This window comes from Bacillus sp. UNCCL81 (assembly GCF_900112535.1).
GTDB classification, from domain to species: domain Bacteria; phylum Bacillota; class Bacilli; order Bacillales; family Bacillaceae_G; genus Gottfriedia; species Gottfriedia luciferensis_B.
The window spans coordinates 247,677-363,019 of the sequence record NZ_FOMF01000002.1 but is presented as its reverse complement, the minus strand read 5'-3'; the positions used below and the strand labels follow the sequence as shown (position 1 = coordinate 363,019).

Below are 115,343 nucleotides of genomic sequence, written 5' to 3'. Positions count from 1 at the left end.
CTATTTAAACCGATAAATTCTATTTTCTCACAAAATGCTTTTACAGAAAAATAAAATGTTTTAATATAATTTTAATAATAATATTTGCTATTAACGAATAGATACCTTCTTTTTTTCGTATTCTTCACAAAAAATTATTATTTTACCATTCGAACTGTTTATTTGGATAATAACCATATCGATAGTCTAACTGTTCTTTTTCATATTCGCTTCTTTTATTGCGAAGTGCATAAATTATTAAAATGGCTCCAAACACTTGAACCCAACTACCGACAAGTAATAAATCATCTCCTAAAATAATTTTATCACGTAGTAATGCAGCATTACCAATACCATCAATTAAAGCACCTAAACCGATTAATTGATTTCCATAAGCCTCAATTTTATCTAGTTGCGTCCCCTCGATCAGTGCTCCAGTTGTTTCTATTTGAGCACCTATTGATTGAATGACGCTTCCAAGTGCATTTAATTTGTGACCTTCCCTTTCCAAACCTTCAATTTCTAAATTTGTTGCAAATGTATTTGTACCGTTTCCGATTGCTTGAATCCAAGCACCAATCATCATTGTTAGTTCAAATTCTTTTTCTTTTTCATTATCATTTTCATTTTTTACTCTCTTATATAATTTTTCTCTTCCAATTGCTTGTATGGAGTTGCCAAATGCTTCAATTGCATTCCCTTTAGCGAATAAACTTCTTCCAAAGTTTTCACTTACGATTTTTTTACTTGATACACCAACAGCAGCCGTTGATGTACCTAATAATAAAAAATACGCACCGATTAGAGGTAAATCATCAACTAAATCCCTCAATTTGGCACCTCCATTCAAACAGTAATTAAATTAGTTTATTCAACTTTAAATTTAATTGACAATTAATATTGTTTTGATTAATATAATAACAATTAATATTTCGACATTTAAAAGCTATGAAGAGAAAAGTAGTAAAGATAAAATTATTTACAGAGAGCTCCTGGTTGCTGAAAAAGGAGTAATAATAAACTTTATGAAAAAAGACTTGGAGCTTCGTATGGAACTAAAGTTCACTTTAGGGATGGTACGCCGGGTTCTCCCGTTATAGAGATAGGGTATAAGCATTCGTGCCGTACCTAAATAAGGTTGGTATGGTAACATAACAATAAACTGGGGTGGTACCACGAAGTTAACAAACTCTCGTCCTCAAGATGATAAATCTTGGGGGTGGGAGTTTTTTTATTTTCAATTAGAAGGTTAAATACAAATAATTTTTGAGGTGAAAACATGCATTGGGCATATAAAATCGCAAATGAATTAATAGAAAAATATCCAAATAAAGAAACTTATGTTTGTGCATCTGGCATAAGCCCATCAGGGTCGGTTCATATCGGAAATTTTCGTGAGATCATTACAACTTATTTTGTTGTGAAAGCTTTAAATAATTTAGGTAAGAAAACAAGATTTATCTTTTCTTGGGATGATTTTGATCGATTTAGGAAGGTCCCTAATAATCTTGATCCAACATATCATGATTTTATAGGGAAAGCTTATTCAAATATCCCTGACCCATCTGGCTCTCACTCAACATTCGCTGAACACTTTGAAAAGGAATTTGAAAATTCCTTATCTGAACTAGGAATTGAGGTTGAGTTTATCTATCAAAGTAAAGAATACAAATCCGGTAGATACAATGTTGACATTATACATGCTATTGAAAAAAGAAAAGAAATTTATGATATTTTAATGAAGTTCAAAACAAGTGTACCAAATGAACAAGAACGAAATAATTTTTACCCAATTACGCTGTACTGTGAAAATTGCGAAAAAGATGATTCTTCAATTACAAAATATAATGATGAGAGCAAAGTTCTTGAGTATACATGTCGTTGTGGATTTTCGAATCAATTATCTGTAGAAGTTGCAAACAATATTAAATTAAACTGGAAAATTGATTGGGCTATGAGGTGGATGAAAGAAGACGTTGTATTTGAACCTGGTGGAAGAGATCATTCATCTGAAACCGGTAGTTACAATGTTTCAAAAGAAATTGCCAAAGCCATATTTGACTATGATGCACCTCATTATACACCTTATGAGTTTATTGGAATAAAAGGACAAAATCAAAAAATGTCTAGCTCTTCTGGTAATTTAATAACTCCAGGTGAGTTATTGCAAGTCTATTTACCCGAAGTGATTCTCTTTATGTTTGCTAAATATAAACCAATAGCAGCATTTAATATTGGTCTAGATGAAGATGTGATTAAAAATTATTCAGAATTTGAACGCTATCAATCAAATTATATTGATCACTCTTTACACGATTTAGATATTTGCCAATCGGTCGAATTTGCACATATCGGGAAAATTGATAAAAAATATCCAAAGTTTAATCATATTGCTAGTATCCTACCTCTCGTTAATTACAATGTAGATCTATTAAAAAACATAATGGCTAATAATGAAGAAACTTACTCATCAATTGAAATAGAGAAAATTAGTCATAAGGCTGAATATTGGATTAAAAAATACAATCCACATAAAAATATAATGATAAATGAAAAGCAAGCTATTGAATTTTATAACTCTTTATCTGAAGAACAGCAATTTTGGTTAAAAAATTTATGTGACTATCTATTAAATAACGAGCCCCAAGATCAAACTGAATTAATGAAAGAATTATATTCGATTTGTTATCATGACGATAAAAAAATCATGAAAGCAAATCAAAAAACTTTTTTCAAAATGATCTATCAGCTTGTTTTAAATAGAACAAGTGGGCCACCAATACCATTGTTGTTTCAAGTAGTGAATAAAAATCAGCTAATCAATTTATTAAACTTAAACGAAAGTTAAAATGAGGTAATTAAAATAAAAATGGACTCAGATTTATAAAATCCGAGTCCCATTTCTTTATCAATTTTTATTGAATACGATTTTTAAATGCTTCTTCTGTCACAATATAATCTTCTTCTCGATCTTCATGTTTACGGTCTTCTGGTGCAACTAGTGATCCTTTTGGATGTGTAGGTTCATGACCTTTTTTCTTATGATTAAAGCTTTTACCTCTTGCCATTATAAAATCCTCCTTAGTTAAATCATCATTAATAATATGAGTATTTGGACTTTAACTTATAGATGGTAGATTATTACAAGAAGAATTTTATTAAGCTGATTTTGATGTTATGATAATGAAAAGGACTTAATTAACAGTTGAGGTAGAAGATGAAAAAAGAATTTGCAATCAATATTTCAAATCAAATTAAAAATTGGATGGTTTCGAATAATTCTTTATTTAATATTGAAGAAATACCAACAACTTTCAATACATTACAAAATTTTCAACAATGGACAAACGGTAAACCAATTGTTTCAGCCTTTCATTTAAGAAAGGTCGAAGAAGAAAGCTATTATTTACTTTTAATCGACTGGCATCGAAATGAAAATTTTTATTTAGTCATCTATGTTGAAAATAAATCTACAACTGCAGCAGAAATAAGAGAAATTCGTGAGCAAGATGGACAATTTTCTTTAATTTGGAAATATAATCCATTGAAACGAGATGGTAAAAACGCTGAACGAAAAGCTTATTTCAAACAAGCATTTGGTTCACTTGAAGTAGAAATACCCATTCCGAGTACTCCTAATGAAGTTGAACGGTTTTTTAATGATCTCTACAAATTATGTAGAAACCGTCAAACTGCAGACAGGATTATAGATCAATATGATTTTTAAATTAAGAATGAGCACTCTAACAAAATAAAAACTCAACAAAAGAAACCTAGTCCATTCCGAACTAGGTTTCTTTTAAAGTAAAAACATAATTGTTTTTTCATCTATGTATTTTAAACATTAACAGAGTTTTGAAATCTTGCACCTTTTTTTAATAATAAAGGAGTGATTATAAAACCAATAATCATACCTGCCAAGTGACCAGTTAAACTTGTCGACGGGATAATTAATGAAGATAGTAAACCAATCCCTAAAAATGTTATGACAAACTTCCGATCATCTGAAAAAAGCATCTTTTTTCTAAATAAGGTAATAAATAAATACATTCCTAAAAAAGCATAGCCTACACCGGATGCCCCTGTCTCGACTGTATTAGGCGTATAGTTAAAATTAATAATAAGTCCTGTAAGGATAACCGATACTAAATAAAATAATAAAAATTTAACTGAACCTAATGCTCTTTCTAATGGTCTACCTAAAATAATCATAAAGGTCATATTCATAAAAAAATGAGCGTAGCTTCCATGCATAAATGCATAAGTAAAAAGTCTCCATATTTCACCTTGTTTTACTAATTCGTGCTCATAACCACCTAAAATGATGATATTTTCAATCGTATACCCACCTAAAAATGTCGTAATGATCGCTAATATAGTACATAAACCAACCATAATTGTTGTGATTGGATATTTCCTAATAAACGTTTTGAAGTCTTCTGTCACCAAAAACATCAATCTTCATCCCTTCTTGGAGCTATTATCAAGTTGTTATTTATATTTACTTATTACTTAATTCGACATTTTTCAAGTAAATTCCTATTCTCAAATAAAAAAATCATACAAAATTTAGAAGCAAATAGAAATTACTGTTTAAAGGGTATTTTAAAAGGATTAAATGAAAAAGTAGCCGTCATTTTGGATAATGAATTCTTAGACTAAGTATCCACCTTTCCTCTCTTTTTTGGCTCTATTCATTTGTTAATATAAAAGGATAATATTTTTGAATGATTTTTAATGGGGTAAAAGTATTGATATATTTTGCACTTGTAAAAATAGCTACGAATTGATTTTTTGGTGAAATAATGATGAATTGACCTCCATAACCCATGGCAAAATAAATCGATGAATCAAGATCCTTTAATAGATTATTTTCAAGCACCCACCAATGATAGGCATATGAGCCAACATGTGGATATGTATGATACTTCGCTTTTGTTGATTTTTCAATCCACTCACTTGAAATAATTTGTTTATGATTCCATTTTCCTTTTTGCATCATTAAAATCCCAAGCTTTAGTAGATCCTCTGTTGTTAAACTTAAACCAAATCCACCGATATTAATTCCTTTTGAATCTTCATGCCAAATAAACTCATTTATGCCTAACGGATCAAATAACATTCGTTTTGCAAAAGTAGATAGTTTTTCATTCGTTACCATCTGAATAATTGCACTTAATACTTGAGATGCTCCCGAATCATAAATCATTTTTTCACCTGGCTTATTAACCATTTCTTTTTCTAGTACATATTCGATCCAGTCTTTACTATTAATCATTGGGAATGGACGCCCACCCCATTCTCCCCACTCTTGCCAATCATATCCAGGTGTCATTGTGAGCAAATTTTCGATCGTAATGTCTCGTTTTTTCGTTTCAATATTTGGAAAAAATTTAGAAATTGGTACATTAACACTTTCTATAAATCCTTTATCAATTACAATCCCTATTAACATCGATAAAACACTTTTCGTAACTGAATTAATTTTGAATAGTTTTGTTTCGCTTTTTAAATTTTTATAAAAATTATATTTAATTTCTCCATTTTGATAAATTAGACACGTAGAAATGCGTTCTTTTTTTAATTCATTTTCGAATGTGACATAGTTCATTAAATTTGTTTTCAAATCATTTCTCCTTTCAATGCCCCTTTAAAACAAAATCGAGCTGCGATAGCAACTCTAAAATGTTTTATTTAACATTATATCTATTTTTAAAATGATCTTTAATCAAAACAAGCTTCTTTATTAGGATTTTGATAATATTCAAACATTAATTCCAATTGAGAAGTAGTATTTCGATTAAAAGAAAGTTCTGGTAAATGTTCTTTATCAAAGAAATCAATATCACTTGTTTCTGTTCCAATTGATGGATTACCACCAACAATTTCACATTGTATAAATAATTTGTAGTAGTGATATGAATGAGGTGGATGGTCGTGCTTTGTCATGTCTAAAACTGCTAGTAGTTTCTTCACTTCAACTTTGTAGCCTGATTCTTCAAAAACTTCTTTTATTACATTTTCTGAAGCTGACAATCCAACGTCACAAAAACCACCCGGTAAAGACCATTTATTTTCTAGCTTTTCTTTTACTAATAATATCTTTCCATTTTTAAAAACAACACCTCTAACATCAAGCTTTGGTGTGGGATACCCCCGTTCATTACGAAACAATCCCTCGATTTCTTCAATTTGTAATTCTGAATAATGATTTAAAATATCAGCACTTATGTGTCTTAGTTCTTCATATCTTTCTTTATCAAAAACATCTTTCGTAAAGGTCAATCCTGCTTGAGAAATTGCTTGGATCCTCTGTGCCCATTCTAACCATTTCATACTCATAGGAATCCACATCCTTTTCTACTTTTAGGTAGGTTTACAAAACAATTATATAATTTGTCCTAACTTTAGTTTACGCACAATTACTTCAAGTTGACTTACTAAATGCCTATATAAAAAAAGAAAGCTCTAAAACCTTAGAGCTTTCGGACTGCCCGCCAAACGCTTGCAATCAGTCTGAAATTCAAATCTTTGTGTCTATTTTTAAATAATCGAGTCTTCTAATGTTAAAACAACGGGACAATGATCACTTCCCATTATGTGAGAGTGTATTTCTGAATTTATTAGTTCGTTTTGAAGTCTATTTGAAATAATAAAATAATCAATACGCCATCCAATATTTCGTTCACGGACTTTTGCCATATAAGACCACCAACTATATGAACCTTCTTTAGTTGGATTTAAAAATCGGAAGCTGTCAGTAAAGCCACTTTCTAATAAAGCTGTCATTTTACCACGTTCTTCTTCCGTAAAGCCAGAATTCGTACGATTTGATTTTGGATTTGCTAAATCGATCTCATTATGTGCGACATTTAAGTCCCCACATAAGATGACTGGTTTATGTTCATCGAGCTTATTTAAATAGTTTTTAAAATCATCTTCCCATTTTAATCTTATTGGTAATCTAGCTAAATCTCGCTGAGAATTGGGCGTATAAACATTTACCATATAAAATTTCTCGAATTCTAATGTTAATACTCTTCCTTCTTGATCCTCTTCTTTACCGTTAAATCCAAAGCTTACATTTAATGGTTTATGTTTCGTAAAAATTGCAGTACCAGAATAACCCTTTCTTACTGCAGAATGCCAATATTGATAATAACCGTCTAATTCCAACGTTATTTGATCTTCTTGGCACTTCGTTTCTTGTATACAAAATAGATCCGCTTTTTGTTCATGAAAATAATCTAAAAATCCTTTTTGCACACATGCTCTTATACCGTTTACATTCCAAGAAATTAATTTCATATTTTTTCTCCAATTTACGTTTAGGTTTCGGTTTTACTAACGATGAACGTAAAAAAAGCAACATCATATGAATGTAAATCATTTTCAAGTTTACTGCGTTCATCTTCAAGTTGTTCAATTTTCCTTGAGAAGCCTTCTTAACCTGTTCTGACTATTCTATAAGCTGTTGGAAGAATTCACATTCGTCTTTATCTCCGTTATACGAGTTCGTAAAGCCTTTTTATTTACATCTATACGATTTAACTTGTCCTCTAGTAGACTAATAGAGTAACCAATCATTTTAATTAAATCGTTTTTCCTATTGTTATGTATTTTATGTAACTCACTTTCACAAAACGGTTTAACAAAAGATTCTAATATCCTTAATTTTCCTTGAACCTTGTTCTTTGGTTACGTCTCCCTTACTAGACATTAGTAGAAAAGCGTTACCAGTATATTTAATTTGACACAACATATCTATAATACCATTAGCCACCAGCGTTTCCCACTTATATTAGGTATCAATTCATTATTTAATGTATTAGCTATCCATGATTTACGTATAAATCGAATACTCTCTTTACCACATTGATTCAGATTGAACTATAGTTATTTCCTTAGTTTCAGTAGAAAATGAATAACCGTATAATCTATTTGATAAGTGTAATTTACCCTCTGCTGCTTTGACACGCAGCTCAAATTTAATCTTATTACTTCTGTCTAAAGATTCATTTTCAAAAAAAGTTGAGTAACATCTGTAACATCATTCTATTGTACCTTAAGTATTAAGACCCACATTCTGATAGTAGATAAAAACCTCTTTATCCCTCAGTGAATCAATTACATCAATAACCCTGGTACTAAGGGTGAAATTGCATGATCATGTTAGTTCCACTCATCTCATCGACATACATTTCGACTAAGTTATAACCTACCAATTACATTCGTTGATTTATATAGACCCGTAGTCAAGGATTACCAATAAAGGAATATAAAGTTTTCACATTTTCTCTACAGTTATAGAATTAAAATTTCAATATAATTAGAGAGTATTTAAGAAATTTTACTACACGACTAGGATGAGATGTTGAGTTTTCATTAGTTAATCCGATGAATTCAGACCTTAAATTATTGATTGTTAAAAACGGTAACGTATTCTATAACTTAGCTAAAAGAGGAGGAATGTTGATGAAAAATAAGGTATTAGACTACTTAGATACAATGCATGTTGTTGAAATGTCGGGTTGGATTTGTATGGCACTAATGGTTTTAGTAGGTATTATAGCTTGGTTAAAGAGCGAACATTAGATTTAAAGGAGAGATAAAACATCTTCACTTAATATCAATATTAATAAATAGCGGTTGGCTTTACTGTGGTCTTGGTAGTGTATCACCTGTAGGGTATTGAGTAGCAAAGATCAATCTATAGCCTACTGCACGACCTAAGCAATGAGCGCCTTTCGTATTAAACGTGGTTACTTCATCACTTCAGCTGGTTTACAAAAGATGTCCTCGCATACACAAATATTACTTTAATTGATGGAAATAAATTGATTAGACAACAAATGCACTCATTAAGAGCTCACTTCAGTGGGCTATTTTTATTTTAGAAGTAATAAATTTTTAAATTAAATAGTTAAAATTCTACTTCAACTCGTAGATGAATAATTTTAATAGACAATCTATTTATTCAAATGAAGAGGTGGGATTCTTTGGTACAAGCAAAAATCTCGATGGATCAGATGGTAAGTATAATACAAAATGGATTAACTAAAACGAATTCTCCAAAACGAGTATTAATTATTGGTGGAGGAATATCAGGGCTATTAAGTGGCTCACTATTAAAAGAAGCTGGACACCAAGTTACAATTATTGAGGCAAATAGAAGAATTGGTGGACGAATTTACACAAGAAGAGAACCTTTTCTTGATTACGATTATGTTGACTTAGGTGCTATGCGTATCCCTTCAATTCATCAGTTGACATTTGCACTAATAAATAAATTTCATTTACAAGTAAATGAATTTATTAATAGTACTCCCAATGATCTAATTTATCTTAATAATGTACTAACAAATCAAAAAACGTATGAATCAAATCCAGATATCTTGAACTATTCTGTTCTCCCACATGAAAAAGGAAAAACGGCAGTAGAGCTACTGTTATCTGCAATAGGCCCAGTGATTGATTTTATAAATCAAGATCCAGATAAAAACTGGGATATCATTATTGACAAATATGATCAATATTCAATGGAAAATTTTTTGAAATACAATCCCGTAGGAAATTCTTTATCAACCGGTGCAATCGATATGATTAAAGCAATTGTTGGTTTGGAAGGTTTTCCAGAACTTGGATTTACAGCTATATTACGAGAAGTTATAATACTTTTAACTCCGAATCTAAAGCTTTATGAAATTACAGGAGGAACTGATCACCTCGTAAGAGCTTTTTTACCACAATTGAGGGACAACATTATATTGAATGAAAGGGTAACCAAAATTATACAAGGAGATTTCAATGTAACAATCCACACAGAAAATGAAATACTGACTAGACAGAATCAGTATGAATGTGACTATGTTATCTCTACAATCCCTTATTCTTTATTAAACTTTGTTGATATTTTCCCATACGAGTCTATATCTGATATAAAATGGAAAATTATAAGAGAATTGCATTATGCAGATTCAACTAAAATTGCTATTCAGTTCAGAACAAAATTTTGGGAAAGGTTTGGCTTGTATGGTGGAAAACTAACAACCGATTTACCTATCAAATTTTCCTATTTTCCTAGCCATGATATGGGTTATAAAACGGGAATTATGTTAGCAAGCTACACCTGGGAAGATGATGCTGCAATTTGGGATCATATGAAAAATAATAAGCGTATTGATAAAGCATTAGCTAATCTGTCAATGATTTTTGGTGATGTAGTTTATAAAGAATTTTTGGCAGGTTATTCTCAAAGTTGGACGCAATTTTCATTTGCAGGTGGAGCATTTGTGATGTATAAACCAAACCAACAAAGAGAACTTGGCCCTTTTATTAGCACACCCGAAGGTAGAATACATTTTGGAGGATCTCATGCCTCCTCTACTCCTGGATGGATACAAGGGGCAATCGAATCAGCAATCCGAACCGCTAATGAAATTAATAATTTATAATTTAAATTCATAACGTACTTTTGAATGGCTTAGACATAGTTAAACACTAACTACTTAAGTAGTCAGTGTTTATTTTTTACCTTGTTTTGTTTCGGTATGTCTAAAAAGTCAATAAGTAGTTAATTGGTCAAATGTATTTTAGAAGATAGAAGAAGGTATTTTCTAAGGCAATTAAAAAAATTTCTATTTTACTTTTAATATTTTGTGAATAATTAAATTTATTAATTTTGTATGTGGTTATTCAGAAATAAATCACAAGCAGAACTTCATAACCATTGCTATTTTTAAAGCAAAATAAAAACTAGACTTATAATTAACATAAAAAAAGTTCCTTTTTATGAAAAGGAACTTTTTATTATTATCCAATTATCGTATTTCAAAACTATATTGAGATTGTTTCTAAGAATGTAAAAGTGACTTTAGGTAATCTAAATGTTCACGGTCCTTATTAAGAATGTTATGAACCAGTTTTAGACTTTCTTCATCTAATTTATCACGTACCAGGTCCTCGGTCATTTTTATCCCGTATTGATTTTCACCTTTAATCGCATGTTTAATAATGTCCTCATCTGTATTGTAATTATTAATTAAATTTCCGATCACACCTTCAACTTTTCCAACCAATCCCTCACTCGTTACAGGTGTTCCACCTAGATTCTGAATTCTCTCTGAAATAATGTTTGCATGATTTTTTTGATCTTTCTGAATTGAAATAACCGAGTCTTTTAATGGGGATTGTTGCAACTTTTTTATAAAGTGTTCATATGCATGAATGCCCATATATTGACCCTGCAAGAATTTGTTGAGTGTCTTAATTGTTTGTTGTTTTTCCAATTGTACCACCTCTTAAGTATAATCTTATTATGCCACTTATAATAAAAATTATTGGTATTTCAACTAGTCGAGTAGAAAGGAGTCTTTTTACTTTACGGGTAAATTGAACTCCATCCCAAAACGTGCTTGCGCTATTAACGCACACGGCTCCTCCAAATTATCTTTCACAGAACTCAGCTGATCTCAATTAGAAATTGCACTAAAAAAGACAGAAAAGGAATTAATCCTAATCTGCCTTTACCCTAGTCCTTTTATTGCTTTTCTTCGGTTTTACTAAAGATGAACGATAATCAAACTGATGAATTTGCCCATGGTAAATTGAAGTTTTCTCATATAACTCTTCAAATGATGAGATTTCATATTCCTTCGTTAAATGCAGAAATATTTTCGCGCAAGCCTCCGCATCCGCTAATGCATGGTGATGATGATCTAATAAAATACTAAATTGCCTTGATAAAGTATCTAATGAATAACGAGATTGTTTTGGTAATACCTTCTTAGCAAGTTGCAATGAACATAGCAAATTATTTGAAACTGAAGGTACACCATATCTTGATAAATTATCTTTTAGTGCATATCCATCAAATGGTAGATTATGTGCAACTAATGTTTTCCCCTCAATTTTATCTTTAATCGTTTCATAAAATTCTGGGAACAGAGGTGCATCTTGTACATCTCTTGGCCTAATTCCGTGCACAGAAATATTCATCGAATAAAATTCTTCTTCAGGATTAATTAGTGAGTAAACTTGGTCAACAATTACTCCTTCTTCAACAAATACAAAACCGGCAGCACAAATGCTATGTCGATTGTAATTTGCCGTTTCAAAATCGAACGCTACAAATGATTTCATATTCTATTACTTCCTCTATTTATATGATAAATCTATTATAATCTTTTTTATAAAAAGATGCATTTTTATAATCTCTAAAAAAGTTCACATTTTCGCCATATTTTATTGTACAATAATAAGATTAATAGTTTATTAGTTAGTAAGAATCAAAGGATGTTGAAAATGAATTTTGTAAAATTAATTGTTCAAATAAGCTTTCTTTACTTATTATTTTTTATTGGAAATATCATTCAGCAGCAATTTCATCTAATTATACCGGGAAGTATTATTGGTATGTTGTTATTATTTTGTTTACTATTTATACCATTCTTTAACGAAAAATGGATTCGATATGGTAGTAATTTTTTAAGTAAGCACTTAACGCTTTTGTTTATTCCAGCTACTGTTGGAATAATGAATTATTCTTCAATTTTAAATTTTCACGGTTTAATTTCGATTATAATAGTATTAGTTAGTACAGCAGTTGTATTTACTATTACTGCAGGCATTAGTTCGTATCTTACTTCAAGAGCCCATAAAAAACAAACAAATGATTTATTAATTGGGAGTGATACGAATGAAGGACTTTAAAAGTTTACTATTTATCCTCTTAACCATTTTGTGTTATATTCTTGCTAAAAAAATGTACGCTAAATTCACATACTCGCTATTGATTCCGATTGTTACCTCTACTTCAGTTATTATCATAATTCTTGTAAATCTTCACATTACGTATGACTCGTATATGCTTGGAGGAAAATGGATTAATTTACTTTTAGGTCCTGCAGTTGTTTCTTTTGCCTATCCATTATACGAGCATCGAGCAACATTAAAGAAACATTGCATTTCGATAATAGTTAGTGTAATGGCTGGTACAATTGTCGGTCTACTTTCAGGTGTATACTTGTCACTATGGCTCGGATTAAAAAAAATCATCCTACTTTCTTTAGCAGCAAAATCAGTTACAACCCCTTTAGCTATGGGCATCACTTCAATGATAGGTGGTATTCCATCTTTAACGGTTGTATATGTAATGATTGCTGGTATTTCAGGATCAATGTTTGGTCCTGCTATTCTATCAAAACTTAAAATCGACCACCCTGTTGCGATTGGCGCTTCGTATGGTATCTCATCACATGGAGTAGGTACAGCAAAAGCAGCAGAATATGGAAAAATTGAACAAGCAATTAGTTCAATTGCAATGACGCTTAGTGCGATATTGGCCTCTATTCTTATTCCATTTTTCATAAAATTAATCTTGAAATAAAACTTCCCACAAGGTACTTATTTTCCTTGTGGGATATTTTTTGAATTAAGATGATTTTCACTGATCAGTATTTTTCCAAACATAAAAAGGTGTCTCAAAAGTACAATGACCTATGAGACACCATATTCAATATTTTTTTAATTTACCAAGGTCTTCCCCAACCCCATGGACGGCCCCAGCCCCATGGACGATAAAATCCCCAAGGTCTTCCCCAGCCCCATGGACGGCCCCAACCCCATGGTCTTCCCCAGCCCCATGGACCAAATGCCGCTGCACCAAATAAAAACGGAAAGAAGAATGGGAAAAATCTTTCGTCCTCTTGTTGCGGTATTCCTGAATATGGATAATATGGTTGCTCAATTTGTTGACGATAATCATACATTATAAATCACCTCCATACTATCTAATGTACGGAGAATTGCTCATTTAGGAGCAAGGCCATGCATATAGGCAAAAGTACAAATTCTTATGCTAAGAATACTGTCACCCTTACCTTCTTATCTTAAATCATTTTGTACATTTCGTATTGAGCTATTTTTTCTTTCTTAAATTCTAGTTTCTGAAGGAAACCTTCAAGGCTATTGTTATTTGGGATTGAGGTTGAGAAAGATTTTAAATTTAGTTCACTTGCCGCAAATTGTAATAAGGTAGTTGCTATTTTTCGATTACGGTAAACTTTATCAATTATTAGGACGCTAATTCTACCATTTTCATTAACTGCTAAAGCACCAACATTTTCATCATTAGCTCTAGCAAGAAAGTAACTAAAATTAGTTAGTTTTTCTAAATAATCAATGTCATTTTGCCAGTTTATATGATAGTCCCATTTTGAAATTGTTTCTTTGAATGGTTTAAATTCAACTTTATTTATTTCTGTACTAGGATCCGATTGTATTTGTTGTAAAATTGTTAAATCTGATTTAGAAAAATAAGAAAGGTCATAAATCTTTTCAAATCCGAGTTTCTTATAAAAATTAATTGCACGATCATTCCCGACAATTACTTCTAGGAATAATTGTTTACATCCGTTTTTCTCTGCTTCTTCTTTGTGCAGTTCAAATAATTTTTGGCTAACACCTAACCCCCTATAATCTGGACTAATAGCTAAAGTTCCACATCGCATTGTTTTAATCGTTTCATACATTTTTATACCGCCTAAAATCACACCTACCGCTTCATTTTCATAAATTGCTACGAAAGAATGCTCAGGTTTGTTACCTTCTGGACCGAAAAACAAATTGACAAACTGTTCCTTAGTATAATTGAATTTAACGATATAATCTGAAAAACCTATTGAAAATGCTTGATATGCTAATTCAACGTCTACTTCACTACATCTAACATAATTTATTTTTTCTAGATCGATATTCTTCTTCAAATTTGTTTCCATCTAAACACGTCCTTTTTTATTTAGAAATGATGAGTTCATTTTCATTTTGTTGAATTTGCTCATAGTTAAAAGCAATTTTTTTCTTAAATAGTAAGTAACTAGTTACGCATAAAATCATAATAATTAGACTACCATGAAACAACCAAACTAGATGTGGCATTGATAAAAATGATAATAATGGTGATGCAGCTACAAAACCGATCGTAAAACCAACTCTATTTAACAAATTTGCGACTCCGAAGATTCTACCTCTTATTGAATTATCGGTTTTTTGAATCATCGTTGAAAAATAAGTACCTGCTGCATTATCAAAAAAGCCTGTAAAAAATGCGAAGAAAAATACAACCCATAAAATTTGATTCGATAAAAATAAAATGAATCCGATTGATGTTAAAACTGAAGTTCCGTAATACATAAATAGATAATGTTTTTTTAACCAAGAGAACTTTGGAATTAACCAAGTCGAAAGGATTCCTCCAATACCCCAATTTCCCCAAATAAGTCCTTGGTAAAATGTTGCATGTTCTGTGCTAATTTTTTCTGCTAATATTGGTACTCCGACATTATGAGAGCTAGCTGAGAATGTTTGAAATAGAAATACAATGAATACAAATACTAATAGTGGTTTGATTAGCACATATGTTTTTACTTCTTTCAAATCAATAAATAGTTGTTTCCAATGATTGTTTACACCTTTTTTAACCGTATTTTCCCATTTATAAAAGATTAGAACAAATGCGGATAAGAAATAGGAAAGAGCATCTATTCCAATGATTACACGATAATCTACAACCGTTGATAAGAATGCTGATCCTAAAAATCCAATAACCATACTAATTGCACCAAGGCGTGAAATAAAAGCATTTATTTTTAAAATATTTTCTTCACCAAATATTTGAGGTAAATCTGCACTAAAACTAACTGAAAAAAAACTTCCTAATGCACCAATGACAAATGCTACAATCGCAAAAATGAAAGGTGAAGGGAAAATACATAAGATAAGAATACTTATTCCTCTAGTAATATCGCTAAATATCATTAGCTTTCTTCGATTATATCGATCCGCAATTACACCAGAAAATAAACTTGTTAATATCCCACCACAAACACGAAGTGCTAGAACCGCAGCCAGCCATGATGTGCTTTTCGTCATCGAGTAGATCACTGCATTCATTATGACCAATTCCATCATACTGCCTATATCCGAGAACGCTTTTGTATATAAAAAATAGACTTTCTTTCCCATTATAATCCCTTCATTCTACCAAAATTAAAAATTCACACCCTTATTAATAAATAGACAAACAAATAATTCTAATTTGGACTGAATTCATTGTAATTCCTCCCTCCTAATTAAAACTGACTATTAAGTTTATTTTATTCTATGAACAGTGTATGTTGTTTGCTTTATTTTTAACATAAAAAATTTTCTGAATTTAAATTTTAGGTAGGAAAGTATTCTCCTTCTCTACCCAAAATTTCAATTTTAAATGACGATATAAGACATAATCATTTCTTCCGCAGCTTTAAATTGTGCTTTGTAAATTTCATCTTCTTCTACAACTGAATAATGTAAGCAAATGCCATCGATATTAGCCCAAAACAAACTAGAAATAATATCAGGATCGATCGTTTTCTTAAATTCACCTGATGCTATTCCTTGTTTAATAATATCACTTAAAAATAAACGATATTGATCTTTGTACCTTTCAATCATAATGGCTTGTAGATTTTCATGCCTAGCTGAATTAATCCAAAACTCCATGTGAACTCTAATCATATTTCGCCATTTTTCTGTTAAAGAAATTTCACTATACATTTGAAATAACTCTATTAACTTATCTTTTGATGAACTAATATTTTGAAATCGTTGATTAATTTTTTCAAATGTTTGGACTGTTCTTTCTTGCATTAAAGTTAAATATAACTCTTCCTTGCTTTTAAAATAATTATAAATTAGACCTTTACTCGTTTTGGAATATGCAACAATATCATCCATTGTTGTCGTATGATATCCTTTTTCTCCAAAACATTTTAAAGCACTTTCAAGAAGACTCTCTCTTTTGCGTTCTTTGTAATCATCTGAGACTTTTGGCATTGAACACTTTCCTTTACTCAATAAATATATTTAAACTGACTGATTAGTTTAGTTTATCAACTAAATTTTGGAATTTCAATAGAATATTCTAAATAATCACGCGATTATTATCAAATCACAAAAAAAAGTGACGATAAGTCGTTAAACCTATCAAGTCACTTTATCAAGTTAAAATTAGTTTTGTTCAAGTTTTGCTTGAACAGAAGCTAACTTACCTTCCATTGTGCTCTTCTTATCGCGACGATCATCAATTCGAATAGTCGTTGCTACTCTTGAAATTCCATTTTCAAATGGTACCTCATGCATTTCTTGTACAACTTTTAATAATAACGGTAAGTCGCCTTCAATAATTGTATTCATCGGTGTAAGCTGGAATTTTACTTCGCCATTATACTTTTCTAAAACTTTATGTATATTTGCTACATACGCACTTACACTAGGTGTTTCAGTGCCAATTGGTACGATTGAAACGTCAATAATTGCCATTTTTTGTATTCTCCTTTTTTATCAACTTGTTACTTGTCTATCCTAACATGTTTACGATAATAATGAAAACTCGACGATTGGCGAGCTTTAAGGCGAGGAAAAAGACGTAGTTGCACTTATACTAAATTCCTTAAATTTGCAACTACGTCGAGTCCCCTTCATAGCTGCAAATTTATAATGTCTTAATGTGAAATGAAAAATTTAACTCTTACTCTCCTGACAATAATCAGGAAAATACTACCAATTCTACATTATATAATTAATATCCCTTTTCGATTTTCACTACATTTCTTAGTTTCTCGTTATTTTCTAATGTTGAAAGTGTATTAACAAAACACTTAACACCATCATTTGGTAAAGTAATTGCCGAAATATGTGGAGTTATTTTTACATTAGGCATTTGCCAAAATTCAGAATCTGCTGGAAGTGGTTCAACAGCAAAAACATCTAAAATAGCTTTTCGTATATACCCATTATTCAAAGCTTCCTTTAAAGAGTCCTCACATACAGTTGCTCCTCTACCAACATTGATAAAACCTACATTATTCAACTGTTTAAATGTATTCATATCTAATATATTTTTCGTTTCATTCGTAGACGGAAGAACACTAATAATCCAATCTGTATGATCTAAAATTGTAGTTGCTTCTTGGAATGGAACTATTTTTTCAAAATATTGTTTTTGATTACCGCTCATAGAAACTCCATATACTTTCATTCCTAAGCTAGATAAAACCTTACCAATATGTCCTCCAATTTCTCCTGTGCCATAAATGACAACTTTTTGGTCTTCTAAAGATTTTGGGATATGAAATTCCCACTTATTTTCATTCTGTAAATTTGAAAATTGCTCATGTAATTGTGAATCCTGGAGTATGTAACTTAAGCAATATTGACTCATTTTTGGACCAAAAACATCAATCGTTCGCGTTAAAAGCACGTCATTTTTCCAGTTAATTTTCATGAAACTATCTACGCCCGCTGCTAATGAATGGACCCACTTTATGTTTCCAAATTCAAAATTTGGTGTTGGACGAAAACCAACAAATGTATCAGCCCACTCATAATCCTCTTTTGTTACTTCATCTTCTGGTAAAAAACGAAACTCTTTTGATAGATTATGAGATTCAATTAGATCTTTAAGCTTATGATGAATTCGGCTAGTCACTAAAATTCTTTGAATTTCCACTGTCCTACACTCCTTTTTTTGTACCTAAATAAATTTTAGCATAATATTCCGAAAAGAATGAAAAGAAAACACTTCGAGTAATAAAATAGGATTCGAGACCTTTTCAACCCAATCTATTGGGGGGTATCTCTACAAAACTTTTCTTTTTAGACGATCTATTGGACCTTTCAATTCATAATGAACAGTTTTTTATCAACATTTAGCGGAATTAGGGTATATTTGCTAGATTTCCATATAAAATAATCTACTTTTGTTCAGTAACCAGCCTATAATACCCTAACAGGTATGGGTAAATTTTAATCTTATTTGCGATTCGTAAGGATTTAATTGCAGTTTTGCTGATTTTAATTGCTGTTTTGACATTTTTAATTGTTATTCTGCCAATTTTATTTGCGATTCACAAAATTTAATTGCAGTTAGTCCTTATTTTGCAACTTTTCATCTTTTATTTGCACAGCTGTACTCCTTATTTGCGATTCCCGAAGAATTACTGAGTACCAAATCTACGTTTTCATAAAAAAAGAGGTTCCCTTAAAAAGTCAGGAAAACCTCATCTGTTTAATATCTGTCTTATAAAACTTTACTTAAGAAACTTTTCGTGCGCTCGTGTTTTGGGAAATCAAATATTTGTACTGGACTGTTTTCTTCTACTATGAAGCCTTGATCCATAAAAATTACGCGATCACCAACTTCACGAGCAAAGCCCATTTCGTGTGTAACAATGACCATTGTCATTCCTTCTTTAGCAAGTTGTTTCATAACCTCTAAAACTTCTCCGACCATTTCGGGATCTAGAGCGGATGTAGGTTCGTCGAATAACATAATTTTTGGTTCCATTGCAAGTGCTCTTGCGATTGCAACACGTTGTTTTTGTCCTCCAGATAGTGAGTCAGGATATACATTTGCTTTATCTGAAAGCCCGACTTTTTTTAATAGTTCAAGTGCTTTCGTTTTAGCAGAATCATTCGCTCGGTTTCTTACTTTTTTAGGCGCTAGAGTAATATTTTCTAAAACTGTTAAATGTGGAAATAGATTAAAATGTTGGAATACCATGCCTACTTCTGTACGAATTTTATTTATATTTGTTTTTTTATCTGTCAGATCGACGTCTTCGATATAAACTTTACCCGCTGTTATTGTTTCTAACATATTTAAACATCGAAGGAAGGTTGATTTACCAGAACCAGAAGGACCGATTACAACGCATACTTCACGTGGTTGAATTGTAATATTGATATCTTTTAATACTTCTAGTGAACCAAATGATTTTTTTAATTTTTCTACTTTAATCATCCTGTAGTCAACCTTCTTTCAATGCGATTTAAAACAAAGCTTAACGTTAATGTTAGGACTAAATAGATTACTGCAGCAGATATGTACGGCTCCCATACTTTATAATATTGCCCCTGCATTGCTCTACTCCAATACATAAGTTCAGGTGCAGCAATAATAGCTGCAATTGAAGATTCCTTAATTAAGACAATAAATTCATTTCCAAGTGGAGGGATCATACGTTTTATAGCTTGAGGTAAAATAACATGTTTCATAGCTTGTACATGTGTCATTCCTAAGGAACGAGAAGCCTCCATTTGCCCTTTATCAATTGATTGAATCCCAGCACGAAAGATTTCAGCAATATATGCTGCTGCATTTAATGATAGTGCAATGATTGCGGCCGCTATTGCGTTTGTCTCTCCTATAAAATACGGTACTACCCCAAAGTGTATTAATAAGATTTGTACAAATAACGGTGTTCCTCTAAAGAAATTGATATACCAAACAAAAGGTAGTGCTAACCATTTATTTGATTGCATTTTACCTAATCCAATAAATAATCCGATGATCGTACCTAAGAATATTCCTGCAAAAGATAAGCCAATTGTTAATCCAGTTCCTTTAAGGAAAAACGGTATGTATTCTTTTATAATGCCAAAATCAAATCCCATTTCTTTTCCCCCATTTAGATAAAATTGCGTAACACAAATACCTGTTACGCAATTTTTAATTTCCTATTTATTTTCTTCTGCTTTTAATGTTTCAAGATCTGGCTCTGATCCAAAATGCTCTTTATAAATTTTTTCATAAGTACCATTGTTTACTACTTCTTTAATTGCTTTATCAAGTTTTCCTTTTAATTTACTTCCATCTTGAAGTAATAGGCCATAGTATTCAGGTTCAAAGCTATTTTTATCATCAATAACAACTAGCTTTTTATCTGGATTATTTTTTGCATATGCTTCGAGAACTCCATTATCCGCAACTACTGCATCAGCTCCTCCACTAAGAAGCTCTAAAATTGCTAAATTGTTATTTTCGAATTTTTTTAGATTTTTATTGTTTTTACCAAACATCTTTTCAACAGCTTCTTGTCCTGTTGTACCATTTTGTACTGCTACAACTTTCCCCTTCAAATCTGCGGCTGATTTAATACTACTACCTTCTGGAACTAGAATTTTATTAATCGACAGAAAATAAGGTGTAGTAAAATCATATGTTTTCTCACGATCTGCATTGATCGAAATAGAAGACATACCAATATCAGCAGTTTTGCCACCAATTTCAGCAAATAATGGGTCCCATCCAGTATTCACAATTTTAATCTTTACCCCAGCTTCTTTCGCAACTGCATTTGTAAAATCAACATCAAATCCTACTATTTTACCATTATCAAGATACTCAAATGGCGCATAAGCAGCATCAGTAACAACTCGTAATGGTTTGTCTGCTGTTCCGCTTGTTTTCGCATCTTTACCACAACCCGATAAAATTAGAGCTGTCGTCACAGCAAATGCAAACGATAGTTTTTTAACCTTTTTCATTTTAATACCCCCAATTATTTATTTTTGATTTATGTAAGTAAATATCTGAGCAGATTAAATATATTGAATATTTTATATATTTAGATTTTTAATTATTATATCTATTCTTGTTTAAATATGCAATACTATGTCATTTTTTGCCAATTCCCTCCATTAAACAGATTAATTGAAAGGATTATTAAAATAAGGTTTTATATTATTAATGTATTTATAGATAAATATATTTCATTCAAAAAATTCTAGTCGAAATCTTTTTAGTAAAAATAAAAAACCGGAAACATTCGCTTAGTTTCCGGCTCTCTTATCTCTTTATTTAATTAAAATTGATAACTCTGAATATCCTTTGTTCGTTTTATGAACTTCAATTACTGCAGGCATTGCATCCTTTACATCTTGCACATGAGAAATAACCCCAATTAAACGACCAGATTTTTGAAGCTGAATAAGTGTATCAATTGCTTTTGATAATAATTCATCATCTAGCGATCCAAATCCCTCATCTATAAACAACGTATCAATTGATACGCCACCCTTATGTGCTTGAATAATATCTGCCATACCTAATGCTAAACAAAGTGATGCATTAAACTGCTCTCCACCAGATAAAGTTTTTACATCCCTAGCCAGACCTGTATAGGAATCATATACTTCCAATCCTAAGCCACTTTGTTTCCTTCCTTTTTCAACTGCATCTTTTCGTTGCAATTGAAATTGGCCATTTGATAAATGATCAAGTCGGATATTTGCCGATTCAATAATTTGTTCAAAGTAATCCAATAAGACATATCGCTCAAACGATATCATTTTATCATTATCGCCTTTTGTAACTTTATATAAATCAGTTAAACCTGCTAATTTTTGTTCAGTTTTTACAAAATCCTCTTGATAGATTTGCAGGTCAATTTTCAATTGACTTAAACGCTTATTTAATTCTTGAATACGAATCATCTCATTTACGATAGCGTCTAAATGCTGAGTAATTTCTTGTACCTTCATTTTAAGTTCACTTACATCAATTTTTTCCATCGATTGGACTTGTTTTTCAAGCAGCTCTTTTTCAGTACTTAATCTTTGACGATTCTCTTCGAACATAGATAAATCATTTCGATATTGCTCTATCATTTGTATATAATCAATTGCACTTATAAACTCAGATTCTCCATTAAACTCGTACTCAGCTATTTTTTCATGATAAAGAATTGTTGTTGTTCGAATTTCTTCATTTAAATTTAAAACTTCTTTCTCAAGATGAGTGCGCGTAGTCTCTTTTACCGTCTTCTGTTCAGTTAGGTTCCTATATTCTTCTTCAATCTTTGAAATTTTAGCTTTTAATATTGCTATATTTTTTTCAATTTCATTTTTTTCCAATTGCCATTTCTCAAGAGTTCTTAAAGATTCAGGTAATTTTGATTCAATTTGTACGATCAGAATTTTTAATTCATTTAATTCAATCGTAAACTTATTCATTGCCTCAGTCTTCTCAGTAACTTTTATGGTTAAATCCTTAACTAATTGTTCTTTTGTTTTTATTACATGATTAATCTTTTCGAAAACAGCTTTTTTCTCAGTCAGATTTTTTAAGTTTGATTCATTTTCATTAAACTCATTAGCAAGAGCTTTAAGACCTTCATTTGTAAAATCAAATTGACCATGCTCTTCAAAAAATGATTGTTCATCAATTTTTAATGAGTTTTCTTTACTTTTAATTTCCCCCTGAATTGTTGCTAGTTCAGTCTGGAATTGATTTACTTGCATTTTCAATTTTTCTGCTTCTTCTTCATTAACAGTCCCATTAAATTTAGCAAGTGATGGGTGATGAGTGCTTCCACAAACTGGACATTGCTGTTGATCTTTTAAATCTTTCGCTAAAAAAGCGGCTTTTTGCTGATGCATTTCATTTTCGATTCTGTCCAATTCTTCTTTTAGCTTAAAATGATCTAAATTTTTTGTTTGATATTCATTTCGTTTTTGCTCTAATTCTTTTTTGGCAAAAAAGATTCGTTTAGCAAACCCACCTTTTAATGAGATTTCCTTGTTTAATAAGGAGAGTTTCGCCCATTGATCATGAACACCATCTAAATCATTTAGTTGCTGTTTTAATTGATTTAATTCTTCGTTCTCTTTCTTTAAACCATCTTGTAATGTTTTTTCTTCATTTTCGATTAATAGAATCTGTTTAGACTTAGTATGAAACGCTACTTTATGATTTTGAAATTGTTCTACATCTTCTTTTAACGCAAATAAATTACTCAATTGGTTTTCTAAGCTACCTAATTTTTTTTGCTCTTCAGGTAATGTAGCGACTTCTGCAGATATTTTTTCAATTTTAATGAGTGTTTCTTTTAAACTTTCTATTTCGATTAATAATTTATCGTTCGTTACTTGCAGTGAATTTTTTAATTTCTCAAGTTCAGTTTTTATAGGCAATACTTTTTCAGCATTTGTTGCCAATTTTATTTTTACTTTTTTATCTTCTATTTCTAACTCTTGACCTTTTAACATTGTTAATAATTCAATTACTTCATGTAATCGATCAATATTTTTATTATGAGCTTCAGCTGAAAAAAGCTTTTGCTGACTAACTTCTAATTGTGATTTTTGTATTTTCTCATTTTCTTCAAGTCTTTTTAAATCCTCAATTATACTTACGATATGTTCAGTCAAAATCTCATTAACAATATGAAGATTAATTTGAGAATCGTCGGCAATTTCAATTCCTTTTTCACTTAGCAATTTTTCAATTACTTCTAATTTAATAACGATTTTCTGCTTTAAATTAGTAAATTTACTTTCGATGTTTTTTCGAGCTAAATTGAGAGTTTCAGTTACTTTTTCAAATAGTTCAGTTCTGAAAATTTTTCGTAAAATTTCTTCCTTTTCTTTAGTATCTGAAACTAATAATTTTCTAAATTCACCTTGAGGAAGTAATACGATTTGTTTGAATTGATCTGCATTAATCCCTAATAATTCTTCTACTTTCTTATTAACGATTGAAGTTTTATTAAATTCCTGACAATAAGGTACTTTTTCCTCATCCTCAATTTTATAAAACTCGATTTTATCGCCAGTAATACCTTTATTTTGTTTCTTTTGATGGCCTTTTTGTCTAAAAATATTATAATGATTTCCTTTTAATTCAAATGTCAATTCAACACTAGTATATAGATCATCATCAGCAAAATGACTTCGAAGCAATGTTTGGTCATTCCTATTTTCACCGCTCGCTTCTCCAAAAAGAGCAAAACAAATTCCATCAAATATTGTTGTTTTACCTGCACCGGTTGGACCAGTTATTGCAAATAGTCCTTTTTCGTTTAGTCGACTAAAGTCAACATGTACCTTATCCTTGTAAGGTCCAAATGCATGAAGTACTACTTTTAATGGCTTCAAATCTATTCCTCCCTTACAAAGATTTCTTGAATAATCTCTTTCATATATTGTTCATCTTCAATTTTCAAATCTTCATTTTTCATCTCTTTATAAAAAGATTGGAACAACTCAAGTTGATTTTTTGATTGTTTTTCCACTAAACTCAGTTGATTTGTTTTATCTGTTTGTAATGTAGTTCGCTTTCGACTAACATGCATTGCATTTGGATAAACTGTTCTAATTTGCTCCATCGGATGTACGACCATATGCTCATCAGTTAATTTTACAAATACATAATCATGATTTACAGAATGCTGTCTAATTTCCTCAATCGTTCCTTCGATCGATCTTAAATCTCGTTTTGGATGAAAATCTTTCTTAACGACTGATAGCTCACCGTTAGCTTTTAAATCAACAATTAAGCAGCCTTTTTTATGGTTTTCTTCAGAAAGTGAGTACTTTAAAGGTGACCCTGAATATCGAATTGATTGATTTCCTACAAAATGTGCCCGATGTAAATGTCCTAGGGCCGTATAGTTAAAATGTTTAAAATTATGATGTGATACGTATTCAGCTCCACCAATAGAGAGTGTTCGTTCACCCTCTGTCTCTTCATCTGAAGGCTCCCCATTATTTGTTACGAATGCATGTCCAACAAATACATTTCGTACTGATGAATCTAATTCTTCATCTCTTATTTTATTTATGATTGCTTTCATTGCGTCATCATGTGAATGAATATCATCGTTTTGTAAAATATAACGTACAATACTTGGTTCTGCATACGGAATTAAATAAAAATGAACTTCACCTTCATCATCATTTAAAATAACTTTCTTAAATGGGGTTTGAAATTTCCCTACTAAATATAAGCCTTCTTTTTCCATAAAACGGCTACCAAATTCAATTCGTTCAGCGCTATCATGATTTCCAGAAATCGCAAGAATGGGCGTATTACATTCAATTACAATTTTATGGAATACTTCATTTAATAGTTCAATCGCCTCAGTTGGAGATATACTTTTATCATATAAATCGCCTGCTATAACAACAGCATCTGGCTTTTCTTCTTTAATTATTGAAATGAATTCATCTAATATAAATCGTTGGTCTTCTGTCATATGTACACCATGTACAATTTTACCAAGGTGCCAATCTGCTGTATGAATAAACTTCATTAAATACACCTCATCATTTTATTTACTTTCATTGTTACTAAATTTATAGAACAACTTTTCTATCTTATATTTTACATCAACATACGAACGTTTGTATGCTTTTTAATCACATTAATTTTAAAAATGAATTATTAAGTTAAAATAATTGAAATACTAATTAATATGATTCAAAATAAACCTATCATAGCTTTAGGAGGCAATTATGGAAAAAATAGAAGATGTAAAAAAATACGAGGAAATAATTAAAAGTGAAAAGCCAATCGTGGTGAAGTTTTATGCAACTTGGTGTCCTGATTGTACACGTTTAGATGCTTTTATCGGAGACGTAATTGAAGAGCACCCATCATTTACTTGGTACACAATGGATCGCGACGAATTTCCAGAAATCGCTAGTGAACAACAAGTAATGGGAATTCCGAGTTTACTTGTATTTAAAGAAGGCGAAAAAATTGGACATTTACATAGCGCAAATGCAAAAACGCCAGAATCAGTTGAAGAATTTTTATCAACTTTTGAATAACATCAAGTAAGTTAATCAGACTGGGATTATCCCTAATATCTAAATAAAATAAATTAAACCACAAGGTGATTGAACCTTGTGGTTTTTCGTATGCATTATTACCCTTTTATGCTGTTCTTTTTTCCTGGCCATTTATTGGCAATTTGGACTTGATTTATAATTTCATTGAAGATGTTGTTCAATTTTCTTAAGTCACAAATCAGAAACAAAAAGAAACACCTATATCATTTCAATTATAGGTGTGATTTTTTCATATTCAATTAAATCTGTTTTCTTTCATGTAAATTAATAAATACATTTTTACAAATACTATACCATGCATATCCTACTAACCAGCCAGCAATAATATCAGAGAAATGGTGTACATGTAGGTAAATTCTACTCATTGATATTAAAAATATCATTAAAAGAACAATAAATTGAATCATTTTTTTATGTTTCATCATTTCAGGTTGGATGACAATTAAAATAAATCCTAATGTTAAAAAGAAGGATGTTGCCATAACTGCATGACCACTCGGGAAACTAAATCCACCTTCCACATAGTACATTGAACTTGGTCGTGGTCTTTCATATAGATCTTTTAAAAATGAAACAACCACTCTAGCTGTTAATAATGTAATAATTAACGATAAACCAGTCCAAATGCGCTTACGGATAATTGAATAAACTAAAACAATAACTGCAAATGTTAAATACATTTTTGAAGAACCAAAATCTCTTAAAAAATAACAAAATGAATCTAGTGCGTCTGTTCGAATAAATTCAAAGAATTTAAACGCTGAATTGTCCAAACTCCGAATCATTTTTGAATCATAGATTAGTCCTAAAATAACAAATAGAAAAATAGAAGTAAAAATTAGTATCCAATTATTTTTTTTCATAAATTCCTCCAAAATAAAATCCAGTTATTGCATCTTAATTGCTTGTACTTTGGATACACAAAAGAAAAACGACGAGAGCTCCCGTCGCCACTTTCATGACTATTCTTCTTCCTCATCAATTTCATCAATCATACATTTTTCCAGTAAGTACTCAAAAGTAATATCCGCTAGTTCCTCAATTTCTTCTTCCTCAGGAACATAACCCCGCTGAATGAGCTGTTGATAGAAAAATTCTGCTATTTCTTCCGTATCAATAACTACCTCAATTTCTTTCACTAGCATCACCCCTTACTAGTTAATATGTGAAAAATGAGAAAATATGAAAAAAACCTTACCAAGCACAAAAAAAATATTAATATGTAACCTTTAGCATAATACAACATTGACAAGCATATATTCAATTAAAACATGTTAAAGGAGCGAGATTCCAATGATAAAAATGGACAAGCTAGCTAATTTAAAAGAAATTATGGTTAATGATGAACTGTTTGAAGAAGCTGTTGAAAAACTGACGACAATTGCATTTTTTATTTTAATAGGGATAGGCATACCTTTTATGATTCATATAATTCTACAATTATTGTAGAATATCCTCTCTCTCAATTTGTTTTCTTCTCTGAGAATTTATTTAAATTTTTAAGCACTAGATCCATCACAATTTTATATTCTTCGTCTTGGAAGATTGAATATAAAACTGCGTAATCATTATATATATCTAATAATCCATCAATTATTTCTTGTTTTGTTGTTTTATTTCTATTTTTATTAAAATCATTCATTGAGCGAAGTTTTTCTAAGTCTAATTTTGTAATGCCATTTTTATCATTTCTTAGTTTTTTCAGAATTGCATTTGCAGTTTGTGCTGATGCAATTAAGGTTAAATCTGTTTCATCGGCTTCTAACCATTCTCCATCAGTAATACGCGCTAATTCGTAAATTGTATCTTCCCATGCGTCATTTTTATATCGCCAAACCTCTGTACGGTACCCCACAATTCGAAATATTTCTTTTTCATAGCCATTGACTTGAACTAGATCTCCGAAAGAAAATGAATAATTTACTTCTATCCATTCTTTTTCAAGTTTTTTCCCATCATATTCGTTGAGAAGCTGAAGAGTATTCTCAACATAAAGTCCGTCATGATTATTGACTTCATAAACAAAAACGCCGTCCATCAGTTTAATATTTATTAACTTTCTATTTTTATTGGCTATTGAGACAAAAAAATACCACTCAAGTTTTAAGTGAGTGGCTTATTAGGTGTTTTTATTTTTATATCCCCGTTTTTTATTTTTAAAGTTAATTTTAGTAATGCTTCTGCAGCAAGTTTTGCATTTAACGTTCCAATTTCTTCATATTTAAACTGACCCATGAAGAAACACCCCTCTATAGACTATTCAAAGGTCTAGTCTATAGTTCACTAAAGTAGGTATTGTAGTCGGATATAAGAAAAATAGATAAGGCATAAAAAAACAACCCTCCTAAATTAAATGAGTTGTTTCAGCGTGAAAACAAAAGACGAAAAACTTGATTTTCAGCCTTTTTATGATTAGCTAATTTCAGTTTTACTTATTTATTAACAGATGTAAACATATTAAAGCTATCCTCAATACGATGGTTAAAGTTTGTTTGTGCTGCTCTTAAAGATTGGAAGTAATGTTCATTTAATGATGACCATACTCGTTCTCTTTCCTTTAAACTCTCTATGTAGTATTTTCCAGTTTGTTCACATTGCTCTTCTACCCTTTCAATTAACTCAACTGAAGCTTTGAACGGAGTAGATAATAACTCACCAAATTTATTTACAGTTTCTTCAAATAGATTAACACTTGATTGAACTGATACATCAGTTTTTGCAAATTTAATTCTTGATGTATTTTCTTTTATATGATTATTAAAGTACTTTATTTCATCAAATAAACCATTAACTGCATTACGATATTCCTCATTAAATTTCCTTGTTTCTTTTAATACTTTTATAAACGAATCTAACCTTTGTACTCTACTGTCTCTTATGTATATCAAACTACTTTCGTATTGATCCCAGAGCGTATTAAAAAAAGGATCCATAAAATATTTTTCTACTTTCTCGTCTTTAATTTTTTGACCTTCTGCCTTTGGTTTTGAAGCTTTCTGTGTCGTCAAACTTCTTCCTCCTCTTTTGGATTCGAATTTTTCTCTATTTTATCCTCTCTTTGAAATGGAGGAATGTAGAGCTCTAGAAAACTAGTATACATTTTGAAAAATTGATCAAGCATTGATTGATAAAGTTCAAGTTGTCTTGCATTACTTGTTAAGTATGCCTTCCCAGCTTCTGTAATTGAATAACAGCGCTTAGCAGGTCCGCTTCCTTTCGTATCCCATTCCGATTGTACAAGATTTTCTTTTTCTAGTTGTCTTAATAATCGATATAAATTTCCTTGGTCAAGTGTTTGAAAACCGAATGCTTGGAGCTTTTGAATTAAATCATAGCCATGAAGTGTCATCCGACTAAGAAGTAGAAGAATAAAAGGCATAATAAAATTTTTCGAAGGAGTAATATTTTTATCTTTCTCATTGTTCATTGGTAACACCTCTATAAAAAATCTAATAGGTGTATTTTACACATATATGAATATAGCGTCAATACAGTAAATATAATTTATTATAAATTTTCAAAAAACTTCAAACATAGCGTTTATTCGTTAAATATTTTAGTAAAAAAATACAAAGGAGTGATAAAGTTGTACGTTATAAAAACCGAAAGTATCAAACTGTATTATGATCGGTTAGGTACTGGAGAACCTCTCGTATTAATTCATGGTCTTGGAGAAGTAAAAGAAAGTTGGTTTAAACAATATGAACTAGCGAATGAGTTCGATTTAATTATTCCTGATTTGCGTGGCCATGGAGAAAATGATTTAACTGAAGGCATCTCAATTAAGAATTTCGCAAAAGATGTACTTGATTTAATGGATGAGTTAGGAATTGAAAGTGCGCATATTTTAGGCCTATCTATGGGTGGGACTGTTGCACAAGAGATGTACCGTCAAGCACCTAAACGATGTCGCTCTTTAATCCTAGTTAGTACATTTCATTTTGCTCCAAGACTACTAGGTTTATGGTTTATTCATTATAAGGAGCTTCGTTCAAAAATTTTCACACCCCTGCAGATAATAGAAATGACAGCAAGAACATGCCTTTTTTCATGGGAAAAAGAGTCATTACAACAATTTAAACAATATTATCGCCCAAACCCAGAAGGATTTGACAGGTCAATGAGAGCATGTTTTAAGGTTGATAATAGAGAATTGTTACCAAATATAAAGGTACCAACGCTTATTATTGGTGGTCAGTATGATCCGATTACGCCAGTATGGCTCCAATTAGTAATGCATAAAAGTATCCCGAATTCAAAATTAGTTATTTTCAAAAATACTGGCCATGTAACCAAAATGGAAGCTGCAGAAAAATTTAATCACACGATCAGCTCTTTTTTAAATAAACATGAACCCGTTAAGATTTAAAATTAATTTCTAACAAACATTAGCAACCTATTTCCAGCTTGTTGATAGAGTTTTTTATAAATACCTAAAAAATAAGCTTAATCAACGTATTGCATCTAAGTGTACTATTCTAAAAAAATCCTCCATATAGTTTAACAAAAACGGGAGGGTACGAATATGTACGAGAATTGGCTAGATACATTATCATCTAATGATTTATTTCTGACCTTTCTATCAATATTAATTGGTGCAATCGGTGGTTATGCCAATATACTATTAGCTAATGAGGGCTACATTAGAAGTTATCGGTTTAAAGATTCTGATGGTAGAGAAAGATATTCACTTGGTTCTAAGCGTGAAATAATTCTTGGAGCAATGGCAGGGTGTATATCATACCTTATTGCTGTACTAACGACAAATGATCAAACTCCTGTATCGATTATCATCTATGCTTTTATTTGTGGAGTTAGTGGCGGTGCTTATTTAGAAAGATTGGTTGATAAAAACGTTAATAACAAAATCATTGATTTTAGTTCAACGCTTGAAGAAATGGAGAAAGAGAAAAATGAGAACAAAAAGACAAGTGCCCCTTCGAATAACACGGGAAATGTGCATCAAACAGATACTGGTGTTGTTGATGCAATAGATCTAAATAATGAAAATGACAATACTAATGAAGAAGTAGATTTTCATTACAATATTTTAATGAAAAGGCTAAAATGTGCAAGAAGTACTAAGGAAGCTGAAAAATATTTTAATGAATTAGTTCGATTGATCAATAACAGATAAATGTTTAAAATTGCATACAAAAAAGTTCAGTTCTATCTTTCGGAGATGAAACTGAACTTTTTTTTAACTTTAAAATTCTCAAAACAGAAAATAGTTGTGCAATGTGAGTTTTCTCGTTTCATGGAATGATCATCGCTGCATTAGAACCATTCTATTTTAATAGTGGCAATTTCCTTACTTCGAGTCGTATCATGACTTGAATCCATATTGCTACTAAAATATATTTTATTAATAAAAGTCTTTAAAAATTGATTACATATTTCAGGATCGATTACTTCTAAATTGTCTAGCGTTTCAATGATTTTCTCTATTTTTTGACTCTCATCTTTTTCATTTCTTACATTCTCTATTTGGATCTGATAGAGTTCAATTTGCTCATTCATTTGATTCATTTGACCAATTAGTTCATTTTTTAGTTCTTCATATTCCTTTTTAGTAATTTCTCTATCCATCCTCATTTCTCTAACGTTATTTTGTCTTTTTTCAATTTTATCCTTTTGTTTGATTAATGAGACGAGTTCAGTCGTTAATCTTTGTTCTAGTTCGATTGTTTTCTGAGAATCTAGCATTTTTAGCGCGTTCTCTAGCTCTAATTTTTTTTCTTTTATACTTTTTAAAACAAATTCTTCAACCAATTGATATTTATAGCCACGATCTTTACACTGATTATTTGATATTTTATTTGAACATGATTTTATAAAATCAATTTTTGAATTATCTTTTTGAATATATCGCTTCCGCCCACAGCAATTGCAGTATATTAAATTTTGTAACCTACGTACCTCTTTTCGGTTTTGAAAATAAACATTTTTATTATTTTCTAATATCGTTTGAACCGCAAAGAATTGCTCCTTTGTTATGATTGCCTCATGTGCATCTTCAATAAAAACCTCATCTATAATTTTATTATGAATACGTCTTCTAGCCTGTATGGCTCCATAATATACAGGATTCGTACGTAATTGGCTAATATGTGATGTAGTAAGGATTTTACCTTGTCTACTCCTCCAATTTAACCTATTTAATTGCCGTGCTATTTCATTGACTGAAACTCGTTCAAACGATTTATCGAATATTAGTCGAATGATCTTTGCTTCCTCTTCGATGATTTCTAATTTTTTTTCCGAATTTTTTCGATATCCAAGTGGGGTTTTATTACTCATTACCCATTTTCCTTGCTCCGCTGCTGCTAATCTCCCTCTTGATAACCGCTTTTTTATCTGCTTATATTCAAAATTAGCCAATACAGCCTGAAACGAAAATAACATTTCATTTGTTTCCTGGGATAAATCTATTTTACCTTGTGGGGTTAATATTTTAATATCATTTAAGATTAATACTTGCTTGATTTGTTCAGCATGTGCATTATCACGTGAAAGACGATCTATATCCATAATGATCAAATAATCAAATTCATGTATTTTCTTAAGCAATAAATTTAATTGCTCACGATCCGTATTTACACCACTCGAAATTTCCTGATAAATGATATAGTTTAAATTATGTTGATTAGCAAGCTTAATCAAAGCGTTTTTATGATTAAGTAAAACTTCATCTACATCTTTTTGCTCTTCATTTCTTGACAGTCTGAGATAGATAGCTGCTAACATATAATCACCTTAGCATTAAGCATTTTACGTAAGTGATGAATTCCCAATAAAAATAGAAAGTTTATATTTGTTATCTTACCGACAGTACCATATAACGTAATCACGACAATATCATCTACGTTATATTTTGGTTGTTTTTTCTTTGTCATACTTCTTACCTCCTTCTCCATACGTCGTGACTAATTCGTTTTTACTGTATACTATGCAACCGATAGATAATTGTCTGTCATTTTCATAGTAAATAAAAAAAGGGATTAGCCTATTTTGTAGGTAAGAATATAATAGCTAGTTTCAAAAATGGTAGAATCAATAAATTAATGGGATATCCTGTAAAAGTGTTCAATAAAAAAAAGATGCAACTTAGTTAAACTAAGCCACATCTTATTGATCTTCTAAATATAAGTTCCATGCTTCATCAAAAACGCTCATCGATTGATGGAAAGTTCCATCAAACTCTAAATACGAGCTAATTTCGTCATAGCTTGAAGAATGTTTTGGAAATGAGTGATCATTAAAAAGATGATCTGCCAATATTCCAATTTCATTAGGAATTTTATAGTTTCTATGCTTCATCATATAATGGTAAAATGACTTTCTCATGATTCTCCCTCAGTTTAATTATTTATTTTGTCTGTTTTTCTAAAAATATTACTACTTTTTGAATATGCTTAATACTATAACAGATTTATTTTATATTTTAAAAATACTCGTTCTATGACGAGAAGTCAAAATAATTTCTTTTTAATAATCTCGGTTGCTTCATTAATTCATCAAATGTAACTGAAACTGGAAGTAATTTTGTTGAAATGAGAAATAACTGATCCTCTATTGATTTGACCATCTCTTCTTTTTGATAGGTAAATTTACACTGATCACAATGAAATGATGGTACTCCTGTAATTGTGATTGCTCGGGAACCATCCGGTAATTCCCAATGTACTACTGCTTTTGTTTCCTGTACATTCTCCTCACCGCACCAATCACATTTTAAAGTATTATTCATCTTTCTTTACACTTCCATCCATTTTTTGAATTTGTGATTGAAACTTTTTCTCTTTTAGTTCATCCCTTTTTTCTCGTTTATTTTTTAATGAACTATGTGTTGGATCTGTTTGATATTGTTCTCTCTTCTTCATTCTTTCTAAATCTGAAGGAATAAGACTTTGCACCTGATCATTCATGATACTAGCAATACCAACCTTAGCTGCCTTCTTTAAATAATCAGGGTAAACTAGTGAAAAATACTCATCAGCGGTATCCTCTTTATAGTTTTCAGGCTCTGGATAAGATGTGATGACACCCTCAAAATTCCTTAGTACGGTTTTTTTACTGCTTTGAGAGACGATATAGTTTGGTTGAAGTGAGATTTTACCTCCTCCGCCTGGTGCATCTACTACAAAAGTAGGTACTGCATAACCAGATGTATGCCCACGTAATCCCTCAATAATCTCCAAGCCTTTAGCAACTGGTGCTCTAAAATGACCAATTCCTTCTGATAAATCACACTGATAAATATAATATGGTCGGACTCTTATTTTTACTAAGTCATGCATTAACTTTTTCATAATCGGTACGCTGTCATTAATCCCTGTTAAAATAACTGATTGGTTCCCAACTGGAACGCCAGCATTTGCAAGCATTTCACATGCTTTTTTTGCTTCTTCGGTTACTTCAATGCTCGTATTGAAATGAGTGTTTAACCAGACAGGATGGTATTTTTTTAATATTTCACATAGGTTTTCAGTAATTCTTTGTGGGAATACTACTGGTGCTCTAGTACCAATTCTAATAATTTCGACATGATCGATTGCTCTTAAATTTTTTAAAATATATTCCAAAATATTGTCATTAATTAATAATCCGTCTCCACCTGAAATAAGTACATCTCTTACTTCTTCATTTTCACGTATATAGGCGATTGCTTCATCTAATTGTTTTTTCGGTACTCCCATTCCAATTTGACCTGAAAATCGACGTCTTGTACAGTAGCGACAATACATTGAGCATTGATTTGTCACTAAAAAAAGCACTCGATCTGGATATCGATGAGTTAATCCAGGAACTGGACTATCATCATCCTCTCCTAGTGGATCTTCCGAATCATATTTTGTTTTATTTAATTCTTTACTAATTGGTACAGACTGCATTCTAATGGGACAACGTGGGTCAGTTGGATTCATTAAAGAAGCATAGTAAGGAGTAATATTTAATGGAATGGTTTTAGTTGATATTCTAACCCCTTCTTCTTCATCCGGAGTTAAATCGATTACTTGTTTCAAATCATCCAATGTTCTGACTGTATTCGTTAATTGCCATAGCCAATCGTTCCATTGTTCATCCGTAACATCTTTCCATAGAGGAATATCTTTCCAATGTCTTTGAGGTTTATAAAGTTGATTTTTCATTTATGGTCCTCCTTGTTTAATAGGACAATTTAAATTTACTAAATTAAGTAAAAATTTCTAGTTATATACCTACTTCTTTATATGCACTAAATAAAAAGTTGGTGAAAAAAGTAAAACTCAAAAAACAGTATGAATACCGTGTAAAAATGAAATAAACCGACTAACTAAATGTTAGTCGGTTTCTGTGGCTGACGCTCAATAGTTTTTAGCAAGTTACAAAAGACGCACCGATGATAATTAATAAAATAAATAACACAACGATTAACGCAAATCCTCCGCCGCATCCAAAGCCACCGCCGCAGCCGCCGTAGTAAGGTGAATATCCCTTCATAGTAGATTGCCTCCTTCACTTAACTTTTAGAAATCACAATAAAGTATATGTCAGGTTCACAATCCTTGTTACATAGGCATTTGACTATATTTCGTGCAAAATTAAATAGATTTTTGGATATAAACATGATCTTATAAATCTAAACTGATTGATATATGAATGAGTAATCAATTTGCGAAAAATCAACTTTAAGAAATAAAAAAGTCTTGAGAAAACTTCTCTCAAGACTCTAATACTTAATATATAAATGATAAGATATATGTCCAAATACAAACAAATGCTAGTAATCCAAAACTATATTTTAAAGTCATCTTTGTTAATGTTGATTCATTACCTGTTTCACCTACTGCAGCTGTTGCGATTGCGATCGACTGAGGTGAAACTAGTTTTGCTATTACCCCACCTGCAGTATTTGCTGATACCAATAACGAAGGATTTGTACCTAAAATATTACCTGCTGAAACTTGAATTGGAGCGAATAAAGTATTGTTGTTTACGACCGAACCAGTCATAAATACCCCAATCCATCCTAATATTGGAGATAAGAATGGAAATGCATCTCCAGTGTGTGCGACTGCTTGACTTAAAGCACTTGTTAATCCTCCATATGTCATCAATTTTGCGATACTAATAATGGCACAAATCATTATGATTGGTATCCAAAATTCTGAGATTGTTTTTTTAAGAAGTGCTAAACCCTTCTTTACATTTATTGATTTAGAAGAGAAAATTGTAACTAATCCTGCTAATAATATTGCTGTACCTGTTGCTCCTATTAAATCAATGCTGACATTTATCGTAGAACCTGGAACAACGAATTTTATTACGGTAGCAGCTAGTGCTCCTCCATCAGCGAATAAACCTTTAAATGATTTTAAGCTCCAAATTAATACAAAGATTGTTAGTAAATAAAATGGTGACCATGCTTTAATCACATCAGCCATTGAATAAGATTCAGTTTTAAACTCTTTTCCATTTAGTAAGAATATATTTTTAGGTTGCCATTTTTTAAGAAATAATGCTAAAACACCCATTGTTAATAATGAAGGAATGATATCTGCTAACTCTGGACCTAAAAAGATTGTCATAATTGCTTGAGAAACTGTATAAGTAATAGACGTTACTAAAATTGCAGGTAAAACTTCTTTAATTCCTTTAATTCCATCGATTAACCAAATTAACAGAAATGGAATCGTAAAATTAATAATCGGTAATGTTAGGGCAGTCATGATTGAAACTTTCATTGACGTTACACCATGTAATCCAAATGTATCAATAATTCCCACAGGTATTCCAATTGCCCCAAAAGCACCAGATGCACCATTTGCAATTAAACATAGCATAGCTGCTTGTAATGGTTTAAAACCGACTGAAACTAATAAAACCGCACAAATAGCAATCGGTACGCCAAAACCCGCTGCTCCTTCAAGAAATGCGTTAAAACAAAATCCAATCAATAAAAACTGGATCCGTTGATCACTCGAAATACCAACTATACTGCTACGTAAAATATCAAACTTCCCAGATTCTACTGTTATTTTGTATAACCACACAGCCATTACAATGATATAACCAATCGGCCATAATCCTTGAATGGTTCCTTGAGCAACACTTCCGATCGATTCCCCTAAAGGTAGTTTAAAGATAGTTAGTACGATTATAAACGTAATTCCAAGGTTTAATAATGCTGCATAAATACCTTTCATTTTTAACACTGTTAAGCATAAAAGAAATAAAAGAATCGGTACAGCCGCAACTAGTGCTGAAATTGCGAGATTATCAAATGGATTAAAACTATCTACTAACATTTGGTTTACTCCCTTGTTTTAGGCTTTTTAGATTTAACCTACAAAATCTATCATCCAACCTAATTATTTTGTTAAATTACTTCACAAACATTATTATTTTTAATATTGCCTTATAAAATAATTAATATTATTTCAAAATCGCCATACAAATTGTGCAACATTTCACAAGTTGTTATAAAAAAACAAATAATTTTTGCTAAATTACTCGGTTTTGTTTGTGAATTATTTAACAATCATAATTGTATACTATGAATTTTTTCATAACAATCAACTATTATTTCCATTTATGGAAAAATAGGGTAATTTTTGTTTTCTTTTTTGTTACGTATTTTCAAAATATTACAGGGGAAATATAAACTAAAATACATAAATAGATCAAATAACAAATAGAAGGAGTAATAGATTCATGTCAAAGTTCTTGCGAATATGCCTTCTTTCTTTTCTTGTTTTCTTACTGACCAGTTGTCAAATTAAACCATCAGATCGTGGCCAAAGCCAATCAACTCCACTAAGTGAGCAAAAAATGAGCTTTAAAAATAAACTTTTAAAAAACTCATTATTTTTCCTTGTTATAGGAGTTGATTCTCGGGGCGAAAAAAATTCACGTTCAGATAGTATTGCAGTAGTTCAATATAATGTTGATGACCGAACTTTAAAAGTTGCCTCAATTTTAAGGGATTCATATGTTAAAATTAAAGGATATAAGTATGGTTACGGAAAAATAAATCAGGCCTATTATTTAGGTGGAGAAAAATTACTAAAAGAAACAATTTATAATAATCTCGGTATTCCAATTGACCATACAGTTATAATCGACTTTAAAGGATTTGTTGGGATTGTAGATACACTTGTTCCAGAAGGTATAACAGTTAATGTAAGTCAATCAATCATTAATGATATGAACTTAAAAATGAAACCTGGAAATAATAGACTACACGGTGAACAACTCTTAAAATACGTACGTTTTAGACATGATCATGATAATGATTTTGGAAGAGTTCAACGCCAGCAAGAAGTGTTATTAAAAGTCGTAAGTGCAGTCAAAGAAAAGTTAAATACTTTTGGTGGGATCGCTAGAGTACCTCTTTTATTAGACGAAACAACAAAATATGTTTCAACTGACTTAAAACTAGATGAAATACTTTCGCTTGCTTCTATTGCATTTTCTCAACCTATTGAAAAAATTGATCGCTTAAGTATTCCTGTAAATGCTGGTTTTACAAACGAAACTGTTGAACATTCAGGAGCAGTACTAAAATTAGACTTTTCTAAGAACAGACAAACAATTAAGCAATTTTTTAAAGCGCCTGCACCAGTAATAAATAGTAAAGATAGTAATAAAAAGTTAAAAAATAAATGATAAATTGAACTTCACAAAAAAGAGAAGGTTGTAATCCTTCTCTTTTTCAGTGTGTTAAAATTTAAAACTGTATGTGGAACATTATCTAAGTTAAAATTCATTTTTTTATATTTATTAACGATTAACAATTTTATATGTTAAAGTCTTTCAACAATTTATATATTGTAATTGTTTTTTCGGAAATTAAAAATGTTAAGATTAAATTTTATATTTCTCGTTTTAAATGATTAGTTTATAAGTTGATGTTCAAACTCAATTATAAACTGATTAATTTTCCGTTAATGTTACACTAAGAAAAGGCTTTTGATTACGTTTTTATTGTATACTTTTTTTGATGAAAAAGTTGATTGGAACGGAGGGGTGCTCGACTCCTATGGGATTAGCGGGAAGGCTGAGACCCCGCAGGCTTGCCGAGGAGGCTCAGGTCTCGCCCCATGGAAAGCGAGTATCCTGTAGTGGAAATCAACCTCACTCTACTCCTTTTACGAAAATTTGATAATTTATTGACAGGGTGTTTTTCAACTGCATGAAAAAAGAGAAGGTTGTAATCCTTCTCTTTTTGTTATCTCGTTTATCTTTTGCTTTTATCTTTTTACAAGCTCTAAAATTGTTTTATTTCTTGATATTATTGATTAAAAGAAATCACCCTATAAGTATCAGATGAGTACTCCAAGATTGTGATACTAGCGTTTTTTATTTCTAATTCAATATTAAATTCCTCTGAAAACTTTTTTACTATATTACGAATCGTATTTCCATGAGTGACAATTAATACATTCTCATCGTTTTTATTATTTTCGATAATTAATTCATTTAGCCCCTTTTCAATTCGATCCCATAGTTCGGAGTAACTCTCGGCATGATGGTATGGATCAGATTCTTTTATAAAATTTGTAATATCTTCTAGGGACCGATTTCTTAATAATTCTCTAAAGGAAGTATAACCGTGATCATTTGCAACTTTACCTAGGGCAACTGCTGAAAATTCTCCTTCAAAACTACCAAAAAAGGACTCTCGGAAGGCTTTTGTTTTTCTAATTACAGGAATTTCGTAACTGTTTTGCTGTAAAATTAGTTCAGCCGTTTCAACAGTTCTACCAGAATCGCTAGTAAATACACGGTCAAATTGGATATCTGACAATCTATTGCCACATTCAATCGCTACTAGTTTTCCTTCTTCTGTTAACGGACTGTCGGCCCATCCTTGCATTCTTTTATAACGATTTAAATAAGTTTCACCATGTCTAATTAAATATAAATGAATTCTATTCTTCATCTAATCACCCGCAATGTGAATTTTAAAATTCCTTATTTGCATTTGCCAAAACCTTACCTAAATAGATCCCACTAGCCGCTGCTTGGGATAATGAGTGGGTTACTCCAGAGCAATCTCCAATTACAAATAATCCTTCTAAACTCGTTTGAAAGTTTGAATTGGTTTCTATAATCGGTGAATAAAACTTCCCATCCATTCCGTAAAGTAGTGTATCCTCATCAATTGTCTCTCCAATAAATTCTTCCAATTGTTTCAAAAAACCTTGTAAAATTGTCAAATATAAATTAGGAACTTCATTTTTAAGGTCACCACAATCGGCATCTAATGTTGGCTTTATACTGTTTTTTTCCATTTTCACATTAGTTGTAGACTCACCTTTAAGTAAATCACCTAATCGTTGTACGACGATACGATCTATACCATTATTTATTTTACCTATAATTTTATTTGCGTAAAAATTTGCTTCTTTCAGTGTTGGAAAATATTTAGGTGTGAATAAAGTAAAATTTAAATTCGTTGTTCCTGATTCTTTTTCCTTAAAATTTTGTCCGTCAGGCATAACTAATCCTTCTTGAAACTTTCGGACGATTCTACCTTTTGGGTTCATACAATATGTAGTTGAAATCAATTCATCATATTCAAAAGCAAGTTTCGTTTCGAATGTGTCTTGTAAAATTGAGCGAAGCTGTTGTTCTTTCATTTCGACTCTAATTCCTAAATCTAAACGAGTTCTACCTTGTTTAACTCCAAGTGAAGCACACTGTTCATTTAACCATGCTGTTCCGGATCTGCCAGTTGCAAATACTACATTTTTAGATTCGAATTTTCCTAAGTTAGTATCTAAATAGAATAAATTATTCTCCTTTTTAATATCTAGAATATCAACTTCAAAGCAAATATTAATCCTACTAGATAATTCGTTATATAATCGTTCGAATATTTCTGTAGATAGACGCGTACCGAGATGTCTAACTTCAGTAGTTAACATATGTAACTTGCAATCCTCGGCTTTTTTAGCCAAATTTTCATTTACAGTCGAATATTTTTCTACAGAACTGCCCCCAAAAAGGCATAGTAGATCGTCAACCTCTCTCATTAATTGTTCAAGATTTTTTCTGCCTACCTTTTGAGCTAATTCACCCCCAAAATCACATGAATAGTTAAATTTCCCTTCAGATTTACCAAGCCCTGCAAAACCATAAAATTTACCACAAACGTCACAATCGCATATTCCACCTTTGTCTATAGCACAGGTCCTTTCCTCTAAAGTCTTTCCTTTTTCAAGTATTAATACTTTTTGATTTGATTGTAATAATGTATATGCTAAAAAAATGCTACTTACACCTGAACCGATAATTGTAATATCATACATCTTTTTTCACCTTCTAGATTTTTTTCACTTATTCTAATTGTACAATAGTTATAATACTTAAGTGAAATCCCCAAATATTGTTGGACAAAATTTATCTAAAAAAAACACGCCTTATTTAGCGTGTTCAAGAATTTTTATTCTTATCCTTATCTTTAAACTCTAAAATGGCGATCACAAACATACCAAAGCTAATCATTAGTGATAAAACTTCGAAAGTAATAATATAAACCGCCTCCTTACTTTTAAGCCTTCCCGGAACCAAGTTTGTCCTATACATTCAATTATTGTTTATTTTTTAAATTTTGAAATCTCTATTAAAAAAAAGGAGCATCTAGCAAGATTACTCATTGAGCTATTAATCCAATTTCTTCCACTATCCTTTTAAGGTCTATTTTTTGTAAAAAATTGGAACAATATCACTATAGGAGGAATGTAAATGGAGCATTTCGAAGCATTTTTGAATAGTAAGAATTGGATTGATAATGATTTAGATGCAAGGTATATAAATATAAACCATCCTTATGCGATTTTAATTTCTGGAGAAGAAGGCCAAATTACTCTTAGGGGAAACACCGGTATAGATAATGGTCAAAACGGAGAAGAAATTTACTCCTTTACATCATTAAGAGAGCTTCAAGAGTGGTTTGAAGAAAATATTGGGGAATGAATTAGTGCAAAATGAGATAAGTTATCCTACTCATGCCATAATTTTAGATTATTGGCTGAGTTTTTTTATTGCATTGCAATAAGCTTAAAAAAATTCTATTAATCTAATAGAATGTAAAAATTAACTTTATTGGAATTAAAAAAGCAATATACATAAAGGAAATTGAAGCATTTGCAACGAATAATTTTCTTTGGAGGTGTTAGATATGAGCAGTAAAAATAATGAATTGAATTGTAATAAGGAAGATTTGTATCTAGAGGTAATCAACGAAATGAAGGGAATACAAATTCATTTGTTAGAAGAGATCACTCGTTTAAGCAGCGAGGTTAATTTTCTTATTTCAGTTGTTTTACCAAATATAGATCGAGATAATTTAAATAATCATCAATTGGCCATGTTCGGTGAAATCGTATTGAATAAAAGAAGTTAAAGACAATTACGAAAAATTGATAAGTCTATGAGGCAATCAAACCAATTATGTTACGCAAATTACTTCTCTTTTACCTCTTATAACCACTTAAAATCGATTGTTGGATTGATGAACATGAATCCATGGAAGTAAAAATAGTTAAAGTAAAAATAGAAAATATCTTTTTTCTTTATTTAGTTTTACTCTTCAATCTTTTTTAGAGAAAACTTTACCATTATTTAATTGACACCAGTCCAATTCTGTTGTATCACTATATTTTGCGTTAAATTCATCGATCGAAAGGAAAACTTCAATATTACCTTTTTCCAGCTCTAAAAGAAGCGTATATGGAGTTAATCCGTAAACATTCGAAACAGCAATTAATTCACCTATATGTATTTTTTCTGAAAAATCAATTTTATCTTCCATTTCACTCTCACCTTACCATTTAGAATTTAAAGTCTACTATATACTTTTATATACTGCCCTTAATTCAAGTATATCTTCAATAATTCTTCAATCTAAAATTTTGTAGATTTTGATTAATTAACTAAAAGTACGAGAACAATCTTCATTACAAATTGAAAAAAGGTAAAAATGACTCAAGTATTTTTCTTGAGTCATTTTATTGTCATTTACTTACCGAAACATTTGTTTAGAAGTATTTTTTTATGGTTAATTAATTATTAATCTGATTAATAAAAGATCTTAATTTGTGATTTACATCACAAATTGAGATCGATATTTTTGGTATTCTTTTTTTAGAAAAACAAAGTATCAAAAATATTATGGAGGTATTAAAATGAATCAACCATTTAATGAGTTCTCTAAAATTAGTGAGATTGTTACTGAATTCCCAAAGGCAAGTGACCTATTTAAAACATATCGAATTGACTTTTGCTGTGGTGGAAATAGACCTCTAATTGAAGCGATTGAAGAAAAAAACCTTTCAAAAGATGAAATACTATCAAAACTAAATAAACTGTATCAAGAAAAAAAATTATCAAACGAAGTAGTAGTTGATTTTAAAGAAGCTTCTAGTAGTGATTTAATCGAACATATAGAGAACAATCATCATCGTTTTTTAAATGAGGAATTACCTCTATTAAGTCCATATGTAACTAAAGTAATGCGAGTTCACGGAGAAACTCAACCTCATTTAGTAAGATTACACAAGTTGTTCTTTGATTTAAAAACAGAATTAGAGGAACATACATGGAAGGAAGAAACAACAGATTTTAAATTGATTTTAGAATATGAACAAAACCCAACTAATGAAAATTACCTGAAATTAAAAAATATCGTTAGCGAACTAGAAAATGAGCACAGTTCTGCAGGGGATATTTTAAAAGAATTACGTGAAATTACAAATGACTATACCCCACCAAAAGAGGCTTGTGGTACTTATCGCCTTGTTTATCAAAGACTTGAAGCTCTAGAGGCTGATACATTCCAACATATCCATTTAGAAAATAATATATTGTTTAAACGAGCAATTATTAGGAATTAACTATTAGGCCTAGTATATATAAAATGGTCAATAAGGAAAACGGACATTAAATGAACATTTATTTAAAATGAAATTATCATTTTTTGGAAGATCTCTTAATGGTTTTAAATGCTAATCTGTTTGAGCAATGTTATGATTCCAATAACACTACTAATGATTTTTTTCAGAAGTTAAAAATATATGAGCTAATTTTTAGAAAAACAAAATCAATTGTTTAATGAAAGTTCGATATTAATTGACCTACAAGTTGTTTAATATACAAGTAGGTTAATCTAAGTAAAGGCTATTTGATTAGGATTTATTGCAGACTTTTTTTGATGGATAAGTTGATTGGAATGGAGGGATGCTCGACTCCTATGGGATAAGCGGGAAGGCTGAGACCCCGCAGGCTTGTCTCGCCCCATGGAAAGCGAGCATCCTGTAATGGAAATCAACATCACTCTACTCCTTTTACGAAAATTTGGTAATTTAATTGACAAGGTTGTTTTTCAACAGCGTGAAGGAGCATGACAATCTCATGCTCCTTCTTTAGTAAACTTCCGCTTGCAATTCTTCTATTTTTACGACTAAAAAGCCTTCTGAATCAATCGTAATTAATTCTTTTTTTCTTAATTGATTTATCGTACGATTTACTGTCTCTCTTGATGAACCAATCATATTAGCAAGTTCGCGATTTGTAAAATGTGTTGTTATTTTATATTGATTTTTATCTAAAGATACCCCATTTGTTTTACAAAGTCGTAATAATAACATGATTACTTGATCATATGTATTATGAAGTGTTTGTTCAACTAATCTAGCTTGTAGATCGATAATTTTTTCTCCAAGAAACTTTAATAACTTTATACATAGTTCAGGATATTTAATCAGAATTTGCTCAAAGTCAGCGACTGGTGTGATAATTAACTCTGCTGTTTTAAGCACTTCAGCATGTGCTGGGAAGGTTCCTTTTCGAAATAAACCAACATGTGGAAACATTTCACCAGTTCGTGGTACCGAAACAATTTGTTCTCTACCCGATAGATCAGTTATATGTATTTTTATCTTTCCGGAGTGTATAAAAAACACGCGATCAAGTTTGTCACCTTGCAAAAAGACAAATGATTTTGCTTTATATAATCTCATATGTGAAATATCCACTATCGATTGAAGCTCTTCATCCGAGAGATTTTTAAAAAGTGGTACTCTTTTAAAATGATTAAAAATCACATCTGACATTCAAAATACTCCTCTATGAAAAATTCCTTCTACTCTTAAATACAAGTATTTACCTTTCTCCCTTATATCATTAAATAGAAAAAGACTCCTTAGCTAGGAGTCTTCATTTTCTGATATTTATTCTCCAGGAAAAACTGGAATAAATTTAAATTCATTTACATTAAATAAACCTTTAGTCGTTAGTTTTATACTCGGAATAACTGGCAGTGCTAGAAATGATAATGTTAAAAAAGCGTTAAATGTATTGTTTGGTCTAATTTGAAGTAATGATTTTTCAATTTGATATAAACCTGCTTCGACTTCTTCGGCAGATTGATTACTCATTAAACCACCAATCGGTAATGATAATTTGGCAATAACTTTTCCAGATGCTACCACTACTATTCCACCGTTCATTTCTTCAATTGTTTTAATTGCAAGATACATATCATTATCATTCATACCGGCAACGATTAATTGGTGCGAATCATGAGCAATCGTTGTAGCGATTGCTCCTTCAATTAAATTTAAACCTTTTACTATCCCAAGACCAATCTCTTTTTCAGAATGATAGCGATCTATTACTGCAACTTTACATAAGTTTTCTGCGACATTTGGAACAAAATGAGTATATTCATTTGATAATTTTTCAATTAAATGATTTGTTACGATACTATTCGGATTAATTTCAATTATATTTGCATGCGTGTTAAAGTTTGTTTTTAATTCAAGATCTTCAATCTTTAGATCACCTATGCTTACTTTTGAATCAATCAAATTTGACTCTTCATTCTTTATTTGTTTACAATTTTGTTTGTTTTTAACGATAAACTCATTTTTACACCAAACGTCCGTCACTTCTACTAATTCTAAATCGTTTAAAAATACAAAGCTTGCTTCATATCCAGGAGCAATTGCACCTTTTTGTTTTAAACCATAGCATGTTGCCGGATTTAATGTTGCCATTGAATAAGCAGTCACTGGGTCAATTCCATATTTGATTGCTGTTCGAATACAAAAATCAATCGAACCTTCTTTTATAATATCGTCTAAATGTTTATCATCTGTACAATACATAATTCGCTGTGCATTTCGATCATTTACTGCAGGTAATAAATCCTTTAGATTTCTTGCAGCCGAACCTTCTCTAAATGCTACAAATAACCCTGCTCGCAGTCTTTCCATTACTTCTTGTACATTTGTACATTCATGATCAGTTGAAATACCTGCATAAGAATAGGTGTTTATTTCATTTTTAGTTAGTCCAGCTAAATGACCATCGATCGGTTTTTGATAAGCATGTGCTAACTTTAATTTATCAATCATTTGTTTTTCCATCGACATTACCGCAGGATAATCCATTACTTCAGCTAATCCAAGTACTCTCGGATGTGTCATAAAGGGTTCTAAATGTTCTGCATAAAGTACGGCTCCTCCACGCTCTAATGAGGTAGCAGGTACACAGGACGGTAGCATAATTCTAACGTCTAACGGGATATTTTCTGATGCGTCTAACATCATTTTAATTCCATCTACCCCAGAAACATTTGCAATTTCATGTGGATCGCAAATAACAGTTGTTACTCCATGTGGTAGAACAGTTCTTGCATATTCACTTGGTAAAACCATTGATGATTCAATATGGACGTGGGAATCAATAAAGCCAGGTGATATATATTTCCCTTCAGCATCAATTACTACATTAGCTTCATAATCACCTATTCCAACTATTATTCCATTTGTAATTGCAATCGAATCTTCTATTATTTCTTTCGTAAAAACATTTACTATTTTCCCATTTATAATTAAAAAATCAGCCTTTTCAGCTTTTGTTGACGTTTTCATTTCATGTAAGTTCATGTTTGTTTCCTCCTAAATATTTAGGAGAGAATATGCTATGTCATATCTCTCGTAGTCAAACTATATCGGCAGCTTGGTAGATACTTTTGGACCGGTTATTTCCAAAATTATACGAGCGTATTAAGAATCTCTTCAATTTATAGTGACCCAGACTAAAAAAACAAGTTTTAGGACTTTGTCTTCTAACTGAATCTTTTAATTTAAAATGAATAAACTTAATTAGCTAATATTTAATTGTAAAAAACTATATTGATAGTATTCTATAAAATTTTCAGCCTAAAAAGCAATAACTATTTTAAGAGTTTTAAATATAAAATAATTCATAATTTTCTCGTTAATGAATACTATTTTAAATGGGATCGTAGGATGGTAATCATAGGAGGTATGTAGTTTGAAGAAAGTGGTAGAAAAAAAACGAATAAACCCGAATATTTTTAATCATTTTTCATCCTATTCAAAAAAAGAGGACAATTTGTTCCCCGTTAATTATAATCGATTTGATTCGTTCCAAAAGCTAATAAAAAATAATTCACCAATAATTTATAAACAGGATAATATAGTAAAACAAAATTTAGCTTTTATAAGACTCGTTAATGTTTTGCCTAAAAAAATAAGCTTAGACATATATGTTAATCGTACGAAATTTATTTCGAATTTAACTTTTAAAGAATCAACTCACTATTTAACTTTACCTTCAGGGGTACACTTTGTTGAGATTTTTAAAACGAATGATCTATCAAAACCAATTCATTCTGAACAACTAACTTTACTTGCTGAGCAAAATTATACGATTGCTATTGGTCATAACTTAGACCAGATCTCGCTGTTTTCATATATGGATAATCATTCCTTGCCACAAGGAGAAGCTAAAATTCGCTTTATTAATTTATCCCCTAATTCACCTAATCTAGATTTTGCAGTAAAAGCTGGTGAAGGTGATGTTGTTTTCCCAAATGTCCCATACCGAAAAGCCTCAGAATATCTACCTATATCGCCTATGACAGTTAATTTGGAAATACGTTTAACAGGTACGAAAGTGATCATATTTCCGCTCTATAAATCAAAGTTTAAAGAAAATATAGTATATGATTTAATTTCAGTAGGGTGTGTTGAAGAGGACCCAAAGTTTGAAGTTATTATATTATTTTAGCCTGATCACTAAATTCCCAATACAAATAAAAAACTCGGACTGATTATCCGAGTTTTTTTATGCCCCTTTTGGCAATTTTATGTAAAATGCTGTCCATTCATCATCAGAAAAACATTCAATTTTGCCATCATGTTTTTCAATGATTTGTTTACATACAAATAAACCAATTCCAGTACCATGATTTTTTGTCGTAACAAATGGTTCAAAAATTGTCCGTATGCTTTCTTCACTGATTTTAGGGCCATTATTTCTTATTTGAATTTCAATCATATCCTCTAGATCTGAAACTTGGTAATGAATCGTTTTTTGACCATCGTTTTCCGCCAAGGCATCGATTGAATTCATTAATATGTTAAGTAAAACTTGACGAAGTTCATTTCTAAAACCCGGTATGTATATTTTTTGTGATATTCCTTCTTGTAAAATGACGTTCGAATTTACAATACTTGGATATAAGAATTCTGTGATTTCTTTAAATAAATCATTAATTAAAAAGGATTCCACCCTTTGGTCATGATCCTTTTTCGAAACATGAAGAAATTGATCAATTCTAAAATTTAATTGATGCAATTCATGATCTATGATATCTAAATACTTTAATTGAGGATGATCCCCTTTAAGTAATTTTACAAATCCAATAATTGAAGTTAGTGGATTTCTAAATTCATGAACGAAACTAGCTGACATTTGTCCTAGGATTGTAAGTCTCTCTTTATGAGTCTCGTCAATGAACTGCTTTTTTTCTTCTATATCTTGTGTAATGAGATAAGAATACTCTTTTACTGTAAAATAAATAAACTGGTCAAAAACGTAGTTAATTTTATTTATGAGCGGCTGAAGTAGGCTAATACTTTCTTCAAATTCAGACAAATGTTTAAAAAGTTCACTTCTAGCTATATTTGAATTATACACAAAATCTCCGATGTTAGCACTTGCTTTAGCTCGTTCAAGGGCTATTTTATGTGCCAAATCTTTGACTTGATCCTCATTTATTTTGCCCTCAATAAATAATAATGTAAAGTCAATCAATTTAGTTCCATTAATGATAATCTCGGTTTTAAATGGATCATTATCGCTTATTACCGCTTGAGCGACCCAATTCTTTGTTAATGTAGGCATACTTTCCTTTATGAAAGTGCTATACCTACTCTCTATTGACATATCAATAAGGAACACCTCCAATAAAAAATCTATTAATTAAATAGTAACAAATTTTTAAATATTCGTTAAGTAAAAAAATAAAAATTTGTCGAATTTATTACGACAAAGTAATATTTTTTACATTATTCTGTTAAATTGTAAATTAAATTCATGAATATTTCTTACATTTCATTAAGAACCTGACTTTTACGAAGATCACTAGTTCTAGTAATAATAAAACTAAAAGTATGCAAAAATGTCAATAATATGGTGTGTAGAATAGAATAAAGTTAGATACAATTAACTTAATAAACTGAAGGTAGGTATTTCGATGGCTGGAAATAAAGTGGAAGATTATTTAATTAAAGGTATCTATGGCGAAAAGCAAATAAAAATTGAAGAACGAAATATTTTTTTAGGAACAATTCGCGAAAGAATTGAAATTGCGTTAACTACAAGTCAAGTCATGGCAAATTCGATTTATCCAATCGTTGAAAAATCAATCAATATGAAAAATGTTACTTTATTATTAAATGGTACACTGCCTTATAATACAATTTCTAAATATCTTTTACTGGCAAAGAATAAAAATATTCCCTTTTCACTTGTCAATAATTTACCCGTCCCTACTCCAATCGGGCTTGTCGTTACACATAATGACGCAATTGATAAAAATGAAATATTTATTAAAGATGAGCTTTACAAATCTACTAATTTTTAATTAATTCGGTATGTGAAATTTTTTATGATGAGGATAAAAGCGCAGCTCAATTGTAATTACAATTTAAGTTGCGCTTTCTTCTTCAAGCTCAGGTTTTTTAATTGGTTCCCGTGTTAATTCAATTGATTTTATATAATGTCCATCTAACTTAAGAACTTTAAATGAACAGTTATGAAATTTAATCGAATCCCCTTCTTGCACATCAAAATTTTCAGTTAAAATCCATCCACCAATTGTATCAACATCTGTATCATCAATATCTAAGCTAAAAACATCATTAATCTCACTAATTAAAACTTTACCTGCAATGATGAATTTATTTTCGCTTACTTTACTTATATCCTCTTTCTCATCAACATCAAACTCATCTCGTATTTCCCCAACAATTTCTTCTAAAATATCTTCAACTGTTACTAAGCCAGATGTACCTCCGTATTCATCAACTAAGATCGACATATGTATATGTTCTCTTTGCATTTTAACTAATAAATCATGAACTGATATTGATTCAATAACTTGAATGATTGGTCTAATATATTGTTCAAGTGTTTTTACCTCTGCCTCCCCTTTATGAAGAACAAAATCAGTAAAAACATCTTTAAAATTTATTAAACCAACGACATGGTCCTTATCTCCATCTACAACAGGAAAACGTGTATATTTTTCTGTACTCATAAAGTGAATATTCTCATGAAAAGCTTCACGTAAGTCAATTGCAACCATTTCCGTTCGAGGAACCATTATTTCTTTTGCTACTCGCATATTGAAATCAAATATATTGTTTACATACTTAAATTCAGATTGATTTATTTCGCCACTTTTATAGCTTTCAGAAAGTAGAATTCTTAATTCCTCTTCTGAATGAGCAACTTCATGTTCTGAAGCAGGAGGAAGTCCAAATATTTTCAAGACCATCCTTGCTGAATTATTAAACAACCAAATGAACGGATAGGTAATTTTGTAAAAAAGAATTAAAGCTGGAGAAAACGTTAATGTAATCTGTTCAGCCTTTTGAATAGCGATTGTTTTAGGAGCTAATTCACCAACGACAACATGAATAAATGTAATAATTCCAAACGCTAATAAAAAAGAGATCGTGCCACTTACAGCAGTAGGTAAATGCAAATCGTCAAGTAATGGATGCAATAATTCATCTACAGCTGGTTCACCTAACCAACCTAATCCTAAACTCGTAACAGTTATACCAAGTTGACAAGCTGAAAGATATTCATCGAGATGTGTTATTACGCGTTTTACAGCTCTTGCTTTCTTATTTCCCTCACCAATTAATTGATCAATTCTAGAACTTCTAATTTTTACGATTGCAAATTCTGATGCAACAAAAAAGGCAGTAAATGCAATTAATACAACAACTAACAATAACTTAGTACCAATTCCAAACAATTGTGTCATCCCTCCAATTGGAAGTGAAGGCCATCTTCATAATTAATATTTTTTAAAGAGGCTTATCTTAGTATATTCAGTTAAATAATTTGTTATCAAAATTTTTTTATTTAGGCATTCTTAAACTTGGATCGAAAATGATTTTTGAAAAGGATTTGCATTTTCTAGTTTTCACACTCAATATGACTCCTCTCTTAATACCATTCTTTACCTTTTCTCAATTTTCCTTCTCCGATCAGTGTCTTGCATTATATGCTATTTATCTACTTTATATTCTAAAATTAGTAGAATATTTTACTAAAAACACCTTAATAAACCGAGTTTCGATAAAAATCAATACAAAAGTAATTAAGTTTACATTTTCAGCTATTTTGAATGTTAAGAACTTATTTATTCGGAGTATTTTAAGAACTTTTGCCGAGTCAACACTAGTTTTGTCAACCTCAAAGGAATGTGCAGTTTTATAAAGAATTTTTAATATATAAATTATTTGGAGGAGGAATAGCGTATGTATACAACTTCTCAAGTGGCAGAACAACTGCAATTAACAAATAAAAAAGTATTATATTTTTTAAAAAAAGGTAATTTAAAAGTAGAGAAAACTCATAACGGATATTTATTTACAGAGGAACAAATCGAACAAATTAAAGAAATTTATGAAGCTTCGATGCAAACGATCGAACCAAAACAAAATGACACGGATTATATTGACATTATAAAAGAATTAACTCAAAAATTACTAAAACTTGAAGAAAAAATTGAAACAAAAGCAAATGAAGTTGTTTCGGTACAAATTTTGGAACATCGATGTGAAATTGAAGATTTAAAGAAAGTAGTTGTTAAACTTGAAAATCAAGTAGAACAATTAAATGAGCAGGTGACCTTATTAAAAGTAGATTTAGAGGATCAGAAAAAGATTATTACATTTAAACCGAAAAAACGATTTGCAATTTTATCGATATTCGGAGTTTAAAAAATCTAAAGACATGTTTATGGTTTAATGAATTGAACTAAAGAACGAAGCTAAGCGAAATAAATAAGGATGCAATCGTTTGGCGTGCATTTAAAAACGTAGAAGAAAATTCTTCTACGTTTTTTTACATACTAAAATGAATGTTGGTCAAAAATAATTTTGTATGAAAGGAGGAATTACCATGCAAAAAAATGCTCGACAATATACTCAGGATGCAACTACTGAACTTAAACACGCAATTGAATGTCTTCAATCTGCATTAGAAACGGTTGAAAAACCCAAAAACCACGAAAGAATCGAACAAGCGCTTCAAGCTTGTCAAACAGCTTATAATCAAACGAATCAGGCTGTAGGTATTCTTGAACAAGAATAAAATGCAAATAAAAAAACTCAGGTTAATCCCTGAGTTTTTTACAATTTTTTATCATAATACATTAATATTTCTTTAAATTCATTTGAATATTTTAATAACTTAATAGCATGCTTTATATCCAATAAAAATGGTACAGCAATGATATCATCACTTATTTCAAAATACTCATCAATCGGTAAAATTTTAAATCCTGCACTTCTAGCAAACATATATAGTCTTTTATTTATTGTACCAATATACCAATCAGCATTAGTCTGATTGGCATGATCATAGCACGCTAGTAAAATTTGTTTAAAAAATCCTTTACCTCTATTTTCCCTTGTAATTAATAATTTACCAATCTCATAGATTTCTTCATTTTGAATATATTTAATATATTTGTTTTCGGAAAAATTATAATAATATTTATTTTTGTCCTCATTTTCAATATTATATTTACTAAACTCGAGGGTACCAATTAACTTTTTATCCGAATTACAAATTCCATAACGAGTAACTTCATTACTTCTTACTAAGAAAGGTATTTCGTTTTCTTCACAAAAATCTCCCCAAAGCTCGTTAAATAAATTATTCTCTTCTTTTGTATGAATAACACGAAACACTCTCACTCACCCCTAAAATTCCTATATAAATATTCTTATCTTACGTCTATAAAACAAAGTTTATACCAAATTTTAGTATTGTCTCTTTAATACTATTTAGTTATTTTGTTAAAAAAATATTTTATTGGTCTGTTTATATATGGCTCTATTGTATGGTAAAATTTAGCTTTTGGCAACGCTTACATAACTAATTATGTATAATTTGTGAAATCAAAATAATCTCATAATTAGTTTTCTAGTATAGATTAATACGATATTGCAAGTTTTCAACCGAAATATTTTTTCGTAATTTATAATATAAACAATGTATCAAAATGACAAAAACATCTTCGAATTAAAAAATTATGCCCTATGCCATCGATTGGTAAAGGGCACATAAAAATTTGTTTGTTTGACTTTCTCAAAATTCAGTTTCAATTACAATCAAATCGCAAAGGGTTCATCTTTGGATTATTTAAGTTCTTCAAGTGTTTTGTTTATTATTTCTACTAACTCTCTTTCACCTACTAGTTCATAAAAATCCTCGCCCTTTTTCTTCGGATAAAACTGAATATAAGTGCCACAGCCCGCTTCTAGAACTTTACGATGAACATTACTACCCGGATATAAGCAAATCACTTCGTTGATCGGTTTTCGCACATATGTCATTTTTCCATTAACACGTTCAACATACTTAAGTCCCCAGTATTTATACATTTGTTCCATTGCCTTTGTATTCCCTACTGGTTGATAAATATTAAACATTGGACTATATTTAATTTCAAAAATGATCGAAGCAACGTATTCTTTATTTTTTTTTCGATAAAAATCTAATCTTATATCCGGTTTTTTTGATTCTTCACCACTAAAAAAATTTGTTCCTTTTAACAGTGATACTTGTGGACTTCCCTCGATGATTTCGTTATAAACTAAATTAATGATCCAATTTTTATTTTCAAGAGACACAAATGCTCCGTCCATTAACTCATCGTCTTTTATATGCATTAAAATCTGTTCAGCTAATGGTTCAGAATCATTTTTAAATTTTAACTTTAAGAAAATATCGCATAATGAGAAAAAGACAAAGTATTCATATAGTAAAAAAGTTGGCTTATATACTGGTAAAAGCATTTGTTTTTTTCCGTATTCTTTTACCTTTTTATCAAACAGGCTTAAGGAATGAATAAAATTTAAAAATACTTTCGATGGACTAGTTGGATATTTTGAAGTATCAGTATCCGTTGCTAAACGAAAAACCCCAATTGTATATTCTCTAAAATAGACTTCATAAAGTTTTTCCAAAGAATTCGTAATTCGTTCTTTTTCTGAAACACTTTTAGTTAATTTTTCTAATTCTAGCTCTTTTAACATTTTTGACTGTCTATATTTAGCTTTTTCTCGATCGGTAATTGAGCCATTCCCAACTACATTTTGCATCATTTTTTCTATATCCTTCACTTGAAAATCGATTTGATCCATTTTATTTTTGTCTTTTACTAATTCATATTTTACAAAAGTTAATAAGGTTTCAATTGTAAGTAGAAATTTACGAACTTTATGTTTAGCATACTTTATCTCATCAATATAATTTTCTTCTTGAACAACTGGTTGCATTGTTAAATTAGTTGCATTTGAAATGGCTGGATGCAATAATGTCCATCTAATTGTATTAAAATCTATTTTTTTTACCTGCCTTTTTAATTCATATTCCTTTTTTTGCTTCCGCTTCAATTTACTTATAAACTGCTGTATTGCAACTAGTAGTCTCTCTTCATTTGACTCGATAAATCGAATAATTGGCCAAAAATACATTGTTCCATTTTGAGTAAATGAAGCAGAAGATTTTTTAAAGTATTGCGAGTCATTCATTATTCCATTTATTTGTTGATTTAATGTTGTATGCATCCACTCTAATTGATCATAATCTAAATTTTTCGGTACTATTTTTATCATTCCATAAAAATGTTGTTCTTGATAAATAATACAAAATTCATAATACCCGCATCTCCAAGGATAGGCATTCTCGGTTTTACCATGTTCATATATTAATATTTTTCTTTTTTCAGATGTAAAAATAAACTGCTGATCATCCAGGTTTTCTTGTTGAAAATGATAAAGGTTATTCCAAACGAACGTAATTTTACCGTCAAACTCACCATCGACTTGAAATAAAAATCTTTTTAATTCCTGTATTTCATAGGCAAATAAGTAAGCTTCTTTTGGGTTCATTGTAAGTGCATCAAGAGATATTTTTTCCTCTTTCCCCCTAGTTCCGACAAGAATTGCAATCGTAAATGGGAGATAAAGTGGCTCAAAAATTTCTGGACTATTATTAGTTGACATATCCATCAATCTCCAGCTGCTTTCTTTTCTTTTTCAATTCTTTAATAGAATACTCAAAGTCAGAAATCGCTCTACCTAAATTAGATTTCATGACCATGTTTAGTAGCCCTTCCTGCTCGTTCCCTTCACCTGTACCAATTAATTCTTCTAAATTAGCAAATAATCCCCTAACTTTAGTTAATACGCGTTGCTTAACAAAGAGATCGATCGCTTCTTTTCGTTCGAATTGAATATGGGATGGAAGAGTAGGTATATTCGCTAAATAATTTGATAAATCTTTAATCATACGCGGAGAGATTATTCGCTCACTTAGTGAATGTTCAACTATTTTATTAAACTCATCAAAAAACTTTAATTCATCACTTGTAAGCTCAGATGCACTTAAAGTTTTCTTTGTCCAATTACTATAGTTTTCTGCATTAATATATATTTGTGGTACAGTTTCATAAATATTTTCATTATTCATCTTTTCTGCATAATTTATGAATGAAGTTGATCTAAGTGAGATTATATTTACACGATCTAACAGTCTTAAAGAAAACTCACTTGAAGTTTCATCAAAGTTAACTGTTCCAACAAAAATAATATTATTACCTATTCTTACTTTAGGCTTATAATATTGATTAATGACTACGTTATGATCATGGAATAGCGTAATCACTCTCTTATCCTGAGGCATTTCTAAAATTGATAAAAATTTACTAAACCAATGTTCAATTTGAGAAAGATTCATTTCATCAAAGATCACCATATACATCCTGTGTGGAAACTGTTCGGCCTCTATAAGTAATTTCGTTAATCCGGTCTCAGAGTCTATATAAATCCCAGTAGTCGGATTTAAATAACCCAATAAATCATAATGTTCACGATAAGATGGTGAAATTGGAACAAATAGTAACTCCTTACCAAATTCAAGTCCTAAGGTTTCGCCATAAATACGTGCTAATTGAGATTTCCCAGTACCGCTTACACCACCTAAAATTGTTAGAGCCTGAAATTTACAACATATATGAAAATTAATAATATCTTTTTTTTCGTATAACAATCCTTGCTGCAAACAATTTTGGTAAAAACGTTCAATAAAAGCATTTTCAGTATCATTACTCCATTCAACGGGAAAAGCTTGTTTCTCAGTAAAATCTTGCGTATAAATAAGTTCTTTGCATTCTTTTTTAAAGTTTTTACATAACTCTTCCCACTGTTTTTCGGGAATAAAATAAATTAAATGATTTAAATGAATAAAGGACTTTTTAAGTTCATCTTCATCATAATCTTGAAATGTAACTTCATTTTGTTTTTCTAAATAACTAATATCATTCATCATCGATTTTAAAAACAAATTGCCATATAGTCGATTTTCATAAAAGACAAATTCAGGTTGATCAAAATCATTAAAATACTTTGGCAGATGAATTGGCAAAGAACCTTTAATAAGTCGGTTTTCGACCTCTTCACGCTTTCCCTCTCCCCTAAGTTCGATGACAGGTAGAAGATGGTAGGAAGTGTCCCGTTTCCCATCAAAAAACTCAACTAGATCTGCTGTGACAACTTCATTGGCATATTCAAGACGAAACATCACTAATTTAGAATCAAAAATCTTTTTTAATCCATCAATTATGTCATCTTTCTTCTTACTTTTAATTAGTGGTTTTATTTTACTTTCATTATTTTTATTTGCAGTTGTCCCTACAAACAAAACATCTTGAGTTGAAAAACTAGCTTTTAACTTTGATGGAATTGGAGATAAACACTCTACATAAAAACGAATATGATCTTCATCTTCATAGAAAAGTAAGCTCTGCTTCTCTTGGTCCACTACTCTTTCTGTAACAATTTTTCCAAGGAATAAAAAGTTATGAATTTTTTTTGCTAATTTCTGGGTCAATGCGCGTTTTAATTTCAAAGTCATTTCCCCCACTTTCCGACATTTCTCCTACATTTTACGTTCATAGTATAGAAATTATGAATAATACGGCCTTTTTACAAATAAAACACCCAGGAAAACCTGAGTGTTTCTGTAATGTCCAATGGATAAAATGATGATATAAAATTGATTTCTTATTAAGTTCTTGAATTTGGCTTAGAGCATTAATTGATAATAAACGATATCTAGCCATTGATTAAATTTCTGACCCACTTTATAAAAATGGCCTACCTTTTTAAATCCTAATTTCTCATGTAATCTTTCGCTCACTTCGTTTCCGCTAGTAATACAAGAAATAATTGTAAAGTGACCTAGTTTTTTAGCAGTTTCAATCATGTCAATCATTAATGCCTTCGCTAGCCCTTTTCGACGATGATCAGGATGAATATAGACTGATAGTTCTACTGTATGTTTATATGCATCTTTTTCCTTAAACTGTGTAAGTGAACAATAACCTGTTACTTGACCATTTTCTTTAGAAACAATTACTGGGTAGAACTCATTATGGTTGGCAAACCATTTTTGCATTTCTTCTTCTGTTTTTATTTTCATATCAAATGTTGCTGTAGTGTTTAGAATTGCATCATTATAAATTGTTACAATTTCTAGTACATCTTCTTTTGTTGCAAACAGTATTTCCATTCAACTTCCTCTTCTCACGTTTTTTCTTTCCATCTATTGTACATGACAAAAATTGATTTTCAACAATTCGATTAATAAAATCTTTACATCTAAACATGCACAGTGTTTAGGCTCCTTACATATACTGCGTTAGTCGGAATGATAGGAGGTATGAATATGAGTGAAAAAGAAAAAAACAACGCTCAAGATGAAAAACAAAGTCTTTCATCTATTGATCTTCAACATTATTTAAAAAAGGTGGATGATCTAATAGATCAGTCGCCTATTAGAGGTCTTTTTGATGAGATTGATAAATTCTTTCATAAACATGGAGTTTTTTCGTCAATCGGTGTAGAGATTATTGAAAACGGCGAGGAATTAATCATTCAGGCAAGTATGCCAGGTGTAAGTAAAGAACAAATTTATATGGACCTTGAAGGTACAATCTTAACAATTGGCTTAAAAACTGATACGACTACTGAAGTACAAAACGATCAATCAAATTACTCCTATAAAAAATATTCTTATAGCCAATCCCAAAGAGTAGTAAAATTACCTTACCCAATTAATGCAACAACAGCAACTGCAACATACGAAAATGGTATGCTTGTCATAAAAGGTACAAAATTACCTGAATACCAAAAACAAATCTTTTTAGACTAAAAAGTAACACTGCATTTTACCAATATCTTAAAGCTAATCCGATGAATGTCGATGTTTTAATACACAGCACAATTAACTAAATTCAAATAAAAAAACTGAGTATCTTTTAGAAACTCAGTTTTTTATTAAATAAATAGAAACTCTTTTAACCAAAACGCAGCTTTATTTCCCTGTCAAAGTTTCAATATCAGATAAAATCTCATCAAATGGCACATTACTTACACCACTATAATCTTTAACGATTTTTCCATTTTGATCAATTAAATAAAATTTAGTGCCATGGATAACTTGTGAATTGTTTTCAGGTTTTTTAACAATCGTTTTAAAATTTTCAGATGCAAATTTTTCAATGTGTTTTTGAGAATAGCCAGTTAAGAAATTCCAATTATTAAAATCTGCATTAAATTTATTTGCGAATGTAGTTAATAATTGTGGCGTATCAACTTCAGGATCAATACTAAATGAGATGAAGTCTACATTCAACTTCTTCTCTGCAGCCTTTTGTTGAAGTTTTGCCATATTTGCTGTCATTGGCGGACAAACTGTTTCACAACTTGTAAATATAAAATCAGTTAGCCAGACTTTTCCTTTTAAATCTTTTGTCCCAAAAGCCTTGCCGTCTTGGTTAGTGTATGTAAATTTTTCTAAATCCCAATTTAAAGGATTTTCAATTTTATTACCACAGCCACTTAATAATGCAAGACATAAAATCATTATTAATGTCACAAATACCGTATTTCTCTTCATACTTATCCCCCTATGTTGCATTGTACTTGTCCATTGTATCAAAAACTGATCGTTTCTTTCTAATAATTTAAACTAATTGACATATATATTTAAACTTTTTCAAATGATACTTTTACAAAGTAAAGTTAAACTAAACATATTGATAAAAAATCTTGAAAGGATGACTGATAATGGCAAATAAAAAATATGAAAATTTAGACACGAGTTATCGTAAAACTTTTAAAGATTTAATCAAATGCGGAATCGAAAGAAGTAAGACAAAAAAGGATTATAGCAGTGTCATTCAACAATGTAGTCATAAAAAGATCTCCTATTTAAAGGAAAATCGAGATAAAACAACAATTACTTGGATTGGACACTCTACTTTTTTAATTCAAATAAAAGGAGTCAATATATTAACTGACCCTGTTTATGCCAATCAAATGGCTTTAAAAAAACGATTGTCAAAACCAGGCATACTTATATCAGAATTACCTCCAATTGACATAATTTGTATTTCTCATGGTCACTATGATCATCTAGATTTTAATACATTGCGACATTTCCCTAAAAAAACACGATTTATTTTACCAATCGGCTTGAAACAAAAATTTGTTAGTAAAGGCTATACCAATGTCCATGAAATGAAATGGTGGGAGTCAAAAGACTTTTTAGGGATCAATATTTCATTTGTACCTTCGCAGCACTGGACGAAGAGAACTTTATTTGATAGGAATAAGTCGCATTGGGGTGGATTTGTATTCAAAACGTCCAATGACTGTATATATCACGTTGGAGATAGTGCTTATTTTTCAGGATTCAAAGAAATCGGTAAAAGATTTCAAATTGATACAGCAATTATTCCAATCGGAGCATATGAACCTGAATGGTTTATGAAACACAACCATATGTCACCTGAAGAAGCTGTTCAAGCGTTTATAGATTTAAACGCAAAGTTATTTATCCCTATGCATTACGGAACATTTAAACTTGCAGATGATACTCCTTTTGAGGCTCTAGAGCGATTATGTTCTGAATGGAAAAGGAAAAAAATAAAACCCGAAAAGCTTAAAATTTCTTTACTTGGTGAAACAATTCACCCCTCAATTGTTGGAAATAAAAAAGAAGAAGCCATTATTTATTAAGCTTCTTCTTTCTTATTGTTAAAAAATAATATGTTGAATAGAAAATCTATTCTGCGTAAAAAACGAACCCAATAGCACCTTTTCCTGTATGAGTACTAATAACTGGAGTTGTATAATCAGTTTCATCTAATTCTAGATTCGTTAGCTGTTGTATTGATTTCCTAAGATTCTCTGCAAGCTCAGGAGCATCTGCATGTGCAATTCCTACACCTTTTATTGTTTTTCCAAGTGTGTCTTGTTCAAAATATTTAGTTAAAGTTTTTACTACTTGTTGATGGCTACGCACTTTACCAACTGGAGAATAAACTCCCCCTTCAAGTGATGCAATCGGTTTAATATTTAGCAATGACCCAATGAAGGCTTTACCCTTTCCAATTCTTCCACCTTTAACTAAGTTTTCAAGAGTATCTACCATGATATATAAATACGTACTATTTTTAATTTCAGTAAGTCGGTTAACAATGTCTTCAACTGTGGAACCCTCTTCAGCCATTTGTGCTGCCTCGATGACTTGAAAAGCCATTGCTCTTGTAATAAAAGCTGAATCGATTACTGTTACATCACCTTCAACCATCCCTGCAGCTGCACATGCCGTTGAATAAGTACCACTTAAACCGCTAGATAAGTGAATTGAAATGACTTTACTGCCATCGGCTGTCAATTTTTCAAATGTTTCTACAAATGTTCCTACAGCTGGTTGTGATGTCTTTGGCAATTCAACTGATTGTTGCATTTCATCAATAAATTGCTTTGGAGATAGATTAACCCCATCTAAATATGTTCCACCATTTATTTGAATTGTTAAAGGAATGACTGTTATATTTAAATTTTCAATTTCTTCTTTTAATAAGTCGGCCGTTGAGTCAGTTACAATCTTAATGTTTGCCAATCATTTCACATCTTTCTTCTCTAAAATTCTACAAATTTTGCAAGGCAAACTTATTATAACATTTTTACTATAAGTTAACAGTAAATATTAAAGTTCCATTAAAATTTCAATAATTGTTTGAAAATCCTATTGACATGAGGGGGATTTTTATGTACAGATGGACAAGATAAGGCTTTTGAATGAAATAAGTAGATGGAGAAATTTCAAAAAAAAAAACTCGGTGCCTTTACCGAGTCTTTTACTGATTTATTTGCCGTTCTTTTCGTCTTTGTCTTCTAAAAGATCATTTGTTAACCCTTGTGTAGAACGCTTAAATTCTCTAAGTGTATCACCAAATGCTCTTCCGATTTCAGGTAATTTTTTTGGTCCAAATATAATTAATGCTAAAATTAAAATTAAAATTAAACCTGGAAAGCCTATGTTAGCCATTATTTTCCCCCAACTTCCATCCACTATTAATAAGTAAGTACCAAACTTTCCTTATATAGTAATATTGTCAAAAATTTGTTCATTCGTCAAATAATTTCAAGGAATTTTAATAAATTTTAATAACTTATATAGCTTTAGTTTACATAATAATATTATCGATTAATTAAAACTAAATTAATTTTTCTTTAAACTGTAAATACTCTTCTTTATTACTAGGTACTACTAAAGCACCACTTCGAATTTTATCCTTATATTCATTAACTTTAACTAAAATTGGTTCCTCAACATTATTATCCGCTAGTATTAATTTTATACCATCTTCATTTAAACCATAAATTAATGTTTTACCACCATGAAATTCATTCGATTTTGTCTGTTTAGCCAAATCATATACTGCCTGATCAATCTTTTTCACAAGTGAGATAAGAGTTACGTTTTCAGGTAAACCGTGTTTATACTCATTCCGGTCAGCTCCTATTACCCATACTTCCCCTTGATTTGATCTCCTAATTTTTTTTGCAGTAGTAAATACGCCTTTACTTGTTAAACCCGCTACAGGAAAAATGATATCAACGTCTTTCATAAAAAAGTCATTTGCTATTCTTGAGCCTATTTTAGGGTCATTAAAAGTATTTGAATACGCAGTTAGAACTTCAATGTCTTTATTTACTGATTTTACTCCAGAGATAAATCCATACTTATATCTGTTAATAATTTCATTGTCGTCTCCGCCGATAAATCCGATTTTTTTTGTTTTTGTTTTCATTGCTGCTATTACACCTGCTAAAAAACTTCCATCTTGTTCAGTAAAATTAATACTAATTACATTTGGTTGGTCAACTCTCGAATCAATCACACCAAATTTAGTACTTTTATTGTTTTCTGCAACTTTATTCAATACAGAAGATAAATTATTACCTATTCCGATAATCAAATCATAATTTGCATCAGCCATTTTAGTAATTTTCTTTTCAAAACTTTTATTACTATTTGTTGCAATGTATTTATAATTCTTATCTTTTTTTAAATTTTCCTCTTTTGCAAATTTAGTAATACCTTTCATAGCAATTGAATTTAAATAACTATTATTTTTACCATTTGAATTTGAAACAATCCCAATTTTGAAAGTATTACTAGACTCTTGATTATTACTGCAAGCCGAAATGACGACTGCAATTATCGAAATTAAGATTAATGCAGTCTTTTTTTTATACAAAATCATTCACCTCATTCGAATACAATTATTTCTAGTATGAATTTTCGATTATTGTTTTATTCGTTGAAAAGAAGAGGGATTAGCAAAATGAGGTTTTTGGATCTTAAATTTTTAATGCAGGAAGTATATACCTCCTGCTTTAATGTTGCTGAAAACATACTTATTATTTTCATTAATAATGTTCGTTTTCCCTATTGATTGTTTAATATTTCTCTATTAAAACTTTATTCATTCAAATGTACCTTTTACTAATACTTCTTTATCTTGCATCATTATTTTTCCTTTTGAAATAACTACTTCAATTTCTAGTGTTGTTTTATTTAGGAAGACTAAATCTGCATCGTATCCATTTTTGATTTGTCCTTTTTGTAATTTTAATATATTGGCTGGGTTTTTAGTGATTACGCTAATTGCATCTTCAATCTTGATGCCTTCATTTAAAATTGCGTCTTTCACTTCGTCATATAAGCTGCTTACTCTTCCAACCTTCATGCCTCGGAGTATTCCGTTTTCATCAAAATCAGGTAGACTACCTTGTCCATCAGATGTAAATGTGATTTGTTCAATGCTAACACCTGAATTCAACATTCTTTTCAATCCTACGCTACATTTCACTTCACCATTATTCAAAAAGTGTGGGATAGAGCTAGTTGTAAAGTCAACAAACCCTCCTTTTTTAGCGAAGTTAATACCTGCTTCAAATAAATAGCTATTGCGGTTAATATGTGTTGGGTAAAATTGAGTAATAGGTAATTCGGTTTCTTCAACAATCTCCTCGATCATTGATAACATTTTTTTACTATCTCCAATATGTACATTTACAACGCCGGACTTTCCTGAAAGCAAGCCTCCATTTCGAGATTGTGAAGCTATTCTTGCAAATTCTGCCTTTGTCGGTTGAGATGATCGATGGTCCGAAATTGCTATTTCTCCTACACCGATTATCTTATCAATTAAGATGATGTCTTCCTCAATTTTAGAAAATAACGTTTTGACAGGTGTTTGGTACGAGCCCGTATAGACATATGAAGTAATTCCCTCTTCTTCTAATGCTCTACATTTTGCTAGTAGACTGGTCATAGTTCTTGTTGTTCCATCTGTACCAATTACTCCTACTACGGTTGTGATTCCTCCTTTAATACAATCAGACAACAATAATTCTGGTGTTCTTGTTTTAAAGCCACCTTCACCTCCGCCACCAATAAGATGAACATGAGCATCAATGAAGCCAGGCACAATATAGTAGGCAGATGCATCCAATATTTGTATAGGTACCGAAGATGAGGTAATGTCTATGTCTTCATGAACAAACTCAATTTTTTCATTTGATATTAAAATATCGTTTTTACCTATTGACTTTGGGGTAAAGATTTCACCATTTTTTATGAGTAGCATATATACCTCCATTTAGATTATTTTGATTAAATTCAGATTACCATATCTGTCTGATTTATGAATCATACTTGATGTTTATCTGTTTAAAATGATCTATCAAAATATACATAAAGCTATTAAATATTGAAAACATTAAATCTCTAGATTTGTTCATAATACTCTCATGGATGAAAATGATTCATTTAAAATAGGAGGCATTTTTATGAGTAGAGCAATGAAAGAAGAATTAGCAAATGCTATTACTCATGGGATTGGTGCAATACTGAGCATCCCAGCACTGTATTATTTAATTAGTAAGGCTTTGCATAAAGGGACACCTTGGCATTTAATTTCTTTTACAGTCTTTGGTTTGTCTATGTTACTACTTTATATTTGCTCAACATTACTTCATAGCGTTAGAGACCCAAAGTTAATTAGGCTATTTACAATTTTAGATCACTCGGCAATTTATTTATTAATCGCTGGAACTTATACTCCATTTTTACTCATAACTTTAAGGGGAAAGATTGGCTGGTCCTTATTTACAATTATTTGGGGCTTGGCGGTTTCAGGTGTAATCTTTAAATTTATATATGTTAATAAGTTTGAATTATTTTCAACTATTGTATATTTAATTATGGGTTGGTTAATGATGTTTGCAATTAAACCTATTTATGTAGGACTATCTGGAATAGGATTTTTCTACCTATTATTAGGAGGGCTATTTTATTCGATTGGAACAATTTTTTTTCTAGTCAAACGCTGGCCATATAGTCATGCAATTTGGCATTTATTTGTATTATTAGGTAGTGCATCTATGTATTTTTGTATATTTAAATTTGTTGTTTAAAAAAGCGCTTCATTTTAAATGAGCGCTTTTAGTTTTATTTTTCAATAATCTCTTTAATATAGTTAGTTAATTCTTTCGGATCAGTTATTCCAATTTGTTCAGGATAAACTGGTGGAAATACTTTTAGTGTAACATTTGCTGGTTTAATTCGATTACCATTAGCCTCTAAAATATTATAGGTACCTTCAATTCTTACAGGAATAACTGGAACTCCGGATTTCGTTGCTAAATGAAAGCTACCGGATTTAAATTCACCCATTTCACTACGTTTACTTCTAGTACCTTCTGGAAAGATAACTAATGAATGACCATTTTTAAGTTTATCAATGCCTTCTTTTATAGCATTAAGTGATTGTCTTCGATCACTTCTGTCCATAAATACACTATGCATTTGTTCCATCCAGTCTGGTACAATCGGTAGTTTTTTTAATTCGGCTTTTGCAATGAATCCAATAGGCTTATTTAAATATCCTAATAATAGTGGTATATCAAAATTACTTTGATGATTACTTACAATTAGGACTCCTTCGTCTCTAGGAATATTTTCGATTCCTTCAACCTTTACTTTACTACCAGTACAACCAATCATCATTTTCCCGAAATAATCAGGAAATTGGTGCATAATACGGTCTTGCTCATGTACAGGTAAATCTTTTGGTATTTTTTTAACTGATGATAATTTTAGCTTTGCTTCAATTACACCAACTACAATGCGTGTTGCAGCAAATATTGTGCGAAACATATTAATCCTCCGATAATTGAGTATGTTAATTATTATACAAAATGCCCAACCACTTGAAAAGTATTATCCATCCTGATTAATTAATAAAACAAGTATCAAAAAAAAGAATCGGCTTATATTTGCCGATTCCTTTATATAGTGAATCTTTAGTTCGAAATTTTTTCGCCACTGAATTCTGCAGCAAGAACTTTAGCTTTTTCAATTGCATTAGCTTTAATTTCTTGTGCTTTATCTGGCATTGCAGCCATACCTTCTACGAATAAAGTAGTTACATCAGTAACACCTACAAAGTTTAAGATACTTGTTAAGTATGGGCTAGAGAAGTTAATTCCAGCTGCAGGACCTTCTGAATATACGCCACCGCTTGCTTGGATGTGTAATGCTTTTTTATTCTCAAGTAAACCAACTGGACCATTTTCAGTATATTTAAATGTTTTGCCAGCAATTGAGATATTATCAATAAAGTTTTTTACAACTGATGGGAAACTAAAGTTCCAAAATGGTGTAACAAATACATACTCATCAGCTTGAGTGAAAATTTCTAAGTTACGATTCATAGCAGCTAAAGTAGCTTGTTGATCAGCACTTAATTCTTCAAAAGCAGTACCGTTTCCTAATTTGCCCCATGCATCAAAAACATTTCCATCTAACATAGGAACATTTTCTTTAAATAAATCAAAATGAACAACTTCATTTTCAGGATTTGCTTTTTTGTATTCATTAATAAATGCTTCCCCAACAGATAGACCAAATGAATTTTCAATTGCATTTGGATTTGCAGTAATATAAAGTAATTTTTTCATCTTAAACATCTTCCTCTCAGTTTCGTTTATCTTTAATTCGAGATTTATTTTTAAAAATCAAGGGATAATCAAATCCCTTAACCTCATAATAATATCTTTAATTCAAGATGTCAATACTTTTTTTCATAAACAAAATATCTAAATTTAATTTTTGATTTTTCATCGACTTGTACATCAGAAACAGATTTTACATTCCATTCGTCCTTTGAAAAATTCGGGAAAAAAGTGTCACCTTCAAAGTTATGTTCAATTTCAGTAATATAAAGTGTATCTAAATATGGGAAAGTTAAATTAAAAATTTCAGCCCCACCAATAATAAATAAATCTTTATTTTTATTTTCTTCTACATAACTTATAACATCATTAATGACTATAACACCTTCTGCTTGAAAATCCTTTTGTCTTGTCACAACGATATTTTCTCGGTTTGGAAGTGGTCTACCTATCGAATCAAAGGTTTTTCTTCCCATAATAATTGTATATCCAGTCGTCACTTTCTTAAAATAAGCAAGCTCTTGTGGAAGATGCCAAGGCATCTTATTATTTAAGCCGATTACATTGTTTTCTGACATTGCAACTAATGCAGCAATCATACACTTACTACCCCTTTGATCGCAGGATGGCACTCATAATCTTCTAATGTAAAATCCTCATATTTAAATTCAAAAATGTTTTTAATTTCTGTATTTAACTTCATTTTTGGTAATTTATGTGGCTCTCTAGATAGTTGTAAATTTATTTGTTCAAGATGATTTGTATAGATATGTGCATCACCAAATGTATGTACAAAATCTCCTAATTCTAAATCACATACTTGAGCAATCATCATTGTTAAAAGTGCATAAGATGCGATATTAAATGGAACTCCTAAAAAAATGTCAGCTGACAATATCTTCAACCAAGTTCGTTACGCTTGGCCCGTTCTTAAACAGAACTGCTACATGTCACCATGCAGATGAGACTATATCACGACCTCACATAAGGTCCCTTGCATTTCGGGTGCCAATCACTTGCACCCTACTCCATATTTGGATAGTCGTTAGGCATTTATTATTCTTTGTATATTTTCTGGTGATTTTATTAATAATTTTATAAACTCCAGATTTATATTTCATAAAACCACCTACAAAGAATAAATTTAGCACGGGATTGTCTTTATTTAAGAGTTTCCCCGTTTAGCAAGGTTTTCGGTACAGATTACTCTGTAAAGGCGCTCAGAATTAACGCTGATAAAGCTGACAAGAAAGTTTTCCATCATTCACATAAAACTGGAAAAAGCAATGACATGGTGCTAATGCCATCTTATCAAGTTCTCCAACATTCCACGCAGAAATAATCATTCTTCGAGAATCTGGATTTGTTTTTATTTGATTAATTACTTCCGTAATTTGATCAATTGTTGAGCCGTCAGCAGCTTTCCATGATCTCCATTGTTCACCATAAACAGGGCCCAAATTACCATTTTCATCTGCCCACTCATTCCAAATACGAACACCATTTTCTTTTAAGTATTGAATATTAGTGTCGCCTTTTAAAAACCATAATAATTCATGAATGATTGATTTTAAATGAACTTTCTTTGTTGTTACTAAAGGAAAGCCATCTTGAAGATTAAATCGCATTTGATAACCGAATGTACTAATTGTTCCTGTTCCAGTACGGTCTGTCTTTGTCATGCCATTGTCTAATACATGTTTACATAAATCTAAGTATTGCTTCATATTGACCTCCTAATTATGTATAGTTAATTCTTAATGAACTTCTTCTTTCATTTCAATATAGCCAAAATGAAATTCTGATGATTTGCGAATTAATTGATTAAATCCATATTTTTTAAATCTTTCACTTCTAAAATGATCTTTCAACACGATTCTTTTTCTGGCAACGCGCTTAGCTTCATTGATTACTTCATATGTTAGGTCATCATATGATGCTAAATTTTTCAATGCTGCAATACCCGAAGAGGCTTCAATATTTTTTTCAAACATTGGATCAAAATAAACGATATCAAAAGACTTGTCTGGAAGTGTCTTCAAATAAGTTTTATAATCTATATTCTTCACTTCAATTTTGTTAATGATATTCGACCAATCTATAATGTTCTGTTTATTTGTTTTTAGACCTTTCTTAGTTAGGTAAGCAATAATTTGGTTTTTCTCTAAACCTAAAACTTTACCTTGTTCACCTACAACGTAACTTGCAACAATACTATCTGAAGCCATTCCAAGTGTACAGTCTAGTAGAGTATCACCTTTTGTTAATAAACAAGCGTCACAAAAAGGATCATGTTCACCCTTCATCAATCGTCTAATTCTAAAAACTGAGGAGTTTGGGTGAAAAAAATATGGAATTGCTTGGTCATCCTCATACCATTCTAATCTATTTTTACCTAAAACAAGTATAGGTTTTTTAAATTTATCATAGATTTCTTCAATGCTAAATTCTTTCCGGAGAATTAGCTGTCCATTTAAGTCAGAAGCAATGATCTCTGCTTCCTTTTCTAAATAAACATCTGGTCTTAAGCAAGTTGTAATAATCATATGTCTCCTTAATTAAGAAAAAAAGAGGAAAAATCCTCTTTTCAGACTGTTGACAAACGCTCGCTTTCTTCGTTGCTTCGTATCTGCGGTGCTCATTACCATAAGGGTAACTCCGCTCCTCACCAGGCTTCGCGCCTCGAAAGACAAGCGCTAGCAATCAGTCTGAAAGTCAATTTTTTGGATTTTGTCTATACACTGAAAAGAGGAAAAATCCTCTTTTTACATTTGTGCAAATATTGATTGAATTCTTGCTTTAATATCTTCAGGAGTTGAGCCTTCGATTTGTTCACGAGGAATAAATCCAACTACCTCTTTACCTTTAAGTACTGCCATTGAAGGTGAAGATGGTGGGAAGTCAGCTAAATATTCTCTTAACGTCGCAGTAGCTTCCTTATCTTGTCCAGCAAACACTGTCATAACATTTGCAGGTTTTTTCTCTGATTCAATAACCGCTTGAACTGCAGAAGGTCTAGCAAGTCCAGCAGCACAACCACAAACTGAATTGATTACAAAAAAAGCAGTATCATTTAATTCATTCATAAATGACTCGACTTCTTCCCCAGTAGTTAATTCTGTAAAACCATTTGAAGTTAATTCCTCTCTCATTGGTTTTACGATCCCTTTCATGTACTCATCATATGCATTCATTAGTTTGTTTCTCCTTTTTCATTTTCTATTTTATTACGCTCAGTCATTTGTTTCCAAACTGAACCAAGTGCTTCCTCACCATTCTCAATTCGATGCAAAGCAAGTTGAACTTGTAATTTCACTTCGAATTCTGGGTCTTCTAATGCAGCTTTTAAGGCTGGAATTGCACTTTCATCACCTAGTTCAAAAAGAAACATTGCTGCACGCCATCTAACTAATTTACTAGGATCTTTTAATGCTTCAATCATAGCTGGCATGGCTTCTTCAAATCCTAAGTCTGATAGACAATCTCCAGCAATTCGTCTAACACCGACTGCCTTATCCTTTAAAGCCTCATATAAATAAGGTAACACTAATTCTGATTTTAACATACCTAAATAAGCTGTAGCTAATCTTCTTATTGAAACATGCTCATCTTTTAAAGCAATTTCTAGTAAAGGTAAATCTTCAAGGGTAGGATCGATTTTTACAAATCTCGCATACCTTTTTTTCCAGTCTTTTTCTTCAAAAATATCTGCTGTAAATGGTTCAAATTTAGGAACTTCTTTTTTCTCAGTATTGGATACATCATTCGTCATCACTTCGTTGACGATATTTTTTATGTCAGTTTCTGTGTGAGTAGCCGTTAATTCATCAATAATTTCTTTCTCGATTGTTGCTAATTCACCATAACGAATTCCATAATCAATCCACTGTCTTTCAAATACTACATTCGATGCAGATGTTGTTAGTTTCATAATTGCTTCTTTATAGAACGGAGGTAAAGCTGCTCTTTGTTCTTCACCATTTACAATTAATTTCAACTGCATTGGAATATTGTGATACATTTGAACAAATACTTGTACTTCTCCAAAATGATTATCAATGATCGTTTCATTGGTAGCTTCATCATTTACTTCTTCGCCAAATACATTTCTTACTTGAAGCAAAATAGTTTGCCAATTTGCGTTTGACTTACGATCAATGGCGATAAAATCAGCTACATGATAGACACTTTTGATTCCTTCTATTCCTAATATTTCTTGAATTATTAGCGGTGCCTTGTCAATATTATCAATAGAATAATGATTTCTACTTCCTGATGGCAATTCCTCATCTAATAAAACTTTCATTGTATTAGGACTTGGTGTTGGTTCGATTGACTTAATTTTCATCTTAATCTCCTCTTCTTGTTATTTAGTCCATTCTATCAAAAAGAGGAAAAACTCACTATTGTAACGCCTTAACGAATTCTTCAAATTCATTTGTACTAGATTCGACTGCGTTATGAGTTAATTCTTCAGATCGACGAGTAAAAAGGTGAAATTTCTCAACTATTATTTCCGTCACATAAATAGGTTTTTCAGATTCTTTTACATAGCTTGAAGTTTTAATAACTCCTTCAATCGAAACTTCCATCCCTTTTTTTGCTTTTTTAGTAGCATATTCAGCAATGGGACCCCATAATTTTACTGAAACATAGTTCGTTCTCGTTTTTTTCAGATAATCTGAATAAACATTCGTAGCAATATTAATAAAAGTTGTTTTCCTTCCATTCGGTGTAGTTTGTAAAAAGGGCTCTTTCGTTAATCTTCCTACTAATACAACATTGTTTATCATTATTACCATCTCCTTTATTTTTTTCTACAATACAAAATTATTGTAAGTTCGTAAAAAAAGGAAAATAGTATTTTAAATAAACTTTTATCTTTAAAAATTCATTATGAGGTAAAAAAACTTGAGTAGTAATATGGTGTCATAATCCAAAACTCAAAATTAATACTCTACTTTAAACTTTCTACTAAATCACTTAAAACTGACCAACGCTCCATTTTCTGTTCTAGTTGAGCTTCTTTTTCCTCAATTTCTTTAGAAAGTTTATAAGCTTCATCAAAATTAGAGCCTACACCTTGTAACTTTTCATTTAGTTGCTCAATCTCATTTTCCAGTTTTTCGATATCAGACTCAATATGATCCCATTCTTTTTGTTCTTGATAAGTTAATCGCTTTTTCTTTTGTTCTTTTTGATAAACGGGTTTTTCAATTGTCTCTTTTACAGCTTCAACTTCACGTTTTTCGTTCGATTGTCGTTCTAAATAATCCGTATAGCTTTCTAATGTAGATGAAACTTTTCCTTCACCTTCAAAAATTAATAATTTATTTGTAACTTTATCTAAGAAATAGCGATCATGTGATACGGTAACTACTACTCCACTAAAATTCTCTATATAGTCTTCTAAAACCGTTAAAGTATCAATATCTAAATCGTTTGTTGGCTCATCAAGTAATAATAAATTTGGAGCAGTCATTAAGAGTCTTAATAAATATAGTCTTCTTTTTTCGCCACCTGAAAGTTTTCCCAATTGTACTCCGTGCGATTGAGTAGGAAATAAGAATGTTTCTAGCATTTGTGAAGCTGAAATTGTTTTTCCATCTGGTGTATGAATGACTTCTGCTTCTTCCTTAATATAATCAATCATTCTCATAGTTGGATTCACATTTTCTTGTATTTGAGTATAGTATGCTACTTTTACTGTTTGCCCAATTTCAATTTCACCAGAATCAACTTGTTCTTCTCCAACAAGCATTTTCAATAAAGTTGTCTTACCCGCACCATTTTCACCAATTATTCCAATTCGATCAGTTTGAAGTAAAAGTATGTTGAAATTATCTAATATCGTTTTCTCGTTAAAAGACTTATTAACATCTTTAAACTCAACAACTTTTTTACCTAGACGAGTTTGTTGAAAGTTCATCTCTAAATCCGCTTTTTCTTGATTGTTGAGTTTACCCGAAAGGTCATCAAAACGTTGAATTCGAGCTTTTTGCTTAGTCGTTCTAGCTTTTGCTCCTCTACGCATCCAAGCTAATTCTCTTCTAAATAAATTGTTTCTTTTTTCATTAGTAGCTGCCTCTTGCTCTTCCCTGGCAGCTCTTTGTTCAATATAATACTGATAATTTCCTTCATAACGATAGATATTGCTATTTGATAGTTCTAATAATGCTGTAGTAACTTCATCTAGAAAATAACGATCATGAGTGACAAATAATACTGCATTTTGCAGTCTTTTTACGTATTCTTGTAAAAAGACGATACATTCATAGTCTAAATGGTTCGTAGGCTCATCTAAAATTAATAAATCACATGGATGTATTAATGCTTTTGCTAAGGCTACTCTTTTCTTCTGACCACCTGAAAGTAATGAAACATCTAAATTTAAATTTGATAAACCTAATTTTGATAAAATTGTCTTTGCATTTGCTTCTAAATCCCAACCATTTAATGTATCCATATCCGCTTGTAATTTTAATAGTTCATTTTGTAATCCTTGATTAGCTGGATCTTCTCCAAGTGCTTGTAATGTTTTTTCATATGATTTTACTAAAACCATTACTTTATCATCACTCTCAAATACTGCTTCAAGAATCGTTTGTTTTTTATCAAAGTCTTCATGTTGAGGCAAATAACTTATTACATAATCCTTTGGAGTCGTAATTTTTCCATCATCAGCTGACTCGACACCTGCAATAATTTTTAATAAACTCGATTTACCAGTTCCATTTATACCTAATAAACCAATTTTCTGCCCTTCACTTACGGTAAATGAAATTTTATCGAATAAAGTTTTTTCCCCATAAGTTTTAATTAAATTCTCTACACTTAAAATCTTCATATTTTAAAATTCCACTCTTTCATAAATTCATCGATGAATTTTTCTACAAATAGATGTCTTTCTTTTGCCAATTCTAATGCTGTGTTTGTATTCATTAAGTCTTTAAGTTTTAATATTTTTTCATAGAAGTGATGTAACGATGAACTTTTGTCACTTCTATATTCTTCCATCGTCATGTTTTCTCTTATTTTAAACTCCGGGTTAAACATACTACGACCTTTTTTACCACCGTACGCAAATGTTCTAGCAACACCAATTGCTCCAATTGCATCCAAGCGATCAGCATCTTGTACAATTTTACCTTCTAAAGTGGTTGGAATAACCCCATTGCCTCCTTTATAGGAGATATTTTCAATTATGTACATGATTGCTTTTACGTCTTCATTATTATTTAATAATTCATTTAGAATTGATTCTAATTGTATTTTTTGAGCCTCAAAATCATCATGTAATTTATCATCTATTACATCGTGAACTAATGCAGCACATTCGACGATGAATTGATTTGCACTCTCTTTTTGAGCAATATGTACTGCTAAGTTTCTAACCCGGTCAATATGATACCAGTCATGTCCAGAACTATCACCTTGATGAAGATTTCGAACATAATTTTCTAATTGTAATATGATTTCCTGCTGATTCATACTCGTACCTCCATAAATCGACTAGTGATATTATATCATTTTTCTATCACCGTAAAACATTAATAGGGTAAGTGGGAATTAAATTTACGAAAAAACCTTCACTTGGGGTGAAGGTTTTAGTTTGTTGAAATATAAAATGGTCAATAGGGAAAACGGACATTAAATAAACTTAATAATGATGAAATTATCATTTTTCTGGATGTTCTTTTAATGGTTTTAAATGTTAATATGTTCGAGCAATTTTATGATTCCAATAAAACTAGACATGTTTTTTTCAGAAGTTAAAAATTATGAGCCTTAGAAAAACAAATTCATTTGATTAATTTAGTTTAATGTTCGATATTAATAGAACTACAAACTGATTAATAAAAACTGCTAGATTACTCAAAGTAAAGGCTATTTGATTAGGATTTATTGCATACTTTTTTTGATGAATAAGTTGATTGTAATGGAGGGGTGCTCGACTCCTATGGGATTAGCGGGAAGGCTAAAGACCCCCCAGGCTTGCCGAGGAGGCTAAAGAATCTCGCTCCATGGAAAGCGAGCATCCTGTAATGGAAATCAACATCATTCTACTCATTTTACGAAAATTTGGTAATTTAATTGATAAGGTTGTTTTTCAACAGCGTGAAACCTTCACTTGGGGTGAAGGTTTCAGTTTGTTGAAATTCTATCAATTATAATTTTATATTAAATTAAAAATCTAATTATATTGAGTAGTATATTTGTTCTTAAATCCATTAGGGTTTGTTTTATGCCATTTCCAAGCATCCTTAATAATCAAATCGATGTCTTCATTCATTACTTTCCATCCTAAAACTTTTTTGGCTTTCTCTGAAGAAGCAATTAAAACACTTGGATCTCCTTCTCTTCTAGAACCGAATTTATATGGTATTGGATGCTTAGTTATTCGACGAACTGCTTCAACGATTTGTAAAACTGAATACCCCTTATTATTTCCAAGATTAAAAATATCACTTTCTCCACCATTAAAAAGGTAATTAAGTGCTAGTAAATGAGCATTCACTAAATCTTCAACATGAATATAGTCTCTAATACAAGTCCCGTCTGGGGTATCATAATCATCCCCAAAAATAGTAATCTCTTTTCTTTGATTTAAAGCAACTTGTAAAATTAATGGAATTAAATGCGTCTCAGGAGAATGATCTTCTCCAATTTCAGCTGAACTTTTTGCCCCAGCTACATTAAAGTATCTTAGCGAAACATAATTTAAACCATATGCTAAACTACTCCATTTCATCATCTTTTCCATCATTAATTTTGTTTCACCATATGTGTTCGTTGGATCTGTATTGAAATCTTCTGAGATCGGTACGATTTTAGGTTCACCATATACAGCAGCAGAAGATGAAAATACGATATATTTAACATTAAACTCATTCATTACTTCTAATAAAACATGTGTGCCAAATACATTATTGCTAAAATACTCCAACGGTTTTTCCATTGATTCTCCAACTAGACTATTTGCTGCAAAATGTAATACACCATCTATCTTTTCATTTCGAAAAACTGACTTTAAAAATTCTTTATCACGAATATCCCCATGATAAAAAATGGCGTCTGAATGTATCGCTCCTATATTTCCCGTCTGCAAATTATCAACAATTATCACATTTAAGCCATTTTCAATCAGCATGTATACTGCGTGTGATCCTATATAACCAGCTCCGCCAAGTACTAAAATATTCATATTGATCACATTCTTTCGTTTTCAAGTTGTTTTTTAGTCATATTTTTATTTTTAAAAACAAGTAATTTTTGACCAAAATAATTTAAAACCGTATATAACCCAGAACTTATTAAAACAGCTAAGTCATTTTTAAAATTTAGAGATATAAAATCCTGTAAATTTAAAATGTAATCAATTATTTTAGCTCCAAGATTAAATGCTATAAAATAACAGGTTAAAATGACTATGATAAACATTGGGATACTTTTTTTTACGGAGCCTTCACTTTTAAACGTAAAATTCCGATTTAAAATGTAACTAATACATGCTCCTAAAGAATTTCCAATAAATGTTGAAATCCAATAAGATAAACCAAATAAATGAAGTAGTAAATAAATGAATGATAATCCTACAATTGTATTTGCAATTCCTACTACAATAAAACGGAAAAATGTCTTATTCATCTTTGCCCCTTATTTACGAGTTCAGATTCGATCATTGTATATAAATCTGTTTCAATAGCATATCTTGGTCGATTTTTAACTTCGTGATAAATCTTTCCAATATACTCACCGATCATTCCAATACCCAATAATTGAACTCCACCAACAAACCAAATTGATACCATTAATGATGGCCATCCACTAACCGTATTCCCTAATATATGTTGAACGATTGCATAGCCACCTGCTATTAAACTAAATAAGATGGATAAAAACCCCAGCAGCGAGACAAATCTAATCGGAGCTATACTAAATGAAGTGATCCCGTCAAACGCAAAGGATAGCATCTTTTTTAATGGATATTTTGATTCACCCGCAAACCTTTCTTTTCGATCGTAATAAACATTAGTTGAAGGAAAACCTACAAGAGGTACTAGTCCTCTTAAGAATAAATTTGTTTCTTTATATTTGAATAATTCATCTAATGCCCTCTTGCTCATTAATCGGAAATCAGCATGATTAGGAACTAGATTAATCCCTATTTTCCCCATGAATCGATAAAACCCAAGTGCTGTTGAACGCTTAAAGAAAGTATCTGTTTCTCTACTGTCTCGTACGCCATAAACAATATCAAATCCCTCTAAATACTTTTCTACAAATTTACGTATTACATTAATATCATCTTGTAAATCCGCATCAATTGAAACTACACAATCGGAATGCTTGTTTGCAATTTCAAGCCCAGCTATGAGTGCGTTTTGATGCCCTACATTTTTTGCAAGCTTTAATCCTCTAACATATTCATTTTCATTACTTTCATTTTCTATTAGTTCCCATGTTCGATCTTTACTTCCATCATCAACAAACAGGATTTTACTATAATCAGAGATAAGAGAATCATCTATTAATTCTTCAATTAAGTAAGTAAGTTGTCTTGTTGTTTCCTCAAAAACTTCCTGCTCATTGTAACAAGGGACAACTATCGTCAATAAAGGTGTTTTCATTTATCATCACATCCATTTCAGTCGTTATTTACCTCGTAAAGATATATACGCCATGCAGAATTTTTATTATTAAATACTTTCTTCAATAAAAGTCCATTACTACTAGCATTTTCAATTGGGACAGCCGCAAAAATATATTCCCCACCCAACTTTTTAAATTCGTTAATATTTAGTTGTAAATGATGGATTTTAACGTTTGAGTCTTTTTTAAATTCATAATTTTTACCTAGTTCAGCTACAAATAGATAGCATCTTCCCCCCCAATGATCGAAGTAATTTTCAAGTAAGGGGCTTTTTTTAAGTTCAGGTGCAATTATTTTTCTAAATTGGTGCTTATACTTTAACGAATAAAAATTATTATAAGTATCGAGCGTGTAAAAACCGTTATATTGAGCAATTGCAGGGTGAATGCCTATACTTGCAACCCGATAGCTATTTTTAGGTTTTCCAATATATTTTGAGATTTCATTAAATTGATTTACAGCATAAAATTGTTTAAATGATGGTTTCCCCGCTACACGATATACAATTTCATCATTCGCACAAAACATGACAAATACTTGAACGACTAAACAAATTTTCACAAACTTTTGCCAGCCTTTTCCCTTTAACCAAAGAAGATAGGCTCCGACAGCAAACATTAAATAGATTATTAAAGGTCTTAAAAAATGAAATCTAGCAAAATTAAACGTATTTAACAGTTGAAATTGTTCTTTTACTGGCTTCCATCCTTTATAAAACCAAAAGGCGTACCAAACGGATAATAAAAAATTAAGAATAAATAAGTATAGAAATCTTTTTTCAATACTATCTCTTTTTTTATTTCTTAAAGTCCAGAATACAATAAAAGATAATGGTACAATGACTAGCGTGTGAAGTGTTAAAACATGGGTATGTCCTAAAAAATAATTCTTAAACACTAATCGTATCGTATGCCAAAAGCCCAATGTAGAGCTTAAAAATTCATTTCTACTTGTTGGTTCAGATGGAATGACGAGTGAGAATACAAGGCGATATTCAATTGCTAAATACATTAAAGTCATTAATAAAATACTTAAAAAGAATACTGGATTGATTTTCTTTTTTACAAATACATCTCTTAACCAAAGCAATCCCATAAATACTAAAAAGAAAAAGAATCCTAATACAAAACTAGAATAAAAGGGTAATAATATAAGAGTCATCCAGTCTTTCCAGGAATATTTTCCAGTTCTTATATTTAGAAACGCCCATAGAGCTAGTGGCATCCCTAATGTACTTAGCATTCCAGATGGCCAAAATGGTGTTAGCGCAAATGCAAGTGAGACCCATACTCTAATTAGGTAATTTTCTTTTGATGTTATAAAATGCTTTTTTAACAGGAGATACATCCCAAGAAACGCAAAAATTCTGGTAATTGTCTGACCTATTGAATAAGCTAGCATTGGCGGAAAGAGATTATTTAGCCACTGTATACCACTAAATTCCGTTCCATAAGCATTTCTTGGTAATCCATCAATGATCTGCGGGATTGTAGAATTTAATTTACCAAATAATTGCCCTGAGTTTTTAAGTGTTTTATACCATGCAATATTTGAATCTAAATTATCATGTACTCTTATATGAGCATTTTCTCCTAGTATGAAAAGTGGAGAAACATAAATGATCATTAAGATTGTTGCAATTATTAAATGTTTATTTTCCTGGCTTAATTTTTTAAATAATTTCATATTTATTACACCACTTTGTATATATTTAGTTTTTGGATTACTGATTAAAATCCCCCTCCTTAGTTCGATCCTTCCAACCTTTTTCTCAGTTCTATTGATTAAATGTTAAAGATTTCGTTTAATAGACGCGTAATTAGATGCTCAATTAATATTAAAATTCTTTTCTGAAAATCAGATGAAAATTTGACTAAAATTTCCTTATTAATTTCAATAAGTAAAAAATATTAATTTTATATTGTGCATAAATATTTGATTAAGCTAATTTCTTTAATAGTATAAAAAGTTTTTAGAAGTAATTAAATCATGTACTAGAGGTGCAATCATGCTGATTTTTGTGGATGACGAACAAAAAAAGTTTCATCTAACAAACGGAAGAATTAGTTATGTATTTTATGTCATGAAAAATGGTCACCTTGGGTCTTTGTATTTTGGAAAAGCGATTGACATTCATTCAAATTTTACGCATATCCAAAATGACAATTCTTCAACAACATATACTTCTTATTACTATGCTGATCGATCGATTAGTCTTGAAACGATCAGACAGGAATATCCCGTATATGGCACTTCTGACTATCGAGAACCGGCATTAAGTATTCGTCAGTTAAACGGTAGCCATATTACTAACTTTATCTATCAATATTATACAATTACAAAAGGGAAACCCATTTTACAAGGTTTACCTGCCACTTATACAGAAAATGATGAAGATGCAGAAACAATTCAGATTGTCCTAGAAGACTCGACTCTTAAAGCAGTGCTTGTAATTTCCTATACAATATTTAAAGATTTATCTGTTATTACTAGAAGTGCATATATTTGTAACCAAGGAATTGAACCATTTTATTTAGAGCGATTTATGAGCACATCGATTGATTTTCCTGACCATGATTTTATTATGATTCAACTAAGTGGTGCATGGTCTAGAGAGAGACATATAATGGAACGACAGTTAGTAATGGGTACACAGGGCATTTCGAGTTTACGTGGCTCAAGTTCACATCAACATAACCCATTTCTTGCCTTTAGAAGAAAAGAGACTACAGAAAATCATGGTGAAGTATTTGGTTTTAATTTAGTTTATAGCTCAAATTTTATTGCTCAAGCTGAAGTTGATCATTACGACATGACTCGAATTACGTTGGGAATAAATCCGTTTCGTTTCACTTGGAAATTATCTGAAAACGAACATTTTCAATCTCCTGAAGTAGTGATGGTGTATTCTGATCAAGGTATGAACGGAATGAGTCAAACTTATCACGATTTATATCGAAATAACCTAATTCGTGGTAATTGGAAAAATAATGAGCGACCTATATTAATAAACAATTGGGAAGCAACTTATTTCAACTTTAATGAAAAATCCTTACTTCAAATCGCAAAAGAAGCAAAAAAGCTTGGGATTGAATTATTTGTATTAGATGATGGATGGTTTGGTAAAAGAAATAATGCTACTAGCTCTCTAGGCGATTGGTATTCAAATACTGAAAAATTCCCTAAAGGGATAGAAAGTTTTGCTAATAAAATTAAAGAGTTGGGTTTAAAGTTTGGTCTTTGGTTTGAGCCCGAAATGGTTAGTCAAAATAGTAACTTATTTAAAAATCATCCTGATTGGATTATTCATACACCTAATCGACAAGTTTCTTTAGGAAGGCATCAATTAGTATTAGATTTCTCGAGAAAGGATGTTGTCGATCACATTTATAAAAAAATGTCAGATGTTATAAAAAATACAAATTTAGACTATATAAAATGGGATATGAATCGAAATATTACTGAGGCTTATTCTATGAAGTTAGCTAATGATCAGCAAGATGAATTTTATCATCGGTATATTTTAGGTGTGTATGAATTATATGAACGACTAGTAAGTGATTTTCCAAATGTGTTATTTGAATCATGTGCTGGCGGCGGTGGTCGATTTGATCCTGGTTTATTGTTTTATGCACCCCAAGCATGGGCTAGCGATAATACAGATCCAATTGAACGATTAAAAATTCAATACGGTACCTCACTACCCTATCCAATCTCTAGCATCGGATCACATGTATCAGCATCACCTAATCATCAAACATTTCGTAATACCCCATTATCAATTAGAGCCAATGTCGCATTCTTTGGAACATTTGGTTATGAATTAAATCCTTTAATACTTACTGAAAAAGAAAAATCAGAAATTAAATCGCAAATACAATTTTACAAACATCACCGATCATTAATTATGAAAGGAGATTTTTATCGGTTACTTGATCCTTTTAAGGAAAACGAAGTAGCTTGGATGGTAATAAGTAAAAACAAAAATGAAGCCATTATAGGTTGGTACAAAATATTAGCAAGTCCAAATCCAAGGAAGTACCAGACTCTAAAACTGACAGGTTTAAATCCAAATAAGAAATATTTACTAAACACTACGAATCTCACTTTTTATGGAAACGAATTAATGGAAAACGGAATTCCCTTACCACTCGAATTTAATGGCCCCAATAAAAAAATTGCAAAACGAGCAGGTGATTTCCAATCTTGCATCTTTCATCTTGTTTGTCCTGATTAATTGTACGAAACTCGTCCTTAATGTCCAATGACGAAGTTTTAAAAAAGTTGAAATATTAACCAATCAAAACGCTTGTCTTTTCGTGCAGCAAATCTTGCAGATGTGCGATAAACACAAGCGTTTTGATATGGTCGAAAACCATTCAATATTAAAAAAGGTTCTTAAGCTTTCAATAATTTCTCAATTGTCGATCTCATCTCTTGAGGATTTGTTTGAGGAGCAAATCGTTCAATGACTTCACCATTTTTATTAATAATAAATTTAGTAAAATTCCATTTTATTGATTTTAACCCCATAATACCAGGAGCTTCCGAGCTTAAATATTTAAATAATGGATCTGCTTTCTCACCATTTACATCAATTTTTCCGAAAACAGGGAATGTTACTCCAAAATTTAATTCACAAAAACTTTGAATTTCTTCATTTGAACCTGGTTCCTGATTCATAAATTGATTGCATGGAAAACCAAGAATTACTAATCCTTCTTCTTTATATTCTTCATATAATGCTTGTAAATCTTTATATTGAGGAGTATATCCACATGCACTTGCAGTATTTACAACAATTATCACTTTATCTTTATATTTTGAAAGTGATACATCTTCGCCCTTGCTATCTTTTACTTCAAAATCATAAATACTCATTTCACATTCCTCCTACTTCCTTATAATGTTAATAGTAATTATTTTCCATCAAAAAGTCTATTCTAATTACTATTTTTTGAAAAAAACCTTCAAACCTATTAGTATTTAAATTATAGTTTAATTAAACTAATTTCTTCACCTTTTAACAATAGAACGGAGGTAAGAGTATGCATGATTTAGGATTTAATACATATTTAATTGATTTATTCGATTTATCGTTTCAGGAACGAACGGGTAGCTATATTATTTTAGATGAAGATATTACTATCATTGAAACAAGCGCTAGTCCTTCCCACGAATATTTATTACAGGGATTAAAAGAGCTACAAATTTCATTAGACAGAATTAAAAATATTATCGTAACACATATTCATTTAGATCATTCAGGTGGCGCTGGCTTACTAATGGAAAAATGTCCTAATGCAACTCTTTTTGTCCATCCAAAAGGAGCTAGGCATTTAGAAGATCCGACAAAATTAATTGCGAGTGCAAAACAAGTTTATGGTGATGATTTTGATCGTTTATTTAACCCAATTCTTCCAATTGACTCTACTAAAATTTATCAGGTAGCTGATGGTGAGGAACTTGTTATTGGTAAAAATCGTAAATTAACATTTTTGCATACTCCAGGTCATGCTAATCATCATATTTCAATTTTCGATTCTTCTAGTAAATTTATGTATACAGGAGATACATTAGGTATTTATTATCCACAGCTTCAAAAAGAAATCGGTACGTTTATTTTACCATCGACATCGCCTAATCAATTTTCATACGATGCAACGTTAAGTTCATCAATAAAAATTCAAGAGTATAACCCGGATGCTATTTGCTTCGGCCATTATGGTTTAACTAGAGATACCAATTTTGTATATGAGTCTTTAAAATTATATTTAGATCGTTTTATTAACCTAACTGCTTCCACGATTGAAGATAATAAAGAAAAACCTTTTTATGAGAAAAGTAGGATTTTGTCAGCAGCATTATATGGTGAAGTAAAACAAGATCTTCAAAATAAGAATATAGAGCAAAGTCATCCAGTTTTCCAGATTATTAAGTTAGATTTGGAAGTTTCAGCTATGGGATTAGTACTAGCTATGGATCAAGATTAATAAAATAAAAAACTTCAGCCATTCGGCTGAAGTTTTTATGCTGTTGAAAAACAACCTTGTCAATTAAATTATCAAATTTTCGTAAAAGGAGTTGAGTGTTGTTGATTTCCACTACAAGATGCTCGCTTTCCATGGGGCGAGACCTGAGCCTCCTCGGCAAGCCTGCGGGGTCTTTAGCCTTCCCGCATATCCCATAGGAGTCGAGCATCCCTCCGTTCCAATCAAACATATCCATTAAAAAAAGTCTGTAATAAACCCTAATCAAATAGCCTTTACTTAGAATAACCTACCTGTATATTCATCATCTTGTAGGTCAATTAATAACAAACTTTATTTAAACTAATCAATTGAATTTGTTTTTCTAAAAATTAGCTCATTATATTTTTAACTTCTGAAAAAAATCATTAGTTGTCTTATTGGAATCTTGAAATTGCTCAAAGATATTAACATTAAAAACCATTAATAGATCATCCAAAAAATAATAATCTCATCATTAAATAAATGTTCATTTAATTTCGGTTTTCCCTATTGACCTTTCTAAAATTCGACACTGTAAAAAACTTCAGCCATTCGGCTGAAGTTTTTATTATTTTTTAATTTTTTTCATCGGTTTATTTTTACTTGAAACAGGTTTTTTATTTTGATTTGAAACTGGTTTCGATCTTTTTTCTTTTGGCTGATTTTCGTTTAGTTGATTTTCTTTCATTTCGACTTTTTGTATTTCACCGTGTGAAACCGTTAAATGTTCAAAAAACATTTTTTGTGTTCCTCTTAAGCTAAATAAATTCTTTTTCTCTCGAGGTGTTACCAAGTTTATGACAGTACCTTGATTACCCATTCTTCCTACACGGCCACTTCGATGAGTATATTGTTCAACTTTTTCTGGTACATCAAGTGTTATAACATATGGTAACTCTTGTAAATCGATTCCTCGTGCTGCTACGTCAGTTGAAAATAGTAAAGTAGTTTTACCGATTTGAAGATCTTTTAAAACTCGACTTCTTTCCATTTTCCCTAGTTTTGAATGCAATACCGCTGTTTTAATTCCTCTAAAATTTAATTTAGAAGCGTATCCTTCAAGTTTAAATGGATCATTACTAAATACGATTGCTTTCATATTTTGAACAGAAGCAATTCTTCTAAGTAATTCTAACTTCTCTCTTTCTTCACATGGAATAAAACCATGAATTATATTTCCTTCCAAGCTTTGTTCAATCGAAATTTCTTTTAGATTTGAACTTGTTTCCTTTGCAAATTGCATTGCTCCAGGTGTAATTGTTGCTGATAAAAATACTAGTTGGCGATCTTTCATCGTTGCTTTGACAATTTGCGGTAAATCTTTTTGATCATCCGTTTTTAATAATTCATCTACTTCATCAAAAACAATTGTCTTAACACAATGCATTTTTAATTTTTTCTGTTTAATTAATTGTGAAATTCGCCCTGGTGAACCAACGATAATTTTAGGCTTCTGTTTTAATTTTTCAATCTGACGTTTTATATCAGCTCCACCAACAATTGAAGCCACTTTTATATTTGTATTTTGTGTATAGTCTTGAACAACCTGAAAAATTTGCATTACAAGTTCACGAGTTGGAGCCATAATAATAATTTGAGGATTTTCTTCCATTTCATCTACTTTGTTAATTAAAGGTAAAACATATGCAAGAGTCTTACCAGTACCTGTCGGAGATTGCGCTATGACATCGTTCCCATCTAAAATCGCTGGGATTGCTTCCTCTTGAACTGCTGTCCATTTCGTAATATTATTTGCTTTTATTTTTAAAATTGTTTGTTCTGCTAATTGAAAATATTCCATTTAAATCTCCTTTAATATTTGCTCATCGTACCATTGTAACATTATTTCTGTAATATGTACCAATTCTTCTATTAGATCGAAGTCATCTTCCGTCATTTTATTTTGAAATTTTATGTTTACTGACGATTCAATAATATTTTTATCTAAAATAGAATGTTTAATGTTATAAAATGGAGTGAATTGCTCATTTGTCTTATTTTGAAATAAAAGTAGACTTCTTTGAATGATTTCGATTTCTAATGGATTAGGAAAGGAAAATTCAATTTCAATATAACATCCTACTTCAGTATTACCATTAATTAATTCATTATATAAATCACTAGCTGATGTACTCATTGAAAATGTGCAACTTGTTGTCTTAGTCGACTTGTTTAATTTTTTATATCGAATTGAGAATAATCGATCCATTTTGGAAAGATTAACAAAGTCATTTCGATCAGTGATTTCATATTCTCCATCTAAATCTTTGTCATATAAGAGGCCTTCAATTATAACCTTCATATTATCAAAAGCGGTCGGATCAAACATTATCTTAACTCCTTTAATCATTAGATTCCTAAGTTCGTATTTCCTATTATTTATCATAATAAACGAACCACACAAAAAATAATCCGATAAAATCATTTTGATTCAATTTTATCGGATCAATTTTTATTTTATTATCTCAAATTGGCTATTATAAAGATTTGCGTAGAAACCTTCTTTTTCCATTAATTCCTCATGCGAACCTTGTTCAATAATATCGCCATCCTTCATACAAAGAATTAAATCTGCATTTCGAATAGTCGATAGACGATGCGCAATCACAAAACTTGTTCTTCCTACCATTAAATTGTCCATTGCTTTTTGAATGAGTGCTTCAGTTCTCGTATCAACACTACTTGTTGCTTCATCTAAAATTAATATTTGAGGATCTGCCAATATTGCACGAGCAATCGTAATCAGTTGCTTTTGACCTTGGGATATATTATTCACTTCTTCGTTTAGTATCATATTGTATCCATCAGGTAAAGCTCTAATAAAGTGATCAGATTGAGCAGAAATAGAGGCATTTCTTACTTCTTCATCCGTTGCATTAAGCCTTCCAAAGCGGATATTATCTGCTATTGTACCATTAAATAACCAAGTATCTTGTAAAACCATTCCAAATAATGATCTAAGTTCATCCCTTTTAAAATTCTTTATGTTCTGTCCACCGATTGTGATTTCCCCACTATTAACATCGTAAAACCTCATTATTAAATTTACAATTGTTGATTTACCAGCTCCAGTTGGCCCCACAATTGCAATTTTTTGGCCGGGCTTAACGACTAAATTAAAATCATGAATAATCATTTTTTCAGGTGTATAACCAAAAGCTACATGATTGAAGCAAACATCACTTGTCATTTCAATATGATTAATTGATCGTGCATTTGTTACTTCAGGTACTTCTTCTTTCTCTTCTAAAAATTCAAATACTCTTTCTGCAGCAGCTGCTGTTTGTTGAAGTATATTTGAAATATTAGCGATTTGTGAAATTGGCTGTGTAAATGAACGAACATACTGAATGAAAGCTTGAATACCTCCAACTGTCATTGATCCATTTGCAGTAAAATATCCACCTAATATACAAATCGCAACATAGCCAATGTTTCCAATAAAAGTTGTGATTGGAATCATCAGTCCCGATAGAAAATTCGCTCTCCATGCTGATTTATATAACTCATCATTATACTCACTAAAAGCTCTTGTAGATTCATCTTCACCACTAAATGCTTTTACTAAAACATGATTACCTAACATTTCTTCTACATGTCCATTTACTTTCCCTAAATATCTTTGCTGGTTAATAAAATGTTTTTGAGATTTTTTAACAATCATCATGACAAATACCATTGAAAGAGGTAATATGCATAGCGCAACTAAAGTGAGTTGCCAGCTGATCGAAATCATCATGATTGTTATACCAATAATCGAGGTAATCGATGTAATTATTTGTGTTAAACTTTGGTTTAATGTTTGATTAATTGTATCAACATCATTCGTTATTCTAGAAAGAATTTCACCGTGACTTGTTTGATCAAAATAGCTTAAAGGTAATTTATGAATCTTATCATTTATATCACTTCGGAGTTTAAAAGTTACCTTCATCGTAACCCCACTCATTACGTAGCCTTGAAGATATGCAAAAAGTGAGCTTAATAAATATAAACCGATTAACCATAAACCAATTACACTTATTTTTCCAAAATTAATTTTTCCGCTACCGCTAATTTGTTTCATGACACCAGAAAAAATTTCATCAGTCGCTTTACCAAGAATTTTTGGCCCTAGTATTGTAAAAACAGTTGAAATAATTGCTAGAATAAAGACAAAAATGATTGTCTTTTTGTGCGCTCCTAAATAGCTCATCAATTTTGACATCGAACCTTTAAAATCTTTCGCCTTTTGACCTGGCGCCATTGGGATATTTCTTCCAAACATTTGACCGGGCCCGCGACCACCGCCCCGATTTTGAATAGTATTTTTATTAGAATTGCTCATGCTAATTCCTCCTTGGATAACTGCGATGAAGCAATTTCTAAGTATTCAGGGCAATTTTTCAGAAGTTCTTTATGAGTACCTTGACCTACAATCCTACCATTATCTAATACAACAATATGCTCTGCATTCATAATCGTATTTACACGTTGGGCAATTATGATCATCGTAGTTGATTCGATCTCTTCATTTAACGCTTTTCTCAGCGTAAAATCCGTCTTAAAGTCAAGCGCAGAGAAACTATCGTCAAAAATAAGTATTTCGGGTTTCCTTGCTAAAGCCCGAGCGATCGAAATTCTTTGTTTTTGACCACCTGAAACATTATCTCCACCTTGAGAAATTTCAGCATTAAAATCCCCTTCTTTTTGAGAGATAAATTCACTAGCCTGAGCGATTTGTGCTACTCTTTCCATTTCTTCATCAGAAATATTTTTATTTCCGTATTTTAAATTAGAAGCAATTGTCCCTGTTAGTAAAAGTCCTTTTTGAGGTACATACCCTATTTTAGTGCGTAAATCCTTTTGCTTTACTTCCCTTAGATCTACACCATCAACTAAGACTTCCCCTTTGGTAACATCATAAAAACGTAATATTAAATTTGCAATTGTTGATTTTCCCGAACCTGTCGGACCAATAATAGCAGTTGTTTGTCCTGGCTTTGCAACAAATGAAATATTGTTTAGTACATCATTTTCAGCACCTTCATAACGGAAACAAACATTTTTAAATTCAATAAATCCTTTTTTAACTGCTTCAAAGTTTTTATGAAGCGCTGGATCGATAATCGATACATTAGTAGACAATACTTCTGAAATACGAGCAGCAGAAACAGCAGCTCTAGGGACAAGGATAAACATGATTGAAATCATTAAAAATGCTGTAATGATTTGCATTGCATATTGCATAAATGCGATCATATCGCCAACCTGCATATTAGATTTAGCAATTTGGTGAGCACCAACCCAGATGATTAATAGCGATGAGCCATTCATAATCAACATCATTGAAGGCATCATTATTGTCATGATACGATTAACAAATAAATTCGTTTTCGTTAATTCACTGTTTACCTCTTGGAATCTTGTTTTTTCATGTGAAGCATTTCCAAAAGCTCTAATGACCATCAATCCCGTTAAATTTTCTCTTGAAACGAGGTTTAACTTATCTATTAGCTTTTGAATTAATTTAAACTTTGGAATCGCAACTGTCATGATTACCATAATTAAAGAAAGTAGAACGATAACGGCTAATGCAATGATCCAGCTCATCGAAGCAGATTTATTAATAGCCATTATGATTCCACCAATTCCCATAATTGGTGCATAACAAAGCATTCGGATCCCCATCATTAAAAGAGTTTGAATTTGCATTACATCATTTGTACATCTTGTAATCAGTGATGCCGTGGAAAATTTATCAAATTCATTGTTTGAAAAGCTTTCAATTTTTTTGAATACATCTTTACGTAAATTCCTAGCGACACCAGAGGCAATTCTTGAGGACAAGAAGCTGACTAAGACTGTTGCTATTCCTCCAAGTAAAGCAATCGCAATCATAATGAATCCTATTTTTATGATATATAAACTTCCTAGTTTATGTAAATTAACGCCTAGTTCAGTATAAAATGCTTTCGTCATCATAATACCACTTTGTGTTAGTAAGGTTTTATCCGATGAAATAGCTTTATTATGGGCATTTAGTATCGAATTTTTGGGAAGTTTATCAAACATTGGTTGCAACTCATATAGTTTTGCTAGATTTATCTTATTTGAACTAGGCTTACTACTAGTTTGTGCATGACTTACTTTTCCAGTAGCTTCTTCTTGGATAATATTAAATAACGTCCAAGTAGAAGCACCAAATGATTGATCCAGTTGTTTTTCTACATTCTTATTCAATTTTTTCTTTACGTATATGCTCTGATCTGCCTTTTTGTAAATACTTATGTATTTTTTTCCTTTTGAATTTTTATCATTTGCGGATTTTAAATCATAATTTTTAAATATAATTTCTTTTTCCTTATCTGTCATAAAGGTAGTCATTAGTTTCATACCTTTTTGACTAATTGCATCTGGAGCAACATGCAATATACCATTTTGCTGAATACCATTGTTTACAATTTCAGACATATAGTTAGGTAAGTTCAAATCACACATGGCCTGACCAAATAAGAATAATATAGCTAAAATTATACTTGTACTAAATGCTTTTAAATACTTAGCTAACTTGATCAAATGAGCATCTCCCCTATTATGATGTATTTTTTTAAACAATACCTTATACTGAAAAAACTCGCATCAAATGCGAGTATGTTTTTTTCAGTATGAATTATTAAGTTAATTAAAACAATCCTTTTGGACGACCTAATTCATCTACGTCCATATTTAATGCAGCTGGTTTTTTTGGTAAACCTGGCATTGTCATTACGTTACCTGTTAGTGCAACAATAAAACCTGCACCAATTGATGCTTTTAGTTCTCTTATTTCCACTTTAAAACCAGAAGGTCTTCCAACTAAACTTGGTTGGTCTGATAAAGAATATTGAGATTTTGCCATACAAATTGGCAGGTCGCCCCAACCATTCTCATTAAATTCCAAAATTTGTTTTTTTGCTTTTGGAGAAATATTCACTCCGTCTGCACCATAAACTTCTTTTGCAATTTTTTCTATTTTATTTTCAATTGAATCAGATAATTCATATAAATAATTAAACTTTTCTTTAGCATCTTTTAACATACTAACAAGAGATTCAGCTAGCTCAACGCCACCTTTACCACCATGTTCCCAAACTTCTGTTAAAACGATCTTAATGCCGTTATCTTGTCCCCACTGTTTTAATACACTTATTTCTTCTTCTGAGTCAGAAATAAATTTATTAATTGCTACAACAACAGGTACATTGAATTTGCGAACTGTTTCCACATGCTTTTCAAGATTTTGAATTCCATCTTTAACTGCTAAAGCGTTTTCATTAGTCAATTCATTTTTATTTACGCCACCATGCATTTTTAATGCTCTAATTGTAGCAACTATTACGACTGCATCAGGAGTAACACCTAAAGCTCTAGTTTTGATATTTAAGAATTTTTCTGCTCCTAAATCTGCACCAAAACCAGCTTCCGTTACAACATATTCCCCTAATTTCAGCGCCATTTTAGTTGCAATAACACTGTTACAACCATGAGCAATATTTGCAAATGGGCCACCATGAATAATTGCAGGAGTGTGTTCAATCGTTTGAACAAGATTTGGTTTAATTGCGTCTTTAAGTAATAATGCTAGTGCACCTTCCACTTTTAAATCTCCAACAGTTACTGGAGTTTTATGTATAGTATAAGCAACAACAATTCGTTTAAGTCTTTCTTTTAAGTCCTGAATTGATGTCGCTAAACAAAGAACTGCCATTATTTCAGAAGCAACCGTTATATCAAACCCATCTTCTCTTGGGACCCCACCAGATGGTCCACCTAAACCTACAACGACATTTCTTAATGCACGATCATTTAAATCGACTACTCTCTTCCAAGTAATTCTACGCACATCAATTTCAAGTTCATTTCCTTGATGAATATGATTATCAATAAATGCTGCTAAAGCATTATTCGTTGTAGTAATGGCATGAATATCACCGTTAAAATGCAAGTTAATATCATCCATCGGTAAAACTTGAGAATAGCCTCCTCCAGTTGCACCGCCTTTTACTCCCATTGTTGGCCCTAAAGAAGGTTCACGCAATGCTACGATTGCATTTTTGCCAATTTTGTGGAAAGCTTGTGCAAGTCCAACAGTGACCGTTGATTTCCCTTCACCAGCAGGAGTTGGATTTATTGAAGTAACTAAGATTAATTTACCATCTTCATTTTCGTTTAATCGGTCTAAAATTGATAATGACAATTTAGCTTTATAATGCCCATAGTTTTCAACTTCTTCATCAAAAAGATTTAAATTATCTGCAATTTCGTTTATTTTCTTCATTTCTGATTCAAAAGCGATTTCTAAATCTGACTTAACTTGACTCATTCGATCATCTCCAATTGCACTTCATTATAATCAAAATTATAGCACAATTTTACAAATTATTCATTTTTAAAAATTCAAAATTCTTCAATCATATCATTCAAAATTACTAATACTTTCTACTTATCAATGGAATTTAAAGTTACATACTAAAGATAAGGCATTAAAAGAAAGGAGTGTAATGAAATGTATCGTCATAAAAAGCATAAAGAACATAAACGTAATCACAATTTACCAAAGGATCAAAATGAAGAATATGGTGCAGAGTTTTATCCCACAAGGAATGTGTTTTATTCGGAAACAACTTCAGATAAATCTCATGCCTCTGGAATTGTAATTGGATACGTAGCTCTATTTTTTTCACTATTTTCGTTATTTTTAATGCCTGTTTTATTTGGAATTGTTGGAATTGCACTTGGAATATACTCAGTAACTAAAGGTCATTCCACTTTAGGATATACAGCAATTGGATTTGGATTATTTTCGGTAATTGTAACTATTTTCTATAATTTATTAATTGTCTTAAGTGCAATTCTTTAAGAATAGATTGAAAAAAGCAAAAAAAGACCTTTAAGGTCCTTTCAGATTTTGTACTCTATCTACACACTGAAAGAACCTTAAAGGTCCATTTTAATTCCCCGCAAACATTTCACTTACTCTTAGTTCATCATCTTCCAATTTTAAATTTTCTTTTCAGAAAGACAATCAATTCCTTTAAACTTGAACGACAGACCATTCGTCATCTTTCTTTGAATAAGTTAAATTTGCAATATGATTTGTAAGGTCACGATACTCTTCGACATTTTCTAAAATTTCATCTACACCAGAATAAAAATCAACTCGGAAAATAGGGATTTCGATTACTTTTCTATTTTCAACTCTTTCACTTAGATCAATTATTAATCCATCTTCCATTAAAGGATATAATGTCAACATTAATTTAATATTGATTGGATTAATTTGTTTTGAACGATTAAATATATTTAAACTTCTTCTCTGAAGTTGTGTAATTTTATAAGAAATGACATTACAAAGCATAAAGATAAAGTCATTAGTTCGTTTATAATAAACCTTTTGATACATTCCATCACTTATATTCATATATGCAAAAGAATTGTTTAATCTTGGTATAAAAGGTTTTTGTAATGGTTCTTTTTTGTGAGCAAGATACAGTAATTCTGCAATTTCTTTAGGCTCTAGCTCATCTAAATCTGCTAATTCTTCAAAATCGATCCAACATAAGTCATCATGTTCGCTATGTTCTAATATAAATTGATTGATATATTCTCTTTCAACATAATAAAAAGAGGAATTTAAATTAAATTCGGACCATTGAATATCGTGTTTTAGCAAAAGGATGTTTTGAAGAGGAAAAGGAAGTCCTTGAACAAACTCTTTATAATTTATGCCTGAAGTTATAAAGCAATGATTATGGTTATCACCATAAATATAGATAATCTCCTTTATTGAATCAATTCCCGCCAACGATATTGCCACCTTTAATTTTTTTCTTTATCATATCACACTTTATACTAAATTTATCATCAAAAATGATAAATTTAATTCTTTTTACCCAATATTTTTTTACATTTTTTACCAACTTTTCGCATGATCAACCTAAAAAATAATGTTAAACAGGAGGCCTACATAAAGATGTAGTTTTTGTTTGAATTGGTTCTTTCGAAACAGAGCGAATACTCCATTCACCGTCATCGTTTGAGAAATTAAATTTAACAAGAGTATAAGGTGGTTGTTGATCTTGTTTATATGCAATTAATTGAATTGTTGCCCCGAAGACATATGTACCATTATATTTCTTTTTTATATTTGTTATTGTCGCACAATTATATTGTTCTCCTGGACCGAACATTTTATATAAGCGGTTATTTATACTAGGAAAAAGAATTGATAACACTGCATCTTCTAATACTTCATTTTGTACCGCAATTGCATTTACCGGTTTTGATGTCGCTATTAAGCACAATAATAGTACGATAATAAATCCTCTTTTCATTTCTAATCCTCCATCTTAAGGTTTTAACAAATTTCTTACTATCTATTGTTTACAATTTACAGATGGTTATGAAAGAGAGTTTAAATGAGGCTTGGGATAGGAGTTTTATGGAATAAGGAAAAAAGAAAGACCATGAAAAGTTTTTTCTTTTCGTGGTCTTCTTTTTATCTTTTAACTATGTTATTGATGATCCCAATAGTATTTACTCAAGATATCTGAGAGCAAGTCAATTGTTCTATAAAGTTCTGGTAATGTATTATCGACCCCTCCTACTTCGATTAATATTGAGTGTGGTGATAAATCTTGGTTATAAACGCCATTTCCTTGTTTATAGTTTTTACTAAATATCCCTCTTGTTAAACCTTTGTTAAATTTCATAATTTCACTATTTAAATCTTTAGCTAACGCTAAGTTCTTTCTATAATTTTTGTTTTCTACTCCAACGATAAAGTATAGCTTTGCGTATTTTTGCCCATTAATCTCAGTAGTTGTCACATTTTTTCTTTGATCATCACGATGTATGTCAATAAGATAATTTAGATCTTGATCTTGAGAAAGCGCATCTTGTACAACCAGTCTAGACATTTTATATGAACTTCCCCAATTCCAATTTCTTTTCGTTAATTCGGCTCCAATATTTGTTTTATCATCAATCGCACCGATTCCATTTGCTTCTAAATTCTTTTTCAATCGATCACCTAATAAGCTTACATTTACTTTTGGAGAAGAAGCTTGATTTGGCGACTTTGCACCCGGGATTAAAGGTAAAAATGATTCCCAGCTATGTGTGTGGTAAATAAAAAAGACATCTTTTCCATTTGTAGTTTTTGATGGTGGGTTTGTTGGATTTTTAATTGGTTCATTAACTGGATCTTTAACAGTTGGATTTTGGTTAATTTCGTCAAGTGTTAAGCTTGATTCTATTGGAAGATTCGTAAAATCAATGCCTTCTCCAGCAACTAGGATATTATTTTCGAATTTTGTCATACTAGATATTTCATGCACTAATAAACTTTTTGGATCGTACAGTCTAATATTTGTAATAAATGAAAAAAGTATATTACCGATAGGTTGTCCATTTTTAGTAGAATCGTCACCTACCCTAAAATGACCATTTTCATATTCAAACGCTTTAATAAATCCTTCATAACTCATTTTTTCAAACCATTGATGCACATAATATGATTTAGTATTTTTCATTGATGTCACAAATAAACTCGCTAACAAAAATAATAAGACAATGCCTACAAAGACACTTGCCGTTACACGTTTAAGATTAATAGATTTTATATATATTGATTGTCTCATTAAATCACCTCTAATAAAACGTATGTACAAGCCCTATAAAATAGAATGAAAAAATTATTAAATACTATTAATTACTCTTCATATATAGCCGAGTGTTATTAGAATATTAAATTGTTCGACACTTCATCATTTTTAATCCACACTCATTTATGAATTTTATTAGAACTTTAATTAGTAAAAAAAGAGATGCCGTAAAAGACACCTCAAAAAAAAGTTCATAATTCAATTAGTGTAAAAGCTCTTTTTTCAATAAATTACATATTATTATTATTGTTGCAACGATTGAATACTGTGAACGGATTTACAACACAACTATTTCTTGCAGCTTCTAATTGAGTTTCACAAAATGAGTTTGTTGCTGGCGATACCATACTGTTATTCATATTTCTATTTCTTCTACATCCACTACGTCTATTATTATTCATATTTCTGTTTTCGTTTCTATTTTCATTCATATTTCTGTTTTCGTTTCTATTTTCATTCATGTTTCTGTTTTCATTCATGTTTCTATTTCTGTTATGGCTATTATTCATATTTTCACTCATTACTCTGTCATTGTCATTATTTCTATGACAATCACATTCATTACATGGTCTACGAACTTCAACAAACTCTCTCATATCTCTTACTGGAGATACTTCTTCTCTTTCTTCTCTTCTACGATTGCAACCACAAAATCCCCACATTTAAGAACACCTCTATAATTATTTATTGTACATTTATAACATACGTAGAAATTTAAATATTGAATGTGTACATGTCTAGATATGAACAAGTTTTTTATATTATTTTTCTATTTTTACTGTCATTTCGGTAAATGAAATTTTAAAAATAGTTTTTTTATAAGATTTTGTTAGTTGTTTATCCTAAAAATAAAAAAAAAATGAGCCATTTAGGCTCATTTTACTTGTTACGGTATACATACGCATCTTTTGGTGGTTGTATTTCCTTAATATTAGTGACGTCTAAATAAGGAATGTTTACTTTAAATGGTTGATAGTACATTTGTTGTATATTACCAGTAGCTTCAATCCATTGATCATTTTTTAACGTTTGTCCATCAGGCAAATCAATTAGCACACCATATACACCAGAATCGGCAACACAGTGAATAATTCCAAATCTAAATAAGAAAACCTGATTTTTTTTCAATCCCTTCTCATGATAGATAAAGCCTTTATAGGTTAATTGCTTTCCTAAATATTTTCCAGGCTCATCATATAAAACTTCCATTCCTTTAAGAAAGTCATAATCATTTAGGACAATGCTTTTTTTATTTATATATTCTTTTGATTCTTGTTTAATTAATTTTTGATATCCTTCTTGCCCATAGTAAATACTTAAATCAGGCTTTAAATACTGCCTTTGCATAAAAGGATCATTATTACCCGGTTCTGAAACAGGGAAATGAAACCCTTTTGCTTGTACAATCGTAGAGTCCAAAGTTGCAACTGGTAAAAATATACCGGTAAACAATGGAAAGATGAATACTAAGCCATTTAAAAACTTTTTAAAACCCTTAGCTTCTTTATGAACATGTCCATGTACACAAGTATGATCACAATTATGATCATGATGGTGGTTATGGTTATGGTCGTGGTCATGATCGTGGTCATGATCGTGGCTATGCTCTTCATCTTCATCATGATTAGTTCTTAACGTATGAATTACTTGAATTAAAGTTAGAAATGCAAATAATATCCCCGCTGTCAGAGATAAATAAGAGTATTTCATATTAATATATTTTGAGATCGTACCTTTAATATGCAATTGCATTAAAAAGAAGGTAAATCCTAATAGTACATATGCTCTTGCCATATTGATTCTCCCTTAAATGAATAATGTTGTGAAAAACGTTAATACAATAACTAATCCAATAATTATGAATACATATCGACTTTTGAAATGTTGGAATAACATTAATGTATTTTTTATGTCGATCATTGGACCAATAACCATAAACGCAACGATTGAGTTTAAAGAAAACGTACTTTGAAATGAAGATGCTACGAATGCATCAGCCTCAGAGCAAAGAGATAAAATAAACGCTAATGCCATCATTACTAGAATACTAGCAACTTGTCCATTACCTATATGCATTAATGTTGAAGTTGGAATAAATGTTTGTACGAACGCTGCAATAAATGCACCTAAAATTAAAAACTTACCCATAGAGAAAAATTCTTCTATAGCATGTACACAAACACTCCATAATTTTTTCCTAACAGGAATAGTATGATCAACTGGAATTGTAACTAAATCGTGTTTTAATGGATTCTCAATTTTTAAATATGATAATACGATTCCTATTATATAAGCAATGATCATAGCAGCTCCAGCACGATAAATAACCATTTCAATATTATTACCAAATGCAATAAATGTTGCAAACAGTACAATTGGGTTAATGATTGGCCCTGTTAACATGAACGCGACCGCTACATAGTGTGGCACACCTTTTTTGATCAACCTACTTACAATTGGTACAATTCCGCACTCACAACCTGGGAAAATAAATCCCAATAAAATAGCTACTAATACTGCTAGATATCTATTTTTTGGTATTATCTTATATAACATTTCCTCAGTAATAAATATTTGAATGATCCCCGATATAAACACACCAATTAATATAAATGGCAATGCTTCTACTACAATCGAAATAAAGATCGTATTCATTTGTAAAAACGAATGATAAAAATTCGTACTCATAATCTCTCTCCCATGTACTTTTAAAAATGAAAACTCACAAAACCTCCGAATGACCGGCGGCTTTGTGAGTTAAAAGTACCTTTTTTTCCAAAATATTAATGCAATTGTAGTTGATAATATTGCAGATATACCTATTACGATTGGAAACGCATGTGGAATATTTGCTAATGGGATATGATCAACGTTCATCCCATAAAAACTAGAAACCATTGTTGGAATTGATAAAATAATTGTAATAGAAGTTAAAAATTTCATTACAATATTTAAATTATTTGAGATAACTGAAGCAAATGTATTCATCATTCCACTTAAGATATTACTATATACTTCTGCCATCTCTATAGCCTGTTTATTTTCAATAATTACATCTTCTAATAAATCTTCATCATCTTCATACATTTTTAAAATATTCCCTTTAAGGATTTTTTGCATGACAATTTTATTCGATTTTAATGAAGTCGTAAAATAAACAAGACTTTTTTCAAGGTTCAGCATTGTAAATAACTCTTGGTTTCTCGTAGATTGATGTAATTCGGCTTCAATTTCATTTGTTTTGCGATTAATTTGTTTAAGATAACGTAAATAATATGATGATGTCGTATGCAATAGTTGAAGTGCAAATCTAGTCTTTTTAAACGTAAAAAATCCTTTTACTTTTTGGTAAATAAATCTTTCAAAAATCGGATTTTCACTTAAACAAATTGTTACAAACGTGTGAGATGAAATAATCATCCCGATTGGTATTGTATCAAAAATTGTGTGCCCATTATCATCATGAGCTACAATTGGAATATCAACAATAATTAGAGTGTGTTCCCCTTCAACCTCTATCCTTGAACGTTCTTCATCATCAAGTGGGTCTTTAATAAAATCTAAATCTAAGTCTAATTTTTGAACTAGATATTGAATTTCTTGTTCTGTTGGATTGATCGCATTGATCCAACAACCTTTCTCAATAACATCGACTTGATTTAGTTTCCCTTGTGCATCTGAAAGATAAAAATTTAGCATCTTAATTCACCTCTAATTCTAAAACAAAAACTACACAATAATAGCATACGAAACATTTTTATATGTTTCAACCTTTATTAAAAAGAAAGTCCATTTTCTAATAATCAAACGCTTGGAGTAGCTATTTTAGTGAGCATTTATACTATTCACAAATAAAGAAAAAGGCCACTTATAGTGACCTATTTTTCAGTATCCGCTTTTATAAAAATAATGCATATCACTTAACTCATCAATGTATTGATAAACTTCTAACTGACTTTGTAATTGTTCTTTTGTATGTAATGAATAATCTTCAGTATTCAATTGATTTTGAACAGTTGAAAGAGTATTTGATAAATCAGATTTTAATGCATCATACGACATAGAATACATAAAATTCATCCTTCCAATTGAAATTTATTATATTATATGTAATATAATGAAAAACAAATCATATTTATTTTATTTTCTACCTTTTGCCACTAATTTTTTCATTAAAAAATATACAACAAATAGGGCGATCGCTATAATAATTAGCATTGGGGTATATGGAGCTAAAACAGATTTAGCAGTTTCCCAGTTTTTACCTAATTTCTCACCAATTTTGATAAATAGGATCGACCAAGGAATGATTGCAAGAACTGTATATAGTGTAAATTTACTTATCGGCATCTTTGCTAATCCCGCTGGAATCGAAATGGCATGTCTAACAACTGGAATAAAGCGAGCCGTAAATACTACTCCAACGCCATATTTTGAAAACCATTTTTCGGCTAAATCAAGATGATGCTTATTAATTAGAATATATTTACCATATTTTTCAATAATTGGTCGACCACCAAAATAACCTAACCAATATAAAAATAATTGTGCAATAGTTCCCCCGATTACACCTGCTACCAAGGCACCTGCAAAATTTATATGCCCTCCGGCTACAAGATAACCAGCATATGCTAAAACAATCTCACTCGGAATAACCTCTATCATTAATCCTAATGCTACTCCTAAATATCCTAATGATGCAAAAAATTCTAATATTTGATGTATGATATTTGTCAATAGGATCCCCCTCTCAAAAACAACTTGTACTACAATGATAATACATAGCAAGATAAAATATGTCAAAATAAAGAAATACTCAGGTGAAAGTATTATTTCATATAAAAAAGGCTGTCCAAGTCAGTGACCTGACATTAGAACAGCCTTTTATCATTTCTTAATTATTTAATTACAACGTTTTTGTAAGTGTAATCTGGTCCGAATGCATGCTCAATTAATCCAGTTACTTTTGGCTTCATAACGTATGCAATAGCACGTTGGTAAATTGGAAGAATTGCAGCATTGTCTTGTACTAAGATTTTCTCTGCTTGTAAGAATGCATCAGAACGTTTAGTTGGATCTAATAAGAACTCAGAACCAGCTTGTGAGATTAACTTATCATACTCTTTGTTAGAGAATCCCATTTGGTTGAATGGGCTTTGACTAGTCCACATATCGAAGTATGTCATTGGGTCTTTGTAGTCTGGACCCCATCCGCCGAATGAGATGTCATAATCTTTCTTAGAGTTTAAGTCTAATTGTTGTGCAAATGGAACTGATTTAATGTTAATTTTTAAACCTGGTAAGTTTTTAGTGAATTCACCTTGTAGGTACTCACTGATTTTTTTGTTAGTTTCAGTATCAGAACCTAATAATTCGATTGAAACATCTTTCTTACCGATTTCTTTTAATCCTTGTTCCCATAATGTTTTAGCATCAGCTGGATCGTATTTTACAAGTTGTCCAGAAGCATCACGGAAGTCTTTACCATTAGCATCTAAGAAGTTACTTGGAGCTAAACCGTATAAAGGTACTGAACCGTTATTTAAGATTACGCTAGTGATTGCTTCACGGTCAAATGCTTCGTTTAAAGCTTTACGGATGTTAACGTTTTTAAGAGCTGGATTTTTCGATTCGTTTACACGTAAGAAGAATACAGTTGGCTCTTTAGTTGTTCCGTAGTCAGGGCTAGATTTATATTTGTCAACAAACTCTGCAGTTAAACCAGCACGGTCAACATCACCAGACTCATATAAGTTAACGCCAGTTTGTGGGTCTTTTACGATTTTAAAGTTAACTTCTTTTAATGTTACGTCTTTAGCATCATAGTAGTCAGGGTTTTTAACTAACTTGTAGCTTTCATCATGTTTCCACTCAGATAATTCGAATGGACCATTGAAAATTAAATTAGCTGCTTCTAAACCGTAGTTTTTACCTTGAGATTCAACATATTTTTGATTTAAAGGAAAGAATGTTGGGAACGTTACTAAAGAATCAAAATATGGAATAGCTTTTGCTAATTTAACTTCTAAAGTTTTATCATCAACAGCTTTAACTCCTAATTGATCAACTGGTTTTTTACCAGTAGTAACATCTTCACCGTTTTGTAATACATTCAACATGAATGCATACTCAGATGCATTTTTAGGATCTGCAGCACGTTTCCATCCGTAAACGAAGTCTCCTGCAGTTACAGGGTCACCATTAGACCATTTAGCATCACGTAAGTGGAATGTATAAGTTAAACCATCAGCTGATTTATCAAAAGATTCTGCCATACCTGGTTGTACAGCATCATCTTTACCTAACGTGTTTAAACCTTCCATAATGTTACCTAAAACGTTGAAAGATTCAGCATCTGTACTAGTACTTGAATCTAAACTTGGTAGTTCAGCTCCGCCTAGTAAGTTTAATACTTGTGGTTTTGCTTTTGCTGTTTCTTTTTTACCTTCATTTGATTTGTCTGAGTTACATGCAGTTAAAAGCATGCTCACAGCAACAGATAAAGATAGAAAATACGATACCTTCTTTTTCATTAGATTGCCTCCCCAAAATTAAACAATTAGACTTAAAAACTATTAAAATATTCAAATAATTTATATTATCCGAATAGTTAATAACCTTTAACTTAATTCTTATTTTACATACTTTTTTGAAAATATCAACAAAAAATCGACATTTTTTTCAAAAAAATTAATAAATTTAAATAAATCTTTACTTTTTTGTAATTAAAAACTACATTTTGACGTCTTTTTTTGCATATTAAATCAAAACTATTAATAATAGCCCCAATTTCAATAAATGATTAAAGTTGGACAAATATGTCTACTTTTTAGTTAAATCATATTTTTCCATTTTAATTTTTTTCAAGTCCAATATTAATCTGTACTTAGCTAAAAAAGTGATCCGCCTGGACACCTTTTAACATTCACTTTTAATTTCAGACTTATTCACTTAATAAAGAAAATATAATTTTCAGTTTAAAACTAAATTTCTAAAAAAAGAGAAGGGTTGTCCCTTCTCTTTACAGTGTAAATTATTATTTTTCGTTAGATGCCCACTTGTAAGAGAAATCTCCGCCAAATTTGTGCGCAATAATCCCTTTAACTGAATCTTTTTGTAAATATGCACGGCCACGTTGGTAAATTGGTGAAATACCAGCCTCATCCATAATTACTTTTTCAGCTTCTACCATATCATCCCAACGTTTTTGAGGGTCTGCTTCTTTCTTAGCAGCAGCTACAAGCTCATCATATTTTGGATTGTTGTATGCCATTTCATTGAATGGACTGTTAGATATGAACATATCAATGAATGTCATTGGATCTGGATAGTCCGGACCCCAACCTGAGAATGAGAAGTCGTAGTCTAATTTTTTCTCGTTATCAAGTTTGATTTCAAACGGTTGTGGAGCTACCGTAATTTTTAAACCAGGTAAATTCTTCTCAAGCTCACCAGCTACATACTCAGCAGCTTTTTTACGAGTTGTATCATCATATGAAAGCATTTTTAACTCAAATGTATCTTTACCAAGTTCTTTCTTAGCTTCAGCCCATAACTTTTTAGCTTCTTCAACATTATATTTATTGAAATCGCCGTTATGGTCACGGAAGTCTTTAGAATCTGGCCCTTTTACCCACTCAGAAGGTACTAACCAATAAGCTGGTTTAGAACCATCATTTAAAATTGAAGATGTAATAGCTGATTTATCATAAGCTAAATCAAATGCTTTACGAGCTTTAGCGTTTTTAAAGATTGGTAGTTTTTCATTGAAACGGAAGAATACTAAACGAGCATCTAATTGAGTTTTGTATTCAGGGTCATTTTTATATTTATCAACATACTCCGAATCAAGCATTACTTTATCAATATCGCCGTTTTCATATAAGTTAACTGCAGCAGAAGTATCTTTAACTACATTGTATTTAATTTCATCTAACTTAACTGAATCCTTGTCCCAATATTTTGGATTCTTCTTTAATGTAAAGCTTTGCTCATGCTTCCACTCACTTAAAGTAAACGGACCATTGTATAATTGAGTATTTGCTTCTAAACCATATTGATTTCCTTTAGACTCAACCCACTTTTGGTTTTCTGGTAAGTATGTCCCAAAAGTAGTTAATTGTAAGAAATAAGGAGTTGGTTGTTCTAGCGTTACTTGTAAAGTTTTATCATCTAGTGCTTTCACACCTAATTGGTCTTTTGGCATTTTACCATTGAAAATTGCTTCAGCATTTTTCACATAGTATAAAATGAATGAATATTCAGATGCAGTTTTTGGATCTACAGCACGTTGCCAACCATAAACGAAATCATTAGCAGTTACAGGCTCACCATTTGACCATTGTGTATCACGTAAATGGAATGTATATGTTAGACCATCTTTACTAACTTCAACCGAATCTTTCTTAGCAACTCCGTCTACTACTTCGTCACCCTCTCCTAAACGAAGTAAACCTTCATTTACATTGTCTAAAACTTCAAATGACATTGAATCAGTAGTTTTTGCTGAATCCATTGAAGGAATCTCAGTAGTTGTAGTTAACCTTAACGTTTGCTTCTTATCCTTCTGTGAGTTAGTTGCTGTTTTTTCTGTGTCTTTGCCACAAGCTGCTAGTACCGTACTTAGTACCAATAAACTTGAAACAGTTGTTGCTAATCTACGCTTCATTAGAGCACCTCCATATATTAGTGATTTATCATTTTATAATTTACTTATTTTTCTGAAAAATCACTTTTTACTTTTTCAATATACTACATATTTTTCAGAAAAAAAAGTATTTTTTTAATATTTAATTTATTTTTTATTAAATTCCCCCAAATTCCTAGTTCAATTATCATATTTTTTATTAATATTAGTGTAGTGCAATATAATTGTAATACTATTCACATATTTTATCGGCGCAAAATACGACAATTTTCAAAAGACTTTATGTCGATTCTAGAAACATTTTATGAACTTAATTATTAGATTCCATTATTACTAAATTTTGGGTTATAATATAACTTATTGAATTTGAACATATCTATTTTTTATATCAATTTTAGGAAGTGAATGTATGATAAGAAAAAGTATTCCAAACCTTTTTACTCTAGGGAATTTATATTGTGGGTTTCTATCGATCGGATTTGCAGCTAAAGGAGAATTTAGAAATGCCGCAATTCTTATTTTAATAGGAATGATGCTCGATAGTATGGACGGTCGAGTTGCTAGAGTTTTAGGAGTCCAATCACAATTAGGAAAAGAACTAGACTCTTTAGCTGATATAGTTACTTTTGGAGTTGCACCTTCCTATTTAGTATATTGTACACAATTTTCTACTGAAGGTATCTTTGGTCTAGGAATTGCAGGTTTATTCCCACTGTTTGGGGCATATCGATTAGCAAGATTTAATGTTACACCGATTTCAACTTCACTAAAATATTTTACAGGAGTACCAATTACAGCAGCTGGTGGTCTTGTTGCCTTTTTAACGTTATTTGGAAGTCGCATTCCACAAATCGTCATCATAACAGTTTTTGTTGCATTAGCATTCTTAATGGTTAGTAGAATAAAAATTCCAAGCTTTAAAGATATTCCGATTCCTAAATATGCTACAATTATTACGATTTTTTTAGGATACGCATTATATCTAGTATGGCACGCTAAAAAAGAACAGTGGCCATTCTTTATTTATATAGCAATTCCGCTTTACATCTTCTTTATTTTCTTTCAATTTTTCAAAAGTAAAAAGAAACAATCAAGGAATGAAAATAAGAAACCACGTAAATTCCGTTTAAAAAGAAAGTCTTAATACAAAGTATGTTTTGATGCATTGTTTTTCATCAAAGCATACTTTTTTTTATTTTAATTCTTTTAAATCGCATTTTTCTTGCACATTAATAATTACTGTTCTATAATGACAAAGGATTAAATCGTATTTATTACGATTTTGAATATATGATAAATTTTATATACTTATAAGATTGATAAGAATGATCTTATATTTTTTTCAAAATATAAAAAGGAATGATTACGAATTAATTAAAATATTTTAACTTTATTCGTTTATTAACGACCTCATTATAAAATACTAAAATGATTAATTTTTTAGGGAGAGAAAAAAATGAAATTTAAAAAATTAGCAATAACGACTTTGCTATTAACAAGTGCAGTTCTGTCAGCTTGCAATAAAGACACGCATCAGCAAAGTACAAAAAATAAAAATAAACTAACGATTTATACAACCATCTATCCTTTACAAGATTTTGCTGAAAAAATTGGTGGTAAATACGTTGATGTACATTCCATCTATCCTACTGGTGTTGATACTCATGATTTTGAACCAACTTCTAAACAAATAGTAAAAATCGCAAACTCCGATTTATTTGTTTACAATGGTGCAGGTATGGAACCTTTTGCAGATAAAATCAAAGATACACTTAAAAATAATCATGTTGCAATCTTAGAGACAACTAAAAATATTGAATTAATAAAGTCAAACGAAGAAGAAATTCAGGAAGATGAAGATCATCATGACGTTGATCCACATGTTTGGCTAGATCCATCTCGTGCAAAAATTGAAGCACAAAATATTAGAGATGAATTAGTTAAATTAATGCCGAAAAACAAACAGTACTTTGATGCAAATTATGATAAAATTGAAAATCAATTTGATGAACTTGATAATGAATTAAGAAATTTAGTTTTACATTCTGCACGTAAAGATATTGTCGTTTCACATGCAGCTTATGGATATTTGGAACAACATTACGGAATTGAACAAATCCCAATCACAGGACTATCCCCTTCTCAAGAGCCATCACAGAAGGATCTAAAGAAAGTTGTTGATTTTGTAAAAGAACATCATGTCAAATATATATTGTTTGAAACATTTGCTACACCAAAAGTAGCAACAGTTGTAAAAAATGAAACCCATGCTGAAATCTTAAGACTTAACCACCTTGCAACTATTTCAGAGGATGATTTAAAGAAACATAAAGATTATTTCGACTTAATGCAAGAAAATATCGACACATTAGATAAGACTTTAAATAACCGTTAAAAAGAGGACCCACTGAGTTGGGTCCTCTTTTCCTACTACTTATCCTACCTTCATATGATCAGAAAACGGTTCAGGTTTTTTCTTGATTTCTTTAAACATCAATTCAAATAAATATGCTCCAATCAAAGCTAAGATCGAAATTATGCTAAATGTCCATTTATATCCAATTAGCCCAGCTAGTGGAATCGTCAATGGAGCAATAGTTCGCCCGAGGGACCATCTTAAACCTGCTGCTGCAAAATACTGTCCACGTTGATTTTCAGGAGCAATTTTTGCAATAAATGAGTTCTGATTTCCTACAACTAATATCTCACCTAAAGTGAAGAGTGCCATTGCAATAAAAATAACATAGGCTGATAACGTGAATCCAAACAATAACATAGATAAAGCATAACAAACAGATGATGCAAAAAATAAAAATCTTTCATTAAACTTATTGGCAAATTTCGTTACTAAAACTGTAAATAATGCTACGATTAAACCGTTTTCAGCTATGACCCAGCTAAATAATGTTTCACTATTTGTCGTTAAAGTAAAATCGCTAAAACTAAATAATGTTTGAACAGGTATACTTTCTTTTATATAAACCGCTAGTAATAAATCTAATTGAGTAAAAGTTTGAGAGATTAATATACCAGCTGCCACAAATAAGAAAAAAACCTTATCAGTAAAGATTATACGGTAATTCTTTACTTGTTTCATTAAAACTTTTGAAATAGACGCTTCTTTTTCTTGTCTTACAGAGTCTGGTAATGACTCCTTTATTAATAGTAGAATCATAAAAGCGACAATTAAAAAGATCAATGAAGATGTAGCAAATAATAAAAATCTTGCTTTGAAAAATAAAATGCCTCCGATAATTGGTCCGATTACTACATTAATATTTATCATCGTATAAAAAACAGCAAAGACTAAGTTTCTTTCATCTTTATCTTCAACCGTATCTGCTACCATAGCCGAACTTGCTGGATTATAGAGCATTCCTGTGACACTAATTATTGCAAACCCTAAAAAAGTTAGCCATGGAGAATTTAAAATTGGTGAATTTGCAATTGTTAGCAAAATCATTCCTCCAGCTTGAATGAAAGCTGAAATGACCATCATTCGTTTTCGACCATACGTATCAGCCAAATATCCACCGATTAAATTTGCAAATACCCCAACAGCTTGAGAGCACATAAGTAAGATCCCTGCTGTTACTTTACCTAATTCTTCAGCAAAATAAATCGCTAAAAATGGTAAATACATCCAAAAGAATAATCCAAAGAAAAACTCAGCTACAAGCCGAATCTTCATATTAAAATTCCATTTAAGTATATTCATGATGTCCGTCCCCCTAACCTTCTCACTTTAACATAATTAAAAAAATGCGTAAATTGAATTTTAATTGGTACTTCCTTCTTCATATAAAATCTATCCCGATCAATGCATTTAATTAATTTGTTTATAAAATTTTACAAAGGGAGCATGTCTATTTTCCTAAAATGTATCATACAATTTAGTACTACATTTAGGAGGACTTCCTATGAAATTCAACTTTAGTAAAGAAGCTCGAAATATAGCCTTTACGTATGTCGGAACAGTGATTGGAGCAGGATTTGCCACTGGTAAAGAAATTGTAGAGTTCTTTTCAATTAACGGGGTATATGGTGCATTGGGGATCCTTTTTGCGACTATATTATTTTGTTGGTTTGGAACTAAAATTATGACAATCGCTCATACATATAAATTAAATTCTGCTCAACAATTTAATGTACTATTGTTTGGAGAAGTCGGAGGAAATATTATTAATGGCTTATTATTCTTTGTTTTAATTGGCGTTACAAGTGTTATGTTGTCTGGTGCTGGGGCTGTATTTAAAAATTACTTACATTTTGATTCATTTATCGGATCAATATTTTTTATCATTTTGACTTTTTTGGTTTTAAGAAAAGGGACAAGTGGTTTATTCAGTCTAAATAATACGGTAGTCCCAATTATGTGTGCTTTTATCGTTGCAGTTTTCATCAACTCACATTTACCATTTACGATGCATGAAATAACACTAGACCATATTTTACCTTCTTTTAATACACTTAACTATACAGTTTTTACAAAACCAATAACCTATGTTTGTTTAAATATGGCATTAGCCCAGGCAGTTTTAGTACCGATTGGTTTTGAATGTAAAGAAAAGTCTTCTATTGTTCAAGGCGGTGTATTAGGTGGTCTAATATTAGGAATTATTTTATTACTAATTCACTTGAACGTATCAGGTGTAACCAATTTTCAACAATATGAAATTCCAATGGTAGAGGTAATCAAAAAAATCCATCCAATTTTCTATTACTTTTTCCTAATGGTTATTCTAGCTGAAATTTTCACCACATTAGTTGGAAACATATATGGGATGTCTAGACAAATTAATTCTTATATCCGATTAAACCCAAATTTAGTCGTTATCTTATTATTAATTTGCTGCTTGTTTATTAGCATTATTGGCTATGGACCATTATTAACATTCCTTTATCCACTTATCGGTTGGATTAGTTTTCTTGTAATCCTAACCTTACTAAAACCTAAAAAATCATCTTAATCGCAATCATCGCAAACTTCATAATATAAACCAAATTCAATGTGTAACTTTGGTTTCCATTGAATCTTAAACATCCTACTTTGCCAACGTTCTAATACAAATTGAATTGAATTTTCATCATGATCGTTTATTAAAATCATTTGATGAACTTGTAGGCTTTTTACTGAGAAGCGATTTTCATTTTCGATATACCAATCAATCGTTAACTCGTCGTATTCATTTATAATAAACTTAACATATGTGCTTGGTTTATCTTTCAGACTCATCTCACTATATATTCCTTCGTCAGTCACAATAATCGGATAATCACCTTTATCATTTTTTTCTAATTTTATTTGAAAGGTATTTTCTAAAAAACAAATCATTTTGTCACCTTCTAATTTATGATATGTTGATAGTTTAACAAATAAAGACAGGAAAAGACAGGAATATGCCGGTTCCAAAGTTCTTGTTAGATTGGATAAGTTCTAATTTTGATTCCAAATTGAAAAAGGATTACTCTAAAAATCAACGAGTAATCCTTTTTATTTATTTTCGATTGTATAAAGCTTTATATTTAGACCATGTATTTCTTCTTTCTTTCATTAAACTAATGAATTCCGGCTTACATTCATCTAAATTAGTTAAGGCTACTAGTTCGTTATTTTTCCACTTTGTTACAATACCTTCTGTAGTATAAATTAAGTATTGGTATTCTAAGTAACTTCCTAACGTTGATAAGCTTATTTGTTCAAAAATATTTTCTGCAAAACTGTTAGAAAATGATACACATACAGGCCTAGTGCCCACACGATCCAAGTCAAGGACATGTACAATTTTCCGATTACAGTCTATACATAATGAATAGACGGAAGGAACAATTCCACCAGTTAGAAAAACTTGTTCATTGCTATAGAATTCCTTCACTCTAATCCTCCTATTATCATTGTATATAAGTATATGCAATAAAAAATAGAATTGACTAGTTAAATTACATTATGCCTCACTTTATTTAATGGAATTTTGGATAAACATAATCTTTCCTGATTCATTAAACTTTAAAGAAGCCTCAAATTCTTTGCCATCCTTTGAAAATCCTTTAATAACTTCTGTAGTCTCACCGTTTAACAACTGCTTTATTAGCGCCTTTGTAATTGTTTTTCCTAATATTTTTTTTGAAATTGTAACTTCACATTTTGTTTTTTGGAATTGATCACAACCATAAAATGATCCTTTATCGATCATTTTACCACCGCATTTAATACATTTTCCTACACTAGTTGATTTTTTCTTCGGCCCAAACTTCGAATTTTGCATCTCTTCAATTTTAAATTCTGAAAAATTCCATATCTTTTCGTTTTCATATGCATCAAGTATTATTTTTTCAGTTAATTTTTTGGTTTGTTCCATAAACTCAAGACTACTTGCTTTTCCTTCACCAATTTCACTTAATCTCTGTTCCCATTTTGCCGTCATTTCAGGTGAAGTTAAAATATTTTCCCCTAGGGCATAAATGATAAGCTTCCCTTTATCTGTAGCGAAAACTTGATTTTTCTTAACGTCAATATATTTTCTATTTTTTAAAGTACCAATAATACCAGCCCTTGTTGCCTCAGTACCTAGTCCTTCAGTTTTATTTAAAATTTTCGTTAATTCGGGATTATCAATATGTTTTCCGGCAGACTTCATTAATGTTATTAATTGTCCCTCTGTATATCGTTTAGGTGCTTGAGTTTTCTTTTCTTTTACCTCTACCTTTTTAACAATTCCTTCTTGCCCAGTTTCAACAACAGGTAAATTTTGTTCCTCTGTATTTTTTTCTTTTGATTTTTCGAATATGACTTTACGCCAACCTTCTTGAACCATTATTTTCCCTTTTGAAATAAAAGTCGCTCGAGAGTCTACTAACGTATGAATTGTTGTATAATCAAAAATTGAATTAGGATAATGTGCACTAATTAAACGATTTACAATTAATTCATATATTTTCAATTCCTCATCATTCATTTTATGGACATTTGGTACTTGCTCAGTAGGAATAATTGCATAGTGATCAGTGACCTTTTTCTCATTAACGAAACGACTATTATTTAATATTGATTGATTTGGCAGAGGAAAGAATTTTGAAAATTGCTCAATATTTTCAAGTTTTTTCAATATATCTGGGAGCATCATTGCTTCTTCTTTCGTAATAAAACTTGAGTCTGAACGAGGGTATGAAATATTCCCTTTGACATAAAGTTTTTGTGCAATCTCGAGTGTTTTTTGTGGTGAAAATTTATATTTACTGTTTGCATCAGCTTGGAGTGCCGATAAATTATAAAGAAAAGGTGGTTGAAACTCTTTTCTTTCTTGCTCAATATCAGTAATTTTTACGTTTTTATTTTCACAAAAGCTAGCAATTTTTTCAGCTAATTCCTTTGACATAATTTTAGATTCTAATTCGTTATGCCATTTACCAAAAAACTTTTGCTTATCAAATTGAAATGTAGCAAAAACCTCCCAATATGGTTCGGAATTAAACCGTTCAATCTCAAGTTCTCTTTTGACAATAAGAGCTAATGTAGGTGTTTGAACTCTTCCTAACGAAAATACATCCTGGATTCCTTTTTTTTGTAAATGTAATGAATATACTCTTGAGGCATTCATCCCAACTAACCAATCAGCACATGCACGGCTATATGCCTCAAAGAATAAGCTTTTTGTTTCACTTTCATCCAATAGTTGACTAAATCCTTTTTTAACAGCATTTTCTGTTAATGACGAAATCCATAGTCTTCTCATTGGTTTTTTATTTCCAGCTAAATTTAAAATAAGGCGAACGATATGTTCTCCTTCCCGTTCACAGTCACCTGCAAGAATTATTTCAGTTACCTCATCTAAATGGACTAAATTCTTAATGATTGAAAATTGATCCCATTTTCCTTTTGATACTTTATGTCCAAAGCGATTAGGTATAATTGGCAAAGTATTTAATGACCACTTTTTCCATTTTTCATCATATTCTTCGGGTGATAATAACTCACATAAATGTCCAATAGCCCAAGTTAAATAAGCACCCTTTGGAAAAAACTCGTTAGGTTGAATGACTAAGAACCCTTTTTTCTTTTGGAACTTAAAAGGGGCTGCAAGCTTTAAACCTTGATCAGGCTTTTCGGCAATAATTAATTTCATTTTCTTCCTCACAATTTAAACTAATTTTGTTATCACTTTATTTGATAGATATAGTTATTATATAACTTAAGTAATGGTAGGGAAAGCAGGAAGAAACAGAAAAAGGCAGTGCCAAAAGAATTCACCCTCTTTTAACTGCCTTTACTTCTCTTCATCATTAGGAGCTTTTAACTACAAGCTGGATTACGTGGTATTTGAATTAATTCTACTTCTTCTAATATTTTAATTCGTTTTGTTACAATCACAACGTAGTTAGCTGTCCATATATATCGAGGAAAGTTATTTTCGTCAACCATCATTGCTTGAAAAGTATCATTCATCATTTCTTCAAATTTTTCCTCTGTAATTAAATCATTTTCAATATTAAATTCAATCCATTCACAATGAATCATTTTTCATCTCTCCGTCTCTATATAAAGTGAAATCAAGATTGATTCTTAATAGTAATTTAAACTTCTTACCTTGGTTGTAGTATATCATGTACTTTTTAATTTGTGAATAATTTCACAAATTCATTTTAACTTTTTATTTTATTTATGAAATTTTTAAGTCAATTGAACGCATATTTTGATATTAAGCGCTTACTTGACTTATATTCTTAATAGTTGTATATTAATTTCAACATTTATTATTAATATTATTAATAAATGGAAATTCTTTCGCGCTTCATGTGCAATGTTTTAGGAGGAAAAGAAAAATGCAAGGAAAAGTAAAATGGTTCAACAATGAAAAAGGTTTCGGATTCATCGAAGTTGAAGGTGGAGACGATGTATTCGTACATTTCTCAGCAATCCAAACTGACGGATTCAAATCATTAGAAGAAGGTGCTGAAGTTTCTTTTGACATTGTTGAAGGTAACCGTGGACCTCAAGCTGCTAACGTAGTAAAGCTATAATATAAACTTGACTACATAGAGGACTGATTTTATCAGTCCTTTTTTATTTTTCCCAAAAAATCATAATAAGAATTATTCAGTATACTTAAACAAAAAAATCCTCTTCCTTTTCATGATTCCTAATATATTTGGGAATACTACGAAGTGAAATAAGGAGGGTGTTTATGTCAAACTTTAATAATTTTGAGGATGTTGAAATGAAAGTTAAAGCTGCTCAAAAGCTTGTGGGCTATGCAACAATGAGCATGGACGAACAACAATTAACAGATGCAACTACTGCAGTGAATCAAGCAAGAGAACAGCTTGAAAAAATGAAAGGCCTTGCTACTGATTTAGATGATGAGTTTTTACAGAAACAAGAAGAAGACTTAATGCAAATTGAGCAACAAATAAGAGAAGCTCAGATATAATGAAAAAGAAGGTACTTTTATTAGTACCTTCTTTTTTAATGTATTGAAAAGACTTTGTCTATATTGAAAAATGGAATGCTAAGTAGAATTTATTGATAGTTTGTTCTTCTGGAACGAGGAAGCTCAACTCATGCCCCATGGTAAGCGAGCATCCTTCAGTAGAAACAACAAGACAATCTTATTAAATTGACAAACTACATTTTTCAACAACATAAAAATGAAGGTACTTTAAATTGGACCTTCTTTTCAGAGTTTTGAAAATAAAATTGTCAATAGGGAAACGGACATTTAAATGAACATTTATTAATGATGAAGTTATCATTTTCTGTATGATTTTTTAATGATTTTAAATGTTAATCTGTTTGAGCAATTTCATGATTCTAATAGCACTAGCAATGATTTTTTTGAGAGTTTAAAATATTATGTGCTAATTTTTAGAAAAACAAATTCAATTGATAAGTTTAATTAATGTTCCAGTTTTATTGACTTAAAAGCTACTTAATACCCAACAGTTAGCTTATTCTAAGTAAAGGCTATTTGCTTAAGGTTTATTGCAGACTTTTTTTTGATGAGTAAGTTGATTGGAACGGAAGGGTGCTCGACTCCTATGGGATTTGCGGGAAGGCTAAAGACCCCGCAGGCTTGCCGAGGAGGCTAAAGAATCTCGCCCCATGGAAAGCGAGCATCCTGTAGTGGAAATCAACATCACTCTACTCCTATTAAGAAAATTTGATAATTTAATTAACCTAAGTTAGTGGCTAGTTAACAGTCCGAAGTTAATTGCTTACCGATCGTTTTTATTTTTTCTCCAATTGTACATTTATTAATACAAAATGATTGTGCGAATTTTTGGCTATGGTCTTTTCTAAAATGTTTATAGACAAAACATCCATCACAATATGTCTTTATTAACGTATCTATTTCGTCCAAGATTTCTTTACGTTCCATAATTCATTTCACCTCTTCAAGTAACTTCAATTGTACTTATTATCTTATTCCCTTTAAGTGCTTGCGTTGCTAGATTATGAGCTTCTTTATTATCATTACGTTTAATCAGTTCTAATTGTAAGGTTAATTTTAAGTTTTTACATTTTCTTTCAATTCGATTTATGAATCGTTCATGTTGTTCTTCATAACAAGGCCAATCTCCATTTAATTGATTAATGACCACTTGTGAATCTCCTTTAATGACAATGGTTTGTCCAGTTATATTCATTTCCTCTAATAGTAGGATTGCATTTTCTATTGCAGCAAACTCCGCTTCATTATTTGTCATTAACCCATCTAATTTTTCATTAAACCTTTTTCGATAGTTTTTACCATTTTGACTAAAGTATAAGCATACCCCTATTCCAGATATAGATGTTGCTAAATCAAATCCACCGTCAAAAAATATTGAAATATTATGAGGTTCTTCTTCGATCTCTTTTAAGTACTTTATTACTTGTTTTTTAGTCCACTCAGTGTCGAATTGATC

112 protein-coding genes, 4 pseudogenes, 1 riboswitch and 1 other annotated feature (1 of these 118 only partly in view) are annotated in these 115,343 nt (G+C 30.8%); of the genes and pseudogenes, 28 read left to right on the top strand and 88 right to left on the bottom strand.

Going from position 1 to position 115,343, the window contains the following annotated elements:
• Positions 1 to 142 precede the first annotated feature (142 nt).
• Complete coding sequence (locus BM319_RS01920; protein ID WP_069032059.1) at positions 143 to 811, bottom strand: DUF6944 family repetitive protein; 669 nt, start codon at positions 809 to 811, stop codon at positions 143 to 145.
• Positions 812 to 918: 107 nt separating this feature from the next.
• Positions 919 to 1,182, top strand: a binding site (T-box leader).
• Positions 1,183 to 1,258: 76 nt separating this feature from the next.
• On the opposite strand from BM319_RS01920, the gene lysS reads away from it, so the two are divergent.
• Entirely contained in the window at positions 1,259 to 2,827 is a 1,569-nt protein-coding gene (gene lysS, locus BM319_RS01915) for a lysine--tRNA ligase (RefSeq protein WP_069032058.1), read from the top strand.
• Between the two features lie 67 nt (positions 2,828 to 2,894).
• Here lysS and BM319_RS24500 read toward each other — a convergent pair whose 3' ends face one another.
• The gene (locus BM319_RS24500) at positions 2,895 to 3,047 is read right to left on the bottom strand and encodes a hypothetical protein (protein ID WP_165347078.1); all 153 of its coding nucleotides are present in this window, start codon (positions 3,045 to 3,047) and stop codon (positions 2,895 to 2,897) included.
• Positions 3,048 to 3,196: 149 nt separating this feature from the next.
• Here BM319_RS24500 and BM319_RS01910 point away from each other — a divergent pair, with 149 nt between their 5' ends.
• Positions 3,197 to 3,706 carry a hypothetical protein gene (locus tag BM319_RS01910; RefSeq protein ID WP_091021145.1) on the top strand — a complete coding sequence of 170 codons (510 nt, stop codon included), beginning with the start codon at positions 3,197 to 3,199 and terminating at the stop codon, positions 3,704 to 3,706.
• Positions 3,707 to 3,816: 110 nt separating this feature from the next.
• Here the strand turns inward: BM319_RS01910 and BM319_RS01905 are convergent, their stop codons facing one another.
• The 4 genes from BM319_RS01905 to BM319_RS01890 form a co-directional block, all read right to left on the bottom strand.
• The gene (locus tag BM319_RS01905) at positions 3,817 to 4,434 is read right to left on the bottom strand and encodes a rhomboid family intramembrane serine protease (RefSeq protein ID WP_069032056.1); all 618 of its coding nucleotides are present in this window, start codon (positions 4,432 to 4,434) and stop codon (positions 3,817 to 3,819) included.
• Between the two features lie 235 nt (positions 4,435 to 4,669).
• Positions 4,670 to 5,605 (bottom strand): serine hydrolase domain-containing protein, encoded by a 936-nt coding sequence (locus tag BM319_RS01900; protein ID WP_084006706.1) that lies wholly within the window; start codon positions 5,603 to 5,605, stop codon positions 4,670 to 4,672.
• Positions 5,606 to 5,703: 98 nt separating this feature from the next.
• A complete protein-coding gene (locus tag BM319_RS01895) occupies positions 5,704 to 6,321 on the bottom strand; it encodes an NUDIX hydrolase (RefSeq protein WP_091021144.1) in 618 nt (205 codons plus the stop codon).
• 201 nt (positions 6,322 to 6,522) lie between these two features.
• Entirely contained in the window at positions 6,523 to 7,287 is a 765-nt protein-coding gene (locus BM319_RS01890) for an exodeoxyribonuclease III (RefSeq protein WP_069032054.1), read from the bottom strand.
• Positions 7,288 to 8,999: 1,712 nt separating this feature from the next.
• On the opposite strand from BM319_RS01890, the gene BM319_RS01885 reads away from it, so the two are divergent.
• Positions 9,000 to 10,433 (top strand): flavin monoamine oxidase family protein, encoded by a 1,434-nt coding sequence (locus BM319_RS01885; RefSeq protein ID WP_084006731.1) that lies wholly within the window; start codon positions 9,000 to 9,002, stop codon positions 10,431 to 10,433.
• A 399-nt stretch (positions 10,434 to 10,832) separates the two neighbouring features.
• Here BM319_RS01885 and BM319_RS01880 read toward each other — a convergent pair whose 3' ends face one another.
• Both BM319_RS01880 and BM319_RS01875 read right to left on the bottom strand, forming a co-directional pair.
• Positions 10,833 to 11,267 carry a ferritin-like domain-containing protein gene (locus BM319_RS01880; RefSeq protein ID WP_091021143.1) on the bottom strand — a complete coding sequence of 145 codons (435 nt, stop codon included), beginning with the start codon at positions 11,265 to 11,267 and terminating at the stop codon, positions 10,833 to 10,835.
• A 226-nt stretch (positions 11,268 to 11,493) separates the two neighbouring features.
• Positions 11,494 to 12,120, bottom strand: a complete 627-nt coding sequence (locus tag BM319_RS01875) for a 3'-5' exonuclease (RefSeq protein ID WP_091021142.1) — start codon at positions 12,118 to 12,120, stop codon at positions 11,494 to 11,496.
• A 162-nt stretch (positions 12,121 to 12,282) separates the two neighbouring features.
• Between BM319_RS01875 and BM319_RS01870 the strand changes: the two genes are divergently transcribed.
• Complete coding sequence (locus BM319_RS01870) at positions 12,283 to 12,690, top strand: CidA/LrgA family protein (protein WP_069032050.1); 408 nt, start codon at positions 12,283 to 12,285, stop codon at positions 12,688 to 12,690.
• The gene (locus BM319_RS01865; protein ID WP_069032049.1) at positions 12,677 to 13,366 is read left to right on the top strand and encodes an LrgB family protein; all 690 of its coding nucleotides are present in this window, start codon (positions 12,677 to 12,679) and stop codon (positions 13,364 to 13,366) included. The genes BM319_RS01870 and BM319_RS01865 overlap by 14 nt, the downstream gene beginning before the upstream one ends.
• A 142-nt stretch (positions 13,367 to 13,508) precedes the next feature.
• Here BM319_RS01865 and BM319_RS01860 read toward each other — a convergent pair whose 3' ends face one another.
• The 11 genes from BM319_RS01860 to BM319_RS01810 form a co-directional block, all read right to left on the bottom strand.
• Entirely contained in the window at positions 13,509 to 13,748 is a 240-nt protein-coding gene (locus BM319_RS01860; RefSeq protein ID WP_069032048.1) for a hypothetical protein, read from the bottom strand.
• 120 nt (positions 13,749 to 13,868) lie between these two features.
• Positions 13,869 to 14,756, bottom strand: a complete 888-nt coding sequence (locus tag BM319_RS01855) for a GNAT family N-acetyltransferase (protein WP_091021141.1) — start codon at positions 14,754 to 14,756, stop codon at positions 13,869 to 13,871.
• A gap of 16 nt (positions 14,757 to 14,772) precedes the next feature.
• Positions 14,773 to 16,002, bottom strand: coding sequence for an MFS transporter (locus BM319_RS01850; RefSeq protein ID WP_091021140.1), 1,230 nt, complete (start codon positions 16,000 to 16,002; stop codon positions 14,773 to 14,775).
• A gap of 240 nt (positions 16,003 to 16,242) precedes the next feature.
• Positions 16,243 to 16,854, bottom strand: a complete 612-nt coding sequence (locus BM319_RS01845) for a TetR/AcrR family transcriptional regulator (protein WP_091021139.1) — start codon at positions 16,852 to 16,854, stop codon at positions 16,243 to 16,245.
• Between the two features lie 174 nt (positions 16,855 to 17,028).
• Positions 17,029 to 17,340 carry an MTH1187 family thiamine-binding protein gene (locus BM319_RS01840; protein ID WP_069032044.1) on the bottom strand — a complete coding sequence of 104 codons (312 nt, stop codon included), beginning with the start codon at positions 17,338 to 17,340 and terminating at the stop codon, positions 17,029 to 17,031.
• Between the two features lie 259 nt (positions 17,341 to 17,599).
• Positions 17,600 to 18,529, bottom strand: a complete 930-nt coding sequence (locus tag BM319_RS01835) for a D-2-hydroxyacid dehydrogenase (RefSeq protein WP_091021138.1) — start codon at positions 18,527 to 18,529, stop codon at positions 17,600 to 17,602.
• A 570-nt stretch (positions 18,530 to 19,099) separates the two neighbouring features.
• On the bottom strand, positions 19,100 to 19,822 hold the full coding sequence (locus BM319_RS01830; protein WP_091021137.1) for an amino acid ABC transporter ATP-binding protein: 723 nt from the start codon (positions 19,820 to 19,822) through the stop codon (positions 19,100 to 19,102).
• Positions 19,819 to 20,475, bottom strand: coding sequence for an amino acid ABC transporter permease (locus tag BM319_RS01825; protein ID WP_069032041.1), 657 nt, complete (start codon positions 20,473 to 20,475; stop codon positions 19,819 to 19,821). Before BM319_RS01825 ends, BM319_RS01830 begins: the two co-directional genes overlap by 4 nt.
• Before the next feature lie 63 nt (positions 20,476 to 20,538).
• On the bottom strand, positions 20,539 to 21,348 hold the full coding sequence (locus BM319_RS01820; RefSeq protein WP_069032040.1) for a basic amino acid ABC transporter substrate-binding protein: 810 nt from the start codon (positions 21,346 to 21,348) through the stop codon (positions 20,539 to 20,541).
• Between the two features lie 309 nt (positions 21,349 to 21,657).
• Positions 21,658 to 24,738 (bottom strand): AAA family ATPase, encoded by a 3,081-nt coding sequence (locus BM319_RS01815; RefSeq protein WP_091021136.1) that lies wholly within the window; start codon positions 24,736 to 24,738, stop codon positions 21,658 to 21,660.
• Positions 24,739 to 24,740: 2 nt separating this feature from the next.
• Positions 24,741 to 25,895, bottom strand: a complete 1,155-nt coding sequence (locus BM319_RS01810; protein WP_091021135.1) for an exonuclease SbcCD subunit D — start codon at positions 25,893 to 25,895, stop codon at positions 24,741 to 24,743.
• 202 nt (positions 25,896 to 26,097) lie between these two features.
• Here BM319_RS01810 and BM319_RS01805 point away from each other — a divergent pair, with 202 nt between their 5' ends.
• Positions 26,098 to 26,415, top strand: a complete 318-nt coding sequence (locus tag BM319_RS01805; RefSeq protein WP_091021134.1) for a thioredoxin family protein — start codon at positions 26,098 to 26,100, stop codon at positions 26,413 to 26,415.
• A gap of 260 nt (positions 26,416 to 26,675) precedes the next feature.
• Here the strand turns inward: BM319_RS01805 and BM319_RS01800 are convergent, their stop codons facing one another.
• Complete coding sequence (locus tag BM319_RS01800; RefSeq protein ID WP_091021133.1) at positions 26,676 to 27,299, bottom strand: phosphatase PAP2 family protein; 624 nt, start codon at positions 27,297 to 27,299, stop codon at positions 26,676 to 26,678.
• 99 nt (positions 27,300 to 27,398) lie between these two features.
• A complete protein-coding gene (locus tag BM319_RS01795; protein WP_069032035.1) occupies positions 27,399 to 27,575 on the bottom strand; it encodes a YozD family protein in 177 nt (58 codons plus the stop codon).
• A 154-nt stretch (positions 27,576 to 27,729) separates the two neighbouring features.
• Here BM319_RS01795 and BM319_RS24495 point away from each other — a divergent pair, with 154 nt between their 5' ends.
• Positions 27,730 to 27,885 (top strand): hypothetical protein, encoded by a 156-nt coding sequence (locus BM319_RS24495; protein ID WP_175403429.1) that lies wholly within the window; start codon positions 27,730 to 27,732, stop codon positions 27,883 to 27,885.
• Positions 27,886 to 27,898: 13 nt separating this feature from the next.
• On the opposite strand, the pseudogene yodN reads toward BM319_RS24495, so the two are convergent.
• The 4 genes and pseudogenes from yodN to phaQ form a co-directional block, all read right to left on the bottom strand.
• Positions 27,899 to 28,495 (bottom strand): annotated as a pseudogene (yodN, locus tag BM319_RS01790) (germination protein YodN); the annotation flags it as partial.
• Positions 28,496 to 28,539: 44 nt separating this feature from the next.
• Positions 28,540 to 28,671: a hypothetical protein gene (locus BM319_RS24950; protein ID WP_286143656.1), complete on the bottom strand. Its 132-nt coding sequence runs from the start codon at positions 28,669 to 28,671 to the stop codon at positions 28,540 to 28,542.
• Between the two features lie 197 nt (positions 28,672 to 28,868).
• Positions 28,869 to 29,444, bottom strand: a complete 576-nt coding sequence (phaP, locus tag BM319_RS01785; protein ID WP_091021132.1) for a polyhydroxyalkanoic acid inclusion protein PhaP — start codon at positions 29,442 to 29,444, stop codon at positions 28,869 to 28,871.
• Positions 29,441 to 29,863 (bottom strand): poly-beta-hydroxybutyrate-responsive repressor, encoded by a 423-nt coding sequence (phaQ, locus tag BM319_RS01780; protein ID WP_069032032.1) that lies wholly within the window; start codon positions 29,861 to 29,863, stop codon positions 29,441 to 29,443. The genes phaP and phaQ overlap by 4 nt, the downstream gene beginning before the upstream one ends.
• A gap of 159 nt (positions 29,864 to 30,022) precedes the next feature.
• On the opposite strand from phaQ, the gene BM319_RS01775 reads away from it, so the two are divergent.
• Both BM319_RS01775 and BM319_RS01770 read left to right on the top strand, forming a co-directional pair.
• The gene (locus BM319_RS01775; RefSeq protein ID WP_091021131.1) at positions 30,023 to 30,805 is read left to right on the top strand and encodes an alpha/beta fold hydrolase; all 783 of its coding nucleotides are present in this window, start codon (positions 30,023 to 30,025) and stop codon (positions 30,803 to 30,805) included.
• Positions 30,806 to 30,961: 156 nt separating this feature from the next.
• The gene (locus tag BM319_RS01770) at positions 30,962 to 31,573 is read left to right on the top strand and encodes a DUF4257 domain-containing protein (RefSeq protein WP_069032030.1); all 612 of its coding nucleotides are present in this window, start codon (positions 30,962 to 30,964) and stop codon (positions 31,571 to 31,573) included.
• Positions 31,574 to 31,713: 140 nt separating this feature from the next.
• Here the strand turns inward: BM319_RS01770 and BM319_RS01765 are convergent, their stop codons facing one another.
• The 7 genes and pseudogenes from BM319_RS01765 to BM319_RS01740 form a co-directional block, all read right to left on the bottom strand.
• Complete coding sequence (locus tag BM319_RS01765; protein WP_091021130.1) at positions 31,714 to 33,183, bottom strand: recombinase family protein; 1,470 nt, start codon at positions 33,181 to 33,183, stop codon at positions 31,714 to 31,716.
• A gap of 53 nt (positions 33,184 to 33,236) precedes the next feature.
• A pseudogene (locus BM319_RS25290) lies at positions 33,237 to 33,332 on the bottom strand (YodN-related protein); the annotation flags it as partial.
• 232 nt (positions 33,333 to 33,564) lie between these two features.
• Entirely contained in the window at positions 33,565 to 33,783 is a 219-nt protein-coding gene (locus tag BM319_RS01760; protein WP_025671848.1) for a YozE family protein, read from the bottom strand.
• Positions 33,784 to 33,895: 112 nt separating this feature from the next.
• Positions 33,896 to 34,186 carry a YokU family protein gene (locus tag BM319_RS01755; protein WP_091021129.1) on the bottom strand — a complete coding sequence of 97 codons (291 nt, stop codon included), beginning with the start codon at positions 34,184 to 34,186 and terminating at the stop codon, positions 33,896 to 33,898.
• The gene (gene kamA, locus BM319_RS01750) at positions 34,179 to 35,588 is read right to left on the bottom strand and encodes a lysine 2,3-aminomutase (protein ID WP_091021128.1); all 1,410 of its coding nucleotides are present in this window, start codon (positions 35,586 to 35,588) and stop codon (positions 34,179 to 34,181) included. The genes BM319_RS01755 and kamA overlap by 8 nt, the downstream gene beginning before the upstream one ends.
• Positions 35,589 to 35,793: 205 nt before the next feature.
• Positions 35,794 to 35,919: a YjcZ family sporulation protein gene (locus tag BM319_RS01745; protein WP_069032026.1), complete on the bottom strand. Its 126-nt coding sequence runs from the start codon at positions 35,917 to 35,919 to the stop codon at positions 35,794 to 35,796.
• A gap of 236 nt (positions 35,920 to 36,155) precedes the next feature.
• Positions 36,156 to 37,727 carry an L-lactate permease gene (locus BM319_RS01740; protein WP_091021127.1) on the bottom strand — a complete coding sequence of 524 codons (1,572 nt, stop codon included), beginning with the start codon at positions 37,725 to 37,727 and terminating at the stop codon, positions 36,156 to 36,158.
• A gap of 406 nt (positions 37,728 to 38,133) precedes the next feature.
• Between BM319_RS01740 and BM319_RS01735 the strand changes: the two genes are divergently transcribed.
• The gene (locus BM319_RS01735; protein WP_069032024.1) at positions 38,134 to 39,087 is read left to right on the top strand and encodes an LCP family protein; all 954 of its coding nucleotides are present in this window, start codon (positions 38,134 to 38,136) and stop codon (positions 39,085 to 39,087) included.
• 625 nt (positions 39,088 to 39,712) lie between these two features.
• On the opposite strand, the gene BM319_RS01730 is transcribed toward BM319_RS01735, so the two are convergent.
• From BM319_RS01730 to BM319_RS25195, 3 genes are all read right to left on the bottom strand, one after another.
• Positions 39,713 to 40,363, bottom strand: a complete 651-nt coding sequence (locus tag BM319_RS01730) for a histidine phosphatase family protein (protein ID WP_091021126.1) — start codon at positions 40,361 to 40,363, stop codon at positions 39,713 to 39,715.
• 22 nt (positions 40,364 to 40,385) lie between these two features.
• Positions 40,386 to 41,735: an NAD(P)/FAD-dependent oxidoreductase gene (locus BM319_RS01725; RefSeq protein WP_091021125.1), complete on the bottom strand. Its 1,350-nt coding sequence runs from the start codon at positions 41,733 to 41,735 to the stop codon at positions 40,386 to 40,388.
• 124 nt (positions 41,736 to 41,859) lie between these two features.
• Positions 41,860 to 42,012 (bottom strand): putative holin-like toxin, encoded by a 153-nt coding sequence (locus tag BM319_RS25195; protein WP_353615535.1) that lies wholly within the window; start codon positions 42,010 to 42,012, stop codon positions 41,860 to 41,862.
• Positions 42,013 to 42,171: 159 nt separating this feature from the next.
• On the opposite strand from BM319_RS25195, the gene BM319_RS01720 reads away from it, so the two are divergent.
• Both BM319_RS01720 and BM319_RS01715 read left to right on the top strand, forming a co-directional pair.
• Complete coding sequence (locus BM319_RS01720; protein ID WP_069032021.1) at positions 42,172 to 42,402, top strand: hypothetical protein; 231 nt, start codon at positions 42,172 to 42,174, stop codon at positions 42,400 to 42,402.
• A gap of 205 nt (positions 42,403 to 42,607) precedes the next feature.
• Positions 42,608 to 42,832 (top strand): hypothetical protein, encoded by a 225-nt coding sequence (locus BM319_RS01715; RefSeq protein ID WP_069032020.1) that lies wholly within the window; start codon positions 42,608 to 42,610, stop codon positions 42,830 to 42,832.
• A gap of 186 nt (positions 42,833 to 43,018) precedes the next feature.
• On the opposite strand, the gene BM319_RS01710 is transcribed toward BM319_RS01715, so the two are convergent.
• Positions 43,019 to 43,240, bottom strand: coding sequence for a hypothetical protein (locus BM319_RS01710; protein ID WP_069032019.1), 222 nt, complete (start codon positions 43,238 to 43,240; stop codon positions 43,019 to 43,021).
• A 373-nt stretch (positions 43,241 to 43,613) separates the two neighbouring features.
• Between BM319_RS01710 and ric the strand changes: the two genes are divergently transcribed.
• Positions 43,614 to 44,321 (top strand): iron-sulfur cluster repair di-iron protein, encoded by a 708-nt coding sequence (ric, locus tag BM319_RS01705; protein ID WP_091021124.1) that lies wholly within the window; start codon positions 43,614 to 43,616, stop codon positions 44,319 to 44,321.
• A 528-nt stretch (positions 44,322 to 44,849) separates the two neighbouring features.
• On the opposite strand, the gene BM319_RS01700 is transcribed toward ric, so the two are convergent.
• Both BM319_RS01700 and ade read right to left on the bottom strand, forming a co-directional pair.
• Positions 44,850 to 45,539, bottom strand: a complete 690-nt coding sequence (locus tag BM319_RS01700; RefSeq protein ID WP_091021123.1) for a Crp/Fnr family transcriptional regulator — start codon at positions 45,537 to 45,539, stop codon at positions 44,850 to 44,852.
• Positions 45,540 to 45,656: 117 nt separating this feature from the next.
• Complete coding sequence (gene ade / locus BM319_RS01695; RefSeq protein ID WP_091021122.1) at positions 45,657 to 47,378, bottom strand: adenine deaminase; 1,722 nt, start codon at positions 47,376 to 47,378, stop codon at positions 45,657 to 45,659.
• Between the two features lie 32 nt (positions 47,379 to 47,410).
• Positions 47,411 to 47,513, bottom strand: a riboswitch (purine riboswitch).
• A gap of 265 nt (positions 47,514 to 47,778) precedes the next feature.
• Between ade and BM319_RS01690 the strand changes: the two genes are divergently transcribed.
• A complete protein-coding gene (locus BM319_RS01690; protein ID WP_286143692.1) occupies positions 47,779 to 48,528 on the top strand; it encodes a DUF4397 domain-containing protein in 750 nt (249 codons plus the stop codon).
• Between the two features lie 57 nt (positions 48,529 to 48,585).
• Here the strand turns inward: BM319_RS01690 and BM319_RS01685 are convergent, their stop codons facing one another.
• Complete coding sequence (locus tag BM319_RS01685; RefSeq protein ID WP_069032014.1) at positions 48,586 to 49,689, bottom strand: sensor histidine kinase; 1,104 nt, start codon at positions 49,687 to 49,689, stop codon at positions 48,586 to 48,588.
• A gap of 310 nt (positions 49,690 to 49,999) precedes the next feature.
• Here BM319_RS01685 and BM319_RS01680 point away from each other — a divergent pair, with 310 nt between their 5' ends.
• Entirely contained in the window at positions 50,000 to 50,389 is a 390-nt protein-coding gene (locus tag BM319_RS01680) for a YueI family protein (RefSeq protein ID WP_069032013.1), read from the top strand.
• Between the two features lie 63 nt (positions 50,390 to 50,452).
• Here BM319_RS01680 and BM319_RS01675 read toward each other — a convergent pair whose 3' ends face one another.
• Positions 50,453 to 51,802, bottom strand: coding sequence for a hemolysin family protein (locus tag BM319_RS01675; RefSeq protein ID WP_069032012.1), 1,350 nt, complete (start codon positions 51,800 to 51,802; stop codon positions 50,453 to 50,455).
• A 499-nt stretch (positions 51,803 to 52,301) separates the two neighbouring features.
• Between BM319_RS01675 and BM319_RS01670 the strand changes: the two genes are divergently transcribed.
• Complete coding sequence (locus BM319_RS01670) at positions 52,302 to 52,766, top strand: MerR family transcriptional regulator (protein ID WP_091021120.1); 465 nt, start codon at positions 52,302 to 52,304, stop codon at positions 52,764 to 52,766.
• 181 nt (positions 52,767 to 52,947) lie between these two features.
• Entirely contained in the window at positions 52,948 to 53,139 is a 192-nt protein-coding gene (locus BM319_RS01665) for a hypothetical protein (RefSeq protein WP_091021119.1), read from the top strand.
• Positions 53,140 to 53,177: 38 nt separating this feature from the next.
• On the opposite strand, the gene BM319_RS01660 is transcribed toward BM319_RS01665, so the two are convergent.
• The 4 genes from BM319_RS01660 to BM319_RS01645 all read right to left on the bottom strand — a co-directional run bounded on the left by BM319_RS01660 (position 53,178) and on the right by BM319_RS01645 (position 58,629).
• The gene (locus BM319_RS01660) at positions 53,178 to 53,741 is read right to left on the bottom strand and encodes a hypothetical protein (protein ID WP_091021118.1); all 564 of its coding nucleotides are present in this window, start codon (positions 53,739 to 53,741) and stop codon (positions 53,178 to 53,180) included.
• Positions 53,742 to 54,191: 450 nt separating this feature from the next.
• Positions 54,192 to 56,063: a hypothetical protein gene (locus BM319_RS01655; protein WP_091021117.1), complete on the bottom strand. Its 1,872-nt coding sequence runs from the start codon at positions 56,061 to 56,063 to the stop codon at positions 54,192 to 54,194.
• Positions 56,053 to 57,966, bottom strand: a complete 1,914-nt coding sequence (locus BM319_RS01650) for a DUF8727 domain-containing protein (RefSeq protein ID WP_139226466.1) — start codon at positions 57,964 to 57,966, stop codon at positions 56,053 to 56,055. The genes BM319_RS01655 and BM319_RS01650 overlap by 11 nt, the downstream gene beginning before the upstream one ends.
• A gap of 177 nt (positions 57,967 to 58,143) precedes the next feature.
• A complete protein-coding gene (locus tag BM319_RS01645) occupies positions 58,144 to 58,629 on the bottom strand; it encodes a GNAT family N-acetyltransferase (protein WP_069032006.1) in 486 nt (161 codons plus the stop codon).
• A 156-nt stretch (positions 58,630 to 58,785) separates the two neighbouring features.
• Here BM319_RS01645 and BM319_RS01640 point away from each other — a divergent pair, with 156 nt between their 5' ends.
• On the top strand, positions 58,786 to 59,271 hold the full coding sequence (locus BM319_RS01640; RefSeq protein ID WP_069032005.1) for an Hsp20/alpha crystallin family protein: 486 nt from the start codon (positions 58,786 to 58,788) through the stop codon (positions 59,269 to 59,271).
• Positions 59,272 to 59,433: 162 nt separating this feature from the next.
• Here the strand turns inward: BM319_RS01640 and BM319_RS01635 are convergent, their stop codons facing one another.
• Complete coding sequence (locus BM319_RS01635; protein ID WP_091021115.1) at positions 59,434 to 60,018, bottom strand: SCO family protein; 585 nt, start codon at positions 60,016 to 60,018, stop codon at positions 59,434 to 59,436.
• 170 nt (positions 60,019 to 60,188) lie between these two features.
• Between BM319_RS01635 and BM319_RS01630 the strand changes: the two genes are divergently transcribed.
• On the top strand, positions 60,189 to 61,142 hold the full coding sequence (locus tag BM319_RS01630) for an MBL fold metallo-hydrolase (protein ID WP_069032003.1): 954 nt from the start codon (positions 60,189 to 60,191) through the stop codon (positions 61,140 to 61,142).
• A 46-nt stretch (positions 61,143 to 61,188) separates the two neighbouring features.
• On the opposite strand, the gene BM319_RS01625 is transcribed toward BM319_RS01630, so the two are convergent.
• From BM319_RS01625 to iadA, 4 genes are all read right to left on the bottom strand, one after another.
• Positions 61,189 to 62,031: a DegV family protein gene (locus BM319_RS01625; RefSeq protein WP_091021114.1), complete on the bottom strand. Its 843-nt coding sequence runs from the start codon at positions 62,029 to 62,031 to the stop codon at positions 61,189 to 61,191.
• 246 nt (positions 62,032 to 62,277) lie between these two features.
• Positions 62,278 to 62,463, bottom strand: coding sequence for a twin-arginine translocase TatA/TatE family subunit (locus tag BM319_RS01620; protein ID WP_025672166.1), 186 nt, complete (start codon positions 62,461 to 62,463; stop codon positions 62,278 to 62,280).
• A gap of 166 nt (positions 62,464 to 62,629) precedes the next feature.
• Positions 62,630 to 63,676 (bottom strand): BMP family lipoprotein, encoded by a 1,047-nt coding sequence (locus tag BM319_RS01615; RefSeq protein WP_175495532.1) that lies wholly within the window; start codon positions 63,674 to 63,676, stop codon positions 62,630 to 62,632.
• A gap of 228 nt (positions 63,677 to 63,904) precedes the next feature.
• Positions 63,905 to 65,071, bottom strand: coding sequence for a beta-aspartyl-peptidase (gene iadA, locus BM319_RS01610; RefSeq protein ID WP_091021112.1), 1,167 nt, complete (start codon positions 65,069 to 65,071; stop codon positions 63,905 to 63,907).
• Between the two features lie 202 nt (positions 65,072 to 65,273).
• Between iadA and trhA the strand changes: the two genes are divergently transcribed.
• Entirely contained in the window at positions 65,274 to 65,900 is a 627-nt protein-coding gene (gene trhA / locus BM319_RS01605; protein ID WP_069031999.1) for a PAQR family membrane homeostasis protein TrhA, read from the top strand.
• A gap of 34 nt (positions 65,901 to 65,934) precedes the next feature.
• Here the strand turns inward: trhA and BM319_RS01600 are convergent, their stop codons facing one another.
• The 15 genes and pseudogenes from BM319_RS01600 to BM319_RS01530 all read right to left on the bottom strand — a co-directional run bounded on the left by BM319_RS01600 (position 65,935) and on the right by BM319_RS01530 (position 79,779).
• Positions 65,935 to 66,642 carry a lysophospholipid acyltransferase family protein gene (locus tag BM319_RS01600; RefSeq protein ID WP_069031998.1) on the bottom strand — a complete coding sequence of 236 codons (708 nt, stop codon included), beginning with the start codon at positions 66,640 to 66,642 and terminating at the stop codon, positions 65,935 to 65,937.
• A gap of 146 nt (positions 66,643 to 66,788) precedes the next feature.
• On the bottom strand, positions 66,789 to 67,445 hold the full coding sequence (locus BM319_RS01595) for an FMN-dependent NADH-azoreductase (protein WP_069031997.1): 657 nt from the start codon (positions 67,443 to 67,445) through the stop codon (positions 66,789 to 66,791).
• A gap of 110 nt (positions 67,446 to 67,555) precedes the next feature.
• Positions 67,556 to 68,038, bottom strand: coding sequence for a dihydrofolate reductase (locus BM319_RS01590; RefSeq protein ID WP_069031996.1), 483 nt, complete (start codon positions 68,036 to 68,038; stop codon positions 67,556 to 67,558).
• A pseudogene (thyA, locus tag BM319_RS01585) lies at positions 68,035 to 68,331 on the bottom strand (thymidylate synthase); the annotation flags it as partial. The gene BM319_RS01590 and the pseudogene thyA (BM319_RS01585), both read right to left, overlap by 4 nt.
• Positions 68,332 to 68,668: 337 nt before the next feature.
• Positions 68,669 to 69,166 (bottom strand): annotated as a pseudogene (gene thyA / locus BM319_RS01580) (thymidylate synthase); the annotation flags it as partial.
• A gap of 30 nt (positions 69,167 to 69,196) precedes the next feature.
• Positions 69,197 to 69,985, bottom strand: coding sequence for a class I SAM-dependent methyltransferase (locus BM319_RS01575; protein ID WP_069031994.1), 789 nt, complete (start codon positions 69,983 to 69,985; stop codon positions 69,197 to 69,199).
• Positions 69,986 to 70,204: 219 nt separating this feature from the next.
• A complete protein-coding gene (locus BM319_RS01570) occupies positions 70,205 to 70,633 on the bottom strand; it encodes a BrxA/BrxB family bacilliredoxin (protein ID WP_091021110.1) in 429 nt (142 codons plus the stop codon).
• Positions 70,633 to 71,787 carry a conserved virulence factor C family protein gene (locus tag BM319_RS01565; protein ID WP_069031993.1) on the bottom strand — a complete coding sequence of 385 codons (1,155 nt, stop codon included), beginning with the start codon at positions 71,785 to 71,787 and terminating at the stop codon, positions 70,633 to 70,635. The genes BM319_RS01570 and BM319_RS01565 overlap by 1 nt, the downstream gene beginning before the upstream one ends.
• Positions 71,788 to 71,842: 55 nt before the next feature.
• On the bottom strand, positions 71,843 to 72,232 hold the full coding sequence (locus BM319_RS01560) for a single-stranded DNA-binding protein (RefSeq protein WP_069031992.1): 390 nt from the start codon (positions 72,230 to 72,232) through the stop codon (positions 71,843 to 71,845).
• Positions 72,233 to 72,396: 164 nt separating this feature from the next.
• Positions 72,397 to 74,286 carry an ABC-F family ATP-binding cassette domain-containing protein gene (locus BM319_RS01555; protein ID WP_069031991.1) on the bottom strand — a complete coding sequence of 630 codons (1,890 nt, stop codon included), beginning with the start codon at positions 74,284 to 74,286 and terminating at the stop codon, positions 72,397 to 72,399.
• Positions 74,283 to 74,930, bottom strand: a complete 648-nt coding sequence (locus BM319_RS01550; protein ID WP_069031990.1) for an HD domain-containing protein — start codon at positions 74,928 to 74,930, stop codon at positions 74,283 to 74,285. The genes BM319_RS01555 and BM319_RS01550 overlap by 4 nt, the downstream gene beginning before the upstream one ends.
• Positions 74,931 to 75,633: 703 nt before the next feature.
• The gene (galE, locus tag BM319_RS01545) at positions 75,634 to 76,644 is read right to left on the bottom strand and encodes a UDP-glucose 4-epimerase GalE (protein WP_069031989.1); all 1,011 of its coding nucleotides are present in this window, start codon (positions 76,642 to 76,644) and stop codon (positions 75,634 to 75,636) included.
• A 5-nt stretch (positions 76,645 to 76,649) separates the two neighbouring features.
• Positions 76,650 to 77,087, bottom strand: a complete 438-nt coding sequence (locus BM319_RS01540) for a GtrA family protein (protein WP_069031988.1) — start codon at positions 77,085 to 77,087, stop codon at positions 76,650 to 76,652.
• Positions 77,084 to 78,070, bottom strand: coding sequence for a glycosyltransferase family 2 protein (locus tag BM319_RS01535; RefSeq protein WP_069031987.1), 987 nt, complete (start codon positions 78,068 to 78,070; stop codon positions 77,084 to 77,086). The genes BM319_RS01540 and BM319_RS01535 overlap by 4 nt, the downstream gene beginning before the upstream one ends.
• A gap of 17 nt (positions 78,071 to 78,087) precedes the next feature.
• Positions 78,088 to 79,779 carry a DUF6044 family protein gene (locus BM319_RS01530; protein ID WP_069031986.1) on the bottom strand — a complete coding sequence of 564 codons (1,692 nt, stop codon included), beginning with the start codon at positions 79,777 to 79,779 and terminating at the stop codon, positions 78,088 to 78,090.
• 322 nt (positions 79,780 to 80,101) lie between these two features.
• Here BM319_RS01530 and BM319_RS01525 point away from each other — a divergent pair, with 322 nt between their 5' ends.
• Positions 80,102 to 82,330, top strand: a complete 2,229-nt coding sequence (locus BM319_RS01525; protein WP_069031985.1) for an alpha-galactosidase — start codon at positions 80,102 to 80,104, stop codon at positions 82,328 to 82,330.
• A gap of 161 nt (positions 82,331 to 82,491) precedes the next feature.
• On the opposite strand, the gene BM319_RS01520 is transcribed toward BM319_RS01525, so the two are convergent.
• Positions 82,492 to 82,974: a glutathione peroxidase gene (locus BM319_RS01520; RefSeq protein ID WP_069031984.1), complete on the bottom strand. Its 483-nt coding sequence runs from the start codon at positions 82,972 to 82,974 to the stop codon at positions 82,492 to 82,494.
• Positions 82,975 to 83,141: 167 nt separating this feature from the next.
• Here BM319_RS01520 and BM319_RS01515 point away from each other — a divergent pair, with 167 nt between their 5' ends.
• A complete protein-coding gene (locus BM319_RS01515) occupies positions 83,142 to 84,086 on the top strand; it encodes an MBL fold metallo-hydrolase (protein WP_069031983.1) in 945 nt (314 codons plus the stop codon).
• A 586-nt stretch (positions 84,087 to 84,672) separates the two neighbouring features.
• Here BM319_RS01515 and BM319_RS01510 read toward each other — a convergent pair.
• The 5 genes from BM319_RS01510 to BM319_RS01490 all read right to left on the bottom strand — a co-directional run bounded on the left by BM319_RS01510 (position 84,673) and on the right by BM319_RS01490 (position 92,448).
• Positions 84,673 to 85,905: a DEAD/DEAH box helicase gene (locus tag BM319_RS01510; RefSeq protein WP_069031982.1), complete on the bottom strand. Its 1,233-nt coding sequence runs from the start codon at positions 85,903 to 85,905 to the stop codon at positions 84,673 to 84,675.
• On the bottom strand, positions 85,906 to 86,433 hold the full coding sequence (locus BM319_RS01505; RefSeq protein WP_069031981.1) for a hypothetical protein: 528 nt from the start codon (positions 86,431 to 86,433) through the stop codon (positions 85,906 to 85,908). It abuts the gene before it with no gap.
• A 123-nt stretch (positions 86,434 to 86,556) separates the two neighbouring features.
• Positions 86,557 to 88,431: an ABC transporter ATP-binding protein gene (locus BM319_RS01500; protein WP_069031980.1), complete on the bottom strand. Its 1,875-nt coding sequence runs from the start codon at positions 88,429 to 88,431 to the stop codon at positions 86,557 to 86,559.
• Complete coding sequence (locus BM319_RS01495; protein WP_091021109.1) at positions 88,428 to 90,662, bottom strand: ABC transporter ATP-binding protein; 2,235 nt, start codon at positions 90,660 to 90,662, stop codon at positions 88,428 to 88,430. The genes BM319_RS01500 and BM319_RS01495 overlap by 4 nt, the downstream gene beginning before the upstream one ends.
• Positions 90,663 to 90,768: 106 nt before the next feature.
• On the bottom strand, positions 90,769 to 92,448 hold the full coding sequence (locus BM319_RS01490; RefSeq protein ID WP_091021108.1) for a formate--tetrahydrofolate ligase: 1,680 nt from the start codon (positions 92,446 to 92,448) through the stop codon (positions 90,769 to 90,771).
• A gap of 183 nt (positions 92,449 to 92,631) precedes the next feature.
• Here BM319_RS01490 and BM319_RS01485 point away from each other — a divergent pair, with 183 nt between their 5' ends.
• A complete protein-coding gene (locus BM319_RS01485) occupies positions 92,632 to 92,985 on the top strand; it encodes a hypothetical protein (RefSeq protein ID WP_069031977.1) in 354 nt (117 codons plus the stop codon).
• Positions 92,986 to 93,159: 174 nt separating this feature from the next.
• On the opposite strand, the gene BM319_RS01480 is transcribed toward BM319_RS01485, so the two are convergent.
• The 11 genes from BM319_RS01480 to BM319_RS01430 form a co-directional block, all read right to left on the bottom strand.
• Positions 93,160 to 93,930 (bottom strand): hypothetical protein, encoded by a 771-nt coding sequence (locus BM319_RS01480; protein ID WP_069031976.1) that lies wholly within the window; start codon positions 93,928 to 93,930, stop codon positions 93,160 to 93,162.
• 145 nt (positions 93,931 to 94,075) lie between these two features.
• The gene (locus BM319_RS01475; protein ID WP_069031975.1) at positions 94,076 to 94,459 is read right to left on the bottom strand and encodes a DUF3888 domain-containing protein; all 384 of its coding nucleotides are present in this window, start codon (positions 94,457 to 94,459) and stop codon (positions 94,076 to 94,078) included.
• 180 nt (positions 94,460 to 94,639) lie between these two features.
• Positions 94,640 to 95,767, bottom strand: coding sequence for a stage II sporulation protein P (gene spoIIP, locus BM319_RS01470; protein ID WP_069031974.1), 1,128 nt, complete (start codon positions 95,765 to 95,767; stop codon positions 94,640 to 94,642).
• Between the two features lie 254 nt (positions 95,768 to 96,021).
• Positions 96,022 to 96,453: a hypothetical protein gene (locus tag BM319_RS01465; RefSeq protein ID WP_091021107.1), complete on the bottom strand. Its 432-nt coding sequence runs from the start codon at positions 96,451 to 96,453 to the stop codon at positions 96,022 to 96,024.
• Between the two features lie 217 nt (positions 96,454 to 96,670).
• Complete coding sequence (locus BM319_RS01460) at positions 96,671 to 97,585, bottom strand: TIGR03943 family putative permease subunit (RefSeq protein WP_091021106.1); 915 nt, start codon at positions 97,583 to 97,585, stop codon at positions 96,671 to 96,673.
• Between the two features lie 12 nt (positions 97,586 to 97,597).
• Positions 97,598 to 98,479 carry a permease gene (locus tag BM319_RS01455; protein WP_069031971.1) on the bottom strand — a complete coding sequence of 294 codons (882 nt, stop codon included), beginning with the start codon at positions 98,477 to 98,479 and terminating at the stop codon, positions 97,598 to 97,600.
• 69 nt (positions 98,480 to 98,548) lie between these two features.
• A complete protein-coding gene (locus tag BM319_RS01450; protein WP_056466477.1) occupies positions 98,549 to 99,490 on the bottom strand; it encodes a magnesium transporter CorA family protein in 942 nt (313 codons plus the stop codon).
• A gap of 186 nt (positions 99,491 to 99,676) precedes the next feature.
• On the bottom strand, positions 99,677 to 99,862 hold the full coding sequence (locus BM319_RS01445; protein WP_069031970.1) for a hypothetical protein: 186 nt from the start codon (positions 99,860 to 99,862) through the stop codon (positions 99,677 to 99,679).
• 69 nt (positions 99,863 to 99,931) lie between these two features.
• A complete protein-coding gene (gene uptA / locus BM319_RS01440; RefSeq protein WP_286143691.1) occupies positions 99,932 to 100,534 on the bottom strand; it encodes an undecaprenyl phosphate transporter UptA in 603 nt (200 codons plus the stop codon).
• A gap of 155 nt (positions 100,535 to 100,689) precedes the next feature.
• Positions 100,690 to 102,324, bottom strand: coding sequence for a peptide ABC transporter substrate-binding protein (locus tag BM319_RS01435; RefSeq protein WP_069031969.1), 1,635 nt, complete (start codon positions 102,322 to 102,324; stop codon positions 100,690 to 100,692).
• 503 nt (positions 102,325 to 102,827) lie between these two features.
• Entirely contained in the window at positions 102,828 to 104,459 is a 1,632-nt protein-coding gene (locus BM319_RS01430) for a peptide ABC transporter substrate-binding protein (RefSeq protein ID WP_069031968.1), read from the bottom strand.
• A 388-nt stretch (positions 104,460 to 104,847) separates the two neighbouring features.
• On the opposite strand from BM319_RS01430, the gene pssA reads away from it, so the two are divergent.
• Complete coding sequence (gene pssA, locus BM319_RS01425) at positions 104,848 to 105,582, top strand: CDP-diacylglycerol--serine O-phosphatidyltransferase (protein WP_069031967.1); 735 nt, start codon at positions 104,848 to 104,850, stop codon at positions 105,580 to 105,582.
• Positions 105,583 to 105,894: 312 nt separating this feature from the next.
• A complete protein-coding gene (locus BM319_RS01420) occupies positions 105,895 to 106,833 on the top strand; it encodes a metal ABC transporter substrate-binding protein (RefSeq protein ID WP_091021105.1) in 939 nt (312 codons plus the stop codon).
• A 39-nt stretch (positions 106,834 to 106,872) separates the two neighbouring features.
• Here BM319_RS01420 and BM319_RS01415 read toward each other — a convergent pair whose 3' ends face one another.
• Positions 106,873 to 108,156 (bottom strand): MDR family MFS transporter, encoded by a 1,284-nt coding sequence (locus BM319_RS01415; protein ID WP_069031965.1) that lies wholly within the window; start codon positions 108,154 to 108,156, stop codon positions 106,873 to 106,875.
• Between the two features lie 202 nt (positions 108,157 to 108,358).
• Here BM319_RS01415 and BM319_RS01410 point away from each other — a divergent pair, with 202 nt between their 5' ends.
• Entirely contained in the window at positions 108,359 to 109,408 is a 1,050-nt protein-coding gene (locus tag BM319_RS01410; RefSeq protein WP_069031964.1) for a YkvI family membrane protein, read from the top strand.
• Here BM319_RS01410 and BM319_RS01405 read toward each other — a convergent pair.
• From BM319_RS01405 to BM319_RS01390, 4 genes are all read right to left on the bottom strand, one after another.
• Positions 109,405 to 109,773 (bottom strand): DUF3979 family protein, encoded by a 369-nt coding sequence (locus tag BM319_RS01405; protein ID WP_069031963.1) that lies wholly within the window; start codon positions 109,771 to 109,773, stop codon positions 109,405 to 109,407. The two genes, BM319_RS01410 and BM319_RS01405, sit on opposite strands and share 4 nt — an antisense overlap.
• A gap of 163 nt (positions 109,774 to 109,936) precedes the next feature.
• A complete protein-coding gene (locus BM319_RS01400; RefSeq protein ID WP_069031962.1) occupies positions 109,937 to 110,314 on the bottom strand; it encodes a hypothetical protein in 378 nt (125 codons plus the stop codon).
• 81 nt (positions 110,315 to 110,395) lie between these two features.
• Complete coding sequence (locus tag BM319_RS01395) at positions 110,396 to 112,561, bottom strand: DNA topoisomerase III (protein ID WP_069031961.1); 2,166 nt, start codon at positions 112,559 to 112,561, stop codon at positions 110,396 to 110,398.
• A 167-nt stretch (positions 112,562 to 112,728) separates the two neighbouring features.
• Complete coding sequence (locus BM319_RS01390) at positions 112,729 to 112,953, bottom strand: hypothetical protein (RefSeq protein ID WP_069031960.1); 225 nt, start codon at positions 112,951 to 112,953, stop codon at positions 112,729 to 112,731.
• 305 nt (positions 112,954 to 113,258) lie between these two features.
• On the opposite strand from BM319_RS01390, the gene cspD reads away from it, so the two are divergent.
• Together cspD and BM319_RS01380 are read left to right on the top strand one after the other, a co-directional pair.
• Positions 113,259 to 113,456 carry a cold-shock protein CspD gene (gene cspD / locus BM319_RS01385; protein WP_056466512.1) on the top strand — a complete coding sequence of 66 codons (198 nt, stop codon included), beginning with the start codon at positions 113,259 to 113,261 and terminating at the stop codon, positions 113,454 to 113,456.
• A gap of 164 nt (positions 113,457 to 113,620) precedes the next feature.
• Complete coding sequence (locus tag BM319_RS01380; RefSeq protein ID WP_069031959.1) at positions 113,621 to 113,866, top strand: DUF2564 family protein; 246 nt, start codon at positions 113,621 to 113,623, stop codon at positions 113,864 to 113,866.
• 762 nt (positions 113,867 to 114,628) lie between these two features.
• Here the strand turns inward: BM319_RS01380 and BM319_RS01375 are convergent.
• Together BM319_RS01375 and BM319_RS01370 are read right to left on the bottom strand one after the other, a co-directional pair.
• A complete protein-coding gene (locus BM319_RS01375) occupies positions 114,629 to 114,814 on the bottom strand; it encodes a zinc-finger domain-containing protein (protein WP_069031958.1) in 186 nt (61 codons plus the stop codon).
• Positions 114,815 to 114,830: 16 nt separating this feature from the next.
• Positions 114,831 to 115,343, bottom strand: the 3' portion of a protein-coding gene (locus tag BM319_RS01370) for a reverse transcriptase-like protein (RefSeq protein WP_091021104.1). 144 nt of this gene lie beyond the right edge of the window; the window shows 513 of its 657 coding nt (coding positions 145-657); the start codon falls outside the window, past its right edge; it ends in the stop codon at positions 114,831 to 114,833.

Excerpts from the sequence above, each read along its gene's own strand:
- BM319_RS01565 (WP_069031993.1), bottom strand. The coding sequence starts at position 71,787 with ATGAAAATTAAGTCAATCGAACCAACACCAAGTCCTAATACAATGAAA.
- BM319_RS01590 (WP_069031996.1), bottom strand. The coding sequence starts at position 68,038 with ATGATTGCTGCATTAGTTGCAATGTCAGAAAACAATGTAATCGGCTTA.
- BM319_RS01825 (WP_069032041.1), bottom strand. The coding sequence starts at position 20,475 with ATGGGATTTGATTTTGGCATTATAAAAGAATACATACCGTTTTTCCTT.
- kamA (WP_091021128.1), bottom strand. The coding sequence starts at position 35,588 with ATGAAAAATCAACTTTATAAACCTCAAAGACATTGGAAAGATATTCCT.
- BM319_RS01530 (WP_069031986.1), bottom strand. The coding sequence starts at position 79,779 with ATGAAATTATTTAAAAAATTAAGCCAGGAAAATAAACATTTAATAATT.
- BM319_RS01830 (WP_091021137.1), bottom strand. The coding sequence starts at position 19,822 with ATGATTAAAGTAGAAAAATTAAAAAAATCATTTGGTTCACTAGAAGTA.
- BM319_RS01405 (WP_069031963.1), bottom strand. The coding sequence starts at position 109,773 with ATGATTTGTTTTTTAGAAAATACCTTTCAAATAAAATTAGAAAAAAAT.
- BM319_RS01755 (WP_091021129.1), bottom strand. The coding sequence starts at position 34,186 with ATGAATAATACTTTAAAATGTGATTGGTGCGGTGAGGAGAATGTACAG.
- BM319_RS01640 (WP_069032005.1), top strand. The coding sequence starts at position 58,786 with ATGAGTGAAAAAGAAAAAAACAACGCTCAAGATGAAAAACAAAGTCTT.
- BM319_RS01685 (WP_069032014.1), bottom strand. The coding sequence starts at position 49,689 with ATGTCAATAGAGAGTAGGTATAGCACTTTCATAAAGGAAAGTATGCCT.
- BM319_RS01525 (WP_069031985.1), top strand. The coding sequence starts at position 80,102 with ATGCTGATTTTTGTGGATGACGAACAAAAAAAGTTTCATCTAACAAAC.
- BM319_RS01740 (WP_091021127.1), bottom strand. The coding sequence starts at position 37,727 with ATGTTAGTAGATAGTTTTAATCCATTTGATAATCTCGCAATTTCAGCA.
- ric (WP_091021124.1), top strand. The coding sequence starts at position 43,614 with ATGAATCAACCATTTAATGAGTTCTCTAAAATTAGTGAGATTGTTACT.
- BM319_RS01840 (WP_069032044.1), bottom strand. The coding sequence starts at position 17,340 with ATGGCAATTATTGACGTTTCAATCGTACCAATTGGCACTGAAACACCT.
- BM319_RS01630 (WP_069032003.1), top strand. The coding sequence starts at position 60,189 with ATGGCAAATAAAAAATATGAAAATTTAGACACGAGTTATCGTAAAACT.
- BM319_RS01655 (WP_091021117.1), bottom strand. The coding sequence starts at position 56,063 with ATGTCAACTAATAATAGTCCAGAAATTTTTGAGCCACTTTATCTCCCA.
- BM319_RS01515 (WP_069031983.1), top strand. The coding sequence starts at position 83,142 with ATGCATGATTTAGGATTTAATACATATTTAATTGATTTATTCGATTTA.
- BM319_RS01595 (WP_069031997.1), bottom strand. The coding sequence starts at position 67,445 with ATGAAAAAATTACTTTATATTACTGCAAATCCAAATGCAATTGAAAAT.
- BM319_RS01485 (WP_069031977.1), top strand. The coding sequence starts at position 92,632 with ATGTATCGTCATAAAAAGCATAAAGAACATAAACGTAATCACAATTTA.
- BM319_RS01865 (WP_069032049.1), top strand. The coding sequence starts at position 12,677 with ATGAAGGACTTTAAAAGTTTACTATTTATCCTCTTAACCATTTTGTGT.
- BM319_RS01510 (WP_069031982.1), bottom strand. The coding sequence starts at position 85,905 with ATGGAATATTTTCAATTAGCAGAACAAACAATTTTAAAAATAAAAGCA.
- BM319_RS01555 (WP_069031991.1), bottom strand. The coding sequence starts at position 74,286 with ATGAAGATTTTAAGTGTAGAGAATTTAATTAAAACTTATGGGGAAAAA.
- BM319_RS01570 (WP_091021110.1), bottom strand. The coding sequence starts at position 70,633 with ATGAATGCATATGATGAGTACATGAAAGGGATCGTAAAACCAATGAGA.
- BM319_RS01875 (WP_091021142.1), bottom strand. The coding sequence starts at position 12,120 with ATGAAATCATTTGTAGCGTTCGATTTTGAAACGGCAAATTACAATCGA.
- BM319_RS01490 (WP_091021108.1), bottom strand. The coding sequence starts at position 92,448 with ATGAGTCAAGTTAAGTCAGATTTAGAAATCGCTTTTGAATCAGAAATG.
- BM319_RS01395 (WP_069031961.1), bottom strand. The coding sequence starts at position 112,561 with ATGAAATTAATTATTGCCGAAAAGCCTGATCAAGGTTTAAAGCTTGCA.
- cspD (WP_056466512.1), top strand. The coding sequence starts at position 113,259 with ATGCAAGGAAAAGTAAAATGGTTCAACAATGAAAAAGGTTTCGGATTC.
- BM319_RS01770 (WP_069032030.1), top strand. The coding sequence starts at position 30,962 with ATGTACGAGAATTGGCTAGATACATTATCATCTAATGATTTATTTCTG.
- BM319_RS01535 (WP_069031987.1), bottom strand. The coding sequence starts at position 78,070 with ATGAAAACACCTTTATTGACGATAGTTGTCCCTTGTTACAATGAGCAG.
- BM319_RS01550 (WP_069031990.1), bottom strand. The coding sequence starts at position 74,930 with ATGAATCAGCAGGAAATCATATTACAATTAGAAAATTATGTTCGAAAT.
- BM319_RS01820 (WP_069032040.1), bottom strand. The coding sequence starts at position 21,348 with ATGAAAAAGGTTAAAAAACTATCGTTTGCATTTGCTGTGACGACAGCT.
- BM319_RS01450 (WP_056466477.1), bottom strand. The coding sequence starts at position 99,490 with ATGCTAAATTTTTATCTTTCAGATGCACAAGGGAAACTAAATCAAGTC.
- BM319_RS24950 (WP_286143656.1), bottom strand. The coding sequence starts at position 28,671 with ATGGGTCAGTTTAAATATGAAGAAATTGGAACGTTAAATGCAAAACTT.
- BM319_RS01715 (WP_069032020.1), top strand. The coding sequence starts at position 42,608 with ATGAGCAGTAAAAATAATGAATTGAATTGTAATAAGGAAGATTTGTAT.
- lysS (WP_069032058.1), top strand. The coding sequence starts at position 1,259 with ATGCATTGGGCATATAAAATCGCAAATGAATTAATAGAAAAATATCCA.
- BM319_RS01810 (WP_091021135.1), bottom strand. The coding sequence starts at position 25,895 with ATGAAGTTTATTCATACAGCAGATTGGCACCTTGGTAAAATTGTACAT.
- BM319_RS01420 (WP_091021105.1), top strand. The coding sequence starts at position 105,895 with ATGAAATTTAAAAAATTAGCAATAACGACTTTGCTATTAACAAGTGCA.
- BM319_RS01665 (WP_091021119.1), top strand. The coding sequence starts at position 52,948 with ATGCAAAAAAATGCTCGACAATATACTCAGGATGCAACTACTGAACTT.
- BM319_RS01540 (WP_069031988.1), bottom strand. The coding sequence starts at position 77,087 with ATGAATAAGACATTTTTCCGTTTTATTGTAGTAGGAATTGCAAATACA.
- BM319_RS01415 (WP_069031965.1), bottom strand. The coding sequence starts at position 108,156 with ATGAATATACTTAAATGGAATTTTAATATGAAGATTCGGCTTGTAGCT.
- BM319_RS01375 (WP_069031958.1), bottom strand. The coding sequence starts at position 114,814 with ATGGAACGTAAAGAAATCTTGGACGAAATAGATACGTTAATAAAGACA.
- BM319_RS01600 (WP_069031998.1), bottom strand. The coding sequence starts at position 66,642 with ATGTTTCGCACAATATTTGCTGCAACACGCATTGTAGTTGGTGTAATT.
- BM319_RS01390 (WP_069031960.1), bottom strand. The coding sequence starts at position 112,953 with ATGATTCATTGTGAATGGATTGAATTTAATATTGAAAATGATTTAATT.
- BM319_RS01765 (WP_091021130.1), bottom strand. The coding sequence starts at position 33,183 with ATGTTAGCAGCTATCTATCTCAGACTGTCAAGAAATGAAGAGCAAAAA.
- BM319_RS01910 (WP_091021145.1), top strand. The coding sequence starts at position 3,197 with ATGAAAAAAGAATTTGCAATCAATATTTCAAATCAAATTAAAAATTGG.
- BM319_RS01850 (WP_091021140.1), bottom strand. The coding sequence starts at position 16,002 with ATGGGAAAGAAAGTCTATTTTTTATATACAAAAGCGTTCTCGGATATA.
- BM319_RS01520 (WP_069031984.1), bottom strand. The coding sequence starts at position 82,974 with ATGAGTATTTATGATTTTGAAGTAAAAGATAGCAAGGGCGAAGATGTA.
- trhA (WP_069031999.1), top strand. The coding sequence starts at position 65,274 with ATGAGTAGAGCAATGAAAGAAGAATTAGCAAATGCTATTACTCATGGG.
- BM319_RS01855 (WP_091021141.1), bottom strand. The coding sequence starts at position 14,756 with ATGGAAACAAATTTGAAGAAGAATATCGATCTAGAAAAAATAAATTAT.
- BM319_RS01445 (WP_069031970.1), bottom strand. The coding sequence starts at position 99,862 with ATGTATTCTATGTCGTATGATGCATTAAAATCTGATTTATCAAATACT.
- BM319_RS01505 (WP_069031981.1), bottom strand. The coding sequence starts at position 86,433 with ATGTTTGATCCGACCGCTTTTGATAATATGAAGGTTATAATTGAAGGC.
- BM319_RS01735 (WP_069032024.1), top strand. The coding sequence starts at position 38,134 with ATGTCAAAGTTCTTGCGAATATGCCTTCTTTCTTTTCTTGTTTTCTTA.
- iadA (WP_091021112.1), bottom strand. The coding sequence starts at position 65,071 with ATGCTACTCATAAAAAATGGTGAAATCTTTACCCCAAAGTCAATAGGT.
- BM319_RS01800 (WP_091021133.1), bottom strand. The coding sequence starts at position 27,299 with ATGAAAAAAAATAATTGGATACTAATTTTTACTTCTATTTTTCTATTT.
- BM319_RS01760 (WP_025671848.1), bottom strand. The coding sequence starts at position 33,783 with ATGAGAAAGTCATTTTACCATTATATGATGAAGCATAGAAACTATAAA.
- BM319_RS01725 (WP_091021125.1), bottom strand. The coding sequence starts at position 41,735 with ATGTATGATATTACAATTATCGGTTCAGGTGTAAGTAGCATTTTTTTA.
- BM319_RS01710 (WP_069032019.1), bottom strand. The coding sequence starts at position 43,240 with ATGGAAGATAAAATTGATTTTTCAGAAAAAATACATATAGGTGAATTA.
- BM319_RS01905 (WP_069032056.1), bottom strand. The coding sequence starts at position 4,434 with ATGTTTTTGGTGACAGAAGACTTCAAAACGTTTATTAGGAAATATCCA.
- BM319_RS24500 (WP_165347078.1), bottom strand. The coding sequence starts at position 3,047 with ATGGCAAGAGGTAAAAGCTTTAATCATAAGAAAAAAGGTCATGAACCT.
- pssA (WP_069031967.1), top strand. The coding sequence starts at position 104,848 with ATGATAAGAAAAAGTATTCCAAACCTTTTTACTCTAGGGAATTTATAT.
- BM319_RS24495 (WP_175403429.1), top strand. The coding sequence starts at position 27,730 with ATGATAAAAATGGACAAGCTAGCTAATTTAAAAGAAATTATGGTTAAT.
- BM319_RS01455 (WP_069031971.1), bottom strand. The coding sequence starts at position 98,479 with ATGAGTACGAATTTTTATCATTCGTTTTTACAAATGAATACGATCTTT.
- BM319_RS01410 (WP_069031964.1), top strand. The coding sequence starts at position 108,359 with ATGAAATTCAACTTTAGTAAAGAAGCTCGAAATATAGCCTTTACGTAT.
- BM319_RS01870 (WP_069032050.1), top strand. The coding sequence starts at position 12,283 with ATGAATTTTGTAAAATTAATTGTTCAAATAAGCTTTCTTTACTTATTA.
- BM319_RS01635 (WP_091021115.1), bottom strand. The coding sequence starts at position 60,018 with ATGAAGAGAAATACGGTATTTGTGACATTAATAATGATTTTATGTCTT.
- galE (WP_069031989.1), bottom strand. The coding sequence starts at position 76,644 with ATGAATATTTTAGTACTTGGCGGAGCTGGTTATATAGGATCACACGCA.
- spoIIP (WP_069031974.1), bottom strand. The coding sequence starts at position 95,767 with ATGAGACAATCAATATATATAAAATCTATTAATCTTAAACGTGTAACG.
- BM319_RS01465 (WP_091021107.1), bottom strand. The coding sequence starts at position 96,453 with ATGTGGGGATTTTGTGGTTGCAATCGTAGAAGAGAAGAAAGAGAAGAA.
- BM319_RS01645 (WP_069032006.1), bottom strand. The coding sequence starts at position 58,629 with ATGGAAATACTGTTTGCAACAAAAGAAGATGTACTAGAAATTGTAACA.
- BM319_RS01845 (WP_091021139.1), bottom strand. The coding sequence starts at position 16,854 with ATGCCAAAAGTCTCAGATGATTACAAAGAACGCAAAAGAGAGAGTCTT.
- BM319_RS01500 (WP_069031980.1), bottom strand. The coding sequence starts at position 88,431 with ATGAGCAATTCTAATAAAAATACTATTCAAAATCGGGGCGGTGGTCGC.
- BM319_RS01680 (WP_069032013.1), top strand. The coding sequence starts at position 50,000 with ATGGCTGGAAATAAAGTGGAAGATTATTTAATTAAAGGTATCTATGGC.
- BM319_RS01730 (WP_091021126.1), bottom strand. The coding sequence starts at position 40,363 with ATGAAGAATAGAATTCATTTATATTTAATTAGACATGGTGAAACTTAT.
- BM319_RS01380 (WP_069031959.1), top strand. The coding sequence starts at position 113,621 with ATGTCAAACTTTAATAATTTTGAGGATGTTGAAATGAAAGTTAAAGCT.
- phaQ (WP_069032032.1), bottom strand. The coding sequence starts at position 29,863 with ATGAACAATGAGAAAGATAAAAATATTACTCCTTCGAAAAATTTTATT.
- BM319_RS01890 (WP_069032054.1), bottom strand. The coding sequence starts at position 7,287 with ATGAAATTAATTTCTTGGAATGTAAACGGTATAAGAGCATGTGTGCAA.
- BM319_RS01895 (WP_091021144.1), bottom strand. The coding sequence starts at position 6,321 with ATGAGTATGAAATGGTTAGAATGGGCACAGAGGATCCAAGCAATTTCT.
- BM319_RS01675 (WP_069032012.1), bottom strand. The coding sequence starts at position 51,802 with ATGACACAATTGTTTGGAATTGGTACTAAGTTATTGTTAGTTGTTGTA.
- BM319_RS25195 (WP_353615535.1), bottom strand. The coding sequence starts at position 42,012 with ATGTATAGGACAAACTTGGTTCCGGGAAGGCTTAAAAGTAAGGAGGCG.
- BM319_RS01670 (WP_091021120.1), top strand. The coding sequence starts at position 52,302 with ATGTATACAACTTCTCAAGTGGCAGAACAACTGCAATTAACAAATAAA.
- BM319_RS01700 (WP_091021123.1), bottom strand. The coding sequence starts at position 45,539 with ATGTCAGATGTGATTTTTAATCATTTTAAAAGAGTACCACTTTTTAAA.
- BM319_RS01475 (WP_069031975.1), bottom strand. The coding sequence starts at position 94,459 with ATGAAAAGAGGATTTATTATCGTACTATTATTGTGCTTAATAGCGACA.
- BM319_RS01435 (WP_069031969.1), bottom strand. The coding sequence starts at position 102,324 with ATGAAAAAGAAGGTATCGTATTTTCTATCTTTATCTGTTGCTGTGAGC.
- BM319_RS01575 (WP_069031994.1), bottom strand. The coding sequence starts at position 69,985 with ATGATTATTACAACTTGCTTAAGACCAGATGTTTATTTAGAAAAGGAA.
- BM319_RS01460 (WP_091021106.1), bottom strand. The coding sequence starts at position 97,585 with ATGGCAAGAGCATATGTACTATTAGGATTTACCTTCTTTTTAATGCAA.
- BM319_RS01720 (WP_069032021.1), top strand. The coding sequence starts at position 42,172 with ATGGAGCATTTCGAAGCATTTTTGAATAGTAAGAATTGGATTGATAAT.
- BM319_RS01885 (WP_084006731.1), top strand. The coding sequence starts at position 9,000 with ATGGATCAGATGGTAAGTATAATACAAAATGGATTAACTAAAACGAAT.
- BM319_RS01560 (WP_069031992.1), bottom strand. The coding sequence starts at position 72,232 with ATGATAAACAATGTTGTATTAGTAGGAAGATTAACGAAAGAGCCCTTT.
- BM319_RS01860 (WP_069032048.1), bottom strand. The coding sequence starts at position 13,748 with ATGTATGATTATCGTCAACAAATTGAGCAACCATATTATCCATATTCA.
- ade (WP_091021122.1), bottom strand. The coding sequence starts at position 47,378 with ATGAACTTACATGAAATGAAAACGTCAACAAAAGCTGAAAAGGCTGAT.
- BM319_RS01805 (WP_091021134.1), top strand. The coding sequence starts at position 26,098 with ATGGAAAAAATAGAAGATGTAAAAAAATACGAGGAAATAATTAAAAGT.
- BM319_RS01745 (WP_069032026.1), bottom strand. The coding sequence starts at position 35,919 with ATGAAGGGATATTCACCTTACTACGGCGGCTGCGGCGGTGGCTTTGGA.
- BM319_RS01430 (WP_069031968.1), bottom strand. The coding sequence starts at position 104,459 with ATGAAGCGTAGATTAGCAACAACTGTTTCAAGTTTATTGGTACTAAGT.